The sequence below is a fragment of the Bacillus sp. 1NLA3E genome (assembly GCF_000242895.2).
Taxonomy (GTDB): domain Bacteria; phylum Bacillota; class Bacilli; order Bacillales; family Cytobacillaceae; genus Bacillus_BU.
In genome coordinates this window covers 2,768,230-2,883,572 of sequence record NC_021171.1, presented here as the reverse complement: position 1 = coordinate 2,883,572, position 115,343 = coordinate 2,768,230, and the positions used below count along the sequence as shown (strand labels likewise).

The window sequence follows — 115,343 nt, the reverse complement described above, 5'->3', positions numbered from 1 at the left end:
TCAACGTTGCCTTGAAACTGAAATAACAGAAACACAAGTGGATACAACTTTAGAAAAATCCCAAAAAATCCTGATTACTTTTATGCCAGCACCGTCCTTAAGAATGTTATTATTTGAACCCAACGGTTTTTTAATTGGTGAAGTTAGAGATTTTAGGTTTTGGTGGTTTAGATGGTTCCTTCCCTATTTTGCAGATAAACTTATTCCTAATGTGTATGGCTTATACGACCAACAAAATAAATTGCTTGCACTGTATTCAGTAAATGAAAGAAAAAAACAAGTCAAAATAATGGATTCAGTAAAAAATGAAATAGGTATTTACCACGAGTATATAAAGCCCATATTTTCATTAGAAAAAAGAGGTACCATCCATTCACTAATCGAAAATCATTACATTCAAGTAGAAGGTTCATCTCTTTATCCGCATATAAAATTTAGAAATGAAGAAGGTTTCATTATCGGAAAATTGATTAAAGGGTGGATGCCACTTAACTGGGGAAAACAGTTTCGGGATGCAAATACTCCTTTTATCGTTTTAGAAGAACAAGTGGATGTAACAGATAAAATTTTCATGGTAGGTGTGTTAGCTTATTTTTTTAAGTGTACAAGCCACTAAAGATAAAAATGAATAGAATAAGAAAATTCCACCTAGAATAAATGTTTTTGGTATAAATTCATTGCAGTAACAAAACAATTAGGGTAAGATGTCAGTAAATAACTGAATAATTTAGGATCATATCATAAAAAATATGATCGCCTTCGGGGTCGGGTGAAATTCCCAACCGGCGGTGATGAGAAAAAAATTCTCTTAGCCCGTGACCCGTTTTCATTGCTTATTTTTTATCTGAAAACGGTGGATTTGGTGTAATTCCAAAGCCGACAGTAAAGTCTGGATGGGAGAAGGTATGTTAGCATATTAAAAATGCAATTTTTTATGCGTATTTAAGTATGTTTATTAACCCCGTACATTTTTATTGTACGGGGTTTGTTGTTCTTATTAATATACATAATTTGGTTCAGTCGTAAGCTATGGCCCTGGAAAAGATTCGTTATTTTATCGTTTTTGTATTACTGAATAAAGGGGGGATACTATGTTTACAGGAATTATTGAAGAAATTGGCACCCTGCAAAAAATACATAAACAAGGTTCCACGTTAATTTTGACCATTCAAGCACCAAAAATCTTAAGTGATGTCCATTTAGGTGACAGTATTTCAGTTAATGGTGTTTGCTTAACTGTAACTGATTTTACGAAATCAGCATTTTCAGTAGATGTCATGCCGGAAACATTTCACGCCAGTTCATTAGCTTTTCTAAAAGCTGGGTCTAAAGTGAATTTGGAAAGGGCGATGGCTGCAAACGGGCGGTTTGGTGGTCATTTTGTATCGGGTCATGTTGATGGAACTGGGACTATTTCTGCTATTAAAGCCGAGGAAAATGCTGTTTATATTGATATTTCGATCCCTGAAAATGGCGTACCATTTGTAATGGAAAAGGGGTCGGTGGCTATTGATGGAACTTCACTTACCATTTTTTTCGTAAAGGACCGGACGATCACAGTCTCACTCATTCCTCATACAAGAGGTGAAACCATCTTAGGGCATAAACGCATCGGAGCTAAAGTAAATCTTGAATTTGATATGTTAGTGAAATATGTTCATTCAATTATGGAGAAAAAAATAGAAACCAATGCTGGAGGAACTGGGATTACAGCGGATTTACTGAAACAAACGGGATTTATGTAAATGGAGGGAGCAATAAACCATGTTTAATTTAATTGAAGATGCCTTGGAAGATTTAAAAAAGGGTAAAATGGTGATTGTATGTGACGATGAAGACAGAGAAAACGAAGGTGACTTCATCATGTTAGCGGAATTCGCTACTCCTGAAGCCATTAATTTTATGGCAAAAGAAGGTAGGGGACTTATCTGCACTCCTATCACAGAAGAGTTGGCCAACAAACTTGATTTAAGACCGATGACAGAAACGAATTCAGATTCTCACGGTACAGCATTCACTGTCAGTATTGATCATATTAGTACTTCGACCGGAATTAGCGCATTTGAGCGCTCTACAACTGTGTTAAGCCTGTTGGAGGAATCAGCTAGACCGGCGGATTTTAATCGCCCTGGTCACATTTTTCCACTCATAGCAAAAAATGGCGGAGTTTTGCGAAGATCTGGACATACAGAAGCAGCGGTCGATTTGGCTCGTCTTGCTGGTGGGAAACACGCAGGTGTCATTTGTGAGATTATGAACGAAGATGGCACGATGGCAAGGGTTCCTCAACTAAAGATCATTGCCGAAAAGTTTCAATTGAAATTAATCACGATTCAAGCTTTAATTGAATATCGATTGGTACATGATTCTCTTGTTAGAAGGGAAGCGGAAGTTCATCTGCCTACTTCGTTTGGGGATTTCCAAGCGGTTGGATATACGAGTATCGTCGATGGGAAAGAACATATTGCATTGGTCAAAGGTGATATAACAGAGGATCAACCTGCTCTTGTGCGCGTACATTCGGAGTGCTTAACCGGTGATGTGTTTGGATCTTACCGATGTGACTGTGGGCCACAGCTTGAAGCAGCTCTTATGCAAATTGAAGAAAATGGGAACGGCGTTCTTCTATATATGCGGCAGGAAGGTAGAGGAATTGGCCTAATAAATAAGCTGAAAGCGTATAAGCTTCAAGAGGAAGGCTACGACACTGTGGAAGCCAACCATAAGCTAGGATTTAAAGATGATTTGCGGGATTATGGTGTTGGAGCGCAAATTTTACGGGATTTAGGGGTTAGAAAAATGAAATTATTAACTAATAACCCGAGGAAAATAGCTGGGCTTAAAGGATACGGTTTAGAAATTATGGAACGCATGCCAATCCAAATGGTAGCGAATAAAGAAAATAAACATTATTTGCAAACGAAACAAGAAAAATTGGGACATTTACTAAAATAATGGCTGTGTTAGAGCTCATTATTGATTATTTGCAAAATGTTGATTGCGGTGGAAGGCACGAAGACTCCTGCGGGAGCAGCGGGACAGGTGAGACCCCACAGGCGCTTAAGCGCCGAGGAGGCTCACCGCCCGCCCCTAAGGTGCGCGAGTGCCTGGAACGGAAATCAACATTCTAGTTTAACAGAGCCAAAATCATAAAATATAAGGGAGATTTGAGATATGAAAAAAGTGATTGAAGGAAAATTAATTGGTACTGGATTACGTGTGGGGATCGTTGTTGCTCGTTTTAATGAATTTATTACCGGCAGACTCTTAAGTGGTGCAGAGGATGCTCTTAATCGTCATGGAGTGAATGAAGAAGATGTTACCGTTGCTTGGGTACCAGGTGCTTTTGAAATACCGCTTGTGGCAAAAAGATTAGCTGATTCTGGAAAATATGATGCTGTTATCGCACTTGGAACGGTTATTAGAGGAGCAACACCACACTTCGATTATGTAAATAGCGAGGTTTCTAAGGGAGTTGCTAGTGCTGGACTACAAAGTGGAATTCCAGTAATCTTTGGAGTGTTAACTACGGACACAATTGAACAAGCTATTGAGCGGGCAGGTACAAAAGCAGGGAATAAAGGTTGGGATTCTGCAGTAAGTGCCATCGAAATGGCCAACCTGTTTAAACAATTTTAATAGAAATTTAAGGAATCTTTTTGTGGGGGAGTAGTCGTGGATATTGAAATATTGAAATGTCATGGTTCTGGGAATGATTTTTTATTAATTGATGAAATCTCCAATTCTTATTCCTTTTCAGAACAAGAGCGGGCGGAACTAGCCATATCACTATGCAATCGTAATACAGAGCTTGGTGCTGATGGAATACTGTTCGTTTCGAAAAGTGAAAGTGCGGTTGCAAAGATGCGGGTTTTTAATGCGGATGGTTCCGAAGCATCTATGTGTGGAAATGGTCTTCGTTGTGTGGCACGATATGTTTGCGAATTAAAGGGCCAGGATAAGTTGTTAATCGAAACGATGAAGGTGAACCTGCAGGTTGAAAAAGAGGAAGATCTTTTTCCGGAAATTCCAACTTATAAAGTGGAAATATCACCTGTGTCATTTAAATTGACAGATTTACCGTTAACATTGCCGGCGGAAACCCTTATCAATGAGAAAATACCAACCTTATCTGAGGAATTATTGTTTACTGCTCTTGCCGTTCCCAATCCGCACCTTGTTACACTTGTTGGAGCAGATGATCTTGAATCAGACTTGCAGCTTCAACTAAGTAAAGATGTAAATGGAACGAATTCATTATTCCCAGATGGAGTGAATGTCAGCTTCGTAAAGCCACTAGAAGAAGGGCATATTTATGTCCGGACATTTGAACGTGGAGTTGGATTTACAAATGCCTGTGGCACAGCGATGTCGGCATCAGCTCTAGTAACCTGTTTAGTAGGGTTGAATAAGAAAGAAGAGTTTATTGAAGTCTATAATCCCGGCGGTAAAGTCCGTTGTGTTGTCCATGAAAATGAAGGTGAGTACAAGATTGATTTGATTGGCAATGGCACCTATGTGTATAAAACCATAGCTCATGTTGATGCTAATAATTTTGCTCAATTCACAGTGGATGACAAATGTTTTTATGCTGATGAAGATAAACAATATGCAAAGCTTCAACAACATGCCCAGGAATTTATCCAAAATCACTAAACTCTTATATAATAAATAAAGACTTTTTTAAAAAGATTGTTGTTTTTTTAATAGGTTTTGTGGAAAGAAAATCGTTGAAAAAGAAGTTGATTGGAGCGGAAGGTGCGAGACTCCTGCGGGAGCAGCGGGACAGGTGAGACCCCGCAGGCGCTTTTGCGCCGAGGAGGCTCACCGCCCGCCCCTAAGGTGCGCGAGCATCCTGGAGCGGAAATCAACCACACTTCTCTTTTAGTAAATAGAAACAAAGTTTACGAAAACATCCTAAATAAAAAGAGATAATCCTGGTCCTTCGTCAGATCTATTTGGATTATCTCTTTTTTGCTAAGAACTCTAGAATGGGTTTAATGTTTTGGATTTTTTTTGCTTCAAAATAGGTTTGAAAAGGGTCTCCAACTTTCCTAATCCGCTCTACCATGTTAGTGATGTTAAAGGTTTCTGCTGTAAGCTTGTCGGTCACTTCATGCCAATAAAGCGGGGTCGCTACAGTTGCCGGCCCTGTCCCTCTTAAAGAATAAGGAGCGATTATCGTTTTTCCTTCTCCATGTTGAACATAATCAACATAAAGTCTATTGCCACGGTTTTTCTTCATTCTTTCAATTGTAAAAGAATCCGGATCTTTTGATACTAAATATTCAGCAATAAAAGCAGTAAACAATCTTGTATCATCATAACTAACTTGATTCTCTTGGAGCGGCAAATAAATTTGTAACCCTTTGTTGCCCGAGGTTTTAACGAAACTAATAAGGTTTAAGTGATCAAGAACCTCTTTTATTAATAAAGCAGCCTTTATAGCTAAATGAAAATCTTTTTTTGAAGGAGGATCCAAATCAAGGACAATTTCACTTGGAAAAGCGTTATTAATAGTTTGAAAAGGAATATGAAATTCGATTGCAAGTTGATTACCAAGCCAAAGCAACGTCTTAAAGTTGTTGCAAACAATATAGTCAATATTTTCCCTATGAAAAGAATGCACATAATCTGGTGCATAATCCGGTCGATTTTTTTGATAAAAAGGCTCGCCAAACATACCATGGGGATGACGAATGACAGTTAAGGCTCTGTCCTTTAAAAAGGGGAGTATATAAGGAGAAACTTCCTGTAAATAATGAATATAATCTATTTTTGTTACGGGCGGTGTCTCCCAAATTGGTTTCTCAGGATGGGTGATTTCAATGTCTAGTGGTAAGTTTTTTTGATTATATATAAAGTTTTCAATAATACAATCTTCAGCCTTCAAATCAAATCGGAATTGATGAAAGTGTGGCTCTCTAAGCTGTTTTTCATATACTTCTAAATATTTAACCTCCACACAAATTGCAGGCGGCACGTATACAAATTGAGCATCTTCGCGAATCTGATTGTCCTTGATAATTCGGACAAGCGCTTGTTTCTCTTCAGGTGTAAGGCCAAAAAGGAAAAGGCCAATTGGGTAAACCACGCCACCTTTAAAAACCCCAATATAAAAATAGCCATTCGATTTATCATATGCGGTTATAAAACATGAAACATATTTCCAATTTTTGTATTTCAACCAAGAGATTGACCGTTTCCCGTCTTCCCAGAGATTCAGTTCCTGTTTTGCCACGATGCCTTCCCCGTCATAAAGGACCACATTATCCCAAACCGATTGAAAGTTTTGTTTCGAGGGAATCATCTGCACAAGCTTTGAGTTATTTTCGCTTGGCACAAGTGGTAAGTCTACCGCTGTAAACAGTTTAGTTAACTCACCTTTCCTCTTTATGTATGGTTTCCCTTTTAATGCAACACCTTGCAAGTGCAATACATCAAACACCAATAAAAAACATGGTTGTAATTCAGCTTTCTCAAGGATTTTTTTTTGAGAGCGCATTCTACCTCGTACTTGAATTGAGCCAAAATCTGCTTTATAAGGATTTTCCAAGAAAACGAGCTCTCCATCTAATGCAAGTGGAAGAAAAGGAGCGAATTTTTCTTTATTTCTTAATAAAAAAAGTTCAATTTCAGGGAAAAGCGCAAGGAGAGGTTTTCCATTTCTGCTTGTAAGCGTTAGGTTATTTACATTCCATTCTAAAATAGCCCTAAAGCCGTCATATTTCACTTCATAATACCAATCAACACCTTCAGGAATGTTGAAAGTTAGACTTGGCAACATTGGTTTCATTAATTTTACCTTCCTTTTTTGCTGAAACAGAATCAATATTTATTTTAGTCCTTTTATTATTCCGTAATCTTTTGGTTCTCATCCATTACCAATTGTTTGTAAGTATTCACAAGCGTTTTTTCACACAGATTAACAATAGATCGAATGAAGAATGGAGAGAGAGCTATGCATACAATTTGGAAAGGAAGCATTAGTTTTGGTCTTGTGAATATTCCAATCAAATTGCACACCGCAACGGAAGATAAAGATATAAAGTTAAGAACACTTCATAAGGAATGCCATTCCCCCATACAATATGAGAAGATTTGCCCTGTTTGTAAAGTTGAATTGAAAGCTGAAGACATTGTAAGAGCATTTGAATATACGAAGGGGAAATTTGTGGTACTCGAGGACAAGGATTTTGAAAAACTAAAAAAAGAGAACGAAGAGCGAGCAGTGGAAATTATTGATTTTGTGAAAATGGAACAAATTGACCCGATTTATTATGATAAAACTTACTATATGTCACCAAGTGAAGGTGGCGTAAAGGCATATTCACTATTAAGAAAGGCTTTGGAAGAATCATCTAAAGTTGGCTTAGCCAAAATTATCATCCGTTCAAAAGAGCAACTCGCTTTACTTAGAGTTTATGAAAATACCCTTGTTATGGAAACGATACATTTTCCTGATGAAGTGAGAAAAACGAGTGATGTTCCAAATGTCCCTGCCGAAAGCAATGTGTCGAAAAAAGAACTTGATACAGCCATTATGCTAATCGACCAATTAACGACAGAGTTTAAACCAGAAAAGTATAACGACGAGTACCGAAGTGCTTTAATGGAACTTATTGAGTCAAAAAGAACCGGACAAGACATCGTCACTCCTACAGCTAAAGATAATGTGTCAAACGTAACTGATTTAATGGCAGCCCTTCAGGCATCCATCGATCGAACAAAGCCTCAAAAAACAACAGAAAAAAAGAAACGGGTGACACCGAAAATAAGAAGAGAAGCCTAAATACCATGATAAGATTAGTTAAGAGAGGCAAACAGAAAATTTTTTCTGTAGTCTCCTTTTTTTAGGTATAAATCATAATAAGGATGAGTACGGTTGACATTTTATCCATAATCTAATATGATAATAGAGACGCTGTTAAGTTCGTTATATAATTTTTATGGATTTAAGTAGTCGTAGCTGCAATGAATGTAGGCGATTGTTTGTCCCTACACGATTTGAGGGCTATGCTTTTTTTAATAGATTATATGAAAAACTAATAGTGAATGAAATTTTTGGAGGTCATTACATGACTACAGGTAAAGTAAAATGGTTTAATGCAGAAAAAGGTTTTGGATTCATTGAAGCAGCAGATGGTAACGATGTATTTGTTCACTTCTCTGCGATTCAAACTGAAGGTTTCAAAACGTTAGAAGAAGGTCAAGAAGTAACGTTTGAAATCGTTGAAGGTAACCGTGGACCACAAGCAGCTAACGTTCAAAAAGCATAAGTTAAACTCATAAACCTGAGGTGATGCTTTTCAAACCAGCATCACCTCCTTTTGTTTTTGAAACAATTAGAGAAAATTCTTCGTGTTCCTCTTAAAAAGGCTCCTCATAACGTTTCTTTTTTGTGATACTCAACCCCTTCATAGGAAATATTCCCAAAGGAAGTTAGCTTTTTATTAGTGGAGAACGAATGATGCCCACAATTTTGCAGAATGTAAAGATTTATTTGAAAAACCTGATTCACACTGGAGCGGCTCAGGAGCCGTAAGGATGAAAGAGAGGTAGGGCTTTCATTGTTTTAGGAAATAAACCGACATGAGTACAAATATCTTGATCGGGAAAGATTAATTTATATAGTTGGCCAATGCAAAATAAATGGAAAACGAAATTATTTCACTAACATTTCTTTTTGTTGAAAAAAGAATGACGTTTTAGATAATAATAGAAGATATGGAACATTTGTAAGGAGGAAATATATTTTGACAAAATTTTCAGATTTTAACCTAAGTGAAGCACTTGAGAAGGCATTATCCCAAATGGGCTTTGAAGAACCATCTCCAATCCAGGCACAGGCTATTCCTGTTGCATTATCTGGTAAGGATATTATTGGTCAAGCCCAAACTGGAACAGGAAAAACAACCGCTTTTGGAGTTCCGTTAATTGAAAATTGTAAAGTTGATGAACCAGCTATTCAGGGGCTTGTACTCGCTCCAACACGTGAATTAGCTGTACAGGTTGCAGAAGAATTAAACCGGATTGGTAATACTAAAGGTATTCGTACGTTACCAATTTACGGTGGTCAAGATATCAATCGACAAATTAGAGGGCTAAAAAATAGGCCTCATATTATTGCGGCGACACCTGGTCGATTAATGGATCACATTGATAGAAAAACAATTCGTTTGCAAAACATCCATACAGTCGTGCTTGATGAAGCAGATGAAATGTTGAATATGGGATTTATTGAGGACATTGAAAAAATTCTGTCTGGTATCCCTTCCGAACGTCAGACCTTATTATTTTCAGCAACAATGCCACATCGTATTAAAACTCTTGCTGAAAAGTTCATGAAAAATCCTGAGCTTGTAAAAGTTCAAGCTAAAGAAATGACTGTTGGAAATATCGAGCAGCATTATTTAGAAGTGCAAGAAAAACAAAAATTTGACGTTTTGTGTAGCTTATTAGATATCCAATCACCTGAACTTGCGATTGTATTTGGTCGAACAAAGAAACGCGTAGATGAGTTGGTTGAAGGTCTTATTAAACGCGGATATTCTGCAGAAGGAATTCACGGTGATATTCCGCAAACAAAACGTGATCAGGTGATTCGTCGCTTTAAAGAGCAGACTATTGATATCATGGTGGCGACAGATGTTGCGGCACGAGGTCTGGATATAAGCGGAGTTTCCCATGTATATAATTTCGATATCCCACAAGATCCAGAAAGTTATGTTCACCGGATTGGAAGAACAGGACGCGCGGGTAATAAAGGTTTAGCAGTAACATTTGTTTCTCCAAGGGAAATAGATCATTTAAGAGTGATTGAAAACCTTACGAAACGGAAAATTGATAAAATGCAAGTTCCAAGTTTTAGGGATGTACTCGTTGGAAATCAACAAGCCACCATTAATAAGATTATGAAGATTGTGGAATCCGAAGAATTCAGCGAATATAAAAGAGCTGCAGAAAACCTGCTAGAGGATACTGATTCTGTTACCTTATTAGCTGCAACTTTAAAGCTTTTAACAAAGGAACCAGATGCTACTCCAGTAAAATTAACGGCTGTGGAGCCACTACGGTCTAAAAAGCCACAATATGACCGTGATAGAAACAGACGAAATGATCGTGCTAGAAGTAATGATCGGCCAAGAAGCGGCAGCAGTGACCGGGCTCCGAGGAATGAAAAAGCTAAACGACGTTCAAGACCTCGTCCGTAATTTTTTTCAGTTTTTTGTATGTATTTTGGGTATTTGTCCCATATTATATATTGTTTGATGAAATTTAGTTTTAGTTAATTAGGAGGTTCTTTTATGGAAACTGGTAAAGTAAAATGGTTTAATGGCGAAAAAGGCTTTGGTTTTATTGAACGTGAGAATGGTGATGATGTTTTTGTTCATTTTTCAGCCATTCAAGGTGAAGGTTATAAGTCACTTGAAGAGGGTCAAACAGTTAGTTTTGAAGTTGAACAAGGACAACGGGGACCTCAAGCTGTAAACGTCCAAAAACAGTAATTTAAGTTAAAAATCATATAATGTGCCCAGTTGTGGTTCGAATATTTGAAATATATTTGAAAAAACGTTATGATGAAAAGAACTGATTATTGATTTAGTTCTAATTCACTGATTATAAAGAGTAACATTTTTTGTCCACTTTTTATGATTAGTGAATTTTTTCATTTGGGCTCACATAATCAGCAGTTAGCAATTCTAAGATTACGATATAAGCAAACTGGAGGTGGATAGGATGGCTTTCGGCAGAAGGATTGTGGAAGAAATCATTACGGTAGAAACAAAGGTTTGGGAATGTGCATCAGATAATTGTAATTGTTGGGTACGTGACAACTTTAAAAACAAAGAGATTCCTAAATGCCCTATCTGTAACAGTGAGATGGTCTCAACGACTAAAATGCTTCAGGCTGTTGATAATCACAATAAAAGTTACTAAAACTTTGAACTTTTGTTGAATTTCCTATTAAGTAACAGTTTTTTTCCCTTAGGGGTAAGGAATTGAAGCCTACTCCTAGTTTGTAACAAAGCCCGATCCTTTAAAGGATCGGGCTCATTTTAATTATTCAAGATTTTCCTTGCAAAAGGCTGCCACAATTTCCAGTTCTTCTGCCTCTAGTGCTAAATCAATATATTTATCTGTTGTGTTTTCAAGAAGGCTATAACTTACTATTTTTCCTTCCCCATCCTCGGCCACGTAAAGGACCTTCAAACGCAGTCCGTTTTCAAGATGAAGTTCATCATCTTCATCAACTTCGATATCTAAATAAAGCTCATAACGATCCCCACTTAAAATTCCAAATGGATCTTCCAATTTTTCAACTGTGAAACCAGTAATTTTCATCAGATTCATCCTTTATTAGTTATTTTGTCACCAAATATTCCCTTTTTATTATAACCTTAACCACCTATTATAAAAAAGAGTTTGAGGGTGGATTCCCAAAAAACGATAATGATGGGCTCTTTGGAAATAAAAAAAGGCCGACTATGTATTGTAACATTTTAGTCTGCCTGTTGTATATGTAATTTGGCGGAGAAGGTGAGATTCGAACTCACGCAACAGTTGCCCATCCTAACGCATTTCGAGTGCGTCCCCTTATAACCACTTGGGTACTTCTCCATGTTGTTGTTAATGTAAAAAGTTATGGAGCGGGTGAGGGGAATCGAACCCCCGCCGCTAGCTTGGGAAGCTGGCATTCTACCATTGAACTACACCCGCAAAAAATGAATTAGCAAGACAAGATCTGAACCAATAGACCCTTACCACATTTAAACCGATAATAAGAACTCATATGACAAATGTTATTTTACTCCAGCAAAAGCCCTATGTCAAAACTATTTTTCTAGTGTGTTTTATAGGTTTATCCTCGTTTTCCCTTTCAGCCTGGGTAATCATAAAACCAAATTCGCCACCTCTAAAACTTTTACATCATTTTCAATTTCTACCTGTAGAGAGATTCTTTGTTCTAATAACTGTTTAAGATTCTTATTACTGAGTGCTGTTATAGAGCCAGATCGTTCTGAAAAACCTGTATAGGGGTTTATAGAACCCGGTAAACTAATTGCCACACCTAATACTTGGTGAGTTCTTGTATACATTTTAATTGTTTTTTCCATATCGTTTAAAAAAATGGCAAGATTATTGCACTGGGTATCGTAACTATCTTTTGAAAGAATCGTCCCATTTCCTAATAGGAGTCCATGTTTTACTTCTGTCCCACCCACGTCAAAGGCTATATACTTTTTCATTCTCCTCACTCCACGTGTTTTGTCATGCTATCCAGAAAAAATTATGTTCCTTTTTTTAAAATATTCGGAGGGGTATGGAAATCATTACTTCTTATTTTTTAAGGGAATGGTTGCATGGGGGTAAGTATAGGTGAGACATCTCTTTTTTTGTCATAAAAGACTCCATAACAGGATATGAATATTGAAGGGGGATGATAAGATGGTTGGAGATTTTGATAAAAGTGCCAAGCTTGAACATGGTTTTTGGCTACAAATACTTGGAGACCATGCTCGGTTTATCCATGATTCCCTAGCACCATCAGAAAAACAGAACATTGAAACAGCAAACTACTTTATCCAAACTTTTGATCGCTGGTTAGGGAGATTAGCAACAACTGATTTTGTACATTTAAGTGTGAGAGCAGCTGAAGAGGCTAATAAATTTCGAACATTTAAACTCGAAATTTTGAGTAAACTACTGCAAGGTAACATTAAAATTCACCTTTCCCCCACCTTTGTAAATCATATGTTGAATGAATTGGAAGAGTATATTCGAATTCTAACTTATTTACGTAGAGGCGAAATCCCTCCAGTTTTCCATGAGCTACATCATCATACTGTCTGGCTCTTGGATGCTACAGGTCATGCCGGTGCGATTGATAGTAACCTTGATCAAGTAGAAAAAAAGTTGAAAGAAAAAAGCATGGACTATTTTAAACAGTTCCAAGATTTTTATCTGAAAGCGGTCGAAATGACAGGGTATTTAAGAACAAATTTAGCTGAATTCCCAGCATTACGGAAATTTAATGATGATATTTCACTTGAGATGAATCTGTTTATGAATTTTCTTCGAGAATTAGAGGAATTGGGGCTAGGCCATCAAGCGCTTGGGACTTTCGCGCCACTTATGGCAGATCATATGGCGAGGGAAGAATGCTATTACTTAACCAAAGTTGCAGAATCTGCAAAAATAATGATGCCAAACTGTGATCCAACAAAACCAAGACAAGATAAAAAAATATAAATAATAAAACACCAAGTGAAGATTGAATTCACTTGGCGTTTTTCAAGTGAGCGTTCTATCATGCTTTTTGGGTTTCTTTATCTGGCTTAATTGCAAATAGTGTAATGATTGCTGCGAATACACTAAACCCACCTAATAAATAGAAGATCCAATCTCCGGAGTTTTCCATTAATATGGCGATTACTGGAGGACCAGCTGCTACACCAATAAATCGCATCGAACTATACAAAGATGAAATGGTCCCGCTCTCTTCTTTTTCTATTCCCTCGGTGATCAGAGCATCCAAACTTGGCAAACCAACACCGATACCGACTCCACAAATGAAAAACATGGTAATCATAAACCAAAGTGCATCAGAAAAACTAAGTGCAAAAATGGCTAATGTTAGAATTACTGTTCCTGTAAAGGTTATCCATTTCATCAAAACTTTGTTTTCTTTTATCTTTTTTCCAGTAATAAAAGAAGATAGACATAACGCTCCCAAGGGTAGGGCTAAGACCAACCCCTTTCGTAAATCCTTAATATGGTAAATTTTCTCAAGGGTTTCTGACAAATAAAAGAGCACTCCAAATAGGACAAACATCAGCGTTCCACCAATGATAAAAATAGCGGAAAGCCACCTTCCGTTATTAACAAATACTTTTTTTGTATCAAGTAAAAACTTTTTGAATTTAATTTTATTTGCTGTTGTTTTTGGTGATTTTACTAAAAGTGCCATTAGTAAAATGGACATAACACAAAAGAAGGGAAAGGCTAAAAACGGGATATACCAAATGATTCCCGCTAGAAAAGCTCCTAAAATGGGGCTTAAAACCTTTCCTAGCGTATTTGCTGTTTCAATAAGGCCTAAAGTACTGCTAACTTCATCCTCATTTTTAAACATATCTCCCACTAAAGGGAGAACAATAGGTGCTGCACCAGCCGCACCCACACCTTGTAAGGCTCTTCCCAGCAAAATTAGCCAATAGGCATCCCCTATCTTCCATGCGGCAAATCCTGAAATCCCCCCTCCAATTCCTGCAATGATTAAGCTTGGAATAATCACCTTTTTTCGACCGATATGGTCAGAAAGGAACCCAGCAATTGGGATTAGGATGATAGCTACAATCGAGTAAACGGTTAAAATCATGCTAGTTTGAAAAGGGGAAATGTGCAAAGCCTTTTCCATTGCTGGTAATACAGGAATCAACATCGAGTTTCCCAACGTCATAACAAGTGGAATTGAGGAGATGGACAGGATTGCCCAACGTTGCGTTTTAACACTGTCTTTCCCTTTTCTTTTTGACTTTGTTTTAGTGTTCTTTTCTGAATAGAGATTTTCCATATGTTCCATAAGGGAGCCACCTTTATATTACTAATATTAATATGGACCTTTCGAACCTATTCTAGAAGTGAATCTAATTGTTGTTTATTGGTAATAATATTTTCAGGGAATTTTAAAATTACTATTGACAATTAGTCTGAAAGTTTATAATATTAAATACAATATAAGGAATGGCGTTGACAAAGAGTAGTAACTTATTTCGGATACTTTAGAGAGCTGATGGTTGGTGGAAATCAGCGTATTGATTTAAGTGAATGGACTTTCGAGCCTCCAAACTGAAAACCGTAAAGGTTATTAGGCTTTGGCGAATGAGTCTCATCGTTACAAGAGACAGGTATTCAAGCAAACGCTTTGATACTATTCAAGTGAGCTGATTTCAGCTAACAAAGGTGGCACCACGGGTTTCTCGTCCTTTTTTAAGACGAGGAACTCTTTTTGTTTTCGGAAAAATAAATATATCAAATCGTTGAGTAAGAATAGTACACGAAAAATCCTTCTTTACAGAGAGCTGGGTGTGGTGGAAACCGGTATGAAGGTTTTGTGGAATGGACTTACGAGAGATATCCTGAACCTGAGTAGGGTTATCCGGTTTTCACCGTTATATGAGTAGGATTGATGTAAAGTCAATCTAAAGAGGGTTCAAGGGAAAACCTTGTTCCAACCTGAGGTGGCACCGCGGTTAATTATCGTCCTCTATATACAGAATCAAAGTGTATATAGGGGATTTTTTGCGTTCAATTTTATAAACTTGCACAAAAAAACATATTGTGCAGCTTGGGGGTAATCCAATTGGAAAAATTATTAAATCCATCAAAGGGTTTCATGGAGCAAATAGAAGGCGATATGTTAACACCGATTTCTATCTTTCAAAAACTCAGTGGAAAGAAAAAGTTTCTGCTTGAAAGTTCCTTAAAATATGAAAATTCTGGTAGGTATTCATTCATTGGATCTGATCCTGTTTTGGAAGTTAAAGGGTATGGAGAGGTTAATCACATCATTACAGCAAATGGAGAAGAAGTTGTAAAAGGGAAGGCAATTGACATAATAAAAGATTTGATTCCTCATTATGAGCATTTTGATCAAAGCATTCCTTTTGTTGGTGGGGCAGTTGGTTATGTTAGTTATGACACGATTCGCCAATACGAATATATCGGTTTATTACCGGATGATGAACTGGAGATGCCTGATGTTCATTTGATGTTTTATGAGCAAGTCATCATTTATGATCACCTTGAGCAAAAAGTTTATTTAGTGGCTTCCCCAATCCTTAAAGACACGGATGAGACCAAATTGGTCTTGCTTAATCAAAAACGGAAAGCGGAAATACAGGCTGAATACCATTCTGATGGACCTTCAAAGGTAACGGTGTCTACCTTCCAAGCATCGACCAGTAAGGAAGACTTCGTACGCAATGTAGAAATTGCCAAAGAATATATTTCACAAGGTGATATTTTCCAAGTAGTTTTGTCACAAAGAATGACAGCAAACCTAGAGGGAGATCCATTTTCTTATTACCGAAAGTTAAGAATATCAAATCCTTCACCATATATGTATTTTTTGGATTTTGAAGATTATGTAGTCGCTGGCTCTTCACCTGAAAGCCTTGTAAAAGCGAATCAATCACATGTGATTACGAACCCAATTGCAGGAACGAGACCAAGAGGGAAAAATCCAAACGAGGATTTATCCTTCGAAAAGGAGCTAATCGCCGACGAAAAGGAATTGGCGGAACATCGAATGCTTGTTGATCTGGGGCGAAATGATTTAGGGAAAATCTGCGAGTTTGGTTCTGTTAGAGTTCACAAGTATATGGAAATTGAAAAATATAAGCATGTCATGCACATTGTTTCTGAAGTTGGTGGTGAGCTTTCAGAACAGCATAAGCCGGCAGATGCCTTAATTTCTTGCCTTCCAGCTGGGACGGTCTCGGGAGCCCCGAAAATAAGAGCAATGGAAATTATCAATGAACTTGAGGGCGTGAAAAGAGGGGTATATTCAGGTGCAATTGGTTACTTTTCAGTCAATGGCAATATGGATTTTGCCCTTGCAATCCGTACGATGGTGATAAAAGACGAAAAAGCCCATATTCAAGCAGGTGCAGGAATTGTCTTTGATTCAATTCCAGAAAAGGAATATGAAGAAACGATTCATAAATTAAAAACTTTCTTGGAGGGTCCAGATGATTTTATTAATTGATAACTACGATTCCTTTACTTATAACTTGTATCAATATTTTGGTGAGCTTGGTGAGGAAATCTCTGTTGCTAGAAATGATCGACTAACCATAGACGACATTAACAGGTTAAAACCTGAAGCGATTATCCTATCTCCAGGACCGGGAAGGCCTGAAAATGCAGGGATTTGTGTAGAAGTGATTCAAGCGTTTTATCAAGTGACCCCTATCTTAGGAATTTGCCTCGGTCATCAGGCGATTGGGTATGCCTTTGGAGGATCGATTAAGCGGGCAGAAAATATTATGCATGGAAAGACGTCTAATGTGGAACATACCGGCACCGGGCTATTTGAAGGGTTACCACAACACCTGGAAGTTATGCGTTATCATTCTTTAGTGATTTCACAATCAACGCTCCCTGAAGAGTTAATAAATGTGGGATTCGCAACAAGTGATCATGAAATCATGGCGATTAAGCATTATAAATTTCCTACTTATGGATTACAATTCCACCCTGAATCAGTCGGAACTGTTCATGGGAAAAAGATGTTGGCGAATTTTTTAAAGGTGATCAGAGAGGAGAAAAAACATGAAATTATATCTTGAACAATTATCCGAGCAACGTTCATTATCTGAATTAGAAATGGAGAATGCTGTAAAGCAATTATTTTCGGAAGAAGTTTCTGATAGTGAAATGGCCGCATTTATCATTGGCTTGAAAATGAAAGGCGAAACCGTTGATGAAATCATTGGTTTGGTAAATGTAATGCGAGAATATGCTTTGCCGTTTACAAGTAAATTTCCTAACGTTATCGACAATTGCGGAACTGGGGGAGACGGTTCGAAAAGCTTTAACATTAGCACGACCTCCGCGTTTGTCATGGCGGGTGTTGGAATTCCAGTTGCCAAACATGGAAATCGAAGTATTTCAAGTAAAACGGGCAGTGCGGATGTCCTTGAGAATTTGGGAATTAATTTAAATTTATCTCCTGAGGCGTCACAAGATATTTTAGATAAAATTGGAATATCATTCCTTTTTGCACCTAATGTTCATCCAAAGGTAAAAAGGATCATGAAGGTTCGTAAGGATTTACGGATACCGACTATTTTTAATTTAATCGGCCCATTAACAAACCCTATCAATTTAGATTACCAATTATTAGGGATTTACCGCAGGGATTTACTTGATTTGTTTGCGACAGTCCTTTTAAAGCTAGGTAGAAAACGTGCTGTTGTTTTAAATGGAGCAGGGTTTATGGATGAAGCATCACTTCAAGGAGATAACCATTTGGTCATTGTCGATAATGGTACCATTACGAATAAAATCCTTCATCCGGAAGAAGTCGGGCTTTCCGTTTATAATAATCAGGAAATTGTTGGCGGTGATGCTAAAGTGAATGCAGATATCCTAATGAGAGTTCTAAAAGGAGAAAAAGGTGTCTACCGTGATACGGTATTACTAAATGCTGGAATTGGTATTTACACAGCTCAAAAGGCTGATTCGATTAAACAGGGTATCCATATAGCAAAGGAAAGCATCGACTCTGGTGCAGCACTTTCCAAATTAGAGCAATTGATTGAAATGAGTCAAGGCTTTCATCAAGAGGTGATATAAATGGGAACTATTTTGGATCGAATAATTGATGTAAAGAAAACAGAACTTGATTATCTTCGAGGGTTAGAATTAATCAATGATCCTGACCGAATTAGAAGGTCATTTATTGATAAAATCCGCCAAGCAAATGAAATGAAAATTATTGCTGAATTCAAACGGGCTTCTCCTTCAAAAGGAGATATTAATCCTAATCTAAATCCCCAAGATCAAGCACAATTATATGCCAAATTTGGTGCAGATGCGATTTCAGTTTTAACTGATACAACCTTTTTTAAAGGGTCTTTTGCTGATCTACAAGCTGTTCGAAAAGTGGTGGATTTACCCATTTTATGTAAAGATTTCATGATCGATAAAATTCAAATTGATATAGCCAAACAAGCCGGTGCAGATCTCATTTTGTTAATCGCTGCAGCGTTAGAAGAACAGCAACTAGTAGAGCTTTATCATTATGCAATTTCAAAGAATTTAGAAGTATTGGTTGAAATTCATGATGAAGAGGACCTTAAAAAAGCTAATTCGGCGAAGGCAAGGCTAATTGGGATCAATAATCGGAATTTAAAAACCTTTGAAGTGAATCTGGAAACCTTTGAACATCTTGCACCATTAGTGAAACAGACTGGAGCTTTTATCATTAGTGAAAGTGGTATTAAGTCTGTCTCGGATGTAAATAGAGTTAATCAGGCAGGCGCTAATGGTATTTTAGTAGGTGAAACGTTTATGACTTCAGAAAACCTAAAAGAAACAATACAACAATTAAAGCTACCAACCCGGACGGTGATTTAACTTGAAAGTAAAAATTTGTGGCATTACTGATTTAAATACGGCCCAACATGCTGTATCTTATGGAGCGGACGCAATTGGTTTCGTTTTCGCTGAAAGTAAGCGAAGAATAGAACCTAATTCTGCAGGTGAAATATCTGTACAATTACCACCTAACATCGAAAAAATTGGAGTATTTGTCAATGAAACGAGAGAGCGGATTGAAGAAATTGTTTTAAAGGCAAAATTAACAATGGTTCAGCTGCATGGTGATGAATCCCCGGCATTTTGTAATTCCTTATCTGTTCCGGTCATTAAAGCTTTGAGTATCGAATCTGAAAAAGATCTTGAGGAAATCAATCGGTACTCGTGTGAAATGATTTTATTAGATAGTCCTAAGGGGAAGTATCGAGGCGGAAACGGTACTAGTTTTGATTGGGAGCTCCTTATAGGATCAGACTTACCAAATAAGAAAATCATTCTTGCTGGTGGATTAAATTTAGGAAACGTCGAGCGTGCCATCCAAATCTGTCATCCCTTCATGGTTGATGTAAGTTCAGGAGTCGAAACAGATGGTAGGAAAGATGTTAAGAAAATGAAGGTATTTTTAGAGAAAGTAAAGAATACTTCGAAGATGGAGGAGATCGAAAAATGACAACTTATACATTACCTGATGAAAAGGGACATTTTGGCCAGTACGGTGGCAGATATGTACCTGAAACATTAATGAAGGCTGTTTTAGAATTAGAAAAAGAATATCTAAGTGCGATGAAGGATGAGGATTTCCAAAAACAATTAAATGATCTTTTAACAGATTATGTGGGTAGGGAAACACCACTTTATTATGCGAAAAACTTAACAGAGTATGCAAATGGGGCAAAAATTTATTTAAAAAGAGAAGATTTGAATCATACAGGTGCACATAAAATCAATAATGCACTGGCGCAAGCATTATTGACAGTGCGGATGGGAAAACGGAAAGTAGTAGCCGAAACTGGTGCGGGTCAGCATGGAGTCGCAACAGCAACAGCTTGCGCACTGTTAAATTTGGATTGTATCGTCTTCATGGGTGAAGAAGATATTAAACGTCAAGAACTTAATGTGTTCCGGATGGAACTGCTTGGAGCAAAGGTGGTTAGCGTTACTTCGGGAAGTGCTACCTTAAAGGATGCAGTGAATGAAGCACTACGGTATTGGGTATCCAATGTCGAAGATACGCATTATATTTTAGGTTCTGTTACTGGACCTCATCCATTTCCAATGATTGTTCGCGATTTTCAAAGTGTAATTGGAACAGAAACAAAGGCTCAACATTTGGTGAAAGAAGGGAAATTACCAAACGCTATCGTTGCCTGTATAGGTGGGGGAAGCAACTCTATGGGAATGTTTTATCCGTTTATTAATGATACTGATGTTGAACTTTATGGTGTTGAGGCTGCAGGACTAGGAATTGATACAGATCGTCACGCTGCTTCTCTTACAAAAGGGACTCCTGGAGTGTTACACGGAGCTTTTATGTATTTACTGCAAGATGAGGACGGACAGATTCAAGAGGCTCATTCTATTTCGGCCGGTTTAGACTATCCTGGTGTAGGTCCCGAGCATAGCTATTTAAATGATATCGGAAGAGTTCATTATGAGGCGATTTCCGATGAAGAAGCCTTAGCAGGATTACAGCTTTTATCAAAATTAGAAGGAATCATTCCTGCGCTCGAAAGTGCTCATGCTGTAGCCTATGCCTTAAAACTCGCTCCAAAAATGAGCAAGGAAGAAACCCTTGTAATCTGTCTTTCTGGCAGAGGAGATAAGGATGTTTACGCCATTAAAGCAAGATTAGGGAGGAATTAAAGGACATGAACCGAATTGAAAAGTCGTTTCAAATACTTAAAGAGAAAAATGAAAAGGCCTTTGTTCCTTATATTATGGCTGGAGATGGAGGACTTGAGGCCTTAATAGATCGCCTCGTTTTCCTTGAAAAGAGTGGAGCAACGGCAGTTGAGGTAGGAATTCCATTTTCTGACCCTGTTGCAGATGGACCCACGATCCAACAGGCAGGTATTCGGGCACTTAATCTAGGTACAACCTTAAAAGATGTTTTATTAACCATTGCTGTAGCTCGGAAGCAAGTCCAAATTCCCATTATTCTTATGACCTATATGAATCCAATCGTTGCCTTTGGAGTGCAATCTTTTGCAGAGCAGGCGCACCTTGCAGGAGTGGATGGATGTATTATCCCCGATTTGCCGATTGAGGAAGAAGATATCATTGTTCCGGCTTTAGAAAAATTCGGAGTTGAACTGATTCGTTTAGTCACATTGACAAGTCCTGTAAACCGAATTAAAGCAATTGCCTCAAAAGGAAAGGGTTATATTTATGCAGTGACTGTCACTGGAATCACGGGCGCTAGAAATGGTTTTGATGAAAACTTAGGTGCATTTTTACAAAATGTAAAGGCATTGAGCTCTATTCCAGTGTTAGCGGGTTTTGGTATCTCAACTCCTGAACATGTCAAGGAAGTAAGTCAATATTGTGATGGAGTAATTGTTGGGAGTAAAATCGTCGATCTTTTTGAACAAAATAATTTACAAGAAATTGAGAGACTAATAAAAGCAGTAGGAACAGTGACTGCGTAACTTTTGTTATTTAGAAGGGACTCATTAACCTCTTGATGGGTCCCATTTCTTTGATAAATGTACAAATGTTTTCGGAAATAAGTATTGACAAATCAATAATTATTTCTCAGGAAATCGCAAAACTAGACATTTTTCTCCATGATCGTGTCGATTCTTGTGAATACTATGATTTTTTTGAAAAAAATTGTCGTATTCAGAAGATTTTTTTAGTTTAAATTCTAAAATTGTAAAATCAAGATTATTTCTGGAAAAGTTTCCACCGTGTCTTTTGTTACAGCCTTTCAACCTTTTTACGGATATAATTTATACATAAAAGGCTCAGGGTAAGGAATTAAGCTGGATGTCAAATTCAATTTGATGGATATATTGGGGGAAATGAAACAAATGTATATGTATGAAGCGATTTTGGACATTTTAGCAAAAAATGGCCCTGCGTCCATTTCTTCTATATGTCAGGAAATGAATCAGTTAAATAGCCTTCATCAAAGCGTTGAGAAAACGATTCAGCCATCTCAAGTTAAAACAGCGATTACAAGAAAAAAAGACCTTTTTAAAATGAAGGAAAATGTGGTTTTTATTGATCCTGAAAAGGATATTCAATCGTTATTAGTCAATATATGTTTAGGTTTGGGGCCACAACTTACGTTTAGTGTTGATTTTGTGAAAAATCGATTTGTTTTTTTTGAATGGAATTTAGATTCGACAAAGGTTTCAACAAACAAAATATCACCACCAAAAAATGGTGGTAATCTGGAGATCTTTAAAAAAGATCTTTATCGAATCAGGATTTGGGATTGGGAAGGTGAGTACCATCCCCAAGGAATCGTACTGGATGGTCCGTCCTGGTCGATAAAGCTGGTTACAATGGGAAAAGTATATCAAAGTGAAGGTCATCAACATTTTCCAAAAGATTGGAAGAGTTTGTGCCGTGGGTTATCAAAGTTAACAGGAATAGATCTAAATTAACAGCTACCGGATTACTCCATTAGCTGTTTATTTTTTTCTAGGATGTGTTAAAGCTCATTGTTGATTTTTTGCACAGTGTTGATTGGAGTGGATGGCACGAAGACTCCTGCGGGAGCAAGCGGGACAGGTGAGACCCCACAGGCGCTTAAGCGCCGAGGAGGCTCACCGCCCGCCCCGCGGAAAGCGAGTGCCTGGAACGGAAATCAACATTCTAGCATTCCTGTAGAACGTTATTTTTCGAGTTTGAAAAAAATAGGGCTCCTCAGTAAGATATGAGTAAGACACCACTCAAACTCAACCTTAAGGAGGAACCCTACTTTGAAGTTTAAAATGCAAAACAAACAAAATCAACTAATAGAAAGAATTTCCGTTAAACATCTTGTTGTTGGGATAGATATTGCTCAACAATTACATGTAGCCCGAGCTGTTAATTTCCGCGGAATTGTAGTTGGTGATCCACTTACATTTACTAATAATGAAGAAGGATTTTCTAGTTTATTAAAATGGATTAATAATCTTCAAAGAATAAACAATTTAGATGAATCTATTGTTGGGATGGAACCTACTGGACACTATTGGATTAATCTTTCAAAATGGCTTTTTAAGCATAATATTGAAGTGGTAACGGTAAATCCCTATTTAGTAAAAAGAAATAAAGAAAATCGTGATAATACTCAATCTAAAAGTGATAAAAAAGATGCTTTGGTTATAGCTGATATGGTGAAAAACGGTTACTACTCTGAGGTTAGGCCTACATCTGAGTCATTTGAAAAACTTAGGGTTCTTATGTCTAATCGTGATGTAGTTGTTAAGCGTCTCGTAAGTTCTACTAACCAATTAAATCGGTGGGTAGATATTGTATTTCCCGAACTCCGACAGGTGTTTAAAGATATTACCGCTAAAGGGGCAATTGCAACCCTTCGTCTATTCCCATCCCCTGTAGAATTAGGAACTATGGAGCCCGAGGAAGTAATAATGGGTTGGAAATCAATCATGAAGAGACAACCTGGTTTAAAAAAGGCACTATTACTCATTCAGGTAGCTGGAAAATCAGTTGGAACAAAGCAAGCACTTGATGCTTATAAATTTCATTTGGAACAATTATTAGAGGAATATGATTTAGCTTTAAAACAACTCGAAAGAGTGGAGGAACAAGTTACTGATGCTCTATTAAAGATCCCTTTCGCTTATAAATTACTTGCCATTAAAGGCATTAGTGTAATTTCATTGGCAGGTATTTTAGGTGAGGCAGGAGATTTAAGTGGTTTTTCTCATGGGAATTCTTTGCTTCGCCATGCTGGATTACACTTAGCTGAAGCAAGTTCAGGGAAGTGGAAAGGTCAAATTGTCATCTCTAAGCGAGGAAGGTCTAGACTACGACGTTTCCTATATTTAGCTACAATGAGTCTTGTAGCGAATAATCCGGAATTTAAAGCAATTCACTCCTATAATGTAAAAGTAAAAAAGATGAAGAAAATGAAGTCAATCATGAAATTGATTGGGAAACTTGCGAGGATTTTTGTGGGCATCGCTCGCCGAAATGAGTTCTACTGTCCTGAAAAAGTTAACCACATTATTGTGTTGGCAGCATAGTTACGATAGAACCTTGAACTAAATCTGATTTCTTAAATGTGACACCAAAAATAAATTAGATAACAGAATTGTATAAACCGAATGCTGGCTTATTCGCAGGATAATAAATATGTACGGAGTACCAGATTTGTTAAACAAAAGGGCATAGACCCATTAATCTAGCTTGACTGGCCTCCACCCCTTGGGTAGGCATGACGAAGGAATGAAAGGGCAATTGACCCGTTGAGACATGGGAGGGAAAGCCTCCAGGGGCGGCGTGGAGCATGTACATCACATGGTAAAAATTGGGGTTATTATTTATCCCTTTATTTCACTATGCCTCCACGAGCCAATAATGATCTGAATTCATTCCACTTAACTGTTAATTCAAAATATGGGACTATGAAATCCTGCGAATTAGCGAGCATTCGGGAGAAAATCGCATTAAACTGAGGGAGTTTAACAGAGCCTTTTTCTAAAAAATAGAAATATTAAGCCTCTATCATTGTTTGCATATAGAGAATGAGGAATAATGGAAGAAGATGTTATTTTTTTCAGTTTGTTAGAGGGGGATGTTATGATGGATTTTCTAAAATTGGATTCTATCGAGGATAGAGTTAAACTAATCAATCTAATGAAGGATACGTTTAGAACACGAGGAGGAAAAATGGATGCGGAAGGTCTGTTTCCTTTTGAGAATATAGATGACCTGAAGCGAAGTGGCTACACTATGTTAACTGTTCCTCAAGAACTCGGTGGAAAGGGAATTTCACTTTACGAGATGGTTAGGTTACAAGAAAAGATTGCTGAAGGTGATGGAGCTACAGCCCTTTCAATAGGGTGGCATATGGGAATCATAAAAAATTTAGCAGAAAAGAGACTTTGGACCTCGGAAATGTATTCATGGATTTGTGGAAAAGTTAGACAGGGAGCGCTGATAAATGGTGCTGCGACAGAGCCGCAAACGGGTAGCCCCACTAGAGGTGGTAAACCATTTACGACTGCTAAAGAAAAAAATGGGAAATGGCTTATTAATGGACGGAAAATATTTACTACAATGGCACCAATTCTGGACTTTTTTATTGTAAGCGCAACGATGGAAGATGGTGAAGTTGGTAATTTTCTCATCCAAAGAGATGTCTCAGGGGTAAACATTGAAGAAACATGGGATAGCATTGCCATGCGTGGAACAGGCAGTCATGATTTGGTTTTAGATCATGTAGAAATAGAAAAGGAATATCTAGTTGAGCGATTGCAGTCAGGAAAAAGACAAGCGAACGGCTGGCTTCTTCATATCCCAGCGTGTTATTTGGGTATTGCCTACGCTGCTCGCTCTTATTCGGTAAAATTTGCGAAGGAATATTCTCCATCTAGCATTAGTGGAACCATTAGTGACCTACCCAATGTTCAACAAAAAATTGGTGAGATGGAGTTGATTCTTATGCAGTCTAAGTATTTTCTCTATTCTGTGGCAAAACAATGGGATCAAGCTAGTGAGCAAGATAGACAGAATATGCTGCCACTATTGGGTGCTGTTAAGCATGCTGTTACCAATTCAGCCATCTCAGTAGTGGACCTTGCGATGCGAATAGTTGGTGCCAAAAGCTTGTCGCAACAAAATCCGCTACAGCGATATTATCGAGATGTCAGAGCAGGACTTCACAATCCTCCAATGGATGACATGACCATCAGGTTACTCGCTGAGGAGACCATTCGATCTGTTTGAAGTAGCAATCAAAAATATTATATCTACACCTTTGGGTAGATGAAACGTATGTTGTTCCCCCCCTTTTTTATGGATTGAAATCTTTCCACTATAAAATTTAAAGATATTGGGATACAATAGGAATATTGAGTTTTCATAAATGTGGGGGTAAATACCTTGATTGATATATCGATAGAAGAATTTTTTGAAAAACAAAACGCAGTACCTGTAGACGTTCGCTCTCCAGAGGAATATGAGGAAGGGACCATTCCTGGTGCGATTAACGTTCCTTTATTTAATAATATAGTTCGCAAAGAAATTGGGACAATTTATAAGCAAGTTGGACAAGACCATGCTAAATGGCGTGCAATGGAACTGGTTTCTCCTTATATCCCAACTTTATTATCTCAGATAAAAGAACTGACCAAGAACGGATTAGTACCCGTTCTTTTCTGTTGGAGAGGTGGAATGCGAAGCAGAGCGGTCGCAACGTTCCTTGAATTCTCGGGTATTCCTGTATACCGGATCGAAGGTGGGTTTAGAGCATATCGTCAATATATTCTTGAGCAAATCCCTTCGATTATTCCAAATAAAGCAGTTGTTCTACATGGTATGACTGGTGTCGGGAAAACTGATATTTTAATAAAATTACAAGAGCAAGGTTATCCTGTTTTAGATTTAGAGGGCATAGCTGCACATAAGGGATCGATTTTTGGAGCAATGGGAAACTCTGGTGGTGGGAATAATCAAAAAACCTTTGATGCTTTGCTATTTTCAAGGTTAATGGAGTTAAAAGAATCGTCCTTTTTGATTGTTGAAGCCGAAAGTAAAAGAATAGGGAAAGTAACTCAACCACAAGAACTACTAGATAAAAAAATAGGTGGGTTACAAATTTACATTCATGCTTCCATAGCATCCCGCGTTGAACGAATTTATCGTGAATATGTAGAACCATACTATTTGGAACAGTGGTTTTACGATCAGGTTAAAGAAAAAATGTCGGTGATTCAAAAAAGAATAAAAGACCTGACAATAAGGGCTGCGATTATCGAAGAATTAGAGAATCGAAATTATAAACAATTTATTAAACTCCTGCTGGAATATTATTATGATCCTCGCTATACTCATAAGTTGTTTGAATATGGTGAAGAATTCATTCACATTAATACTGATAATCAAGCAGAAGTGATAAATGAAATTGCTACGATAATTGATCAGTCATTTTCCAAACTGCATCCATAAATAAAAAAAAGCCAGGCAAATGCCTGGTTTTTATTATTCTTTTTCGGCTGAATGAAGATGAAGTGGAGGAGGAATAAGCCAGCCTTTGTCCTTATTTAATCGTAAGAATTTTGCACCGAGCAGTAGTTTGGCGGTGAGAAATTGACCAAACATCAAGGCAACATCCTCACGAATGGATTGTCCAATTATTTGACTGCAAGCAATCAATCCTTGGGCAATATCTTTTGATATAGAAGCGCTAATTTCTGGATCATTAAACCTTGCTCCAACCGGAATACTTTCTAAATCAGCCTGTGGACGTTCAGGTGGAGAAGGTGGCAGTCCAACACCATTTACCTTTAGTAATTCCTCTGTTTGTTCAATCTCTTGTTTTAGCCCCTGGATAGCTTCGCTTATTAATCTTTTAAGGTCACCATCACCAGTATGGTTTGAAAATGTCTGGTATCCGGCTACCATCCCTTTTGCAGCTAATAAATAACCCCATGCTCCAAAAACCTCACCGTAATGAAGAGGTTCATTTTGTGGATTTCCACTTAAAATTCCCATAAGTACACTCCCAATGTTTAGTTTTTGCAACTTTTTTCACCCTTTTGGATTTTTTAAGATGCTTCCTTACTTTTTGATTAAAGCATAAAATTTATTCAACTTTTAAATAGATATTAGGATTTTAATGTCCGATTTCTACCTGTTGCTCCAACTGATTTATCCGTGTTTTCTTGACTGTTATAATCAGATTTATTAAAACCTGCCCTTTTACTTCCTCCAAGATAACTTGATTGGTGCTTTTTTTGTTCCTTGGAAAATTCCTCAAAGTTTTCATTAACCATTTGTTTCACCCCTTAATTGGAATATCGAAACTTTTTCTTAGCATCTTGTTAACACCGATTTTTTATACAAATAACGAACAATTCAATCGAGAAGAATGATTAGTTAGCATGAAAGGGTGTGTCTTTGGAAAACTAACTTTAACGTGATGGAAAGGGGTGCGAATAATGCTTACTTCAGAACAACTATCCAATTTTCGAGACCAATTAAATAATGAGAAGAAAGACCTTCTTGTTAGGTTTGAGCAAAACGATCATTTTGGGCTTGAAAGAGGTCATGCACATGAGTCAGTGGGTGAGTTATCAAGCTATGACAACCATCCTGGTGATGAAGGAACCGAATTATACGAACGTGAAAAAGATATCGCCCTAAATGAGCATGAGGAAATTCATTTGGGGAATATTGACAAGGCGTTGGCGGCAATTGAACATGGAACATATGGGATCTGTGAAGTTTGCGGGGCGGAAATTCCCTATGAACGTCTTGAAGTTCTCCCAACAACAACCTATTGTATCGAGCATAGTCCAGACCAGTTTGTTTCTCACAAACGTCCAGTTGAAGAAGGGGTACTAATGCCTCCATTTGGTAAATTTGATTTTGATGAGAAAGATGAGTCAGTTGCCTATGATGCAGAGGATGCCTGGCAGGAAGTGGCGGAGTTTGGTACATCTGAGACTCCTTCTGACTTTGCTTATCCAAATGATCGTTATGAAAATAGTTACAATGAAGCGGATGAAAACATTGGCTATGTTGAGGATTTTGAAAATTTTGTTGGCAATGATATGTATGGGAATAACATCAAAGTTTACCCTAATGAGCAGCATGAGCATTATGAAGATGCTTTAGATGAAGAAGGAATCATGACAACATTTGGAGATTTGCCCGCTGTTGAACACGAACCATATACAGAGGATGCTATGAAAAAGGAAAAAAATAAAAACAGCCGAGAATAGGCTGTTTTTATTTTTCTAAAAGCTAATCATTCTTTAATACTGTAAAATATCTTGCTTCTGGATGTGCGAAAACCATTGCTGAAACAGAAGCTTCTGGTTCCATCATACAACCCTCTGTTAAATGGACTCCAATATCTTCTGGATGTAACAGGGAGAATAACTTTTTCTGGTCCTCGAGTTCGGGACAAGCAGGATATCCAAACGAGAAACGTTGTCCTTGATAGCGAGCAGAAAAACGATCTTTCATTGTAAAATCAACTGGATCAGGGAAGCCCCAACGATCCCGCATCTGGCGGTGAATGAGTTCTGCTAAACCTTCTGCCGTCTCTAAAGCCAATGCCTGAAGTGCGTGGCATTCCAAAAATCTTCCTTGTTCTTTTAGAGTATCAGCTACTTCACGAATACCTGGACCAGCAGTAACAGTGAAAAAGCCAACATAATCTGTCATTCCACTATCTGCTGTCTTAACATAATCAGCAAGACAAAGAAATGGTGAGTTGTTTTGACGCGGGAAATCAAACTCTTCCACAACTTTTTGTTGTTGATTTGGATCGATAATAGCAATTTTATTTTCTTCTGCCTGAGCCGGGAAGAATTGGTAAACGGCTGCTGGTTTGATCCAGTCATTCTTTTTTGCTTCCTCTATCAATTGATTTACCATTTCATTTAGCTTTACAGCCTTTTCGTCACCTGCTGCTAACAGCTTTTCAATATTTCCCTTTACCCCTAGATGATGACCAATAAGCATCTGCTTGTTAATATACGGTTCAATATGAGCAAGGGTATAAGTTTTAACAATATGTCGATTTGTATCTTTAGGAATAAAAACAGGTACATCTGTTTTTACAGTTGAAGCCACTCTTACAGCAGTCGCGACATTACTTGTATTTACAATAGCCGGTTGTTGATTTAGTACGCTTAGTTTCGCATCTTTTTCGAGAACAAGTTTCTCAAATTCTTCAGGAGTTTGAAGTTGATTGGCCAAGTCTAAACCATTCATAGCATCTTTAGCATATAATACAAGCCCGTCATACTCCTTGGAGATCTTTGTATCTGTGAATTTCCGAGATAGTGCAGCTCCACCAACTAAGATTGGAATATCAATTCCTGATTGTTTCATGTCGTGAGCCGTTAGCACCATTTGTTGTGCGGATTTGACTAATAGTCCTGATAAACCAACCATATCCGGAACTTCTCTTTTGATTGCTGTAACAAGGTCAGCTGGTGAGACCTTTATTCCAAGGTCGATCACTTCATAGCCATTGTTACTTAAAATAATATCCACGAGATTCTTACCAATGTCGTGAACATCACCTTTTACAGTTGCGAGAATGATTTTTCCTTTTGAACTAGTTGTATTATCTTTTTCCATATAAGGCTCAAGGAAGGAAACAGCTGCTTTCATCACTTCGGCGCTTTGTAAAACCTCTGCAACAATTAATTGATTACCGTTAAAAAGGCGCCCAACCTCTTTCATTCCATCCATTAGCGGTCCGTTAATGATATCAAGAGGAGCAGGATAGATAGTTAGGGCTTCCTCGATATCAGGAATCAAGCCTTCTTTTGTTCCTTCAACAATATAGTAGCTAAGACGTTCTGACAGCGACATTGTGGGAACAGTTTGCTTACTTTCCTTCTTTTTACCACGGTATAATTCGGTAAAGGTTGCCAATGTTTCATCGGTGGTATCAAATAAGAGCTTCTCAGCAAGCTCGATTTCTTCTTTGGAAATAGACGCAAACCGCTCAAGCTTTTCCGTATTGACAATGGCGTAGTCCAGTCCAGCTTGAGTACAGTGGTAAAGGAAAACGGAATTCAAAATTTCTCGACCAACATTAGGTAAGCCAAAAGAAACATTGCTGATTCCCAAAATGGTTTGAGTTTTTGGTAAGGCTTCCTTAATCAATCTAATACCTTCAACTGTTGCTTTAGCTGAACCTATATATTGTTCATCTCCAGTCCCGACCGGAAAAACAAGTGGATCAAAAATAATATCCTGGGGCTGAATTTTATACTTGTTTACGAGTAAATCATAGGAACGTTTTGCAATCTCAAGTTTTCTATCGGCGGTTACACCCATGCCGACTTCATCGATTGTTCCTACTACAACTGCTGCTCCGTAACGATGGATTAAAGGAGCAATCGCTTGAAAACGTTCTTCGCCATCTTCAAGGTTAATCGAGTTTATGATTGCTTTTCCCTGAGAATAGGTCAGTGATTTCTCAATGACAGCATCATCTGTTGAGTCTATAACAAGTGGGACTTTTATTTTTTTAACCACTTCTTTAATAAAGTTCTCCATGTCCTCAACTTCATCTCGATCTGGATCGGCAAGGCAGAGATCAATAACATGTGCGCCGCCTTTTACCTGTGCTCGAGCAATCTCAGCAGCTTCTTCAAATTTTCCTTCACCAATCAAACGTTTGAATTTTCGAGAACCAATCACGTTCGTCCGTTCGCCTACCATAATTGGACGTAAGGTTGGATCATCATATATAAAAGCTTCAATTCCTGAGACCATATGAACTGAATTCTCTGGAATCAGTCGCGGTTTATAATCTATCATAGTATCGGAAAGGGCTTTAATATGGGCTGGAGTTGTTCCGCAACAACCTCCGACTATATTTAACCATCCTTCAGAGGCAAAACCGGCCAGCTTTTTAGCTAAACTATCAGGCGTTTCGTGATAGTGACCTTCCTCATCAGGCAACCCCGCATTTGGATAGCAGATAACTGAGGTTGAGGCAATATTTGCCAATGAACGAATATGGTCCTGCATAAATTCAGGGCCGGTCGCACAATTTAGCCCAACAGCAACAGGGTTCATATGTTGAACCGAAATGTAGAAAGCTTCAATTGATTGACCTGCAAGAGTTGTGCCCATGGGTTCGATTGTACCAGAAATGATTAAGGGTAATTTTTTTCCTGTTTTTTCGAAGGCGCGTTGGATCCCAAAGAAGCCTGCTTTTACATTTAATAAATCTTGGCTTGTTTCTAGTAATAATAAATCAACTTTTCCGTCAATTAAGCCAATAGCTTGTTCTTCATAACTTTCAGCAAGTACGGAAAAAGTGGTACCACCAGTTACACTTAAAGTTTTTGTAGTTGGTCCCATTGAGCCAGCAACAAAACGTGGCTTTTCAGGAGTTGAGACCTTGTCAGCCGCTCGTCGTGCGATAAGTCCAGCCGCTTTGTTTATTTCATAGGCTAGATGTGATAGCTGGTATTCTTCTAAAACAATACCAGTGGCACCAAAGCTATTGGTTTCAATAATGTCAGCGCCAGCTTGTAAATATTCTAAATGGATCTCTTCGATTACGTTAGGAACTGTAAGATTCAAATTTTCATTACAGCCATCGTATTGATCACCACCAAAATCCTCTGCGGTCAGATTTGCTTGTTGAAGCATGGTTCCCATTGCGCCGTCCATAATAAGAATTCGTTTCTTTAATTCATTATTGAATGATGCTCTGGACATTTGATTTCCCCCTTGTTAATTGTGCAATTCTCTTGTTGGTGTAATCTGCTAACTCCACAGTAAGTTCATAGCGTAGAAATGGAGTAATAAAATATATCCCATTAAAAAGCTCTATTGCTGTATCTACTAAAGCCTTAGTGATCGCTAAACCCTCCCGAGTTGCTTGGTTTGGATCATCCTTATACTTTGCCATCTGTTCGCGGATGGAGTCGGATATCTTAATACCAGGTACTTCATGATGTAAAAATTCTGTATTTTTATAGCTTGTTAACGGCATTAAGCCGATATAGATTGGTACTTTGATATGCCTAGTAGCTTCATAAACCTCCAAGAGTTTTTCTTCTGAAAAAACCGGCTGGGTAATAAAATAGTCAGCACCGTGAGCAATTTTCTTTTCCATTCGTAAAACGGCCTTTTCTAATGACCTTACATTAGGATTAAATGCTGAGGCAACAGAAAAGGATGTTTTTTGGCCGAGATCTTTCCCAGAACTTGATAAACCTTCGTTTAATTGTTTAATCATTGAAATTAATTCAAATGATGAAACATCATATACTGATGACGCGCCAGGAAAATCACCAACTCTGGCGGGATCTCCAGTAATAGCCAATACATCATTTAACCCAAGGGTGTGAAGACCCATTAAATGGGATTGCAGTCCGATAATATTTCGGTCACGACATGTAATATGGATTAATGGCCTTAGTCCTATTTGTGTTTTTACTAAATGTCCAATGGCTGAGTTGGAAATCCTTGGCGAAGCCAGAGAGTTGTCTGCTAGGGTAATGGCGTCAATTCCAACTTCCTTTAATGCCTTTGCTCCAGCAAAAAAACGGGTTGTGTCTAGTTTTCTTGGCGAGTCTAACTCGACAAGAATGGAAGGTCGCTCTTTTACAATGTCCTGCAAAGGTGGAGCATCTCTTTTGGATGTTACTGGTTTGATGGCGATAGGCTGTTGTTTCGGTTTATTCGTTTTTTGGGTAATTGGAGCAACGTTCCGTAGCTCTTCAGAAAAAGCCCGGATATGTTCTGGTGTTGTTCCACAACAACCTCCTAACAACCTGACTCCTTGATCCCTAAACAACATCGCCGATTTCCTGAAGTATTCGGCATCACCCTCATAATGAAATACTCCATCGGTATAGGTCGGCAAACTTGCATTTGGATAAGCAGATAAATAGGAATGTTTAGGGAGTGGTACCTCTTCTAAGGCCTTAAGCATATGATGAGGTCCAAGACGACAATTTAGACCTATGACATCTGCACCAAGGTCTTCGAGTCGGCCTAATGCTTCTGAAATAGGTGTATGATCCTGCATGAAACCTACCTCTTGCATTGAAAGCTGAGCAATGATTGGAAGCTCGGTCTCACGTCTTGCTATATTTAATACAGTTTCTATTTCTTCTCTATCATAATATGTCTCTAGTAAAATGCCATCAACACCTTCTACTAGCAAACAAAACAGTTGCTCACGAAAGCTTCTTTTTATTTCCTCGATATGAACGCTGTGAGGCTTAATTCCACGATTACCGCCTATTGTACCAAGGATATAAGATTTACCGCCAGTTGCTTGCTTAGCAACTCGAATGGCTGCGGTGTTGATTTCTTTTACTAATTCTTCAAGTCCGTATCGAGCGAGTTTTAAATAATTTGCGGCATAAGTATTCGTTTGGATTATATCGGCGCCTGCATCAATATAGGCCTGATGGATTGAAGTAATCTGCTCCGGGCGAGAAAGATTCAACTCTTCTAAACAAATATCTTTCCCATACGAATATAACAGGGTTCCCATCGCACCGTCACCAATAAGGATCTGATTTTCTAGCTTGGTAAGGAAACTCATTTCTTCACCTCAACAAGATTATGAGCATAATCATATAAGGCAGATTTGAAATCAGCTATTAAGTCATCTGGATTTTCCAGTCCAACTGATAGTCGTAGCAAGGTATTACTAATGCCTCTTTGTAATCTCTCACTTTCAGGCATAGAAGCATGAGACATTTTTGCAGGGTAGGATAGAATCGATTCGACAGCCCCTAAACTTACAGCGAAAACTGGTATCTTTACTTTTGAGATAAAGGAACGTAATATTTCTTCATTTTTTAACTCGAATGAGAACACAGCTCCAGCACTAAGTGCTTGCTTTTGTTGAATATCATATTGTGGGTGGTCGATTAGCCCGGGATAGTACACCTTCTCAACTAAAGGATGTGTTTGTAAAAATGCAGCAATTTTTGCGGCAGATTTAACAGAGTGTTCTAAGCGGACATGAAGGGTCTTTAATCCTCTAAGGACAAGCCATGCATCTTGAACTCCTAATATTGCCCCAAAGGCATTCTGTAAGTAACCAAGCCTTTTAGCAAGTTCCTCATCTTTAACAACAGCTAACCCAGCAACAACATCACTGTGCCCTGAAAGGAATTTAGTGGCGCTATGTAGGACGATATCGGCCCCAAGATCTAGCGGACGTTGTAATGCAGGAGTAAGAAATGTGTTGTCAACAAAAGTTAGGGCTCCATTTTGTTTTGCTAACTCACTAATGGCTTTGATATCAGTCACTTTTAACAATGGATTGGAAGGCGTCTCCACATAAAAAAGTTTTGTATTTGGTTGGATCGCCTGTTTTACTTTCTCAAGGTTCGTCATATCCACGAAGGTATGCTCAATACCAAAACGGGTTAAGACTTCGGTTACCATACGGAATGTTCCACCATAAACATCTTCTGTGATAACGACATGATCATCTTGTGATAAAAGGAGGAAGGCAGTCGAAATAGCTGCCATGCCAGATGAAAAGGCGAATCCCCGAGTACCTCCTTCTAATTCTGCAATCACTTCCTCTAACGCTTCCCTTGTTGGATTTAGACTGCGGCTGTAATCATATTTTCCAAACTGATCAACATCAAACTGATGAAACGTAGAGGCGTGTTGGATTGGGACACTCACCGCACCTGTTGTTGGATCAATTTTATGGCTATTGTGAAGTAATCGTGTTTCAAATGAATAAGTGTTCTCTTCCATTAAACTTCTACCTCCGTTTTTGCATTCTTTAATGCATAGCTTAAGTCTTCAATAATATCTTCTGAGTCCTCTAAACCAACTGAAAAACGTAATAACCTATTACAGACACCCGTTTCTAACCTAATGTGTTCAGGAATGTCAGCATGTGTTTGAGTTGCTGGATATGTAATGAAACTCTCAACTCCACCTAGGCTTTCTGCAAAGGATATTAGCCTCATGTTCTGTAAAAATGGATTTACCCATGATTCATCTTTAATTCGGAAGGAGACCATTCCTCCTTTTCCAGGGTACAAGACATCCACGATATCCTCATGTGCTGTTAAGAATTGGACGATTTCTTTTGCATTTTTTTCATGTCGGTCCATCCGAAGGGATAGTGTTTTCATGCCCCTCATTAATAGCCATGAGTCAAATGGACTCAACACAGCGCCAGTAGCATTATGAAATAGAGAGAGGGATTCACATAGTTCTTTCCCTCTTGCCACAATCAAACCTGCGAGGACATCATTATGCCCTCCAAGATATTTCGTAGCACTATGGATGACAATATCAGCTCCTAAATTAAGCGGCTTTTGAAGAAGTGGTGTAAAGAACGTGTTATCAACGATCAATAATATCCCATATTCTTTCGCAAGTGCTGCAACGGCACTAATGTCTGTTTGTTCCATTAAAGGATTTGTTGGGGTTTCAAGAAAAATCGCTTTTGTCTTGGGAGAAATGTGTTTGGATATATCTTCAGGGTCTTTGGTATTAACATAATGACATGTTAATCCCCATTTTTTAAAACCCTGCTCTAATAGGCGATAGGTCCCGCCATATAAGTCTTTGGAAACAATCCATTCGTCTCCTGCCTGAAAAATGGAAAGGATGGTTAGGATGGCGGCCATTCCTGAACTACAAGCATAGCCATGGTCGCCATTTTCTAAGTTTGCTATTGCTTGCTCGAGGATTTGACGAGTTGGATTTCCAGTACGGATATAGTCAAAACCTGTTGATTGTCCAATTCCTTCATGTCGGTATGCTGTTGAAAAATAGACCGGGGGATTCACTGTTCCCGTTGTTTGTTCACTCCGATTACCAATTTGCGCTAGTACTGTATCAATTTTGTACATGGCCGCCACTCCTTCGTAGAAAAAATAAAAAAAAGCCCTCTTGTAAGAAGAAGACTTTAGTGTTTAATGAAAAATCAGCCGTTCTTCTTATCTTTCAAGTTTTATAAAACTTGCTGGAGTTAGCACCTTTTCAATGGTAAAAACATTGATGGTTGCTGAGGTGTCATCGGGCCATACCCTCGACCTCTCTGGATAAGAAATTAATTATTTAATTTTTTCTAAACTTTACTATAAAACCTATTGAAAAGTCAATTACTTTTATTAAATATTCGATTTATTAAGAAAATAATTATTTCGATAGAAGAAAAATCTATTGAACGGATTAGGTTTTTTAAAAAATAAAGGCTCTGTTAAACTAGAATGTTGATTTCCGTTCCAGGCGCTTCGCTTTACGCGGGGTGGGCGGTGAGCCTCCTCGGCTCTAAAGCGCCTGCGGGGTCTCACCTGTCCCACTGCTCCCGCAGGAGTCTCGCGCCTTCCACTCCAATCAACATTGTGCAAAAAAACAACATTGTGCTTTAACACAGCCAAAATAAATTATCTCTCAACCTTCATTAAGCAGGGTGGGGGACATGCAAGGGGAAAAAAAGGTATGATAAGTAAAAGGGGAGACTTGATTAATGGTTAATACAAATCTTGGTCAATATCAAAATCCACATAAAGGCCTCCCGTTGGTGAAACTTTTAAAAAGAGTAAGTTTTATCGTCCTAGGGTCAACGCTAATGGGCATAGGTCTTGAGGAATTTTTAGTACCGAATATGATTTTAGATGGGGGCATTGTTGGAGTTTCAATTATCCTTTCACATTTTACTGGATGGAGATTAGGCTCTATTATTTTTGCGCTAAATATTCCATTTTTCTTTATTGGATACAAGCAAATCGGAAAGACTTTTGCACTGTCCACCTTGCTTGGAATAACTGTTTTATCGATTACAACAGGCTATTTACATAGTTTTCCGGTGTTAACCGAGGATTTATTACTGGCAACAGTATTTGGTGGAATTGTTTTAGGGATTGGTGTAGGCATGGTCATTCGCTATGGTGGCTCTTTAGATGGAACGGAAATCATGGCGATATTATTAACTAAAAAGCTACCTTTTTCAGTTGGTGAAATGATTATGTTTTTTAATCTATTTATTTTTACATATGGAGGATTTGTTTTTGGATGGGAGCGTGCAATGTACTCATCCATTGCGTATTTTATTGCTTTTAAAACGATTGATATTGTAATCGCTGGACTAGATGAGTCTAAATCTGTTTGGATCATTAGTGAATACCATCAAGTTGTGGGTGATGCAATCCTTGCACGTTTAGGAAGAGGGGTGACTTACTTAAAAGGTGAGGGAGCCTATACCGGTGATAACAAGAATGTGATATTTTGTGTGATTACGCGTTTGGAAGAAGCAAAACTAAAGTCAATTGTCGAAGAAATCGATCCAGCAGCTTTTTTAGCTGTTGCAAATATTTCGGAAGTAAAAGGTGGTCGTTTTGTTAAAAGGGACATTCATTAATAATCGTTATTGTTTATATTTTAAGGCAAAGTAATTCCATCTTATTAATAAGGTTTATTACTTGACGCGTATTGTTTACCATTTTATACTAAGTTACATAATGTAAGTAATAAGAACGAAAAGAAGTGGTGATGACAATATGCTTTCAATTGATATAAAAAATATTTTAAAAGAAAAAATGACGATTATTAACATAAATAGTCAATCGGCTCTTTGTTTAGTTGGCCCGGTTGATTTACCTGTTCAGGTGGGTAATGAAGTAGTTACATTTAATTGGTATACTTGGTTATCCTTAAAAGGGGAAATGGCACATAAGGATAAGAGTGCTATTCTTGAATCCATTTCCAAAGCTCAACTGGCTGACCTGCAACAGTCCTCCATTTTAATGTATGGTGATTTTAAAAACAACGATAGGTCTTTAGTCCGGTTCCACAGCATTTGTCACACTGGAGACATTTTTGGAAGTAAACGGTGTGATTGTGGGTATCAATTGCATCAATCATTAAGTATGATTGTGGAGAATGGCCATGGAGCGTTGTTTTATTTAGCTCACCATGAAGGCCGAGGCATTGGGCTGTTCTCGAAGTCACTAGCTTACCTGTTACAACAAGAGGGATATGATACTGTTGAGGCAAACCTTGCATTAGGCTTTGATGATGATCTTCGCTCATACGATGAACCTATAGTTGTTTTACAGGAATTGCGCTCAAAACCTGTCATTCTGATTACCAACAACCCTAAAAAACTATTAGCCTTAAAAGAAAAAGGTTTATCTGTCAGTTCACATCTCCCACTATGGGGAGGTATGAGTGAGTATAACCGAAAGTATCTAGAAACAAAGATTCAGAAATCTGGTCACATACCAGAACCAAAACGAATAACGATTTGAGGAGCTTACCGAATGAAAACAGATCAATATTTTATGAATCTTGCTTTAGAATTAGCTGCTACTGCAAAGGGAAAGACCAATCCTAACCCATTAGTTGGAGCAATAATCGTAAAAGATGGTATGGTAGTTGGCTCAGGGCTTCATCGGAAAGCAGGTGAACCTCATGCAGAAGTACATGCATTTCGGATGGCAGGTGAACACGCTAAAGATGCCACTCTGTATGTAACTTTGGAGCCATGTTCATACTATGGGAAAACGCCACCTTGTGCTGAATTGGTAAAAAATTCTGGGGTCCGCAGAGTTGTGATTGCAATGAAGGATCCAAATCCTTTAGTCGCTGGAAGAGGAATCAAAATCCTTAAAGAGGCAGGGATTGAGATAGAGGTGGGGATAATGGAGCAAGAAGCTCGACTCCTCAACGAAAGATTCATTCATAATATGATGACGAGCACCCCTTTTATCATTTCCAAAGTGGCCATGACCTTGGACGGTAAACTTGCCGCCTATAATGGTCATTCTAAGTGGGTTACAGGGAGTGAAGCCCGCGAGAGTGTGCATCAGCTTCGTGATGAGACGGATGCGATTATGGTAGGAATTGGAACAGTCCTTGCTGATAATCCGCAACTTACAACCCGACTACCCGAAGGTGGGAAGAACCCAATTAGGATTATCCTTGATTCAAATTTAAGAATGCCAGTAGATGCAAATTTAACAGATACATCAGAAGCACAGACATGGATTGTTACCCGAGAGGAAGCGGACCAAAATAAATTGGCTTTATTAAAAGAAAAAGGTGTCCAGTTTATTTTCACCAATAAGGACGATACTGGGCTAGATTTACATCTTGTTTTACAGAGGCTTTTCGAAAGAGGGGTAACGGATATTCTGCTCGAGGGTGGAAGTGAGCTTAATGGTGCATTTTTAAGAGCTGGTTTGATTAATAAATTTTTAGTTTATATTGCTCCAAAATTATTAGGTGGCCGGAATTCCTTAACACCTTTCGCTGGGGTTGATTCCGAAAGTATGAATGAGGCATTGAATGTTGAAATCCATTCCATTGAGAACTATGGTAGGGATGTTTGCATCACAGCGTATCCGATTTAGGATTATAATCATTGAAAAAGCTTTTGCTATCCAACTTAATACAAAAGTTTTTGACATTTTTATAGGATGACCTTATACTTACCTAAGTAACTATTTCGAACCAGGAATAGTTATTTTTTTGTAATGGTAGTTACCTAGGTAACTAAAAGGAGAGAATAGCTATGTCAGGCAATAGTGAATTATTTCATTTAATCAATCAACTTTCTAGAAAATTAACGAAGAAGTTAAATGAGGTTTTACAGCCATATGGATTATATAGCGCGCAGTGGTCGGTCATATTTGTATTAATGCGAAAAGGGACATTAACTCAAAAGGAAATTAGCGACTATTTATCGGTCGAAGCACCTCCGATGACAAGAACCATCAAGAGGCTAGCAAACCAGGGTTATGTTATTCAGGAGTATGGCACAGATAAGCGGAAAAAGTATATTAAGTTATCGGATCGAGCAATTGCTAGTTATCCAGAATGGGAAAAGGCTGTTATTCAAATGAATGAAGATTTACTACAGTCATACCCAGAATCAGCAAGAAAGGAACTAGCCACTCTAGTATCAAAGTGGTTATTCCAACTTTAGGAAAACAAAGGGGTTTAATAATGAATAAAACAGCTTTATGGACAAAGGATTTTTTATTAATCGCGGGTGGAAATTTCTTTGTATTTCTTACCTTTTATATTCTGCTAGTGTCTTTACCAATTTATGCAATTAATGATTTGCATAGTAATAATGTCAAGGCTGGATTACTAACAACCATTTTCTTATTTTCAGCAATCATTATTCGCCCATTTACTGGATATTGGTTAGGGAAATTTGGCAAAAAGGTTATATTAATTTGCGCGTTAACGATATTTGGAGTTTCCTCGGTATTTTATTTCGTTCCCGACACAATGAATGGTTTATTGCTGCTAAGGTTAATCCATGGAATAGGTTTTGGAATGACTACCACAGCTGCAGGAGCTATTGTCGCGGATATCATTCCGGATTCAAGAAGAGGGGAAGGGATGGGGTACTTTGTCCTTTCTTCCACTATTGCAATGGTCTTAGGCCCCTTTATAGGTCTTACAGTAATGAATCACTGGAGCACCAAGGTAATGTTTTTAATTTGTATAGTTAGTACATTGTTTTCATTAGTATTTGGTCTAATCATTAACTTGCCAATGCAAAAAAATAGCTTAAATAAAGCTTCAATACAATTAAAGGACCTTTTTGAGTCATCAGCAGTGCCCATCTCTATAATAGGAGCCATTTTTGCATTGGTCTATTCATCCGTTCTTTCTTTTGTATCTGTATACGCCAATGAAATAGGACTTTCAAATGTTTCAAGCTTTTTCTTTGTTGTATACGCGGTTGTACTGTTATTATCAAGACCTTTTACAGGGAAATGGTTTGATTTATATGGTGAAAATTGGATTATATATCCCTCCCTAATTTGTTTTGGAATCGGAATGTATGTATTAGGTATTACAAGTTCTGCCATTATATTTATCTTATCAGCAGCATTAATTGGACTCGGGTGGGGTACTGCTTTTCCGAGTTTCCAAACCATTGCCATTCAATATTCGCCACCTAAACGAAGAGGGCTAGCAACAGCAACATTCCTTTCGATTTTCGATTTAGGAATAGGGATAGGTTCTTTTGTGGTGGGATTCGCTATTAACAAGGTGGGATTCCAAGTGATTTACCAAGCGGGTTCTGGTTTAGTAATAGTGGGTATTCTAATTTATTATTATATGCATGGCAGGAAGCTTTCAAAATCAAAAAGTATAAATAAAGAAGTAGATTCTCTTTCTCATTAGGTCTGAAATATTTGGAGGAAAAGAATAGTTCAAAAGATGTCCTAACTTCGTCAATTTTTCCTAGTATTTCGTGTGCATTAAGACAGAAAATTTGGTATATAATGAATATAAAGAAAATTATTTAATTTATGAAGGGAAGTAAAGTAATGCATGAACTCAAGCACAGTTCACATCGTTTTTCAAATTATGAGGTTAATGTCGCGTTTCCAAGTGAAGATGGAATAGATGTTTTTCTAACTGGTGCTAGGTTTCAGCAGTGTTTATGGTGTGGAGAATCGGAACTACCGATGGAGATGAAGGAAATAATCGAATCGTCTCTTGCGGAGAAAAGGAAACATCCACAATCAATAAAAGACTTTTCTTTCATGGATTTTCCTTAAACCGACGTTTGTTCGGTTTATTTTTTTTGAAAAAATAACCACCGCTGTAGTGGAAGCGGTGGTTAGGAATATTATCTACTTTTAAACGGCCTTAAACCACGTCTTTGAATTTCATCTTTCAAAAGCTTTATCCAATCCTTATCTGTTTCCGACTTCAATGCATCACGATACGAGACGACTAACTGCTCATTACTCATAATTTTCATTTGCATTCCTCCTCGGTTTTAAGGAAATCTTTAATATTTATTTATTGTAAAGGTTTTTATAGATTTTGAAAACCCTAAATTTTTTTGAATTGTGTAAAATTTTTGACAAATAACAATCGACTTAATAATATTATTTTATGTTGCTGTTTGGGCTTTAAGTTTTTATAATTGAAAAGAAAATAATTTACTTAAGGAGTTGCAAACATTGATCCATCAAATATGGCATGATCGTGAATCAATCAAGAAGGTAACCTGTATCCATACAAATGCAAAAAAATATGTGGTAAATCAAGCGTTAACCCCTGGAAAAACATACGAAGTGAAGAATGAAACAGAAGAGTTTTATTTCATTATCGATAATTCAGGAAAAGTTGGCGGATTTTATAAGGAATATTTTCAAAACCAATAATACAAAGAGACAGTTAGTTGAAGAAATGCTAACAGTCTCAGATTGTCTATCCTACGGGATTTGTTGATCTCCGCTCCAGGTGCTTTAGCGCCGAGGAGGCTCACCGCCTGGAACGGAAATCAACAGACCTATTGAGCAGTGTATTTAACAAATTAACGCGGTTAATCACTAAAGTTTTTAGGTAAAATAAGAGGCTGTTAGCAAATAAATGCTAACAGCCCTTTTTTAATAGGAAACGCCTGTCCAATGAAGGCAGGCGCATGAGAATATTTATTTTTCTAATTGTGGTGTACTTTTGGTATGAGTTTGGTACATTTTTTTAGCTAGCAATGTTTGCAGGATTAAAAATGTCCCTCCCACTGTCCAATATAATGGAAGGGCAGCAGGGGCGTTAAATGAAACCATAACAATCATGAGCGGTGACATAAGTCCCATCATTTTCATTTGTTTTTGTTGCTCAGTTGTCATGTTAGATTGCGAAACCTTAAATTGGAAATAATAAATAACTCCAGCTGCGAGGGTAATCGCAAGATCTGAATGGCCAAGATTAAACCAAAGGAATGAGTGAGTAGCAATCTCACTGGAACTTCTGATTGCATAATATAATCCCATTAATATTGGCATCTGAATGATCATTGGTAAACAGCCCATCGCCATTGGGTTAACCCCGTGCTTTTTGTATAATCCAAACATTTCTTGTTGGAGTTTTTGTTGTTCATTTTTATCTTTTGTATTTTTTATTTTAGTTTGAATTTCGTTTAGTTCAGGCTTTAAGCCTTCCATTTTTTCTTTCATCTCTTGTTGACCTTTGTACTGTTTTAACATTAAGGGCATCAATACTAAGCGAATAATTATGGTAATAAAAATAATCGCTAAGCCAAAGCTGCCGTTAAAAAGGGTAGCCAAACCGTGAATCGCTGTTGAAAATGGGCCTACGAGTAGTTTATGAAAATAACTACTGTTATTTTGAGCACTAGATGCAGAACATCCAGATAAGATAAGGGTTAATAGTCCGATCATCATCATGATGATAACTGATTTGTTTAATTTCATGATTATTCCTCCTGAAGTAAATTTATTCTAAATGTGAAGGAAAACCAAATTTGTATCAGTTTCATCATTCGTACCAGTTTTATTACGGACAAACTTAATAATCCATACAAGCAACTGGTTGGGTATGGTTCGACTCTTTTTTTGAATCTGTAAATCATTTATCGTCAATGAAAATTCAATTTTATTTGTAATTAAATCAATATTTGTATTCTTGAGCGTCCACACTAAAAGCAGTTTTAATGTAAGACCAATTAGAAGTCCAGCATATAACGAGTAAAGAGCATATATATTGGTGAAATCCAAAATATATTCGAGCAATATTTTCACCTTCTTAAACACTAATGATATGAGTATATAGAAAGTTTTCAAAGAGAGCAATGGAAAATAAGAGAATTTATTTCAAACTTAGAGTAATTGGATAACTGGTTTTCGTAAATATGAATGGAATAGATGATTCCAGCTTGGTTTTTGACCAAAAAAAAGGTGCTTCTCCACATGGAAAAGCACCTTCACTTAGGCCATTTTTACCCATTCTTTTGTTATTAGCTTATATGCCTCTTCAACTTTCTCTTCACTAGGGGGTACGATTCCTTTGAGAGGATATTCCATCCCTAGTGCTTCCCATTTGTATACGCCTAACATATGGTAGGGGAGAATTTCAACCTTTTGGACATTCTTTAATGTTCCAATAAATTCACCCATTTGTTGTAAGTCCTCAAAATCATCAGTCACACCAGGAACTAAAACATGACGGATCCAGACTGGAATATTATGTTCTGATAAGTAAGTGGCAAAAGCTAAAATATGGTCGTTCGGCAAACCAGTAAGCTTAATGTGTTTTTTGCGATTAATATGCTTTAAGTCAAGTAATATTAAATCGGTGTATTGCAATAATTCTTTAAGCTGTTCCTGGAACATAGGTGTCGTTGAATAGCACCCACCGGATGAATCAATGGTTGTATGAATTCCCTTCTTTTTACACTCCTTAAAAAGTTCAGTCAAAAAAGGAAGCTGCAACAAAGGCTCTCCGCCACTAACAGTAATTCCTCCACCTGATGCTTCAATAAACGGCATATAGGTGCTTAATTCGTTCATGATGTCGGAAACAGACATTTGTTTTCCTGAGCCAATTTCCCATGTATCAGCATTATGGCAAAACTGGCAACGAAGTAAGCAGCCTTGTGTAAAAATAACATACCTTATGCCAGGTCCATCGACAGTTCCAAAAGTTTCGATTGAGTGAATGTTTCCGTTCATCATGATTAACCCCTTCCGTTGTAAAAAAAAACCATCCTCATCTTGAGGGAGAGGATGGTTTTTTCTTTGCATGCATTTATTCCATTACATTGATTCGTGGAATGTACGATTGATAACGTCTAATTGCTGTTCTTTTGATAATTTAATAAAGTTTACTTCATATCCAGAAACGCGGATAGTTAATTGTGGATATAGTTCTGGATGATCCATTGCATCTAATAATGTTTCACGATTGAATACATTAACGTTTAAATGGTGGCCAGTTTTTAAACCATATCCATCAAGGATTGAAACAAGGTTACCAACACGGCTTTCCTCATCTTTTCCTAAAGCTTTTGGTACGATAGAGAATGTGTTAGAAATACCGTCCATTGCATAGCTGTAAGGAAGCTTAGCAACAGATGATAATGAAGCAAGCGTACCTTTTGTATCACGGCCATGCATCGGGTTAGCACCAGGAGCAAATGGTTCGCCAGTACGTCTACCATCTGGTGTATTACCAGTTTTCTTACCATAAACTACGTTTGATGTAATCGTTAAGATTGACATTGTATGAAGTGAATCACGGTAAGTAGGGTGTTTGCGTAATTTTTTCATAAAGGCTTTAACAACATCAACAGCGATGCTATCAACACGGTCATCGTTATTTCCGTATTTAGGGAAATCGCCTTCTGTTTCAAAATCAACCGCTAAACCATTTTCATCACGAATTACTTTTACTTTTGCATACTTTATTGCACTAAGAGAGTCGGCTACAACACTTAATCCAGCAATTCCAGTTGCCATGGTGCGAAGGATTTTAGTATCATGAAGAGCCATTTCAATGCGTTCATAGCTGTATTTGTCATGCATATAATGAATAATGTTTAAAGTGTTGATATATAATCCAGCTAGCCATTCCATCATTTGGTCAAAGTTTTCCATTACTTCGTTATAATCAAGAACATCTGAAGTAATTGGACGATATTTAGGACCCACTTGGATCTTTAATTTTTCATCTATTCCACCATTAATTGAATAAAGGAGGGTTTTAGCTAAATTAGCACGAGCTCCGAAGAATTGCATTTGCTTACCAATTTCCATTGCTGATACACAGCAAGCAATTCCATAGTCGTCGCCATATTCAGGAGTCATGATATCGTCATTTTCATACTGAATGGAGCTAGTTTTAATGGACACTTTAGCGCAGAACTTTTTAAAGTTTTCTGGTAGTTTTACTGACCATAGAACTGTTAAGTTTGGTTCTGGTGCTGGTCCTAAGTTGTCTAGTGTATGAAGGAAACGGAATGAATTCTTTGTTACTAATGGACGACCGTCAAATGCCATACCACCGATTGATTCTGTTACCCAAGTAGGATCTCCACTGAAAAGATCATTGTAATCAGGTGTTCTTGCAAATTTCACAAGACGAAGCTTCATAATAAAATGATCGACAATTTCTTGTGCTTCTTGTTCTGTTAGGACACCATTGGCAATATCTCTTTCGATATAAATATCTAAGAAAGTTGAAACGCGTCCAAGACTCATTGCAGCACCATTTTGTTCCTTAACAGCAGATAAATAACCAAAGTATAACCATTGGAAGGCTTCAATAGCATTTTGAGCTGGTTGAGAAATATCAAAACCGTAACCTTTAGCTAATTGCTTTAATTCTTTTAACGATCTAATTTGTTCGGCTATTTCTTCACGAAGACGAATGTTATCTTCGCTCATTACAGGAGTTGTCCCAGCTAAATCCTTTTTCTTTTCCTCTATTAGGAAATCTACTCCGTATAATGAAATACGACGGTAGTCACCAATAATACGTCCACGTCCGTAGGCATCTGGAAGTCCAGTAATAATAGCTGATTTACGAGCAAGCTTCATTTCATCTGTGTATGCATCAAAAACGCCTGCATTATGAGTTTTGCGGTAATCTGTAAATAGCTTTTCTACATTTTTGTTTAATTCGTATCCATATGATTCGCAAGCTTGTGCTGCCATACGAATACCGCCAAATGGTTGCATTGAGCGTTTGAATGGTGCATCAGTTTGTACGCCGACAACTTTTTCAAGCTCTTTATTTAAATAGCCAGGACCATGAGAAGTGATTGTTGAGACAATCTCTGTGTCCATATCTAAAACTCCGCCATTTTCACGTTCTTTTGCAGTTAAGTCCATTACTTGATCCCAAAGTGCTGTTGTAGCTTGAGTAGGACCTACTAGGAAAGAGTCATCGCCTTCATAAGGTTTAAAGTTTTTTAGGATAAAGTCGCGAACGTTAACCTCTTTATTCCAAGTTCCATTTGTGAAATTTTTCCACTGTTCCATCTTGCTCCACCTCTTAAATGTTATTTATTTTTTATGCAACAGTTTTGACGTTTTCATCTTACAACCATTGTAACAGATTAGAAGTGAGAAAAGTCACCTTTATTTTATAAGTAAGAAGAAAATAGGGCTGAAACCATATAGAAACAAGGTTTTTATACTTTTGACAAATTTGTGAATAGGATAATTAGCAAGATGTGGAAGGGGAAAAATGAAAACTGTACTATAATTGAAAGCGTGTTTATTTAAACTGTTATAAAAAAGGATAACATTTCTGCTAGCGTTTTCATTTTGAGTACCTTATTAATCATTTTCCATCTTTTAGCGATAAATGATACTGGGAATTACTTCTGCTTTTATCACATTGCTTGCTTCAAATTTGCAAAAAAAGAACAGGGGACTATTGCTCCTGTTCAGTCGACCATTATATAGGCAATCATTGGACCATTGTGCATCTTATCAGGATGTGTCAGACAAATTAGACGGTAAACCCCCTTTTTTTGAAATTGCAGTGGGATAATGGTTTCCTCGTTTTGTTTTACTGTACCTTTTATGCTTGTTCCTTCTATTAGAAATGGATGCTCCCTGCCGTTAATTCCTAAAATATTTAATCTGATCTTTTCTCCTTTATGAACTAAAATTGTCCCAGGATCCCAGCGGTATGCCTCGATGTCTACTCCACCTATGGTTTTCCCCTTGAATTCTCCTGTTACAAGGTGTATGTCTCGAACCTTTTCTTGGGTTTGGTTAATAGTGGTAATTGCTTTTGAATTAGTAAAAAGCCAAAAGGAAGTTACAAAGATTGAGCAACAAATGATAAATATAATAGCTAAAGTTTTTTTCTTCAGTATTAAAAAATGCATTCATTCACCCCCAAATAGTTGTCCCAATATCAATATATGCACAACCACTAAGGGAACTTGTCTGTTTTTTTCGTAAAAGGTAGGCAAATTGACATTTTTGAGATTGTATTTCTTTTTTGATATAGTTCTGAAGTGCGGCATTTCTTTGTCAATAATTGGAGCGAGTGTTTCATTTTTATAACATTTCTTAAAAAAAGGGGAAACAGACAACTCTTTTTGCTAAAATAATTGTGATTTTAATATAGTAAGGTGTGTTCCTTGTGCGGAAAATATTTATTGTCATTTTCTTTATAACTAGTCTGTTTATTGTACAATTAAAGACATTTGCCCATCATCAAGATCAATTAATGATAAAAAGTGAAGCAGCAGTTGTAATGGATGCTCAGACAGGTGCGGTATTATATGGTAAAAATGCCGATGAAAAAATGTACCCTGCTAGTTTAACAAAGATTGCCACGGCTATATACGCAATAGAGAATGGAGATTTACAAGATAAAGTTACCATCAGCAAAAATGTTGTTAATACGGATGGAACAAAAGTTTACTTGGAGGAAGGGGAGGTTGTAACCTTACACCATTTACTCCAGGGGATGCTGATTAATTCGGGTAACGATGCTGCAGTTGCGATTGCAGAACATTTGAATGGCAGTGATGAGCAATTTTCGAATAGTCTTAATAAATATTTGAAAGAAAAAATTGGAGTTACCAATACTCATTTTACTAACCCTAATGGTTTGTTTGATGAAAACCATTACACAACCGCGGAAGATTTAGCGAAAATCACCAATTATGCCATGAAAAATAATGTCTTTAAAGAAATTTTTGGAACGAAAGAATTACAGTGGGACGGGCTTTCGTGGGATACAACCTTGATTACACATCATCAAATGTTAAAGGGAGAAATTCCTTATCCAGGAATTACTGGTGGTAAAACAGGGTATGTTGATGAATCGAAGCAAACCTTAGCTACAACTGCAGATAATGGCCAAATGAAATTAACAGCTATTGTTTTAAAAGCAGATAATAAAAAAACAATATATAATGAGACAATCCAATTACTCGATTATGGTTTTCAAAACTTCAAAACTTCCTATTTACCTAAAAGTAAAACATTTACTGTGAAAAATAAAAAATTTAAACTTACAGACCCAATGTTTATTAGTGAACCAATCAACGGAGTAAACTACGTGGTTTCGAATAAGGGACTATTACAGATACAAACAAAGGACCTTGAGACCGTCCAAACCGTTCAATTAACTCCAGTTGAAAAAGAAATACATGAACAACCTGTTTCAAAGATCCATGAAACGAAAGAACCACTTAATAAAATGAATGCCCTTTATGGAACGTTATTTTTAGCTGTTTCAGGGCTTGCGTACAGCTTGATAAAAAAGAATAAAAAATAAGAGAAGTGGGATCCCACTTCTCTTATTTTATTAGGGTCGTTAGTATTAACATAACAAAGGAAATGAAAATAATTGAAATGACTAATATCCAAGCTAAATCCATATTTCCTGAGTCTAGGGCTATATAAACCGCAATTGGTATGGTTTGAGTTTTACCAGGAAGGTTTCCAGCGAACATAAATGTTGCTCCGAACTCACCAAGTGCTCTGGCAAAGGCGAGTATAAAGCCAGAGATGATGGATTTTAGAGATAAGGGGATTGTAATATATAAAAAAACTTTCCAATCATTGGCACCATCAATTCTTGCAGCATCCTCAATATCTAAATCGACTATTTGAAATCCCGTTTTAGCTGATTGATACATTAGAGGAAAGGCAACTATGGTTGCAGAGATTAAAGCAGCCCACCACGTAAACATAATCGATTGGTGGAAAATTTTTTGAAATAAAATGCCGACTGGACTTTGGTTTCCAAAAATCACAATTAACAAAAAACCTACAACAGTAGGGGGTAAAACAAGTGGGAGAAGTAAAATTGTTTCTATTATTACTTTGCCACGTACCCGAAAACGTGTCATCCACATCGCGAGTGTAATGCCTAAAATAAAAACGATAATAACTGCAACTGAAGCAATTTCTAAAGAAAGTTTTACAGGGGTCCAAAATTGTTCGTTCAAGCTCATCAGTCCAATACAATAAATCGATGTTTATTATAGATTTTTTTTGCTTTTTCACTTTCCAGAAAGCTTGAGAAAAGGGAAGCTTCATGTTTATGTTTTGATGTATTAATGATTCCGGTTGGATAAATAATTAAATTATGACTTTCTTCAGGAACCTCAGTGACGATCTTAATCTTTTTGGAGTCGATTGCATCAGTCAAATAGACAAACCCTGCATCCACATTTCCAGTTTCAACATACGTTAATACTTGCCTAACATCTTTAGTCGGGACCATTTTATTTTCTAATTGAGACCATAACCTCATTTGTTCAAGTGCTTGTTTCGTGTATTCACCAGCAGGAACAGTTTCAGGTGTTCCAATCGCGATTTTTTTTATATCATTATGTATTAAGTCCTCGATATTTGAAATAGGTGTTTTTGAAGAATTAGATTGAATTAATACAAGCTGGTTTCCCAGTAGATTTTTTGCGGTATCTTTTTCGACTAGCCCTTTTTCCATTAACTGTTTTGCTTTTTTTTCATCAGCAAAAATGTAAAGATCTATTGGTGCCCCTTTCAATATTTGTTGTTGCAAAGTACCAGAGCCGCCAAAGTTATAAACGATTGAAACTGATGGATATTCTTTTTTAAACTCTTTTTGGATGTCTATCAGTACATTTTGAAGACTTGCAGCAGCCGATATGGTTAAGGTAACATTCTTTTTTTGTTCTTTTTGTTCTCCGTTTTGGGTGCAAGCAGAGAGCAAAATGATGGTAATGAAAATGATAAAATAGCGAGAATATTTCATGATGATAAATCCTTTCGAAAGGCTATATAGGAAAAATATAAGACTTAATCGAATTATACCTAATAATAAACTAATCGAACAGTCTTCAATTAAGCAGAGCATGTATATTTTGTGGAGAAGGGGAGAAAGGAAAAAGACTAAAGTTTAACTTTAGTCTTTACGTAATTAGTGCATTCTTTGTTCAACTTGTTTGCAAACTTCATCGGTTGAAAGGCCATTTGCTTCGATTACAGGACCATTTGTTGTGATTGTCTCGATGCCCATAACATTAGAATCTAATCCTGTAACAACACAGCATGAGCAACCTTGTGCATCAGTTTCCTGCTTTAATTCAACGACATCAAATCCTTTTTCACGAAGGGCCTGTTGAATACTTGTTAGGGATTGTTCTACTCCAATTTTAGTCAAATAAAACACCTCCTCCCACATGTAAGTTTTCCAATCTTTGTCTATTATATTCGTATCTCTTTTGGATAAAATAATTTTGTAGTTCAAAAATCAAAATGTGTTAAGGGGAGAAGTTTGAATGTCAAAACGCAAGCAAGATCCTTCTACTGTAGGACTTAGTTCTTCACAAGTTGAGGGGCAAGGTACAACTAATCAAGAAACGGGCGGAAGGAAAGCAGACTCCTCACGAAGAAAACAGAAACGGACCTAATCACAATAGAGTTTGATCAATTTAACAGAAAGGATGATGATTTAAAATCATCTTCCTTAGATTGTCGAGAAAGGTTATTTTCTCGGCAATTTTTCATACTGTCAGAATATTAAATACCGATGATAAAGATTGTCTATGCTAACGGACTTGTTGATCTCCGCTCCAGGTGCTCTGCTTTCCGCGGGGCGGGCGGTGAGCCTCCTCGTCGCTAAAGCGGGGTCTCACCTGTCCCGCTGCTCCCGCAGGAGTCTTCGCACCTTCCGCTCCAATCAACTAGGGGTAAATCAACCATAAGAATTGCATCACTTATATTCTTCAATCCCCGTAACCTGCAGTAGCGAAGCCCTTGCGGCTCTTTTGATTCTGCGATGCTTCGCTCTATTTTTCTTTTCGAAATTTATAAAGCATTTACTTACTTGAATTTCCTTAGACTGTTTCACTTTTTCCTTTCCTTTTAATGGCTTTTTTTCGTGTTTGATTCTTTCCGCTTCTATTGCCTTGTTTAAGTCATCAAAATATTCCCAAGTATTCACTTCAACTTCTTGTTTAGTATTCTTGTGTTTATTTGCGGTTGCCTTTAAGTGTGTAGAATCTGTAAATAAATCACATCCGAACCATCTTATGATTTATCACTAGTAGAACAATCTAATCAAAAAGCTCCTGAAAAATAATTGTATCCTTAAAACAGTGTTGACGATTCCAACTTATCGTAGAGTGATATGGAACTGGTACTTGAATTTCAAACCTAAAAACTAGCGGTAGGCGACGTTTGTTCTTTAATTACGTTCACCGAAATGTACCATTATGACATAATATTTACCGATGAATGACAGGCTTTTCACCAGATTGAATATTTCGTTTAGATTAAACCACCATCTCGAAAGAAATGAATACTTATATCGGCCTAATTGAACATGTATCTCGGATGAAAAATAACCTCCTACAATGAGATGACAATGATTATTCAGTGATCTTCCACAATCGGGCCATTTAATTGAATAACATATTTGAAGAAAATCGTAATAAGTGAAGAGTTAATGATTTTCAGTTAGTAATGGTCAGATTAGTTAAAGATGAATAATCGTAAAATAATTCCCAAGACTAAAAATAGAGCTTATGAAAAGCAAGGAGGCTGCCAATTTGGAGACTTTGGGAACAAGCAATTATTACGATGTTATAGTAGGTAGTGTAAGAAGTGACTTTTTTGAATTTAGCAGAGGTAGGAAAATCACGATATGAAGAAATTTAATATTGGCACTCTACTTCTCATAGGATTTTTAATTAATTCAGACAGTCAAATGGCTTTAGCAAAGAATAATACTAATCAACGGGTTCCTTTTTTGGAACAATTAATGACGCACTCCTTAAAGCATTATGAGGTTCAAAACATTAAATTAGAAAATGATTCTGGATTCCATCGAGTATTCAGTATTAACGATGGTTATCAAGAACGTGTGCTCAGAAAAGTTGTGTATTGGCTTAATAACTCTAGTCGAGTAAATGGAACTTCTGAGGTATCTTTACAGAAACCGTCCAATAAATTGACATTAAAAACGGCAAATGATGAAGTGATTACCATTGAACCTGCTTATAAGTGTGTATTTGAAAACAAACGTAAAACCTGTGCAGCTAAAGATGGGGAATTAATCATTTCGAAAAATAGCCATAAAGTGCAAATAAAGTCCCAATCACTATTTGATTGGCTCATAGTAGGGTGGAGAAAAGAATTGAACGGACCTACTAAAGAGGAATTGCTTGAAGAAGCATTGTTTACACGTTATTTATATACCTTGGGTCCTTCTTATTCTGATTTTTTTATGTGTCCAAAAATCAAAATTGAACCCATTGATGGGGACACCAGGAGACATCTCATTTTTGCCAGTGCTTTAAACTATTCAGGACACCACGATGGAGATTTTGATAGACTTACTTTTTCTGTAAGGGATTCTAACCTAGAAGGGTTACAAGTGACAAATGAAAAGATTAAGAAACACATTTCGGATAAGGGGAGTCAAAATCAATGTCAAACGTTCGATTAAATATTGTTTTATGCCACAAAGGCGTTTCTTCAAAGTAAGAAACCAGTTTGTGAAGGATTGTACTTACACTAAAGGGGTAATAGTTCAACAAGCTAATCGATTTTAAGACTAAACACATATTTCCTTATTCCATTAAAGGGTGCTTTAGTTAAAGATGAATAAATAAGAAAAGTCGATTCCTTAACTTTGGAGATCGGATTTTTATGTTAAGAAGGAATGAGTTCTTTGTTGTAATAAATGGTGAAATCATTGATATACAACATCTCACCCCTTTAGCACAATAAACAAAAACAAGCCGATTCCTCCTTAGCTTAGGAAAAATCGACTTTTAATGCATTGTTTTTGCCAAAATTCAGGTCTACCCATAATAGCAAAATAATCCATACTCTTCATAGTACATATAGTTCTGAGTTAAATTTTAACTGTAACAGAAACAGTAACCTCACCTCTAGCTACATCGGGGATGGTGGAATCTGCTGCATTCTTTAATGCTTCCACTAATTGCTTATTATCAATTACTACTTCTCCGCCTGGTGTAATTGCGAAAGCTTTTGGAGTCAATTTAAATTCTTTTTCCTCCATTTTTTTCACCTCCTTTACTAACCTACGAGATCTTTACTATCTAAATCATCTGAAATTTCCATTAATCGCTCTAACCCCTGTTTTTTAGGGGTATAGTTACCTAGAGGAATGGCCACACTCAAATATGTTTCCGATTCGGTCAACATCAACTTCTGTTTAACAAATTGATTCAGTATATCTTTTACTTCTTTCTTTGTATGGGGAACTTGATTTCTTTCCAAATGCTCTAAAATAGTTTTATACGAATGTATGTTATCACAAAGTTGGAAAAGATCTTTTTCTAACCCCGTTAGCACAAACATATGGTTTTCAATACGAATTGGTCTAAAATCTACCAAAACAAGATGCTCACCGAGATCAACAGAGAAAAACTCGCTTTGGTTATTTTGTTTTTGCCAAGCATCAATCTCTTGAATCAACGCCTGTGTATAGGAAGCAGGATTTTGTGAAGATGCATAATCAAATTCAAAGTGGTAAGCGAGTTTCATAAGCGTTTCTCGAGATTGTTCCTGATAAACAAGATGATAGGCAAACATTGGCCTGATATTAACAATTCCAAACTCCGATGCATTATTAAAGTATGGACTAAATCGATCTAAACGAATTGGAGAACAATTTCCTGGTGGATCCAAGTGAGTGAGCGCTTGAATGACATCAACCACTTTTTGATATTCCTCCTTATTTTCACTAGGGAAACCATATAAGAAATTCCAATATGGATACACTCCAAATTCTTTAGCCCATTTAAGTAGTTGAACGTTTTGCATCATGCTGATACCTTTACCCATTAACTTGAGAACGGAAGTAACCAAGCTCTCAATACCGGGTTGAATATGATGAAAACCTGCATCTCGAAATAACTGAACTTGATCCTTCCTCAAATTGGCCTTAGTCTCATAGAACATGTCTAAGTCCAATTGCATATCTCGAAGTTTGGGTAGAAAATCACGAAAATATTTCATGTCTATGATGTTATCGACTGCAGAGACTTGGTTTGTATACTTTTGATAACGATCTCGCAAAAAAAGAAGTTCTTCTATAGCCCGATCAGCTGATTTACTCCGATAATTCAAATTTTCTCCGTTTAATCCGCAAAAACGACAGTGTGACTTGGCCCCCCACCAGCAACCTCTTGATGATTCAAACAGAAGTCGTGGAGATGGTTCCGTTCCATAAAATCCATATTTTTCAAACTGTGTAAAGTAATCGTCATAATTTGGATAAGGTAATCTATCCATATCATGAACTGGAGGAGAATTTTCCGAACGAGTTATCAGGGGTTCATCCGTGTATTTTGATTGCAGTATAATCCCCTCTGAACGGCATAGACGAGGATCTTTATACTCTTCCATCTGCTCAACAAAGTGCTTAAATGATAGGTCACCTTCACCAGAGCAAACAGCATCGAGGAAAGGAAAAGACTCCAAGAGTGCTTTTCCCATTTCCCCCTCACAATTAGCTCCACCGAAAATAATAAATTTATTTGACCAGTTCTCTTTCAATCTTTTAGCCATACTTAATGAAGCGACATTTTGCTCGAATACAGAGGTAAATCCAATAATGTCATATTGCTCCCATTGATGCTCTACAAGCGCTCGCTCCATGAATGGTTCTACGTAATCACGTATAGTCAACAAACGTTCATAAAACTCTTGACGCTTGGTGTCCGATCTAAAGAAATTGAACTGACCGATATATTTTTTATAATCAGTAAAATTGTCCTTTCCATATAAAGACTGAGAAAAAATCCAGTCCCCAGAAAAAGCCTCTTCAGGTGCAACTTTTTGTTCAACAAAATAGTTATATATATCTGTTGTTACCATGGAACCAAACAACAAATTCAGATAGTAGGTGTCACAGACAAAGCCATTTTTTTGTAATGATGCTTGTAAAAGGGAGATGCCAATAGATGGTTTATATAAAGAACCAAATGGCATATTTATTAAAGCTATTTTCATTATTTATTAACCGTCCTTGTAAGTATTTGGTCGTAAACTCGCAGTACTAATTTTGGTCAATTAATAATTTTGTTATTCATAAAAAGGTAAAAATTTACAATTACTTCACAAATATTAATAAATATGAAATTAAAATTTCAAAAGGAGGTTACGACGGTTTAGCAGGTGAACTATATACGGAAGACGGCTGGATTTATCGTTTTAGTAAAAAAGCATAAGTAAGACTTCCTTATTCAACTATCGGGTGCAAATCTGAAGCAAGAGATGCGCATATTTTTGTTAGGGGACAGATTGGGAACAACTCCTTGATATCAAGGTAAAAGTCTAGAAGAAATTGTGAAATTCTACACTTAAAGTAACAGGGGCGTTAGTTGAACTAGAATCTAAGTTATTCAATTAAAGGGCGCTTTCCTGTAGCAAGGATTAAGCACTTTTTCCTTTTTTGGGCAGATAGTTGAATAAGAAGTTTAACAAATCGTTTGAAATATTGATAAGTTAAACCTATCAATTCCTTTAAAATGGAAATATATTGATTAAGAGGTGACCAAAATGATCTCACATCGATTACTTACTCACGATACAATCCTCGAACTATTGCCCCGCATTAGTCCAGATCAGAAGTTGCTTTTTTATAGTTATTTAGTTCAACGAAGGGAAAGAGCTCTATTTATTTGCCAATTCGCTGAAGAAAGTCTTACTGCCATATTAGCTTATTTTAGCGAACTTTCCTTCCCTGCGTTTTCCTTTTTCCGACTTGAAGAAAGTAACATCTTTTTTCCAGATCTCGTTGCGTTCACAAGAGAAACTCTCAAACTCGATGAAAATGTTGTTTGTGGCACGATACTCAGTAAACAGGATCTTGAACTTTTTCAATCCTTTGGACTTATCACAGGAAGCCCTCAACGATTTTTAACAATGAAGCATCAGGATGAATCGAAACTCCTTGAATCACACATTGTAGAAAAAATTAGTGAAAATGAATATTCCGAGGTGATTGATTTTTTACATAGAGGTGAAATGAGGTTTTTTACTAAGAGTGAGTTAGAGAATTGTCCTTTTCTTGGAATTAAGGAAGGGAAAGATTTCATAGCTGTGGGCGGCTACCATTTTTATGACTCTAAGCTTGTAGAACTTGGGAACATCGTGACCAGGTTAGATTACAGAGGAAGAGGATTAGCTAAGCACTTAACAAGTGAATTGACACACCTCGGTAAAAAACTTTCACCAGATGTCTATCTGGGTGTATTGGCAGATAATCTGCCCGCTGTCCGGGTGTATGAAGGCTTGGGGTATGGAATAACTGCGGAACTTTACATTGTCAATTTTACCTTGTCTAGTACTCTTTCTTATTGTAATTAATATTGGGACTATAGGGCAGAAAGTCCAAGAAATTGTAAATCCTTTTAGTCATAAGGTCAAGTAAGATTAAATTAATGACAAATTTCATATGTTTTGGAGGATGAATGAAAATACTCGGTTTAGTATTTAGTGCAAGGAATGATGGAAATTCATTTAGGATGCTAGATTACTGTATGAAGAAATTTAAAGGTAATTCCTATGAGATAGAAACAATTAATATCCATGATTTAAATATTAATCCTTGCGGGAATTGTAATATAGAGTGTTGTAAAGGTTTAGTCTGTCCAATTCAAGATGACATCCCAAGATTATTAACAAAATGCTTTGAAGCGGATTTACTTCTATTCTCTCTTCCAACATACTGCGGACATCTTCCTTCAACGTACTTTATGCTTTCGGAAAGATCACAAGCACTTATTAGCAAGGAATTTGACTATGAAAAAGAATATCTGAGGAAATTAAATTTTATATTTATAGGAAACATTACATCAGGTGCGGATATGTCAACTCACGAAGCATTATATACTTTTGCGGGGCTTAATTTTTCCCCAGAGTCAGTCCTGTTTTCTTCTAGGGATTATGATATGAAACCTATAAATGGAGACTTAATAGAAAATGGGCTTGTACAACAAAAGCTTAATGCTTATGTAGGAAGGTTGTTAAAAAAGGCAAGTGATATTATAGAGGTGAAGAATCAGGCACTTTAGTTGAAAGGAAGGGTTGTTCAATAGGATATTGTAATATTGGATATATTGGGGGGGCAATGTGATTAGGGAGATAAAACCTGATGATGCTGAAAGAATGGTAAATTTAATTATAAAAGTTGAAAATAAGTCCCAATATATGCTTTTTGAACCAGGTGAAAGAAACATTAGTCTTGAACAACAATTAAAAAGAATAGAAGTTATGAAAAAAGAAAGTAATTCAACTATTTTTGTAGCCGAAGAAAATGATGTACTAATAGGATATCTAATTGCTATGGGCGGCAATGCAAAAAGAAACAGACATTCCGAATATCTTGTTATTGGTATTTTAAGTGAGTTTAGAGGGCTTGGGGTAGGGACTAAACTATTTAAACACTTAGAAGATTGGGCATGGAAACACAATGTATATAGATTAGAATTATCCGTTGTAATTCGTAATGAAGCTGGACTGCGTTTATATAAAAAAATGGGATTTGATATTGAAGGAACAAAAAGAGAATCACTTTATATTGATGGTGAATTTGTTGATGAATACTATATGTCTAAACTTTTATAAAAATATTTTGCTAAGCCAACGGATATAGATTCTTCAATCATGAAGGATCTCTTTTTTGTTTAAGTTATAAGGACTTTCCGTTAAAAACGATTTTCCGCAATCGGGCGCAAGAATTGAACAACGGTGGGCTACTTCAGCAGTCCATTTTCGTGGCCTTTTTTCAGTTAAAGGGAAGTTGAACAAGAAAAAATTTAGTACAATAATGAATATATAGAGGGATAAAATGGAAAACCAATCTGTGTTAAAAAAGCATTTGCGTGAACTAGAGCAAAAGTTATTAGAACCTGAAACTCGTACAACGCCAGCAGAACTAGACAAGTTACTTGCAGACGATTTTTTTGAATTTGGGAGTTCGGGGAATGTTTGGTATAAAAAGGATTCTGTTGGTAAAGGGGGACTTAGTGTAAGGGAAATGACTCTTACTGATTTTGAAATATACCCTTTATCAGAAGATACCGTTTTGGCGACATTTCGTGTAAAAGATGAAACCAGAATGCAGAATACTTTACGTAGTTCCATTTGGAAATTTATAGATGGAAGATGGCAAATGTTTTTCCATCAAGGAACAACAACAAAATCATAATATCAGTATTATTAAACAAACGGGCGCTACCCATTAATAAGGTTATCCACCTATTTCATTTAATGAGTGGCTTTCACAAGTATGCCGTTAATGATGGTAAAATGAAGATGATAATTAAAAAAGGTTGATGGGGGAAATGAAGAATGAAATCAATGAAGGTTTATCATTATGATGCATTTAGTAAAGAACCCAATAAAGGAAATCCTGCCGGGGTTGTTTTAAACGGAGATGATCTAACAGATCAGGAAATGCAAGAAATAGCTTTCAAAGTAGGTTTTAATGAGACAGCTTTTCTAGTTAAGTCGGATGTGGCTGACCTTAGAATACGTTTTTTTACGCCTGGCCATGAAATGAACCTATGTGGTCATGGAACCATGGCTACCATTTACGCCTTAAAAACAAAGGGATTAATAAAGCAGAAAGATAAATTAACAATTGAAACAAGAGCAGGGAACTTGCCAATAAAAATTAATACAACATCAAGTGATGAAATACATATAACAATGAAACAGGCTTCACCACATTTTGTGGAATTTAACGGGTCAAAGGAAGATTTAGCTAACTCAATCGGGTTAGTAAAAGAGGATATTGATGATTATTTACCAATTCTATATGGTAGTACAGGTACTTGGACATTATTGATCCCAATAAAGAAACTCGTTACCTTTAATAAAATGAAACCTAATAATAAATTATTCCCCACTATATTAAAAGAAATGCCAAAAGCATCTATTCATCCTTTTTGTTTGGAAACCTACGATTCAAATGCTCAAATGCACGCTCGGCACTTCTCTTCACCCTATTCTGGTACCACAGAGGACGCTGTAACTGGAACTGCTTCAGGGGTAATGGGAGCATTTTATGCTAAATACATAAACAACCATTTTGAAAAATCTCTAAATCTTTTAGTAGAGCAAGGTCAAGAAACTGATAAAGATGGTCGGGTTATGGTACGGGTCTCGAAAAATAAAGATAATTATGATATAGAGATAACAGGAAATGCAGTATACGTTAAAGATTTTGAAGTAGTTTTTTAGAAGTGGGATAAAGTTACTTAACAACATCGGGTGGCTAAAGTTCAATAAGCATGAGTCTGCTTATAGCTTTTAGTAATATAAGTAATCTTCCGCAATCGTGCGCATATCAGGAATAAGATTGCGCCCTTTATTGGTTCATCGGGCATTTCGTTGAGCAATTTGTGTACATAAAGGGATTTCAAGGAGGGGGATAAATGATCAAACAATATATCATAGGGAGTTGCGATCATATAATGCGCCACCCAGATAATAGGATATCTCATTAGGCTAACAAGGATGCGCATATAGATTCCGAATTTAACCTATATTGGCCATAACGGATGGGAATTGACCATTTGCCTTGAATATCATTGGAGAAAATGGGGGAAAACTGCGAAATTCTAAGAAAAACCTTAATTAATAGAGGGAGGTAAAACATGGATTACATTTCACCGAAAGAAGAGGCGTTAAAGGTGAAACGGTGGCCTAAAGATACCATAGCGGCGGGGCGTCGTCATTCCGTTGTTCTTAAATCTGACGGAACGGTGAAGGCTGTGGGTGATAATAAATATGGCCAATGTAATGTAAGCGGTTGGCTCGATATTGTGGCGGTCGCGGTTGGTAATGTTCATATGGCGACGAACACGGGTAATGCTCATACAATCGGTCTTAAATCTGACGGTACTGTGGCGGCTGAGGGTTGGAATAAGCATGACCAATGCGATGTAAACGACTGGCGCGATATTGTAGCGGTTGCGGCGGGTTGGCGTCGTACCGTCGGTCTTAAATCGGATGGCACGGTGGTGGCTGTGGGTCGAAATAATGAAGGCCAATGCAATGTAAGCGGCTGGCGTGATATGGTGGCGGTTGCGGCGGGTGACTGGCATACCGTCGGAATTAAATCTGACGGCACGGTGACAATTGTGGGTAATAATCGGTATGGCCAATGCAATGTAAGCGGCTGGCGCGATATAGTGGCGGCAGCGGCGGGTTACCTTCATACCGTCGGTCTTAAATCTGACGGTACGGTGGCGGCTGAGGGTTGGAATAAGCATGACCAATGCGATGTAAGCGGCTGGCACGGTATTGTGGCGATAGCGGCGGGTAGTAATCATACCATCGGCCTTAAATCTGACGGCACGGTGGCGGCTGTGGGTTTAAATAAGCATGGCCAATGCGATGTAAGCGGCTGGCGTGGTATTGTGGCGATAGCGGCGGGTTGCACTCATACTCTCGGCCTTAAATCTGACGGCACGGTGGTTGCTGTGGGTGATAATGAATATGGCCAATGCGATGTAAGCGGCTGGCGCGGAATCCAACTGCCCGGCAATTAGTTTTCAAGCTTCGCTTTACGGACGGCAAGATCTTCGCAGTGCTATTTAAACACCTTTAATTTTTCAGCCTGTTCGGGTGAAATCATTCCGTCAATGGCCAGTTCCAGTTCAGGGAGCTTCTCTATCAATGAACCGTGAATTAAAGGTTCAATGTCAAAAGAGGTGAAGCTGTATACGTCAAATATCATTTTCCTGATACTACACCTACCTTACAAAATAGTAAATTAGAGAAGTCTTTTATTGGTAAGAAGTTGGCAAAGCGTTGCAAATTACTTGTCAAAGACTGGTGCAAAAGATGGCAGAAGTGGTAAATTCTAATGGACATAATCATAATTCCTTGGTTTAAATATTGATTTCACCACTTATTTTTATTATTTATTGGTTGAGAGGAAGGTCTGGATTGGAACCGCCCAGTTGATTGGAGTGGAAGGTGCGAAGACTCCTGCGGGAGCAGCGGGACAGGTGAGACCCCGCAGGCGCTTTAGCGCCGAGGAGGCTCACCTGTCCGCCCCGCGGAAAGCGAAGCGCCTGGAACGGAAATCAACATACCTTTTGTTCAGCCTATTTCTTAATAATTATTAATAGTTTTATAACAAATTAACGCGGTGAATTATTAAAGTTTTCAGATAAAATAATAGACTGTCGAGAGTTTCTCGACAGTCTGAGGAAGATGATTTTAAGTCATCTTCTTTTTTTAATATTACTAATTTTGTTTATACATTTCAGCTATTTGTTTTTGAAGCTGATTATCCTCTAAATACTCGTCATAAGACATTTGTTTATCAACAATTCCGTTTGGTGTAATCTCAACAATACGGTTAGCAATTGTTTGGATAAACTGATGGTCATGAGAAGAGAAAATTAATGAACCTTTAAAATTAATTAAACCGTTATTTAAGGCAGTAATCGATTCTAAATCTAAGTGGTTAGTTGGTTCATCAAGCAGCAACACATTCGATCCACTTAACATCATTTTTGAAAGCATACAGCGAACCTTCTCGCCACCTGAAAGGACACTAGCCTTCTTTAAAACATCTTCACCAGAGAAAAGCATCCGGCCTAAGAAACCTCTAAGGAAGCTTTCACTATCGTCTTTTGGCGAGAATTGACGGAGCCAATCAACAAGGGTAAGGTCATTTCCTTCGAAAAATTCAGCATTATCCTTTGGGAAATAAGCTTGAGATGTGGTTATGCCCCATTTAAACGTCCCACCGTCAGCTTCCATCTCACCCATTAATATTTTAAATAAAGCTGTTCTAGCTAATTCATCCTTACCAACAATGGCAATTTTATCTTCTTTATTCATAGTAAAACTAATGTTATTGAGAACGGTAATCCCATCGATTTCCTTAGTTAATCCTTCTACACTTAACAGATCATTTCCAATTTCACGATCCGGTGTAAAACCAACATACGGATATTTTCGAGATGAGGGTCTAATATCATCTAGCGAAATCTTATCTAATAATTTTTTCCGAGATGTTGCTTGCTTTGATTTCGATGCATTAGCACTGAAACGGGCAATAAAGGCTTGAAGTTCTTTTATTTTTTCTTCTTTCTTTTTGTTTGTATCTTGAGTCATCTTTAGGGCTAATTGGCTAGATTCATACCAGAAATCATAGTTACCTACGTAAATTTGAATCTTTCCAAAGTCCAAATCAGCTATATGAGTACAAACCTTATTTAAGAAATGACGGTCATGGGAAACAACAATGACGGTATTTTCAAAGTTAATTAAAAATTCTTCTAACCATTGGATTGCTTTAATATCTAAATGGTTGGTAGGTTCGTCTAACAGTAACACATCTGGTTTACCAAATAGTGCTTGAGCGAGCAGAACCTTTACCTTTTCACCACCGGTTAATTCGGCCATTTTTTTTGAGTGAACATCTTCTGATATTCCTAATCCTTTAAGTAAAATAGCCGCTTCAGATTCTGCTTCCCAACCGTTCAATTCAGCGAACTCACCTTCAAGCTCAGCAGCACGCATACCATCTTCATCAGTAAAATCAGCCTTCATATATATAGCATCTTTTTCTTGCATGATTTCATACAGACGTGTATGTCCCATAATAACCACTTTGAGAACTTCAAAGTCCTCATATTCAAAATGGTTTTGTTTCAAAACTGCAAGTCGTTCTCCAGGGCCTAAGGAAACTGTCCCAGATTGTGCTTCAAGTTCACCTGCTAATATCTTAATAAACGTTGATTTCCCTGCACCATTTGCACCGATTAAACCGTAGCAATTTCCAGGAGCAAATTTTATATTAACATCCTCGAATAACTTCCGGTCACCGTATCGTAAACTTACATTGCTAACTGTAATCATTTTTATTATCCTCCAAAAAACATAATCTTTAAAATTATACCATTAAAAAAGGGTCAGGGCGAATCCTTTAATACAATGGATGGATCTGTTAATTGCTGAAGGGGGGCAGACATTTTCAAAGTGCTATATATTTTCTTAAAAAAAGGTAAAAAGGCAGAAATTTTGGATAGGCGAAAAATTAAGTTAATTTTTTAGAATTTTTATTTTTTTCTCTTAGTTTTGGTGTACAATAATAGTGAATCGGGTTGAATAAAGGGGTTTTTAAGATGGCTAAAAAGCATATAGTTGACTTCGTCAACAAATTGAAGGAATCGGGGATTAACGTAAGCTTTACAAAGCCTAGATCTCAGTTTCTCTTTACGTTAGTACAGCCCAAACACTCTGCAACTATAATCATTAAATCCTAAAAAAAAGAAGCAGTGAATTTATTTTCACTGCTTCTTTTTTGAATTTCACGCCCATAATTTCTACTAGGATATGTTCTTAAATTTCATCCATTATTTTATTGAATACGTCTTTTTTATTAAAATCTTCGCCCATTGGGAATTTTTTAATAAATTGATTGTTTTCGTCAATTAAAAAGGTAAGGGATGTATGAATGTAAAAACCATTGCCTGGATCCTTAAATTGAAACTTGAAAGGGTCAGCAAGTTCTTTTATTTCTTTTAAATCTTGCTTAATATGATCTCGATCCCCGGTTAGAAAGATCCAGTTTCCATCATTTTTTATTTCAAAATTGTCCATATACTTAGTCAAAACTTCAGGAGAATCGTTATAAGGATCGATGGTAATAGTAATAAATTGAACCTTTTTACCGAAAACTCCTGCATTCTCCAAATCCTTTTTTAATAAGACCATTTTTTGTGTGGTGGTCGGACATATATCTGGACAGTTTGTATAAATAAATTCCACGAGTTTAATTTTTTTATCTGCATCACCAAATATGTACGGATTTCCATCTGAGGTAACGAGTGAGATGTCATCTGGTATTTTTGCGACGGCATCTCTAATTACAAAAAATAGTATTCCAGAACTAATCCCAACAATTGTTAGAATTGTAGTAATAATATAAATTTTCTTCACGTTTATCCCTCCCCATAATAAAGATAAGGAAAAAAGTAACAGAATCATATGGACATTGTGTGAACACTTTTGAAAAACGACTAAAAAGAAAGATTATTTTCAAAATAAGAAAATTTACAAATTATTAATGGCTAAAAATTCAGAATTGATTGAAAAAATAGTAATATCATATATAATAATAGTAAAAACTGACAAAAAACGATGGAGAATTGGGAATTTAGTTTAGATAAAAGGAAAGGGGAATAGTTTTGCTTATTGGAAAGTATTTCATCATCTTGTTACAGCTTTGCATGTTGATGATCATGAATAAAGTTGGATTTTTGATTGTCCAATTCACACATATTCCGATACCTGGAAATGTAATGGGAATGTTGGTGCTGTTTTTTTTGTTATGTACGAAGCTTGTCCGTATAAACTGGATTGAACATGCATCTTCAATATTAATAAATCATCTGTCATTTTTCTTTATACCTATTTCAGTTGGTTTGATGACACTTGAGGCCGTTTTTATGAAGAGTGGCATCGCCATTATTATCGTATTAATGATAAGTACAGTTTTAGGAATTATCATATCGGGGTCTCTTTCTCAAGCTCTCTTGATGAGAAAGGAAGCGATTCAGAGTGAATACCATCGTCACCATTTATAGTATTTTACTAACTATTGCCGTATACATTCTTGCGAGAAAGGTTTCAAAACGATATCCATCACCATTTACGACACCTGTATTTTTTAGCACAACTATTATCATTGTTGTTTTACTATTAAGTCATATTCATTACAAAGAATATGTTTTTGCAAAAGATATCATGACTTATCTTCTAGGACCTGCAACAGTTGCATTAGCTGTACCACTATACAGAAACCGTGCGTTATTGGTTTCCTATCTTGTCCCTGCGCTAGTGGGTTTAATCGTGGGTACAGTAGGTACAATTTTATCGGCACTATATTTAGGTAAAATGTTTCACTTGGCTAAATGGATGTTAACGTCTATAAGTATAAAATCCGTAACAATTCCAGTTGCTTCTGAAATATCAAAAATTGTTGGTGGAGACACCATTCTTGTTGCCGGCATTGTGATGATTACCGGCATGTGCGGCGCCATGTTTGGTCCGTGGATCATGACGTTATTTAATATTCATCATCCCTTTGCAAGAGGATTATCATTAGGTTCGATAGCTCATGGAATTGGAACTGCAGAAGCGGTAAAAGAAGGGGAGATTCAAGGTGCTGTGGCAGGGGTAGCGATGGGCCTTGCAGCAGTGTTGATTTCAACATTTTTACCGTTGGTATTACCATATTTGTTATAGTCTTCATGATTATCATGATTTAATAGTTTATTGGAAGCATACCTAGGATTTCGATCTTGAAGGTATGCTTTTTCTTTTGGATAGAAATCGCCATTTCCCGGTAGTCTAATAAAAATGTTAAAATAAACAAGATTTCAAGTGTTTTTTACTGCAGGAGGATACAAATGATGAATAATGAAGTAAAACGAAACATATTTACCTTGAAAGGATTTTACCTCATGACATTTTTTGGTGTTGGGAGTTTATCCCCATTATTAAGTGTTTACATGAGTGAAGTAGAACATTTAAAAGGCATCCAAATTGGAACAATTATGTCTGTTAGCCCAATTATGATGATATTTTTTCAGCCAATTTGGGGAATGATCTCCGACAAGACCAACTCGCCAGTTAAGGTTTTAACCGTCACAACATTAATGGCAGGGATACTGTCATTAGGATATTTGTGGTTTCATTCCTATTATTGGTTTGTACTAATCGCCATTTTGGTTGCATTGTTTCAAAGTGCTATTATTCCTGTGTCTGATAGCATTTCAATAAAATATGCAAGCAAAGTAAGAATCAACTATGGGAATATTCGACTTTTTGGTTCGCTTGGTTTTGGGTTAGCCGTCTTTATTATGGGACGTTTGTCTGAAATAAATGAAACGGTTATTTTTTATGCTTTCTTCATAGCGCTAACGGTATCGTCATTTTTATCAAGTCAACTCCCAAAAGAGAGGACGACAGGAAACAAAAGGCTGCTTTCTGGTATGAAAGAGATTTTTACATATAAAAAATTCATTCTCTTTTTGGTCATTACCTTTCTAATTTTTGGCCCCAATTTAGCTAACAATGTTTATTTCGGATTGTTTGTTGAACACAGTGGTGGATCTTATACAGGAATTGGTCTTGCTTTTCTAATAGCTGTTCTTTCAGAAATCCCCTTTATGCGGGCAGCAGGAGGATGGATACACAAGCTTGGGCTCCTACCTTTAGCCACAATAGCTGGTATTATCTCATTAATGAGATGGCTGTTTTATTTTTCAGAACCAAGTCTCTCGGTCGTTTATATATCTGCATTCCTTCAAGGTGCATCAGTGGGTTTATTTATTCCAGTGGGTTTACAATATATTCGTGATATTACCCCGTCCCATATTACCGCAACTGCCATTACCATCTATTCAGCTATTGGAAATGGGTTAGGTAATTGGTTTAGTACTTTTTTTGGTGGTATGATTTATGACTCATATGACATTTACACAGTCTATCTATTTTTCAGTGTGATGGCTTTTGTGGGTGTTTTATTGAATGTATTTTTAATAAAATTAGAGAAAAAAAATTACCAAGAAGGAAAGTTATTGGGTAGATAATTGGGGGAAAAGGAGGCTATCGCTGCCTCCTTATTTAACCAGCTTACTCTTATAAATTTTCGTTTTGTTGCCCAATCTCGCCTGCACCTATTAGTGCATTGGCAACTTCTAAATCTTTGTGTTTATTGACTGAATCCCCAGCAATTACCTTAGAATTTTGAGCAGCATTGTCCGTTTGAATCGACAGTTCCGGTTGCTTTTCTGGCGTTCTTTTGTCTGTAGTCCTCGTCAAAACAAAACACCTCCCGTTGATTATTTTAGTTCCTTTTATTATCTTGCAATCCTGCTAATACATGTATTTTTGACAAAAAAAAAACGGCGATTAGGCCACCGTTTTAATTAATCTTCTTTTTTAGATAAACAACGATCACACTCTTGTAAATAGGAAACGGCCTGCTCATTCATATGTTCACCGCACTCAGGGCAAACCTTATATGGTAAATGATTTGAAATTTCAACTTGGTTTTGAATTAACATTAGATCTCCTCCTTTTTAGATAAACAACGGTCACACTCTTGTAAGTAGGACTCTGCCTGTTCACTCATTTGCTCACCGCACTCAGGACAAACTTTATGAGGTAATTGGCGGAAAAACTCAACTGGACTCTGAATTAACATTTAAATCTCCTCCTTTTTAGATAAACAACGATCACACTCTTGTAGGTAGGACTGTTCTTGCTCATTCATGTATTCACCGCACTCAGGACAAACCTTATGAGGTAAATGCCGGGAAAACTCTGTTGTGTTTTGATTTAACATATTAATTCCTCCCTTTTCTGTAGTACAGTTTTGAATTTCGTTTATCTGTTATAAAACAGTATATTACGGTCAGAGAGATTTGTATAGCCTTATTTTCTAAAAAATCAAAAAATTATAAAATTTAACATTAGATTAAAAAGAGAAAAGTTAAATTACATAAACTTCCATATATTAAGAAAACATTGGGTTTGTAGAAAATTGTTGAAAAATCGTCAAATTTCTCTTCCCTTTAAAGTGAATTTACATTACAATCATAGTAAATAATTATATGGCAAAACAATGGGAGAGATGCGATATATGGTTGACTCCTCAAGTCCAATTATAATGATGGTAGCTATTATATTAACAATGATGTCTTCATATGCTGCATTGGATCTTTTTTCGTTACTGAATTCCTCTGAACAGAACAAAAGACTATTATTTTTATGTGGAACCTTCGCAATGGGAATTGGGATATGGGTAATGAATTTTTTTGGAATGTTATCTGGAAATATGAATAATTCATTAATCTTTAATTTCCCTATTGTATTACTATCGATGATTCTCGGGATTTCTTTTACAGGAATGGCCTTTTATACTTCCACAATTAAATCTTTAAACACCTCAAATATTGTTCTGAGTAGTTTCTTCATGACAATGGCGGTTTTTTCAAATCATGTTATTGGTATGTATTCTATTGGCTTGAATATTCACTATAATGTAACCATCATTGCTCTTTCCATCCTTTTAGTGTATGGGGGATTTTTGTTTTCTTTTTGGATGTTATTTTATACGAAGAGTTTTCGTCAGACTCACCATGTTTGGTTAAAACCAATTGGTGCATTAATCATTGCGTCAACCATCGTGGAGGGACACTTTTTATTAATTCGAGCCTCCTCCTTAGAGATAAATAATCCCAATTTATTTCATCAACCACCTTCGGAACTTTTCATCGAATATTTGATTTTATTTGTATCGATTATTATTTTGGGAGGCTTAATAAGCTCTAGTACGTTAATCAGTAAGCGCCTTGTGACGAGCGATACGAATTTGAGGGATATTACCACAGCTTTAGATGAGTCATCAATTGTTGCAATAACCGATCCAAAGGGAAAAATCACCTTTGCGAATGAAAAATTTGTGGAGATTTCCAAATACTCACAATCCGAACTTGTTGGTGCAGACCATAGAATTTTAAATTCCGGATTACACCCTAAAGAATTTTTTGCCGATTTGTGGGCAACTATTAGCAAAGGTAAAGTGTGGAAGGGAGAAATCCAAAATAAGGCAAAGGACGGAACTCTGTATTGGGTGAATACAACCATTGTCCCTTTCTTAAACAAGAAGGGAATTCCCTACCAATATGTTTCCATCCGAAATGATATCACAGCACGTAAGATGGCTGAAACAAACTTGAGAAATTCATTAAAAGAGACGAATGATATTATGTTTGCATTGGATCAATCGTCAATTATTGCATTCACAGATGAAAAGGGAAGAATCAGTAAAGTAAATGATGAATTTTGTCGAATTTCAAAATATGACCGTCATGAATTAATTGGTATGGACCACCGAATGTTAAATTCAAGTTACCATACTCCAGCTTTCTTTAAAGACTTGTGGCAAACAATCAGGCAAGGTAAGGTTTGGAAAGGCGAAATAAGGAATAAAGCAAAAGATGGCACTTTTTATTGGGTAGACACGACCATTGTTCCATTTTTAAATGAAAATGGACAACCTTATCAATATTTGGCGATTCGTAATGATATTACTGAGCGGAAAAAAACGGAGGAAACTTTGAATCGTCAAGATAAATTAGCTGCGGTTGGACAGCTTGCTGCTGGAGTTGCTCATGAGATTCGAAACCCACTTACTTCTATTAAAGGGTACGCTGAATTCCTGCAACTAGATGAGAAAAACCCTGAAAGATTGGAATTTCTAGATATTATTTTAGATGAAATCGAACGAGTAAATACAATCGTCGAGGAATTTATGGTCTTAGCCAAACCAAAGGCCGCGGTTCTCGAAGAAAAAAATATTGTTCCAATAATCAGAGATGTTCTTTCCTTATTAGAATTTGAAGCTAGAAAGAAGCATGTTCGTTTGGATTTTTTTTCGTGTGATGAAATTATTCAGGTGGAATGTGATAAAGATCGTCTAAAACAAGTGTTCCTAAATTTGGTAAAAAACGGGATTGAGGCAATGCCTAACGGTGGAGAACTTCGTGTTTTTACTAACATTCATGAGAACAATGTGGAAATTTCCTTTCAGGATACTGGTGTTGGAATTCCAGAAGAAAAATTAATGAAAATAGGCGAGCCTTTTTATACTACCAAAGAAAATGGTAATGGGTTAGGGTTAATGGTAAGTTTTAAAATTATTGAAAGTCATAATGGAAGTGTTTATATAGAAAGTGAAGTGAATAAAGGAACTACGTTTAACATCGTATTGCCTGCTCGACCAGCCTGAAAAACGTGAGAAATCTCTACTCACGTTTTTTTATTAAATTGTACTAAAAACTTTTTGTACATTTCCACCAAATTCTCGTTTATTATAGTAGTATGATGTTTTATTATTTATTTAATGCAATGGGAGGCGAATTCCTTGGGAATTGAAAGCGTTAAAACGGTATGCGGCTATTGCGGAACAGGCTGCGGCTTGATTGTAGAAGTGGAAGACAATCAGATTAAGAGAATAAGAGGAGATAAAGATGCACCGGTAAACAATGGTCAAACATGTGTGAAAGGTGCGTTTGCCTATAAGTATGTTCAAGCTCCAAAAAGACTAAAAACTCCTTTAATCCGCAAAGCTGGAGAGCTTGTGGAAGCAACTTGGGAGGAAGCATTGGGATTTGTATCATCTCGATTAAATTCACTAAAAACTCAATTTGGACCTGAAGCAATATCTCTATTTGCCTGTGCAAGATCAACCAATGAATCGAATTACGTTACCCAAAAGTTTATGCGCACAGTAATTGGAAGCAATAATATTGATGGATGTAACCGAACCTGACACGCTTCAAGTGTCGCCGGTCTGGCGACTGTTTTTGGAAATGGATTTCCAACAAGTAGATTAGAAGATATAAACGAAGCAAAAGTTTTACTTTTGATGGGTTCAAATACTACAGAAGCCCATCCGATTATTGCCAATCGAATGAAAAAGGCAGCTAAAGCAGGAACGAAAATCATTGTAATTGATCCGCGTAAAATTGATATGGTAAAAGTATCACATCGCCATTTACAAATAAATATTGGTGCTGATATTGCTCTTATCAATGCCATGATCCGTGTGATTATTAAAGAAGGCCTGTATGATGCTAAGTTTATTCAACAAAGAACGGCCGATTTTGATGAATTGTGCAAAAAGGTTGAACAATATACACCAGAATTTGCCGCTTCCATCACGGGGTTGTCACCTGAAGATATTATTGAAACAGCTAGAGAGTATGCTACAGCTGAGAGCTCAATGATTGCCTACACACTTGGTATTACTGAACATCATTGCGGTGTAAACAATGTCTTTGATATTGCTAATCTTGCATTGATTACAGGCCAAATCGGTAAAATAGGAAGCGGCATCATGCCACTTCGAGGTCAAAATAACGTTCAAGGCGCTGGCGATATGGGTTGTTTACCAAATCAGCTTACCGGAGCGGTTAGCCTTGCAGATGATGAGTACAGAGCTCGTTTTGAAGCTCATTGGGGTGTTAACATTAATCCAATGGCTGGAGATACACAAACAAGAACGTTCGATCGAATTGAAAGTGGTGCAGTGAAGGCATTGTACGTTATTGGTGAGAACCCGTTGATGGCAGATGTTCATATGAACCATACAAAAAAATTGTTGGAAAACCTAGATTTATTGGTTGTCCAAGATATTTTTCTAACAGAAACTGCCCTATTGGCTGATGTTGTTTTTCCTGCAAAATCTTGGGGCGAAGTAGAAGGAACATACACGAATACTGATCGCCGGATTCAACGAGTACGTAAAGCTGTTGATGCTCATCCGAATGTTAAAGAAGACTGGGAAATCCTATGTGAATTATCTCAACTTATGGGATATGAGATGTCTTATCAATCAAGCGAAGAGATTTGGGATGAAGTGAGAGAGTTAGCATGGGAAATGTATGGAGGAATTTCATATGCCCGGCTTGAACAGGTTTATAGTCTGCACTTCCCATGTCCAGACGAAAGTCATCCTGGAACTTATCTTTTATATGAGCATTTTCATGAATCCAATCCAAATCCAGAACAAATAAAGAAATCATCATTTGTTCCAGTTGATTATACCGAACCGGTTGAGCTACCAGATAAAGAGTATCCATTTACCTTAACTACTGGTCGTCGTTATGAGTCATATAATACACACTCACAAACAAGATACTATGCTGAGGGTGTGAAAATTAAACAAACGGAAGAAACTGTTGATATTCATCCGAGTGATGCGGAAAGCTTAGGAATTGAAGATGGTGAAGTGGTTGAGGTTAAATCACGTCGTGGACAATTAACTGTAAAAGCAAAAGTTACTGAACAGGTTGTTCCAGGTCTTGTGTTTATGAGTTTCCACTGGAGTGATGTGCCGACCAATGTCTTAACGATAAATGAATTCGATCCGATTTCTGGAACAGCAGAGTATAAGGCTTGTGCTGTTGCCATTAAAAAGTTATAACAGTCAATCATGCTAAGCAGAACCTGGCGGAGATGCCAGGTTCTGCTTTTTTATGGTTTTTTATATTGTGGTTCTTCAAATTCAAGGGTATTTTTTCTTTCCATGAGATCATGCTTAATTTCACCTATTGTAAGCATTGCTTCATGGAAGGTTCGCTGTGCCTCCCGATCTTGGGAATTAATTGCAAGCGAGGATAATTGGGCTTCAATTCCTTTTACTGTTGCCAGGCATTGACCTACATTTGAGGCTATTGTCAATTTTTCTTCACGTCCAATCGTTTATGTCATTTTTCTTAAGGGATCCTAACCTTAATAACCTCCAACTGATATTGTTACTTTTCCCAACAAGTCATTTCTTAATCAAAAAAAGGCATGGAGCTCCATGCCTTAGAGGTGTCGAAAAAGGTTATTTTTCGGCAAATTTCCATTTTGTTAGAACATTAAATACCGATTTTTAATATGAGATGTACGAGGATTGAAGAATGGAAGTGAACAGGCTCTCCTTACTGCAGCCTGCCAAAACATAAAAAAAGTGCAAACATTTATCCATATTGGATAAGGTGTGTTGCAATTCTTTAGGTTGATTTGGCCCTTGTTGATTGGAGTGGAAGGTGAAAGACTCCTGTGGGAGCAGTGGGACAGGTGAGCCTCCGCAGGCGCTATAGCGCCGAGGAGGCTCACCGCTCGCCCCGCGGAAAGCGAAGCGCCTGGAACGGAAATCAACAGACCTATTGAACAGCCTATTTATTAATAACGAAATAACGCGGTGAATTACTAAATCTTTTGGGTAAAATAATAGACTGTCGAGAGTTTCTCGACAGCCTAAAGGCATGGAGCCCCATGCCTTTACCTTGCCACAACTTTATTAAGAAACTGAGCCATCCGTGTATTCTGGGTATTACCAAAGATTTCGTCTGGAGTTCCTTTTTCAATAACACTTCCATTATCCATGAATATTACTTGATCAGCTACATCACGAGCAAATTGCATTTCATGAGTAACAACTACCATGGTCATGCCTTCTTCAGCCAAGTCCTTCATTACTTTTAAAACTTCTCCCACAAGCTCAGGATCCAGAGCCGAGGTAGGCTCATCAAATAATAGTACCTCAGGATCCATTGCCATGGCACGAGCAATCCCAACCCGTTGTTGTTGGCCTCCAGATAGTTGGTGAGGATACATGTCAGCACGATCCTTTAAGCCTACCTTTTCTAGGAGGGAGAGGGATTTTGCCCTTGTCTTAGCTTTATCTCTTTTTAAAACGGTCAATTGGCCCTCCATCACATTTTCCAACGCTGTTAAATGTGGAAATAAGTTATAGTTTTGAAATACCATACCCGTTTGTTGTCGAAAAGAAGTAATAACAGAAGAGGGGAGTTTACTATTACTTGTAAGGTGGATTGATTTTTCACCAAGTGTAATTTTCCCCTCATTGGGAATTTCCAGCAAGTTTAAGCACCGTAACAGGGTCGTTTTTCCTGATCCAGAAGGTCCGATGATGACGGCCGTTGTTCCTTTATTAATGGAAAGATTTATGCCCCGCAAAACTTCTATATCATGAAAACTCTTATGCAAATTATCAACCGTAATCATTTTTTTCCACCACCTATCATTTGGCAATCCCTCGCTCAAACCTTAGTTCAAGTTTTTCTTGAATAAAAGATAAAACCGTGCTGAAAATCAAATAAATGAAGGCAACTTCAATATATAACCAGAGAGGTTCATATGTAACGGAAGCAACTTGTTGTCCTTTTTGAAACATCTCTGTAACGGTAATCGTCGCAGCTAGCGACGTATCTTTTACAAGACTTATAAACGAATTCCCTAACGGTGGAATGGATACACGGAAGGATTGTGGTAAAATAATTCTCCGCATCGCTTGTGATTTTGACATCCCGACTGAATAGGCTGCTTCCCATTGTCCTTTCGGAATAGACTGGATGGCAGCCCGGATAATTTCTGAACTGTACGCCCCTACATTAAGCGTAAATCCAATGACCGCTGCCGGAAATGGATTTAAAGTAATCCCAACACTTGGCAATCCATAAAAAAGAATAAAGATTTGCACTAATAAGGGAGTACCTCGGAAAATCCATACATAAAATTTTGCTAAAGCCACAATGGGCTTAAAGCTAGATAATCGTGCTATGGCAGTTAAAAAAGCAAGTATCAAACCTAACACAAACGAAATTAAAGTTAATGGAATGGTATATGTCAACCCTGCCTCTAAAATAGGAAAAAAGGAATCACTAAGGATTCCTATTATTCGTTGTGACCGTTCATCTGCAAACATATTAAATCAATCCTTTACTTGGAAACATCCTCACCAAACCATTTTTTTGAAATCTTTAGATACGATCCATCTTCTTTCATATCGGAAAGTGCTTTGTTTACAGCATCTACAAGTTCTTTATTATCTTTGCGGAATAAGAAACCATTTTTCGTAACATCGGCCTCTTCATACACTTTTTTAATTTCTAACTCGGGACGTTGTTTTACTAAATCTAAGTAGGAAAGACTGTCATTAATCGTTCCATCAATACGGCCAGATGTTAAAAGATCAATTGCTTGATTAAATCCGTCAACAACAGTATTAGTTGCGCCGTGTTCTTCGGCAATTTTACGATAATTACTGTCTAATGATTGTCCAACTTTTTTTCCTTTTAAATCATCAAAGGATTTAATGTCAGTGTTGTCTTTTCTAACAATTAACACAGCTTTTGAAGCAATGTATGGATCAGACATATCATACTTTTCTAAGCGATCAGGGCGAATAGCCACTTCATTTGCAACCAAATCGTAACGTTTTGCATCAAGACCGGCAATCATCCCGTCCCATTTTGTTTCTATAAACTTAGGTTTGATGTCTAGGCGTTTAAATACTTCTTCTGCTATTTCAACGTCAAATCCAGTTAATTTATCGTTTTTATCATGGAATGTAAATGGAGCATATGTCCCTTCTGTCCCAATGGTAACTTCGCCTTTTGATTTAATTTGATCATAAAGACTTTTGCTTTCATTTGCACCCTCATCTTTCTTTTGTGTGTTGCATGCTGCTAGTGCAAGCACCAAAAAAAGGCTAAGGAAAAGTAATAATGATTTCTTCATGTCTTAATCCCCCAGTAATTTTATAGGTTTTAATTGAATAACTATTTTAGAATAATCTAATACCATATTGGTGTCAATAAAAACGTGATTTCTATTTATTATTGTTCATAATGCCGAAATTATTAAACATTATAAAAAAACAAATAAGGCTGACCTGTTATAACAGGCCAGCACAAATAAAGGGGAAGTTTTTATTAAAAATTACTTTTTTATGAGATCGTTTTCTTGTTCATTAGAATTTTTACTTGATTGCGTTTTAAAAAATAATCCTGTGATACTTTTAACGGTGTGTTTTGATTGGAGTTCTATCTTCTCAGCTAAGTGTCCAATTCGTTCAAAAATAACAGCTTTTAGACTGTCTAATTGACGATTTACCTTATGGGAGACAGCTTCTTGTTGTTCAAGGCGTTCCATCACAGTTTGATGATAAACATCTTGGACGTCTAATTTAGAAGTGATTTCATTTTGATTATTCAGCTGATTTTTTACTAGGTTACTTAATTCCCGAGAGACTATTTCAAACTCGTTCATCTTCCTTAATAAATTTAATGTTGATTGTTCTTGTGTGCCCAATTGAGCAAGAATGGCTTGATGAAACAAGTCTTCTTTATTAACCATTTGGGCAAATTCCATCTGGTCACCGGTAATTTGTTCCAGTTTTTCGTAAATTCCTGCTTCAATTTTTTGTAAATGATTTTGTATTTGTTTTTGGACTATCTGTTGATTTTCAATTGTTGACTCTATTTTAATATTTTGTTCTTCTCGGTCTGAAATATTAGATTGAAATAAGCTGCTTATCGACTCAATTGACTCTGTTAGTTTTTGATTAATGGAGTCCTGGTATTTTAACACTTCAGCTAAAAATTGAAGGCGGTATTCCACTTGATTCGTTTCCACTAATTTGGAAGTGGATAAATGCACCTTTGGTTCGACGTGCTTGTTTAGAAATAAACTCAAATCTTCACCTCCGTTCAGAGAATTTTATTTTGGAATTGTACAGTTTTATCGTATGAGAAAAATCTTAATTTGTTAGCCAATACAAAGAACTTAAACGAATTGTATTGTAAAGTATGATAATAAAATGTAATATTTTTTAGATAATTAAATTGTTGGGGGTAAAATAATTGCGTCCGATTATTCTTGGGGTTTGTGCTGCTTTCTTTTTTGCGTTTACATTTGTCCTTAACCGATCAATGGAGTTAGAAGGAGGAAGTTGGATTTGGAGTGCTTCCCTTCGATATTTTCTTATGGTCCCATTTTTGTTTCTGATTGTATTATTTAGGGGCAATTTAACTTTATTATTTTTACAAATGAAAAAAAACTTGATGTCATGGATAGTTTGGAGTTCTGTGGGGTTTGGTCTATTTTATGGACCCTTGTGTTTTGCTTCAGCTTATGGTCCAGGCTGGTTAATTGCAAGTACATGGCAAATAACCATCATTTCAGGTTCGTTACTTGTCCCATTATTTTATGTAACCATAGAAACACCAAAGGGTCCCGTTAAAGTTAGAGGGGAAATTCCATTAAAGGGATTAGCTATGTCATTAATCATTGTTGTAGGTGTCGTAGTGATGCAGTTTGAAAATGCAACAAGGCTGTCATCCAAAGATGCTATTTTGTGTGTCGTTCCCCTCGTAATTGCTTCGTTTGCTTATCCTTTGGGAAATAGAAAGATGATGGCTCTTTGTCCGGGGAATATTGATGTGTACCAACGTGTTTTAGGAATGACCATGGCCAGTTTACCTTTCTGGTTCATTCTTTCAATTTATGGTTTATTTACTGTCGGCTTACCAAGTAAAGGGCAGGTAATCCAATCAGGAGGGGTAGCCATTTTTTCTGGAGTAATTGCGACTGTGTTATTTTTTGCCGCTACAGATATGGTGAAAGGGAGTATGCAGAAGCTTGCGGCTGTTGAGGCCACTCAATCTTTAGAGGTCCTGTTTGCTGTAATTGGAGAAATCACTGTTTTATCAAGTCCTGCTCCGTCTGTTTTATCAAGCTTTGGTATGCTCTTTGTTGTGATTGGGATGGTCATGCATAGTTATATTTCTGTGAAGAGAAAGAAACCTATTTCTAAAACGGTGAATTTTTGAGTTGCTTCCGGTAAATGTTTTGCTAACATAGTTTTTGATTTTATAGTAAAAACAAGCTATGATAAAAAGAAAAACAAAAAGGTGATTTTGAAATGAAGTGTAAAATTAATCGCATCGCAGCAAAGGTATTAAAAGAAATGCTTGAAGGTGAGGCGGCAGAGGGAAAGATGCTTCGAGTTTATGTCACTCATATGCATGGAGACCATGCTCATTATGACATAAAGTTTGATGAGCCAACTGAACATGATGAGATTGTAAAGACGGATAAAGGTATCGATATATTGCTAGACAAACGTGAGGAATATTTAGATGGAGTGTGGATTCAATACTTCCAAGTTCCAAAAGAGGAATTTATTATCACAAATCCTTCTAAAGATAGCCATCATCATCATTAAATCTATACATAGTTAAAAATTCATGGTATTAACAAGCTGCTTACCTATCAAAAGGATAAAGCGGCTTTTTTTTATCTTCTTATCAGACATATAATTTTAAAAAAGGTAAAAACTAACCTTAACGTCACAAAGGGGAGATGATGAACATGTCTTTAGAATGGTTTGATCGAGTTACAGGTGAACTTCAAGAACATCTCGAATCAATTTGCGCAAAGTATGATCAAGTTGGACATATGAGTGTGGAAAGAGGAGCAAAATTTCCAAGGATTGAATTTTTTGTGGAAACAGAAGAAGAGGAAAGAATCTATTTTTCGACGATCTCGTACGATCCTGCACATGAGGATTTTTTCTTTGAATCGTTTGATCCGGATTTAGGTCTCACATCGAGAACCGTCTTATATGACATTGAGGATATTATTGATGCTGTACATGAGAGCCTCCATGACTATATTAATGACGATGATGAAGAGGATGAGGATATATATCATGACGATCAAATTGGTGATGAATATGAATTAGAAGAGGACACTGATGATTACTCCGACATTTTTGAAGAAATTGATGTCGAGTGGGAGACCCCAGAGGTTACAGCATTTGTTCAAGAAGATGAGGTTGAAGTTACATATCAATTTGGCATAATAACAGAAACAGGGGATGGAGTATTGCGGAGAATTAACCGGATTTGGACCGAGGATGAAGAATTAATCAAGGATGAGTCCAATTTCATTTTTAGTAAGGAAGAGGCAAGTACAATTATTGCAATGGTTGCTAGTCATATGGATAAATTAACAGATTTCGATTACTCATAAAAATTTCGTTGAAGGGGGTAGTGAAATGAAGAAGAAAAATAACGAACCTACCTTAGCACCGGGAATGAACGATAATGAAGAGCTTGAACAAAAAGCGACTGAGGATGAAATAAAAGAGGGTGAATATACAAGCGTTACAAGATTTTCCTGGGATGAAGTTGACCCTAGTTAATTTTTTAAAATGAACTATCAATATGAGGAGAAGCTGCTCAACGTCATGTTAAACAGCCTTATCTATGTTGAAAGTTAAAACGAATTAAAGAATTGGTGATAATAAACGTGAGATGGACTCTTTTATCCGTATTACAATGGACCTACTTTGATATTTATTTAGTGATAATTCTAATGAAAGCTGCTTATCTTCATTGAAAATTAGTGCTAATTTCTTAACGGTTTCAGCATGATATAAAAAAGCATTCACCTCAAAATTCAAACGAAAACTACGTACATCAATATTGGCAGTACCAACCGAAGCAATTTGATCATCAATAACAATCATTTTCGCATGGAGGAATCCATTTTCATAGGTGAAAATTTTAACACCTGCTTTTAACAGTTGCCCAGCATTAGAATAGGTAGCCCAGTAAACAAAAGGATGGTCAGGCTTATTAGGTATCATAATTTGTACATCAACCCCTGAAAGGGAAGCGATTTTTAAGGCATCCAATAAGCTGTCATCAGGGATTAGATAGGGGGTTTGGATATATACATATTTTTTGGCAGAAAGAATCATTTTTATGTAACTGTGCTTTATCTGTTCCCACTCTGAATCCGGACCACTAGAAACAACCTGAATACCAACCTCACCATATTTTACTTGCGTAGGATAGTAATAATCTTTAAATGAAATTTTTACCTTGGAAGCTTGGTTCCAATCAAGCATAAACCGAGACTGAAGATTATTAACAGCTTCTCCTTGAATCCGTAAATGGGTATCCCGCCAGTAGCCAAATTTGGGATTCAAACCTAAATACTCATTGCCGATATTGAATCCTCCGATGTAGCCAATTTTACTATCTATGATTGCTAATTTACGATGATTTCGATAATTAATCCTTAAATTAATTAACGGGATTTTACCTGGAAAAAAAGCAACAATAGATCCACCGGCTTGTTCGATTTGTTTTTTAAACCTTTTCGATAAGTTTTTTGAGCCGCTGTCATCGAAGAGAATTCGGACTTCGACACCTTCCTGTGCTTTTTCAGCTAATGCATCAGCTATTTTTCTTCCTAAATCATCATCACGGATAATGTAATAGAGTAAATGTATGTGCGCTTTTGCATGTTTGATATCATTTAGTAAGGCTTCAAATTTTTCATGTCCATCAGTATAGATTGAAAGAGAGTTATTTTGTGTAAAAAGTGCCTCATCGTTGTTTAAATTTAGGTAAATTAAGGCTTTATATTTATGAATAAGAGGGTTGTTAAATTGTGATCGATTTTCTTCAATTAACTTCATTTGGGAAAAAATGGCTCTTTGTAAATAGGTATGCTCCTGTTTATCCCAATTAAAGATTCTCCGTCTACTTAAATTTTGGCCAAAAACCATATATAGTACAAAACCTAACACAGGGATGAATATAAGGACCAATAGCCACGCCCATGTGGCGCTAATGTTTCTCCGCTCTAAAAAAACGACAGTACCAGATAATAATAAATTCAGTACAAAAAATATCCCCAAAATCCAAATAACTATTAGCATCATAATCTCCTCTTGACCTGTCCATTTCAATTTAAAAAAAGTTGTTGTTTAAAAAACAACTTCTCCATCTACTAATGATTATTATGTATCTTTCAAGGGTGCATGAATATTTGTTCCTTTATAACTTTATAACACAATGTATAGCCTAATTACAAAAGCAAAATACCATTTGAAAGATTATAGGACTTGGTAGGAAATAGGGTAATGGTAGAATAAGGCGATGAGGAGGAATTTATTATATGAAGAATCTGTGTACCGACCTAGCAAAATAGCTCACAAGTATTCACTGAGGTCCCATTTAACTTAACGGTAAATAGTAAATTAATAAATATATCATTTCAGGAAGATACTTCTATAAAAACACAGGAATGAGGAGTAAAAATCCATGATAAAGCAAAAATTAATCAAGTTTTCTGAGCGAATCTACTGCTTAGCAGCCTCCCATGAAACTGATCGTCCCATATTGGGCGCAGTAATTGGAAATCAATATGTTTTAATGATCGATGGCGGGAATTCTCCAGAGCATGTTGGTTTATTTTTACAAGAATTATCTAGACACGGAATCAACAAACCTTCCTTTGTAGTAATAACCCATTGGCATTGGGATCATATTTTTGGATTATCATACTTAAAATTGCCGATAGTTGCCCATCAGAAAACAGCGGAAAATATCCTTCGCTTACAGCAGTATAGTTGGGACGATGTTTCATTGAGTGAACGGGTTGATGCAGGAATGGAAACCGTTTTTTGTTCGGACATGATAAAAAAGGAGTATGGAGAACGCCGGGATCAAATTCAAATTGTTAATCCAACGATACAATTTACAAAACAGTTAATCCTCAATTTAGGTGGCATTACCTGCCGAATTGACCATGTCGGAGGTGACCATGCCGAGGATTCAACAGTTATTTATGTGGAAGAAGAAAAGTTTATGTTTTTAGGTGATTGTACCTCCTGTGATATTTATTCAAATAAACGACAATACACAGAGGCTAAGGTTTTGCCCCTGTTAAAACGTCTTGAAAATTATGGGGCGTCATGGTATTTGCATTCGCACTCGGTACCAATCTCCCATAATATGTTTCTACAAGAAAATCGGGAATGTCGAGCGATTGTCGATAGTATGAAAATCCATGGAAATAATCTTCAGTTGATTATCGATGATGTAAAAAATGTCTTTGGACGGGATTTAACGCAGGAAGATATAGAATTTATACAGTATTTTATTAATGGGAACGAGAAATCCCAATAAACTTACATGAGATTTTTTTGATTAAAGCAAGCTTGACCCTGCCTAAAAATCGGAAAGTTTTGTCGATTTTACATTGAAATTGTCTCCTTTTTTATTCTAGACAAAAGAATAAACAGGGAGTATTATATTTCGTATATTCAAAAATTCAAATATATAAATATTGTGAGGAAGGTATATTTGTGAAATCAATTTTGGGCAGATTTAATCATTATTCTATCGACAGCTTAAGAAAGGATTTTCTATCAGGATTGATCGTCGGTGTTATTGCCATCCCACTTGGAATGGCGTTTGCAATTGCATCTGGTGTAAAACCAGAATATGGAATTTATACGACGATCATTGCCGGAATTCTGATTTCGCTTTTTGGAGGATCAAAATTTCAAATAGCAGGACCAACTGGGGCGTTCATACCAGTGTTATTAGGAGTGGTCATGACCTATGGCTACAACAATTTATTAATTGCTGGATTTATGGCAGGGATTATGTTGTTTTTAATGGGAGTATTCAAGTTAGGCTCCTTAATTAAATACATCCCCCGTCCTGTTACAATTGGTTTTACATCTGGAATTGCTGTTATTATCTTTACAGGACAGATTGCCAGCTTTTTAGGCTTGACCGGAATAAAGAAGCATGAAGAATTTATCGCCAATATAGGCGAAATTTTTACTCATATCAATACTATTAATCTATATAGTATACTGACAGCAGCGATTTGCTTAATCACAATTCTAATAACACCTAAATGGTTTCCAAAGGTTCCTGGACCTTTAATTGGACTTTTATTTTCAACGATTATCGCAGCTTTTCTTTTTCCTGATAAAGTAGCAACAATAGGCTCAGCATATGGTCAAATCCCTAGTAATCTTCCTAGCTTTCATTTTCCTGAATTCACGCTGGAGAATATTACTAAAATGATTCAACCTGCGTTTGTCATTGCGATCCTAGGAGGAATAGAATCACTGCTTTCAGCTGTTGTAGCCGATGGAATGTCAGGAACAAAACATAATAGTAACCGCGAGTTAATCGGTCAAGGGATAGCAAATATGATAACACCACTTTTTGGTGGAATTCCAGCAACTGGTGCAATAGCCAGAACAGCTACTAATATTAAAAATGGTGCGGTTTCGTCCATGTCAGGCATCATTCATGGGTTAGTCGTTCTTTTTATACTTGTAGTCTTCGCTCCGTATGCCTCGCTCATTCCGTTGGCAAGCATGGCGCCAATTTTGATGGTGGTGGCTTGGAATATGAGTGAGCAGAAATCATTTGCGCATGTTTTGCAGACAAGGTCGAGTGATTCATTAATTTTAGTCATTACATTTTTATTAACTGTTTTTATGAATTTAACAATTGCAGTCGAAGTTGGTTTGGTTTTAGCGGCCATTCTTTTTGTTAAGCGAATGAGTGGATTAATGACTGTTGCAAAAGTACTACCTGACTTGACATTAGAAACGAAAAAAGTGAGTCCAAATGTAGTAAGCGATGGTCATGATTGTCCACAAGTAAGTATGTTTACCATTGAAGGACCACTGTTCTTTGGTGCAGCACAAATGTTTGAACAGTCGATTATGTCAACCATTAATCATCGACCATTAGTTTTAATTCTTCGCATGGGGAAGGTTCCTTATATGGATACCACCGGAGAGGCAACGCTAACTAGTATCGTGCATCACTTTAAAAAACAAGGAGGAACGATTCTTATTTCTGGACTCCAATCACAGCCTATGGGAGTTTTCATCAAGACTGGTCTCGATAATCAAATCGGAAAAGAGCATTTCTTTGAGCACACAGGAGAAGCAATTAACTATGCCATTACCACTTTGAATAATCAAAAGTGTGTCGGTTGTAGACATTTTGCCTTCCAAGAATGTTCACATTTATCGCACCCCCAAGAGATGGTAGGAAAAGTGAGACTTCAAGTATAATGTAGGAAATGGTTTTTTTATTGGAGGAGAAAATGAATTTACAATTACAGCAATTCAAAGCAGATTTCTTCAAGGCTCTTGCACATCCACTAAGGATAAGAATTCTTGAAATTCTAGCTGAAGGTGATAAAAATGTTAATGAATTATTAACGATCACTGGGGCAGAGGGATCATCCGTTTCACAACAACTAAGTATTTTGCGTAGTAAAAATATCGTCAATGGCACTAAAGATGGGAATCGGGTCCTTTATTCATTAAGGGATCCAATGATCATCGATCTTTTAAATATAGTTCGACAAATCTTTAATAATCATCTAATTGATACAGCCATATTGTTAGATAAATTTAGCGAGGATTTCGTAAAGGATATAAAAGAGAAGAATTAAATACGAAAGACGCCTGAAATATCAGGCGCCTACCCCTTCTGATCCGAACAATGGTTAAGTGTCCCGCAACAAGCGAAATGTTTCAGAAGGGGCATTAATATTTTATACAATTTTATTGATAATTATGACGTAAGCTAACATTTTTGTTTTTAGAAGGTTGGAAATTTTTTGTAAAAATTTTTCCAACAAATAATTTGAATCTTACCGTTTTATACATTTTAGGAAATTTTCAATTTTTTTCGATAAAATGTTGTTCCATTCGACTATTTAGATGTAAAATAACTTTTATAGATTTTAATTATGGAAGTTTTAACAAAACTTTTTTATAAGGAGACGACAAACATAATGTCTGGGCATAATGAAATTGTTATTCAATTAAGTTCTAAGTTAAAGGAAAAACCAAATCCAAATAACTTGGGGTTTGGGAAAGTATTTACTGATCATATGTTTATGATGGATTACACCGAAGGAAAAGGATGGCATGATCCACAAATTATTCCGTATCAGCCAATTTCTTTAGATCCTTCTTCAGTTGTCTTTCATTATGGGCAAACCGTTTTTGAAGGATTAAAAGCTTACCGAACAAAAGATCAGAAAATTTTGTTATTCAGACCAGAGAAAAACTTCCAGAGATTAAATTTATCCAATGATCGATTATGCATTCCTAACATTGATGAAGGACTAGCTTTGGAAGCATTAAAAAAATTGGTATGGCTAGAGCGCGATTGGATTCCAACGGCTGAAGGTACTTCACTCTATATTCGGCCATTTATCATTTCAACACAACCTTATTTAGGAGTACATCCTTCCAGTCATTATAAATTCATGATTATCATGTCGCCAGTTGGTTCTTATTATAAAGAAGGTTTAGCACCAGTAAATATTGCAGTAGAACAAGAGTTTGTTAGAACAGTTGTAGGCGGAACTGGAACGGCCAAGACAGGTGGTAATTATGCATCTAGTTTAAGAGCTCAGGAAATAGCTGAAGAAAAAGGTTATTCTCAGGTTTTATGGCTTGACGGCCGAGAAAAGAAATACATTGAAGAAGTTGGAAGCATGAACATCTTTTTTAAGATTAACGGTGAGGTGGTAACTCCTGCTCTAAATGGTAGTATCTTAGAGGGGATTACTAGAAACTCTATCCTTCAGCTATTAACTCATTGGAATGTACCGGTAAGTGAACGAAGAATTTCAATGGATGAAGTTTATGAAGCTTACAAAAAAGGACAATTAGAAGAAGCCTTCGGAACGGGGACAGCAGCGGTTATTTCTCCTGTTGGCGAATTTTTGTGGCATGGAGAAAAACTTATCATTAACAATGGTGAAACAGGCGAAATTTCAACAAGATTGTACAGTACATTGACAGGAATTCAAAATGGCATCATCGAAGATCCATTTAATTGGGTTGTTGAAGTAAAAGAAAATTAATTTTCAATAGACTGAAAAGGGACGTGTACAAAATTGTACCGTCTCTTTTTTTTGATTACTGTTGAAAGCTTCAAATGACGCTAAAAAATTCCCAAAAAATTCAATATTGGTATTTTTCCTAAAAGTAAAATTATAATACAATGAAAGTATGAATATTCAATAATAGTTAAAATGGAGATTTTCGAAATTTTCGAAGTTTAAATATAAAGTTAGGAAAAGGAGGTTAGGAAAATGCAGAGAAGCCAAATATACAATGTTCCAAAAATAAATGGTGCTGTTGAATCTGATAACTCCAGTACAATTTGGGAAAATACTTGTTATTTAAAAGATGGACGTCCAATGGTGGCTCAAGCATGGGAAGAGGATGGGTATACTTTTATTACCTATTATCTACTTACCCAAGATCTAGAAGAGTATTCAGAAAATCAGTTGCTAAACTATTTAATTCAACAAGATGTAAAAATCCCGCCAGATATCAATGAGCTAAGGGTGTCTATTTTGAAGTTTTATGATATGAACCATTTGGAATGCTGGAGCATAACAATTGTTGTTGGTGGATTTAATAGTTAGGGAAACCACAGGGCACAGGAACTTTCTTGTGTCTTATTTTTTTGAGGAAAACATTAAAGGAATCACGGGTATTAAAAAGTGAACATTCACAATTTCGTCACAGATTCGGCGTGAAAAATTTTGAATTTATGATATATTATGAATATAGAAACATTATGTTTCTAATTTACATCTTAGGAGGCTCAACCATTAAGTGTTCGTTCCGTAAGTGAACGAGTATTTAATTCCTTGTTAGTAGTTTTTTTAGAACAAGGTATCTGAAAAAAATGGTCAAGTGGGAAAACTGCAGGATTTGTGGTTATCAAGTTTATCCACAAAGTACAATTTAGTCTACATGAGGAAAGGGAACATCTAGAAAGAATCTAAAGAACTGAATATTCATATTGAAATCTACTGGATAAAAACGGAAATTCTACCTATGATTAATTTTGTATACGTAGAAAGGAAGTTTTTTACCAGAAACACTCGATTCCTTTTGAGATTGCAATCAAGAATTCTGAAAAAATTCAATGGTGCAAAAAAAGGAGGAAAAAGGTGGATAGAGATATGAATTCCACAACTATATCGGTGAGTCAGTTGTTGGAATAAGTAAAGGAATAGATTCAGATAGGTACGAACTTTAAGTCAGTAGATAAAAAGGTTCTGCTAGTTGTGGAAGAGAAAGTTTTTCAATGATCTATTCAGTTGGAAAAATGTAATTCTCCCAGCTAAACCATGGATGGAAAGGTATTTTGTTGACACCTAAAAAAGCAGAAGGAAAAGTGAGTTTTGAAGTAAATCGAAAAAAGTGTGTTTGTTAGGAACCAAAATTCCAGTAATAAAAAAACTGGTTAATTAATTTCCAGCGGAACAAACACGCATTGGCTAATCTGGTAAACAAATCCTACATTTCTTAAATAGAAGCTCTCTATTTAAAATGGTAAGGATGAAGAATTGGCTGATGTTTATGGTTGGGTCCCCTAAGATGTTAATAAAGACAAAGCCCTTTGGATTAATTCCGGGGGCTTTGTTTTTTTTTTATTTTATTTAATAAAATTTGATAGCGAAAAATAGTTAAAATCATATAAATATGGAAATGGAATTATTTTATTACGATCAGTTATTAACTTTTTTATAACAGAGCTGTGTAAAAACTTAATGTTGATTGGAGTGGAAGGTGCGAGACTCCTGCGGGAGCAGCGGGATAGGTGAGACCCCACAGGCGCATAGCGCCGAGGAGGCTCACCGCACGCCCCGCGGAAAGCGAGCATCCTGGAGCGGAAATCATCCACCCTTCTCTTTTGAAAAATAGCAACATAATTTACGAAAACAGCCTTTTAGTAAAATCAGTTATTAACTTAATATAACATATGAAAAGTTAAGCTTATTTTAAAATAATATAAATTAGTTGAAATATTTTTTAAATTTGATAAAATAATAAAAATTTATTCTTATGGCGAGACTCTTCTATTGAGGGAAAATGGCTAACTAAAAATAAGGAAGTGAAAATCATGAGGGATGTTAAAATAGCGGATATTTATCAACACCATATAGCACAGAAATATATTACACGATCAGGCTTGGTCCACGCAATTGCTGTTTCTTATCACGCATTTGAATTGGCAAAAAAGCAAAATGAGGATGTTGATGTCGCAGCAAAAGCGGGGTTCCTTCATGATATTGGCCATTATACCTGGTACAAGGATGGAAAATGGGATTACCAACTCTATAGACAAAATGATATTCATGCCATTAAGGGTGCAGAACGTGCACATAAATTGCTTATACGCTGTGGAGAAAATCCTTTGAAAGCTAAAGAAATTGCTTTAGCGATCCTCTTCCATACTGATTCTTTCCTTCCGGGGGGCGAGGTTGTCAGGACTCCGATGCAATCAATAATAAAACTTGCCGATGAAATGGATGAAGAACCAGGAGGACTTCATCATTACAGACAGATTGATCCAAACCGAGCTTTAAAAAGTCTGGAGAAATTAGATAGTAAAATTGATGAAATTTATAATAATAGAATAGTCTGAAAATAAGTTGAACAATCAGGAATAGTAGTGGTATAATTTTATCGGGTATTTTTAATTAGGAGATGAGTTTAGATGAGCCAAGTAAGTCAAGAAAAGAAAGGTTATTTTGGAGAGTTTGGCGGAAGCTTTGTACCAAGTGAACTTCAAAATGTATTAAATGTTTTAGAACAGGAATTTTTGAAATATAAAGATGATCCAGATTTTAACAAAGAGCTTTCTTATTATTTGAAAGAGTATGCTGGCAGAGAAACCCCTCTTTATTTTGCCGAACGATTAACGAATGAATTAGGCGGAGCTAAAATTTACTTAAAACGTGAAGATCTCAATCATACAGGTTCACATAAACTTAATAACGTTTTGGGACAAATTCTTTTAGCAAAAAGAATGGGGGCAAAACGAGTCATTGCTGAGACTGGTGCAGGACAACATGGTGTAGCCACTGCAACCGCTTGCGCGATGTTTGGAATGGAATGCACCATTTATATGGGGGCAGAGGATACGAAACGTCAGGCCTTGAATGTATTCAGGATGGAATTGTTAGGCGCAAAGGTTGTTGCTGTAACAAAAGGACAAGCTAGGTTAAAGGATGCAGTTGATGAAGCTTTTGCCGACTTAGTCCAAAACTATGAAAGTACTTTTTATTTATTAGGTTCTGCTGTTGGTCCACATCCGTTTCCTCAGATGGTGAAGCACTTTCAATCTGTTATTAGTAAAGAGAGCAAAAAACAAATCCTAGAAAAAGAAGGAAAGCTTCCTGATGCAGTTCTTGCTTGTGTAGGTGGCGGAAGTAATGCGATTGGTTCATTTGCCGATTATATCCCTGATAAAGAAGTACGTTTAATCGGTGTCGAACCGTCAGAAGCAGCGACGTTAACAGAAGGAACTCCAGGTGAATTGCACGGGTTCAAATGTTTAGTACTTCAGGACGAAGATGGAAATCCGATGCCTACATATTCCATTGCAGCGGGTCTAGATTATCCGGGTGCTGGCCCAGAGCATAGCTACCTAAAAACAATTGAACGAGCAGAATATGTTTCGGTAACTAGCCAGGAAGCGTTAAATGGTTTCCTAGTATTATCAAAGCTTGAGGGGATTATTCCAGCATTAGAAAGCTCCCATGCGGTGGCCTATGCGCTCAAATTTGCTCCAACCTTGTCTAAAGATCAAGTTATTATCGTTAATATTTCCGGTCGAGGCGATAAAGATGTTGAACAAGTGTATGAGATGCTGAATAAAAAAGACTAATAGTCTTATCAAGTAAAGCGCCAACAACTGTTGGCGCTTTTTTCATGTTTTCTTTTTTTTAATGATCTATGGATGTATTTGTTAAGTAAGCAGCTATTAAAAAGGCACTCTTAATTATTAGGATTGCCAAAATGATAATTGATTTTTTAAAAGAAATATAATAAGGTAATAAACAATCATATTTGAAAGATGACTGTTTATTATTATCAAACTAATTCAGGATAAAATGGACTTCCATGTTAGTATCTCGGCATATAGAAGGAGGCGATGTATGTGGCATTGAGTAAAATTACGTATAAAAGAATAATTGACGTTGCTGCAAAACGCGAAAAGGCAGATTTGGTGATTAAAAATGGTCGGGTCATCGATGTGTTCACACAGGAGATAATGAATGTGGATGTAGCCATTGTAGACGGATGTTTCGTTGGAATTGGTGATTACGAGGGAATAAAAGAAATTGATGCTAGTAACAAGTTTGTGAGTCCTTCTTTTATTGATGGACATGTCCACATTGAGTCTTCGATGGTGACCCCACCTGAATTTGCAAAGGTTGTAGTACCTCATGGAGTGACTACAATTATTGCTGACCCACATGAAATAGCGAATGTAGCAGGAGCTGAGGGAATAAAATTCATGTTAGATTCCTCTGAACAAATTCCTTTAAATGTTTTTATCATGCTTCCTTCTTGTGTGCCTGCAACTCCATTTGAAAATTCTGGCTCTATATTACTTGCACAGGATTTAGCCCCATTTTATCAACATCCAAGAGTTTTAGGCCTTGGGGAAGTTATGGATTATCCATCCGTTTTCCAGGGTGATGATAGTATGATTGAAAAATTAATTGATGCACGAATGAACGGAGAAAAAATAGATGGTCACGCTGCAGGCTTACAAGGGGACGATCTAAATGTTTATACAGCTGTAGGGATCAAAACGGATCATGAAGCTGTTTCCATACAAGAAGCCCAAGAAAGATTAAAAAGAGGAATGTATCTCATTATTAGACAAGGATCAGTAGCCAAGGATTTACCTAACCTAATTAATGTTGTGACAGACAAAAATTCTAGACGTTGTCTTTTTGGTACCGATGACAAACATATCGATGATTTAATTAGTGAGGGAAGTATTGATTATAGTATTAGGCTGGCAATTAAACATGGAATCGACCCCATAACCGCTATTCAAATGGCCTCATTAAACGCTGCCGAATGCTATGGATTATCTAAAAAAGGTGCAATTGCGCCTGGTTATGATGCCGACTTCCTTATACTGGATGATTTAGAAACGATAAAAATAAACCAAGTATTTTGTGCTGGAAAATTAATTGCCGAACAAGGTGATTATTTAAGTGAGTCTAGGTCTAACACAATATCTTCATTACGGCATAGTGTAAAAACCAAATCAATCAATCCTCAGTCGTTACAAATCCATTTTGGGGGCTGTACAAAAGCTAATATCATTGAAATAATACCAAATAGTTTAATAACGAAACATGTGATTGAAGAAGTAGATATTGTTAATGGAAATTTCGTCCCATCGATTATAAAGGATCAATTAAAAATGGCCGTAATCGAGAGGCATCGTAATACTGGAAATATTGGACTTGGAATCGTAAAAGGTCTAAATCTAAAAAAAGGAGCCATAGCTACTACGATTGCCCATGATTCTCATAACATTATAGTTGCTGGTACTTCGGATGAAGAAATTCTAACTGCGGTTGAATGTTTAAAGGAAATAGGCGGAGGGTTAACTGTAGTTGAAGGCGACAAGGTTTTAGCATCACTGCCGTTAGCCATTGCCGGAATTATTTCTGAACATGATTACCTAACTGTTTTTCACCAATTAACTCAAATTAATAATGCCTTGAAATCATTAGAAGCGTCCCAGCTCTTTAACCCCTTCTTGACCCTTTCTTTTCTATCGTTACCGGTCATTCCAAGGCTTAAACTTACCGATTTAGGATTATTTGATGTAGGTTCTTTCAGTCATATTAAAGTCGAATCCAATTATTAGAGAATAAACTTGAAAATCAGATAGGTAATCTATCTGATTTTTCTTTTGATTATTTCGAAATATTGTGAGGTTTCCTACCAACTTCCTTACATATATTTCCTTTGTTCGGTAAGATAATCATAATACTTTTAGGATTTGCTCATATGTTTATAGAAAGGATATTTTACGTGTTTTCGAGATTTACCGTCTCTTTTTCAAATGAGAGCTTGGTTAGAGTTCATATGAGGAGGAGATTAGCGAGTGAAAATCCTAATAAAGAATGCCGAAATCATTACGATGAATCGGGAAAACGAAGTGATTCACGGTGACTTGTTAATTGCGAATGATCGGATTGTAAAAATAGGGAAGAACATACAAGCCACAGAGGTAGACAAAATGATTGATGGATCAGGAAAAACAGTCATTCCCGGTTTCGTTCAAACCCATATCCACCTCTGCCAGTCTTTGTTTCGTGGTCAAGCAGACGACTTAGAACTATTGGATTGGTTAAAGGAGAAAATCTGGCCCCTCGAAGCGTCTCATGACCAGGAGTCGGTATATTACTCCGCCCTTCTCGGTATTGGTGAATTAATCCAAAGTGGTACGACCTCGATTATTGATATGGAGACCGTTCATCATACGGATGCCGCCTTTCAGGCGATGGCCAAAAGTGGGATTCGGGTTATTTCTGGAAAAGTCATGATGGATAATGGGCAGGGAGTTCCCCATCAATTGTTAGAAACGACGAATGACTCCATCCAGCAAAGTGTAGATCTCCTAGAGAAGTGGCACAATTTTGATAATGGAAGAATTCAATATGCTTTTTGTCCCCGTTTCGTTGTTTCATGCACAGAAACATTACTAACCCAAGTAAGAGATCTTTCGGATTATTACAATGTAAAAGTGCATACACATGCTTCGGAAAATCTTGATGAAATAGCAATGGTGGAACAAGAAAGAGGTATGAGAAATATTGTTTATCTTGATCATCTCGGCTTGGCGAGTCCTAAGCTCATCCTTGCTCATTGTGTATGGCTAAACGAAGAGGAAAAAAAGATTATTAAAGATCGGGGTATCAAAGTAAGTCATTGTCCAGCATCTAATTTGAAATTAGCATCAGGAATAGCGGAAGTTCCTGATTTACTAAAACGTGAAATTCCGCTTAGTCTTGGTGCAGATGGTGCTCCTTGTAATAACAATTTGGATATGTTTAATGAAATGAGACTAGCTTCAATTATCCAAAAAAACATCCATGGACCAACAGTCATGAATGCCGAAACTGTTTTTCGGATGGCAACAATCGGTGGTGCTGAAGCAATGGGCCTTGAAGGAGAAATTGGTAGTTTAGAAGAAGGGAAAAAGGCTGATATCGTGATTATGAACTTAAATGATTTTCATTGTTATCCATCCTTTGGAGTGAATCCCATATCTCGCATCGTCTATTCGGCAACGAGAGCGGATGTTGAAACCACGATTATTAATGGAAAAATCGTGATGGAAAATCGATTCATGAAAACTATTGATAAGAACAGTGTTTTACATGAGTCAGATCAGTCTATTAAAAGACTTTTAAAGCGAGTAGCTGATTTCTAATCAATCAGTATGACAAGTTTCCTATACGAAACGAAAAGGGGGCCTATTCATTGTCTGATATCTATTCTGTAATCGATAAAATAAGTTTATCTACAAAGAATAATGTATTGGCCACTCTTGTACAAGTAGAAGGTTCTGCGTACAGAAAAGTTGGTGCATGGATGGTTATGGTTGAAAATGGATCGCAAACTGGAATGATTAGTGGTGGATGTGTTGAAGTCGATTTGGCTGAGCGGTTTGACTCTATTTTACGGGAAAATAAGGCTTACTTGACTACTTATAATACGCAGGAGGAGGGCGATTTGATTTGGGGACAAGGGACGGGATGTAAGGGAGTCATTAAAGTCCTACTTGAACCAGTTAATAATCAATTACGTGAAAATATTCGTACATTAAAAAGGGAACTGAATCAAGGAAATGACGTTGTCATGATAAAAAAAATGACAAATGATCATGAAGTTACTGATTACATTTTCCTTACTAACAGAGGACATTCATTTGGAAGTTGGCAAGGATCAATTCCTACCTCATCAACACTAGCTGACCAAGGACTTCACTATTCAAGTGCAGATAATGGTTTTCTTTACGTGCAACATATCTCCCCAAGACCTCGATTAATTGTTTTTGGTGCAGGTCTAGACGCCATTCCCCTTGTAGACCTCGCTTATAAAACTGGATTTAATGTAACAGTCGCAGATTGGCGACCTGCCTACTGTAATGCTCAATACTTCCCAAATGCACACAACACTAGGGTGGGAACTCCATCTGAACTTATTTTGAAAATTAATCCTTCAAAATATGATTATGTGATTCTTATGACTCACAACTTTCAAAAAGATGAAGAACTCCTGAAGATATTGTTAAAAGGAGAACTTCAATATTTAGGTTTATTAGGTTCAAAGGAGCGAAGCCGGCGATTGTTAAAAGATTACCAGACACCCGCTTGGATCCATTTTCCGGTAGGTTTACCTATCGGGGCGGAGGGTCCAAATGAGATAGCCATTAGTATTGTCGCAGAAATCATAAAAACAGGTCGTGCATCATGATGGGTTCATGCCAAATTGATAAGCTGTTTTCAAGAGTGGAGGTACCCGTTCAACTTGAGGATGCTTGGAAACTTGGCCAAACAGAAAACACCTGTTTTGTCTCTGGAGGAACTCTCCTCCAGGCAAATTGGGAAATGGGGTTAGCTCCTCCTGTAAATATTATTAGCTTAGAATCAATCGCAGAAATGCGCACCATAGTTCCAATCATATTGGATGGCGAAAAGTATATCAAAATAGGTGCTCTTACAACCTTGACTGAAGGGCTCCAAGATCCGTTAATCATAAAAAACGCTGGTATTCTCTCAGCTGCTTGCAAGAATATTGCTGCACCTGCGGTCCGTAATCGGGGAACTATCGGAGGGAATATAGCAAGCGGAATTGGTGATAGCATCCCTGCCTTACTTGCGCTTGATACTAAATTGATTATTTATGAAAATAACCGTAGTTTCACCGTTGCCCTGGAGGAATGGCTAAACCAGAGATCCACTTCAATCATCTGCTCCATCCTTATTCCCACTAATAAAGTGGAAGTAGATATGAAGAAATATTTCCGGAAAGTGGGACGAAGGGAGACTTTCACCGCAGCGTTAGTAACGGTTTCAGCTGGTTGCAGTGTCGGGAATGACAATCGTTTAAAAGATGTTCGACTAGCAATTGGTGGAGGACAGCATAGGCCGAAACGTCTTGTTGAAAATGAGTTACTGTTAGAAGGAACGATTGCCACTCCTGATTTATTGAAAAGTGTGTACAGCACTATTTTTGAAGAGATTGAATCATATAATGACACCTTTGCCACTGCTAAATATCGGAGAACAGTGGCAACGAACCTATTCATATCATTTTTGAAAGAATGTATAGCCTAAGGGTGAGATAGGGAGAGTGGCGATGAGATTAACTAAGGAAGCGTCGGGAGAAAGGTGGAATATTCGGCCGGATAGTCTCAAAAAAGTGACAGGAGAATTGAAATATTTAACTGATTTATCTTTTCCAGACATGCTGTATGGGAAGGTTCTAAGGAGTCCTTATCCACATGCCAACATCCTTTCAATTAACATAGAAAAAGCAAAAGAGTTGGCAGGTGTGGTAGCGGTGATCACGCATGAGGATGTTCCAGGGATGAATCGATTTGGTTTGGTATTCCCAGACCAACCGGTATTGTGTGAAGATCGGGTCCGTTTTGTGGGTGATGCAGTCGCAGCGGTTGCTGCAGAAACTGAGGACATTGCGGCACATGCTCTAAAGTTAATTCAGGTTGAATATGAAATTTTGCCCATTGTTAACGATCCAGAAAAGGCCATTCTTAGTGATAGTATCAAACTGCATCCAAATGGGAATATTCTTCATCGCTCCTCTTATAGAAATAGAGAGGCTGTGGATCAGATCCTTTCGGAATGTTATGTCATCGTTGAAGAAACTTATGTTACACCAAGGCAAATGCATGTTTATATGGAAACCGAAGGTGGAATAGTTGTTCCAAATCGAACAGGAGGCATTTCTGTTTATGCGGCAACGCAGCATGGATTTAAGGATCGGATGCAATTGGCGCGGATCCTTGATCTTCCTGAAAGTATGATTCGGATCATATCCAGTCCGATTGGGGGCTCCTTTGGTGGAAAGGATGAGTTAAATATTCAACCGTATGCATCACTGCTTGCAATCAAATGTGGGCGACCAGTAAAAATCCACCAAACTCGATTGGAATCTGTAAAGGCAGGTCTAAAAAGGCACCCAATGAAAATAACAATGAAAACCGGAGCAAATCAAGACGGAACGATTTTAGTACATCAAGTTAGGATATGGGCTGATACTGGTGCCTATGCCACCTTAGGCCCTGCAGTATTAGATTTTGCAGTTGAGCACGCAACCGGCCCATATTACATTCCTCATGTTGATGTAGAAGGGGTTTCTGTTTATACAAATAATGGAGTTTCAGGCGAGTTTAGAGGGTTCGGTGGTAATCAAGTTACCTTTGCCTTAGAATCTCAAATCAATCGCCTTGCAGAAAAATTAAGGATGTCACCAGTAGAAATTCGCGAAAAAAATATTTGCGATATTCAGAGGATTGGGCCAATCGGGCAACGCATTGTACCAACTAACGGGGCTTTAGAGGTTCTAAAAAAAATTGCCAGTTCACCCATTCTCCAAACAGGTTTTGGTGAAGCTGAAGAGAAGCAAACTCTTCGAGGAACGGGAATGGCCATCGCTATGCATGGTGGTGGTCTAGGCTTTGGTCGCCCAGACCCTTCAGGTGCCCGACTCTCCTTAACAAGAGAGGGGAAAATCGAAATTGCCTTTGGCTTTGAAGAAATGGGTCAAGGTCTCCTAGCATCAATTGAAATCATTATGATAGAACAATTAAAGTGTGGAAAAGCGGACTTAGAAATTATTATTGGAGATACCGACCTAGTGCCAATATCTGGATCGTCTACGGCTTCACGAGCAACAAACATGCTTTGGCAGGGGATAAAAAGGATGAAAGACCCCTGGTGTCAGCAATTACTTATCGAAGCTTCGAGTTTAACGGGAATTCCGCTTGAGCGATTACGAATGGGACCAAATGGTGTCTGGGACACAGACGATAATAATGCCCCAATCATCACTTTTCAAGAGATTGCAAACCAAGTAGAAAAACTGCCTTCGATTACCAGCTTTTATCAATTTCCGACGACCCCTGATGCCACTGTGGGTGGCCATTATTTATATACCTTTGGTGCTGTGGCAGTTGAAGTCGAGGTGGATAAACTAACTGGCAAAGTTAAAGTGACCAAAATCGATCATGCTGTGGCTGCTGGACCGATTGTTAACCCGATGGGATATTTGGGGCAAATAGAAGGCGGCGGGGTAATGGCAATTGGTTTTACGTTAATGGAGGACGCAGTAATGGAGAAAAGTAAATATGTAACTGAAAATCTAGATACCTATCTCATTCCGACCATTTGTGATGTACCACCCATAACATCTGTTGAAGCTATCGAAACTTTACTTGAAGGAGATCATTTTGGGCCAAGAGGAGTTGGGGAAATCGGAACAGTATCCGTGGCCCCAGCTATAACAGCAGCAATCCAAAACGCCACGACCTTTCAAGCTAACAAGTTACCAATATCAGCCGAAGAAATACTAATGGTTTTTCAACAGCAGAATCTTAATGCCATTTTTTCTTGATAGGAAAAAAAGTGAAAGGAGTGGGGAATCCATGTCGGTTGAAAAACTTTTTCCCAATAAACTCAAGTGTAAACCAATACCAATGATGCCCTTTTCCTTTACTATTAACGGTCAAAAAAGAAACCTCGATGTTCCACCTACCTATCGTTTAGTGGATATGATTAGAAATGAATTGAATTTAACAGGTACGAAATTGTCATGTGGAATCGGGCGCTGTGGAGTTTGCGCTGTCTTAATGAATGGTAAGTTAGTAAACTCCTGTTTAATAATGGCTTACCAAGCCAATCAAGCAGAAATTGAAACGATTGAAAGCATAGCGACAAAGGATTTACATCCCATTCAAGAAGCTTTTATTCAGGAAGGCGCCCTGCAATGCGGATATTGTACCCCAGGTATGATTATGGCGATAAAAGCTTTACTGGATCAAAATAGCAAACCAACCCGTGAAGAAATCGAATCGGCTCTTTCCGGTAATCTATGCAGATGTACGGGGTATGGAGGGATTATTAGGGCGATTGAAAGAGTTGTTAGCGTTGGAGGGGTCTGATGATCACCGTCACAGAATTGAATCAAATGAGTGAAACTGAATTTGTTACTAAAATAGGTTGGGTTTTTGAAAACACCCCGTGGGTATCAGAGAAAGCATGGGAATATATACCGTTTAGCTCAATCGAATCCCTTCATAAAATAATGACGGAAATAGTAAAACAAGCTCCAAAACAGCAGCAATTAGATTTAATTCGCGCTCATCCAGATTTAGGCACTCGTATTAAAATCAATCCGATTTCTCAAACTGAACAAAATCAGGTTGGCCTTCACCAACTAACAGTTACGGAATTTGATCGTTTTGTAAAAATTAATCAAAGATATTTAAAAAAATTTGGATTCCCGTTTATTCTAGCAGTTCGTGGTCACAATAAAACCTCGATTTATTCATCCATGATTAATCGAGTAAACAACCCTTATCAGATTGAGTTCGAAACTGCCTTAACCGAAATTAATAAAATTACTCTTTTTAGATTGAGAGATTTATTGATGAATGAAGGGGGAGGAACGGGTATGGAAAGTCCAGCTTCAGATCGGGTAATGTTTTATGGTAAAGGTGATGTGTTTACCTACAGGACATATGCATCACCACTAAAAGATGTTAAATCGATACCAGAATCAACGGTCAGAGGGAGAGAAAATGTGATCTTTGGCGTTAATATCACGGTTGCAATTGGTGGTAAACAATTCCTGTCCTCTTTTTCTGAGGGCGACAATGGATTAGTGGTTGCGACCGATTCCATGAAAAACTTTATTCAAAGACAGCTTGCTTCATATTGTGGTTCGACTATTGATGGTTTTTTAAATGAGGTTGCCCAACAATTTCTCCAAACCTATCCACAAATGGAGACTGTCAAAATAACAGGTGAGGAAATCCCGTTTCTTTCAACAAATTGTATTACAAAACATCAGCTACAAAAAAGTGAATTAGTTTTCAAAAAATCACGAAATGAAAAATCTTTTTCTACAGTCGAAATAATCCGCAGTGGCGATACAATCAAGAGGATTTCCCATATAAGTGGTGTTAGGGAACTTCAATTAATCAAAATTAGTGGGAATTCTTTTGTGGGGTTTGTTCGTGATGAATACACCTCCCTTCCTGAAGATGACAATCGGCCCTTGTTTGTTCATTTAAATATTAGCTGGAAGTATCAGCAGGATCATGACATATTTGGCGAAAATCCTGAAAAGTATGTGTTAGCAGAACAAGTGACTGACATAGCAACTGCTGTTTTTCATGATCTTGACACCAAATCCATTCAACAATTAATTTACCAGATTGGTATACGAATCCTGGATCGTTTCCCCCAGCTGTCGGAAGTGCTATTTGAATCCCAAAATCGTACTTGGGAAACCGTTGTTGATGAAATTCCTCATTCGAAAGGTAAGGTTTACACAGAACCACGGCCACCCTATGGTTTTCAAGGCTTTACAGTAACCAAGCAGGACTTGGAAAAAGAAAAATTGTCTTCTGTCCAAAAGGAAAGTAAACGATGAGCCATGGTTTAACTACTCATGTTCTAGATTTGACCAAAGGTATTCCAGCAGCACATTTAAAGGTGGAATTATGGCAAATCCCCGAGGTGAAAGAAGGGAGACAATGGTTAGGAAGCGCGCTAACTAATAAACAAGGCCGGATCGAAAGTGGGCTTCTAAATGAGATTGTTACTGGAGAATATGAAATGATTTTTTTTATTGGAGAGTATTATCAAACTAGCGGGACTAGTCTTGCTGACCCCATATTTTTTAATGAAGTTCCAGTTCGGATTGCTTTAAGTGGTGAGTCGCAGCACTATCATATTCCGTTGCTTATTTCACCATGGGGATATCAAACCTATCGGGGTAGTTAACTCATTTCAATGACCCAATTCCTCGGCGACGGAAAATTTTCACGTTAGGAAGAGGGTGAATGATGTGAATGAATATGACTTGGTCATCAAAAATGGATCTATCGTATCTGAAAGTGGGATCGTTAAAGCAGATCTTGCTATTCTTCAGGGTAAAATCGTGGAAGTATCTACGGGTATCCCTGAAACAAAGGGTAAGCAACAATATGATGCAATGGACTTGCACATCCTTCCGGGATTAATTGATACCCATGTCCATTTAAATGAGCCTGGTCGGGCAGAGTGGGAGGGGATTAGTTCTGGAAGTAGGAGTTTAGCGGCAGGTGGGGTTACAACCTATTTTGATATGCCCTTAAATAGTTCCCCGCCCACTATAAATCGTGAAAACTATATGAAAAAAAAACAATTGGCCAATCAGTTATCATTGGTTAACTTCCAGATTTGGGGTGGTTTGGTTCCAGAAAATTTAGATCAAATGGAGGAGTTAAAAGACTGTGGAGTGATAGGTTTTAAAGCGTTTATGTCAGGAAGTGGAATCGACGATTTTCACTCGTCGGATGAGTTAACTTTGTACAAAGGTATGGAAAAAATCTCCAATTTAAATATGATTTTAGCTGTTCATGCAGAAAGTGATCATATCAACTTGCCTTTAACACAAAAAATAATCGAAGAGGGACGATATACTGGCAAGGATTATTCAGAGTCTAGACCGGTTGCCTCAGAAATAGAGGCAGTCCAAAAGGTAATCACCCTTGCAAAAATGACGGGTTGTAAGCTTCATATTGTTCATGCAAGCAGCAGTCGTGTGGTTGGAAAAATTCAACAGGCCAAATTGGATGGGGTCGATATTTCCGTAGAAACATGTCCCCACTATTTATCTTTAACGGTTGATCATCTGGATGAGCTTGGAGCAATTGCTAAATGTGCCCCACCATTACGTGATAAACAAGAGGTTGAACTACTTTGGAAATCACTTCAAAGGGGTGAAATCGATATGATCGGTTCTGATCACTCTCCATCTCCAATTGAAATGAAAGGTGGAAACATCTTTGAAGCTTGGGGAGGGATCTCCGGTGCACAATCCATGTTAAATATATTATTAGAAGAAGGATATTGGAAAAGACAGATACCGCTGGAAACAATTGTTAGGCTGACCTCAAGCGCCCCAGCCAAAAGATTTAATCTTTATCCAACAAAGGGAAGCTTGAATGTTGGTAGCGACGCTGATATAACCATTATTGACCTCAAGCAAGCCTTTATTTTAAAAAAAGACGATTTGTTCTACAAACATCCCCATAGTCCCTATATTGGTAAGAAATTCCGCGGGAAAATAATTGCTACCTTAGTAAATGGTCGATGTGTATTTCATTGTGAGCAAAACCATCCACTTTAAAAAGGGGGGATATTGTGTGAAAGAGATTAACGTTCAAAGGATCATATCAAGGATTGAGCAATTGGCAAAATGCTCCGAAACATCTTTAGGTGTAACTCGCTTGTCTTTTACCGAGCAAAGTGAACAAGCGGATCAATTGGTGACAGGTTGGATGCAAGCTGCAGGAATGGTGGTTCGGAAGGATGCCATGAATAATTTGATTGGTAGATTTGAAGGAAGGAAGAAAGATGCCTCCGTTTTGCTGATAGGTTCTCATATTGATTCTGTTTTAAATGGTGGAAAATATGATGGGACCTTGGGTGTAATTACTGCAATCGAGGTCATTGGACTATTAAACGAGAATGATGAAATTCCAGAGCACCCGATTGAAGTCATCAGTTTTTGTGATGAAGAAGGAGCAAGATTCCATACCACATTTCTTGGGAGTCGAGCGATGGCTGGTACATTTCCTCGGGAGGATTTAGAAAGGAAAGATGATAACGGTATCTCACTTGCAGGAGCGATGCGAAACCAATATTTAATACCAGAAAGTTTTCCCTTGGCTAAGCGAAATGAAGAATCATTGTTTGGGTATCTCGAATTGCATATTGAGCAGGGTCCAGTGCTTGAACAGGTCAATCAACCTTGTGGTGTGGTTATTGGGATTGCAGGTGTATCTAGGTATTCTTTTACCATAAAAGGGTTAGCTGGACACGCAGGAACGGTACCGATGCAAAATCGTTGTGATGCCCTTTCGGGAACTGCCGAGGTTCTAATGAAAATTGAAGAAATGGCAAAATTGTATGATCCGATTGTGGCGACAGTTGGAAAACTGGTGGTGAAACCTGGGGCTAGTAATGTCATCCCAGAAACCGTAACTGGGACACTTGATATTAGAGGAACCAATCAAACGAATAAAACCGAATTCATTCATGGCCTTTTTGAAATTATAAATGAGATTTGTAAAAGAAGAAGGTTGTCATGCCAATTCGAAAATATAATGGAAGTTTCACCAGTCGCTTGCTCTGATATCTTTATTAATATAATTGAAGAAACCCTGTTGGAAAACGGGGTCAGCCCAAAGCGGATGATCAGCGGAGCTGGGCATGATGCCATGGCGATAGCTCCCATAACAAATATTGGGATGATCTTTGTGCGTTGTGAAAAAGGTCTAAGTCATTGCCCGGAAGAATATGTTTCAGGTGATGACATTAGAGTCAGCGCGAAGGTATTGCTAGACACTGTAAAGCAGATAGCTAATATTCGATAAACTTAACAACATATGGTAAGGATGTGAAAGGATGACAGATGAATTTGAAAAGCAGAAACTTCTCCGATTCATTGAAAGCAGGAGAGTTGACTTGGTTCGCTTTTTACAAGAACTGGTGGCGATCCCATCTGATAATCCGCCGGGTGATTGTGGGGTGATTGCAGAGCATGTACACCAACGCCTTCAAGCTTACGATTTTAAGCAAGTGTCCATGCATGAAATATCCCCTGAAGAATCAGCAAAGATTGGGATGACCAGGGTTTCAAATGTGGTTGCTTATGAAGTGTTTGATGTCGAACAAGGTCCAGAAATAACGTTAAATTCCCATGGTGATGTAGTGCCGCCAGGGGCAGGTTGGACAAAAGGTCCTTATGGTGGAGAAATAATTGATGGTAAGCTTTATGGCAGAGGGGCTGCAGTTTCAAAATCTGACATCGTTACTTTTATATTTGCTGTCTTAGCATTAAGAGAAGTGGCTACCAGTTTGGAAGGGAAAGTATCACTTGCTTTTACGTTTGATGAAGAAACAGGTGGAGAAATGGGACCAAAATGGCTACTTGAAAAGGATTTGATCAAACCAGATTATGCCGTTTGCCCCGGCTTTTCTTATTCTATTGTAAATGCCCACAATGGCTGTTTACATATGGAAGTGACGATCAAAGGAAAACAAGCACATGCAGCTGAGCCCCAACATGGTCATGATGCTTTGGAATCGATGACAGGAGTACTGGCTGTTCTTTATCAATACCGAAAAACTCTTGCTTCTAAAAAGTCAAACGTTCCCGGGATCACTTCGCCCACACTTGTGGTGGGAAAGATCTCGGGTGGAATTAATACTAATGTCGTTCCAGATGAATGCAAGATTCGCTTAGATCGGCGTCTCATTCCAGAGGAGAATCCCGAGGAAGTAGAAAAAGAAATAATTTCGATTATTACTAAGGCTGCTGCCAAGGTAGACGGGATAGAAATTGAAATCAAAAGAATTTTATTGGCCAAAAGCTTTGGCCCAATTTCCGAAGACTCATCTTTTGTTCAATCCTTTAAGAGGAACTGGCAGCAAATCATGGAAGGGGAACTGTTGATTCATGGTTCACCTTTATATACCGATGCAAGGCATTTTTATGAAGCGGGTATTCCAGTGCTATTATTTGGGGCTGGGCCGAGGACTTTATTAGAAGCAAATGGACATAGAGCGGATGAACATGTAAACATTGCTGATTTAGTAAATGCAACGAAAATAGTTGCACTTAGCTTATTTGATCTTCTTAAACGAAATAATTAACTTATATCATGACAAGAAAGGAGCAATCCGCTTGGGAATTGGTCCTTTCTTGTGGTCTTATCGCTTAGATTTGCGATAGCCTGCCGCTTGAGCCTCAGCCTCTGTGCAAAACCAAACGATATTATCCTGTGTGCTTTCGTAGTAGCTTCCTCCAGGAACATGATAGATTTTGCTGTTTGCGTTTCCTTTAATCTTTCCTGCACAGCTTAGATTTGTTTCTTGATCATCGCTCGGATCGTTTGTGTATGATCCACCAGAATTAGAATTAGAATTAGAATTAGAATTAGAAGCTGGTGGCGTCTCTACTGTTCCTTCAGAATGATATCCATCCTCCTGGGCATAGTTTTCAATGCTCCATATTCCAATACCAGAGGCTTGTGCCTTTTTTTGAACCTCACGGAACCGATCAACATATTTCGTATTCGGAGGGAAAACGGCTACCCTTGCTAATCCTTCTTCAAGGAGGCGTTCATTAAATAAAGTATTCCCGAACCAAACATAGGCGAGAAGTCTGCCATATTGATCCCGTTGTCCGACATCTAGCTCTAGGGTGACATCTTTCCCAGTAAGTTCCTTTGAGGTAAAGTTTGAAGCTTCTTTCCCAAATGGTTGAACACCTAATCTGGGGTGTTTTGTCTCGGGTGTGTCGACTAAAATCAATCGAACCTTTTCAGTTAGCCCATTTGCTAGTTGAACCTTTATGGTGTCCCCATCGGTAACGGAAATAACCTTTGCTGTCTGACCTTGTACAGGAGTTTCCACTTGGGTTGTCTCATTTTTTGTTGCTTGATTATTATCTGGCAATTTTTGTGGTAAGGCTTGTTCCACAGGCTTTTGTTTTTCCTTTTGAACCGTCTCCTCTGGCACCGAGCAGCCAGCGGTGATTCCGACAACAAGAATGATTGTTCCAAAAGGAATGAAAACCCACTTTGATTTGATTGAAATTACCAATGTTGTTATTATAAATACTATGAGAATTACTAAGGACAAAAACACCTACATTTTCACTCTCCCCAACTTGAAAAACTCATATTAAATAGTATCACAATTAATCTACCATTAAAATCTGGAAAATTTTTAGAGAACTTAATATGATTAACATTACTCAAACAAGAAAGGTTTGATTATTGGTGAGTATCAACAGAAATGATGCATGTCCCTGCGGTAGTGGTAAAAAGTATAAAAAATGCTGCTTGAAACAAAAAAATGTTGTTCAAATAAATGAAGTCAAGGAAGAACGGTTCTTTCAACAAAAACATGAGCTTGTATTAAAAATTAGAAGTTTTATAGAATCCAAACTATCTTTTAACAGGTATGCACAGCTACAAGCAGAATTTTCTCAGAGGTCTGAGCATACGGTTCCACCGGATTTTGAAGATGGTTTTTTTCAATTTTGGTTATTTTTTTGCCATCGTTATGAAAGTGGACTTCGCGGAATTGAATGGTTTTTTCAAAGCCAAGAAGCTAGATTATCACCTGATGAAAAGACAATGGCCAAGCGTTGGACCGGTCTCAGTCTAAAATTGGTCGAAGCAGTCCAAAAAGGGGACGACTATGTAGTGTTTGAAGATGTTCTAACAAAGGACAAATTCACTGTTAATGATACGAGTGAAAACATCCCTGAATTTTTACCATGGTACTCTACCATCGGCTTACTTGAGGAGTTCGGGGACAAATATTATTTTAATGGGGTTAGGATTTTTAAGGGACCAACCAATTTATATCAGGCAGTGAATCGAGTTCAAAACCTAGTCGAAACAGAAAAGCTAAGTAACGAGCAGATTTTATTTGATTTTTACCCTGAAATATTAAGTTCTTTTTTAACGGAGCAGATTGGCCTAGTAAAAGAAGAAAGTAAAAATCGAGAGATTCCAGAATACATTCTAGAATATGAAGTTTTGAATGAATCTCTTTTAGAAAGCTTTCTTCTGGTAGAAAGGGGATTTATCCTTGATAAGGACGAGGCTGGCAAAAAAATAATTTCGTGGGTGGGAAATTGGAAGCAATATCGGGACAATGAATTAGAGGGAGAAGTGCTATTAGCAGAAGTGTTCGGCGTCATTTCTATTGAAAAAGATAAACTTATTTTTACTAGTTTTGACCAACAGAAAACTGAAGAATTAAAGTCTATTTTGAAAAATGTTTCTCTTATTGTCCAGTTCGTTTCCGAAAAAATAAAGACTATTACGCTCCCATTTAATGCAATAATAAAAAACTCATTTGCTCAAATGAGTAAAGAGGTTCCGCCTTATTTTGCTTTGTATGCACAGGCAGATTTACTATCTGAAATAGACATTACAATTCCTAAATATAATCATAAATCTATCCGTCAATTAGTGGAAAGTAATCAAGTCGTCTGGGCGGATACATGGTTGAAACAAAATGAATACAACCTTTATCAACAGGTAAAACAGCAGTTTAAAAAGGTAGAAGTAACAGCGGATTTTAATACAGTACGAAAACTGCTTAAACTTCCCTTATCTGCTTTTGTCAAAGGAGGTGCCGAAAGACACACTTCTGTTGAACAGATTGGGAATCCTTATTCGCAAAACGTAATAGATAAGGAGGATATTCCTTTTTATGAAGATTTAGGTTTTACTCCAAGTAGTATCGATAATTTTTATGCGAAGGATCTTGTCGCCTTTTTTAAAGAGAAAACGTTTGGGAAAGGTGAGGGAACGGTAAGGAAGTATCGAAGTAGTGTGTACCTCATCAAGGAGCAGTTTGAGAGCCAATCGCTTGAAAGCTGGAACGAATGTGACGAATCTTTTTGGACAAAGATGATTGTGGAAGATCTATTAGAAATTGAAGTAGTGAGTAACTCTTTCCGAAAGGATTTCTTTAGCACGATAAAGGCGTTAACAAAGTGGATCGATTCAAACAAGAATATGTCTATTTCAAAGAGTGCATTAAAGGTTATTAACGATACCGAGGACTGGTTGGCATCTGGAAAGCTTTTTCAAAAAGCATAGATTTTTTGTGTGAAAAATCAAAAGAGCAGAACGACAACTTTCAGTGTCACTGCTCTTTTTTTTTAGGCTGTTTTCGTAAACTTTGTTGCTATTTACCAAAGAGAAGTGTGGTTGATTTCCGCTCCAGGAGGCTCACCTATCCCGCTGCTCCCGCAGGAGTCTCGCACCTTCCGCTCCAATCAACTTCTTTATCAACGGTTTTCATTCCAAAAAACAATTAAAAAACAACTATCTTTTAGAAAAGAGCCTTTTTATTTGGAAATTTTGGCATTATTTTTTGTAAAATCCACCTCAGGATAATAGCGATCCTTTACTAAAATATTAGGTCCTAAGCATTCCACACAAGGGCAATGACAAGTAAGTTGTTTAGCCATTGAGGTGGTTAACCAATTTTCATAAGCGTGTTGTAACCCGGTTTCTTTGATGTTACCTAACGGAGGAATGTCTCCGAAATCAGTCACGATAATATCGCCGCTAAAAATATTTATATTTAAGCGGGATCGTCCATCAGGATCATTTCGAACAGTCACGTTTGGACTTTCATAAAGTCGCTTTAATAACGATAGATCCTCTTCATTTGTATTACAAGGATAAAATGGTAATGTTCCGAAAAGCATCCAAACATCCTGATTACGAATGTCAAGCAAATGGTGAATACCCTGCCTGATTTCATTAATAGACAGGAATGCTAGATTGCTAGCGAAATCACTTGGGTACATCGGATGTATTTCATGACGCTGGCACAGCATTTCGTCAACAATTTGCCGATGAATTTTTTCCAAATAGGGGAACGTTCTTTTGTTAAGCATTGTTTCTGCGGAAACCATAACACCGGATTTTACGAGAGCACGACTATTTTCTATCATTCGTTCAAAGGATTTCAACCGTTGCGAATAACTAGGTTTTGATTCCATTCTTGCAAAGCCAGCGTTAGCAAAATCTTCTTCCGTTCCCCAGTTGTGTGAAATATGTAATACATCCAAATAGGGGGCGATAAGCTCATATCGCTGCAAGTCCACTGTTAAATTTGAATTGATTTGAGTTCGAATTCCGCGTTCATGTGCGTATTTTAGCAAGGGTAAAACGTAATTTTTCACCGATGAAAGTGAGAGCATCGGTTCGCCACCGGTAATGCTTAAGGCGCGAAGAGTGGGGATTTCCTCTAAACTTTTAAGAATAACATCAATGGGTAGCGCTTGTGGGTCTTTCGTCTGTAATGTGTAGCCAACGGCACAATGTTCACAGCGCATGTTACAAAGATTAGTTGTCGTGAATTCAACATTAGTTAGGGTTAGTTTTCCGTATTCCTTCATATCTAAATATGCTTCCCATGGGTCATACATGGGTGTTATTGGTTTTAACATAGTTATCGTAACTCCTTAATAGTTTGAAGATTAGCACAAACTAGACAATATTATAGACCATTTTTATAGTGTTTTGTTAGATTATTGAATAATTTCTCAGGGATTATCTTAAATAATCCTCCTAAATGGTCACTCCACTAGTCTGGAGTGACCAAAGAGAGGGAAAAAGAGGGCGAACGGTCACTCCAGGAGTTTGGAGTGACCAAAGAGAACAAAAAAGAGAGAAAATGGTCACTCCACCAATCTGGAGTGACCAAACAGAATAAAAAAGCGGACGAACGGTCACTCCACTAGTCTGGAGTGACCATAGAGACAAAAAAGAGAGCAGTGTATTCTGGTAATTTAACTAAAAAGGGACTGATAGTAAAGGACGTAGCTAATCAAATACTTGATAAACAAAGATTAAAATGGCTAAAGTAAAAAAGAAAGGAGAATTTGCATGTTGAAACCAATTCCTGATTACCTAAAAGAGGGCTTAACTATCTTATTTGTCGGCTTTAACCCAAGTATTCGTTCAAGTGAATTAGGACATCATTATGCTAATCCAAATAATCGGTTTTGGACTATATTATACAAAGCTGGAATTACACCTAGAAAATTCTCCTCATCTGAGGATGGCCAGTTGTTAGATTATGGATTTGGATTCACAAATATTGTTAATAGGCCAACGAAAACAGCACAAGAAATTACTAGAGAGGAATACAAAACAGGAAGAGAGGATCTAAAACAAAAAATTAGTTATTTTAAGCCGGAAATTGTGTGCTTTGTTGGAAAAGGCGTGTACCAAGAGTATAACAGTAAAAAAGCGATTCCTTGGGGATTACAAACAGAATCGGTTGTTGAGGGGACATTGGATTTTGTAGCGCCATCGTCTAGTGGGTTAGTTAGAATGAAAATTGAGGATATCATAAACATCTATGCTGAATTGCCAAAAATAATGAAGAAGTAGCGTGCTATCCTTTTCTTAAAAACAAAAAAATGATAAGATAAACGTGATTTTACAAAAGGAGATGTTATTAATGGCTAAAAAAGGATACATATTGATGCAAAATGGAGAAAAAATTGAGTTTGATTTATTTCCTAACGAAGCACCGGGAACAGTTGCTAATTTTGAAAAATTGGCAAACGATGGATTTTACAATGGTGTTACATTCCATCGAGTAATTCCAGGTTTTGTAAGTCAAGGTGGAGACCCTAGTGGAACAGGTGCCGGTGGACCAGGATACACAATCAAGTGTGAAACAGTTGGAAATCCACATAAGCATGAAGCTGGTAGCCTTTCAATGGCTCATGCAGGTAAAGACACTGGTGGAAGCCAATTCTTTATTGTTCATGAACCACAGCCACATTTAAATGGAGTCCATACTGTTTTTGGTAAGGTTACATCAGGACTTGAGGCTGCGAAAGCAATGAAAAACGGCGATGTGATGGAGAAAGTAGAAGTATTTGATGCTGAATAAAAAAGTTGGAAAGTAGGGGGAGCAGATTTTGCTCTCTCTTTTTTTATGGAAAAGTGGCTAAAAAACGTTTTCACTATGATTTTGTGAAGTTCAGCTTTGCTCACATCGCCTTTATTATGTTGGAATACTATTTAGTTATTATTCTTCTCACAATTGGATTGGGAATTGGGGCTTGGGATTGTTTTTTGAATATCATCCTTACCCAAGAAAGAATAGGATATTGGGGGAATATCATGGAGGTGATCCAATGGCGGTGGTAAAGGCTAATCAATCAGATATTAATCTAATGGCTCGATTGCTTAGAGCAGAAGGAGAAGGGGAAGGCGTTTTAGGGATGTTGCTTGTTGGAAATGTTGGAATTAATCGGATAAGAGCAAATTGTTCAGACTTCAAAGGACTCCGTACGATTCCACAAATGGTTTACCAGCCACATGCTTTTGAAGCAACGATACATGGATATTTTTATCAACGACCTCGAGAAAAGGAAAAACGGCTTGCACGAAGAGTTATTAATGGGGAAAGATTCTGGCCAGCAAAATTTAGCTTGTGGTATTTTAGACCAGGTGGTTCTTGTCCTGCTCAATGGTACAGTCAACCTTTTGTTGCAAGGTACAAACTACATTGTTTTTATGAGCCCAAAGCCGAAACTTGTGAAAATGTATACAATACTTTCTAATATTTTTCTGAAAATAAATAATACAACAAAAGAGCTTGTGGAGAAAAGTCCCTCTTTTCTCTACAAGCTTCTTAGTTATTCTGCGTTAGTCATTTTAAATGCCCACATATTGGTACCGTTCCAGTATCTTTTGTGGAATTTGTAGTCGGTAGTTTTGGATTTATTACTGCGAGATCTGCTTCGAGACCTGTTTCGATTTCTTCTACGTCTCGAACTGCTGCGCCGTGAACTGCTGCGCCGTGAACTGCTGCGCCGTGAACTGCTGCGCCGAGAACTGCTACGCCGCGAACTGCTGCATCTCGAACTGCTGCGCCGAGAACTTCTACGTCTCGAACTGCTACGCCGAGAACTGCTACGCCGAGAACTGCTACGCCGCGAACTGCTGCGTCGAGAACTGCTACGCCGTGAAGATCGGCGACTTGTTCGATTTATTGTCTGACATGAACCGCAAGTAGTGCGTCGGATACTACGCGTCCTACAGTCCACTGACCGCCTAGTGGATGATCGGCGAGTATAGTAGCGAGAAGAGCGACGGGTAGACCGGGAAGTAGAGCGACGGGTAGATCGACGAGTAGAGCGGCGAGTAGACCGACGGGTAGAGCGACGAGTAGAGCGGCGAGAAGACCGACGAGTAGAGCGGCGAGAAGACCGACGAGTAGACCGACGAGTAGTGCGACGAGTAGACCGGCGAGTAGAGCGACGAGTAGACCGGCGAGTAGAGCGACGAGTAGAGCGGCGAGTAGAGCGGCGAGTAGACCGACGAGTAGAGCGGCGAGTAGAGCGACGAGTAGAGCGACGGGTAGAGCGACGAGTAGAGCGACGAGAAGAGCGACGGGTAGAGCGACGGGTAGAGCGGCGAGAAGACCGACGAGTAGAGCGACGAGAAGAGCGACGAGTAGACCGACGAGAAGAGCGGCGAGTAGATCGACGAGTAGAGCGACGAGAAGAGCGACGGGTAGTGCGGCGAGAAGAGCGACGAGAAGAGCGACGAGAAGAGCGGCGAGAAGAGCGACGAGTAGAGCGACGAGTAGATCGGTGAGTAGACCGACGAGTAGATCGGCGAGTAGAGCGACGGGTAGAGCGGCGAGTAGTGCGGCGAGTAGACCGACGAGTAGTACGACGGGTAGAGCGACGAGTAGAGCGACGCGAACTCCAATTATTTGAAGTATTACTAATTAGTCGAGACGAACTCCTATTTCTGGAGGTACTCCTAGTTTGATGGCGGTTCGCTTGATTTTGCATGGTTCCCATGGTTTGCCGACGAGTACCTCGAGTTCTCATGGTACCCATAGTTTGACGAGTGCTCCGAGTTGTTCGCATGGTGGCCTTCGTTTGATTTCGATTTCCCTGATTTTGTCTTGTCGCTCTTGTTTGTCGACGAGTCATGCGAGTATTCATCGTCCCCTTAATCTGAAAACGCAAACGCATCCGATCCGTTGTTCTCCGTTCACCACGGCTGCTTTTCTGACGGACAGGACGTGATGTGCTTTGTCTGCTAGGGCGTGATACGCTCACATTTTGACTTTTTCTATTTGTTCTGGAGTTTGCATGTTTATTACGACCTCTTGGATCTTGGAACATGAAATCCCATAATCCCATCCCATTTGCATTATCAGCTGCACGCTGAATATCATCACCTGAAAATAGTCCCATTAAGAAACCTCCTTTTTCTAATATCATGGAAAAAGAAACTACAATATTATGAAAATAATATCCTTAAATACCCAGCTAGTTCTTTTCCCTAATATAAAGTACGCAACCACACATAAAATGTCTGAGACAAAAGTTTAGTTTTAAAAAAATAGATGAGTGCCCTATGTGTCATTTGTCTTTATTTTTCATAGGAATAGATTAAAAAGGAAAGGGTTATGAATTTGGATAAGTATACCAACTCAAACATTCCGTTATATCAGCTATTTATTCATCCTTTAGACATTATTGAGCTGAGAAGGGATATTTGGTGTGATGATCCTGTCCCGGCGAAATTAACGGTTAAAAAAAGTAAATATGATATTGATATCGCTTATCGTGGATCCCATATCCGCGACTTTGATAAAAAATCTTACCATGTCACTTTTTTTAAACCTGCAACGGTTCGAAATGCTAAAGAGGTCCATTTAAACGCCGAATATAAAGATCCGTCCTTGATAAGAAATAAATTATCGTTAGACTTTTTTTCGGATATCGGGCTCTTGTCTCCACAATCAAGACATGTTTTTTTAAAAATAAACGGAAAAAACGTAGGAGTATATCTCGAATTAGAATCTGTTGATGAATTTTTTTTAGCTAACAGGAAGCTTCCAGCTGGGGCAATTTTTTACGCAGTGGATGGAGATGCCAATTTTTCATTAATGAGTGACCTCGATAAAGAAGTAAAAAAGTCGCTAGAATTAGGGTATCAAAAAAAATGTGGAACAGAGATTGATGATTATTATTTGCAAGAGATGATCATCAAAGTGAATACGATATTGAGGGCTGATTTTGAAATAGAAATTGAAAAATATATAAATGTAGATAAATATCTTCGTTGGCTTGCTGGAGTCGTGTTCACGCAAAACTATGATGGATTTGTTCACAATTATGCACTATATCGCAATGGAGAAACTGGACAGTTCGAAATCATCCCATGGGATTATGATGCGACGTGGGGAAGAGATGTTAATGGGAAATTTATGGACGAAAAATATGTAAGAATTGAAGGCTTTAATACACTAACTGCTCGTATTCTAGATGTAGATTCATTTCGGAAGAGATACAAGACTTTATTAGAACAAATCTTAAACCAACAATTCAACATAGACTATATGGAACCCATAATACAGACAATGCATCAGAATATCCGTCCATTTGTCTTGCAGGATCCATATGAAAGAGAAAAGATTGAAAAGTTTGATAAAGAACCAGAATTCATTTCCCGTTTCATTGAAGGGAGGTCAAAATATATTAAAAGCAAATTATATAAACTAGACTAAAGGAATGATAGGCAACAGATTTATTTTCATAATTAGGCAAGTTAATTAGGTCATTATACACACGAGATACGTATATATGCATTATAAATAACCAATATGGATAAATGACAAGGAGGATAATAATGATAAGTGAAAATGTGGATGGTAATGATCTATCCGAATCATATCACTCGTTTCTCGAGTCCCTAAAAGGTAAAGTTGTAACAATTTACCGAGGAGGACCAGAATCAAAAACTGGGAAATTACTGGATGTTAAATCTGACTACGTAGCACTTTATGCACAAAACAACAACAACAATAATAACAACAACAATAACAACAATAACAATAACAACCAGAAAAATGGGCAACAGAACAACAATCAAAATAACGATCAACAAAACAACAATCAAAATACGGTGGTTTATTATCAAGCACGTCATGTAAAAAGCATAAGCGAGGATTCAAAGACTAATTCCACTCAAGTAACCGAAACCAATGAAGATACAGTCGAATTCTTTGAGGCAGCCAATTTTTCTCAGCTATTAAATCACTTATTAAAAGAAACGATTCAAATTAACCAAGGTGGACCAGAAACAAAATATGGAACCTTACTTGGTGTAGCAAACGGTTTTGTTATCCTATACACGGAAGATGATGGGATTGTTTATTTTAATATTGATCACGTAAAAAGTGTGAGCAAGTACCAAACTAACGACGATAATAATAACAATAACAATAATAATCAAAATAATAATCAAAATAATAATCAACAAATCATTACCTATCCAGAGTTTCTTGAGGCAGAAGATTTTCATGGTGTATTTAGCCATATGGCGCATAAGTGGGTGTCAATAAATCGTGGGGGCCCTGAAGCAATGGAAGGTGTATTAGTTGAAAATGCAGGTGGTCACTATACACTTGTAAGCAACGAGGAAGTACTACGAATCCACCCATACCATATTAGAAGCATTAGCTCTGGTCCAAAAGGGTCATTAAGTCAAAACAATCAGAATGAAAACAGTGAAGAGAATCAAAGTAACGATCAGTCGACACAAAATTCCAATAATGCGAAAAATGAAAGAAATGAAAACAAGAACAAGGACAAAAACAAAGAAAAAGAATCCAGAAAAACTTCTAGAAGATCTGAAAGTAAAGAATATCAACGGGAGAAAGTTGTGAAAACAATCGATTATGTTTGGAAGGGTAGTAAATAAATTCTATTAAAAAGCCGCATAAACATACCACTTATAGCAATAAATGAATGGTGCATTAGTGATTAATACTGATGCACCATTTTATCTAGAATTTTAAAAAGGAGGGGGGATGAAATGACTGGGA

111 protein-coding genes, 2 tRNA genes, 1 pseudogene, 2 riboswitches and 2 other annotated features (2 of these 118 only partly in view) are annotated in these 115,343 nt (G+C 37.4%); of the genes and pseudogenes, 74 read left to right on the top strand and 40 right to left on the bottom strand.

Going from position 1 to position 115,343, the window contains the following annotated elements:
• The 5 genes from B1NLA3E_RS13635 to dapF form a co-directional block, all read left to right on the top strand.
• A protein-coding gene (locus tag B1NLA3E_RS13635; RefSeq protein WP_015594417.1) for a hypothetical protein crosses the window boundary here: on the top strand, positions 1 to 616 show its 3' portion. The gene continues 188 nt to the left of window position 1, outside the view; only the last 616 of its 804 coding nucleotides appear in the window; the start codon falls outside the window, past its left edge; the stop codon is at positions 614 to 616.
• Between the two features lie 135 nt (positions 617 to 751).
• Positions 752 to 909: riboswitch (FMN riboswitch) on the top strand.
• 182 nt (positions 910 to 1,091) lie between these two features.
• A complete protein-coding gene (ribE, locus tag B1NLA3E_RS13630; RefSeq protein ID WP_015594416.1) occupies positions 1,092 to 1,745 on the top strand; it encodes a riboflavin synthase in 654 nt (217 codons plus the stop codon).
• A 19-nt stretch (positions 1,746 to 1,764) separates the two neighbouring features.
• Positions 1,765 to 2,955, top strand: coding sequence for a bifunctional 3,4-dihydroxy-2-butanone-4-phosphate synthase/GTP cyclohydrolase II (locus B1NLA3E_RS13625; protein ID WP_015594415.1), 1,191 nt, complete (start codon positions 1,765 to 1,767; stop codon positions 2,953 to 2,955).
• Positions 2,956 to 3,174: 219 nt separating this feature from the next.
• Positions 3,175 to 3,639 carry a 6,7-dimethyl-8-ribityllumazine synthase gene (gene ribH / locus B1NLA3E_RS13620; protein ID WP_015594414.1) on the top strand — a complete coding sequence of 155 codons (465 nt, stop codon included), beginning with the start codon at positions 3,175 to 3,177 and terminating at the stop codon, positions 3,637 to 3,639.
• Between the two features lie 36 nt (positions 3,640 to 3,675).
• On the top strand, positions 3,676 to 4,656 hold the full coding sequence (gene dapF, locus B1NLA3E_RS13615; protein WP_015594413.1) for a diaminopimelate epimerase: 981 nt from the start codon (positions 3,676 to 3,678) through the stop codon (positions 4,654 to 4,656).
• Positions 4,657 to 4,963: 307 nt separating this feature from the next.
• On the opposite strand, the gene B1NLA3E_RS13610 is transcribed toward dapF, so the two are convergent.
• Complete coding sequence (locus B1NLA3E_RS13610) at positions 4,964 to 6,796, bottom strand: DNA ligase D (protein ID WP_041580532.1); 1,833 nt, start codon at positions 6,794 to 6,796, stop codon at positions 4,964 to 4,966.
• 165 nt (positions 6,797 to 6,961) lie between these two features.
• Here B1NLA3E_RS13610 and ku point away from each other — a divergent pair, with 165 nt between their 5' ends.
• The 5 genes from ku (at position 6,962) to B1NLA3E_RS13585 (ending at position 10,941) form a co-directional block, all read left to right on the top strand.
• A complete protein-coding gene (gene ku, locus B1NLA3E_RS13605) occupies positions 6,962 to 7,792 on the top strand; it encodes a non-homologous end joining protein Ku (protein ID WP_015594411.1) in 831 nt (276 codons plus the stop codon).
• Between the two features lie 286 nt (positions 7,793 to 8,078).
• Positions 8,079 to 8,279 carry a cold-shock protein gene (locus tag B1NLA3E_RS13600; RefSeq protein WP_015594410.1) on the top strand — a complete coding sequence of 67 codons (201 nt, stop codon included), beginning with the start codon at positions 8,079 to 8,081 and terminating at the stop codon, positions 8,277 to 8,279.
• Between the two features lie 477 nt (positions 8,280 to 8,756).
• Positions 8,757 to 10,214: a DEAD/DEAH box helicase gene (locus B1NLA3E_RS13595; RefSeq protein ID WP_015594409.1), complete on the top strand. Its 1,458-nt coding sequence runs from the start codon at positions 8,757 to 8,759 to the stop codon at positions 10,212 to 10,214.
• A gap of 93 nt (positions 10,215 to 10,307) precedes the next feature.
• Positions 10,308 to 10,508, top strand: a complete 201-nt coding sequence (locus tag B1NLA3E_RS13590; protein ID WP_015594408.1) for a cold-shock protein — start codon at positions 10,308 to 10,310, stop codon at positions 10,506 to 10,508.
• A gap of 232 nt (positions 10,509 to 10,740) precedes the next feature.
• Positions 10,741 to 10,941, top strand: coding sequence for a cold-shock protein (locus B1NLA3E_RS13585; protein WP_041580531.1), 201 nt, complete (start codon positions 10,741 to 10,743; stop codon positions 10,939 to 10,941).
• 123 nt (positions 10,942 to 11,064) lie between these two features.
• Here the strand turns inward: B1NLA3E_RS13585 and B1NLA3E_RS13580 are convergent, their stop codons facing one another.
• The 4 genes from B1NLA3E_RS13580 to B1NLA3E_RS13565 form a co-directional block, all read right to left on the bottom strand.
• On the bottom strand, positions 11,065 to 11,346 hold the full coding sequence (locus tag B1NLA3E_RS13580; protein WP_144061483.1) for a DUF6509 family protein: 282 nt from the start codon (positions 11,344 to 11,346) through the stop codon (positions 11,065 to 11,067).
• A gap of 184 nt (positions 11,347 to 11,530) precedes the next feature.
• Positions 11,531 to 11,622: transfer RNA gene (locus tag B1NLA3E_RS13575), tRNA-Ser, on the bottom strand.
• Between the two features lie 25 nt (positions 11,623 to 11,647).
• Positions 11,648 to 11,721 (bottom strand) — tRNA-Gly (locus B1NLA3E_RS13570).
• A 173-nt stretch (positions 11,722 to 11,894) separates the two neighbouring features.
• A complete protein-coding gene (locus B1NLA3E_RS13565; protein ID WP_015594405.1) occupies positions 11,895 to 12,251 on the bottom strand; it encodes an ROK family protein in 357 nt (118 codons plus the stop codon).
• Between the two features lie 199 nt (positions 12,252 to 12,450).
• Here B1NLA3E_RS13565 and B1NLA3E_RS13560 point away from each other — a divergent pair, with 199 nt between their 5' ends.
• On the top strand, positions 12,451 to 13,254 hold the full coding sequence (locus tag B1NLA3E_RS13560) for a DUF2935 domain-containing protein (protein ID WP_041580530.1): 804 nt from the start codon (positions 12,451 to 12,453) through the stop codon (positions 13,252 to 13,254).
• Positions 13,255 to 13,312: 58 nt separating this feature from the next.
• Here the strand turns inward: B1NLA3E_RS13560 and B1NLA3E_RS13555 are convergent, their stop codons facing one another.
• On the bottom strand, positions 13,313 to 14,587 hold the full coding sequence (locus tag B1NLA3E_RS13555) for an MFS transporter (RefSeq protein ID WP_015594403.1): 1,275 nt from the start codon (positions 14,585 to 14,587) through the stop codon (positions 13,313 to 13,315).
• A 158-nt stretch (positions 14,588 to 14,745) separates the two neighbouring features.
• Positions 14,746 to 14,995, top strand: a binding site (T-box leader).
• A 40-nt stretch (positions 14,996 to 15,035) separates the two neighbouring features.
• Positions 15,036 to 15,275 (top strand) — a binding site (T-box leader).
• A 125-nt stretch (positions 15,276 to 15,400) separates the two neighbouring features.
• Here B1NLA3E_RS13555 and trpE point away from each other — a divergent pair.
• From trpE to mnmH, 11 genes are all read left to right on the top strand, one after another.
• The gene (trpE, locus tag B1NLA3E_RS13550) at positions 15,401 to 16,774 is read left to right on the top strand and encodes an anthranilate synthase component I (RefSeq protein ID WP_041581102.1); all 1,374 of its coding nucleotides are present in this window, start codon (positions 15,401 to 15,403) and stop codon (positions 16,772 to 16,774) included.
• Positions 16,758 to 17,357, top strand: coding sequence for an anthranilate synthase component II (locus tag B1NLA3E_RS13545; RefSeq protein ID WP_015594401.1), 600 nt, complete (start codon positions 16,758 to 16,760; stop codon positions 17,355 to 17,357). The genes trpE and B1NLA3E_RS13545 overlap by 17 nt, the downstream gene beginning before the upstream one ends.
• Entirely contained in the window at positions 17,341 to 18,366 is a 1,026-nt protein-coding gene (gene trpD / locus B1NLA3E_RS13540; RefSeq protein WP_015594400.1) for an anthranilate phosphoribosyltransferase, read from the top strand. The genes B1NLA3E_RS13545 and trpD overlap by 17 nt, the downstream gene beginning before the upstream one ends.
• Positions 18,367 to 19,149, top strand: coding sequence for an indole-3-glycerol phosphate synthase TrpC (gene trpC, locus B1NLA3E_RS13535; RefSeq protein ID WP_015594399.1), 783 nt, complete (start codon positions 18,367 to 18,369; stop codon positions 19,147 to 19,149).
• A gap of 1 nt (position 19,150) precedes the next feature.
• Positions 19,151 to 19,780 carry a phosphoribosylanthranilate isomerase gene (locus B1NLA3E_RS13530; protein ID WP_015594398.1) on the top strand — a complete coding sequence of 210 codons (630 nt, stop codon included), beginning with the start codon at positions 19,151 to 19,153 and terminating at the stop codon, positions 19,778 to 19,780.
• Positions 19,777 to 20,973, top strand: coding sequence for a tryptophan synthase subunit beta (gene trpB / locus B1NLA3E_RS13525; protein ID WP_015594397.1), 1,197 nt, complete (start codon positions 19,777 to 19,779; stop codon positions 20,971 to 20,973). The genes B1NLA3E_RS13530 and trpB (B1NLA3E_RS13525) overlap by 4 nt, the downstream gene beginning before the upstream one ends.
• Positions 20,974 to 20,978: 5 nt before the next feature.
• A complete protein-coding gene (trpA, locus tag B1NLA3E_RS13520) occupies positions 20,979 to 21,758 on the top strand; it encodes a tryptophan synthase subunit alpha (RefSeq protein WP_015594396.1) in 780 nt (259 codons plus the stop codon).
• 375 nt (positions 21,759 to 22,133) lie between these two features.
• The gene (locus B1NLA3E_RS13515; RefSeq protein WP_144061482.1) at positions 22,134 to 22,724 is read left to right on the top strand and encodes a hypothetical protein; all 591 of its coding nucleotides are present in this window, start codon (positions 22,134 to 22,136) and stop codon (positions 22,722 to 22,724) included.
• A 318-nt stretch (positions 22,725 to 23,042) separates the two neighbouring features.
• Positions 23,043 to 24,317 carry an IS110 family transposase gene (locus B1NLA3E_RS13505; protein ID WP_015592437.1) on the top strand — a complete coding sequence of 425 codons (1,275 nt, stop codon included), beginning with the start codon at positions 23,043 to 23,045 and terminating at the stop codon, positions 24,315 to 24,317.
• 559 nt (positions 24,318 to 24,876) lie between these two features.
• Positions 24,877 to 26,022, top strand: coding sequence for an acyl-CoA dehydrogenase family protein (locus B1NLA3E_RS13500; protein WP_041581101.1), 1,146 nt, complete (start codon positions 24,877 to 24,879; stop codon positions 26,020 to 26,022).
• Between the two features lie 156 nt (positions 26,023 to 26,178).
• The gene (mnmH, locus tag B1NLA3E_RS13495; protein ID WP_041580527.1) at positions 26,179 to 27,243 is read left to right on the top strand and encodes a tRNA 2-selenouridine(34) synthase MnmH; all 1,065 of its coding nucleotides are present in this window, start codon (positions 26,179 to 26,181) and stop codon (positions 27,241 to 27,243) included.
• A gap of 33 nt (positions 27,244 to 27,276) precedes the next feature.
• On the opposite strand, the gene B1NLA3E_RS13490 is transcribed toward mnmH, so the two are convergent.
• Together B1NLA3E_RS13490 and B1NLA3E_RS25345 are read right to left on the bottom strand one after the other, a co-directional pair.
• Complete coding sequence (locus B1NLA3E_RS13490) at positions 27,277 to 27,789, bottom strand: DUF3231 family protein (protein ID WP_015594392.1); 513 nt, start codon at positions 27,787 to 27,789, stop codon at positions 27,277 to 27,279.
• 113 nt (positions 27,790 to 27,902) lie between these two features.
• Positions 27,903 to 28,070, bottom strand: coding sequence for a hypothetical protein (locus tag B1NLA3E_RS25345; RefSeq protein WP_187292106.1), 168 nt, complete (start codon positions 28,068 to 28,070; stop codon positions 27,903 to 27,905).
• A 165-nt stretch (positions 28,071 to 28,235) separates the two neighbouring features.
• Between B1NLA3E_RS25345 and B1NLA3E_RS13485 the strand changes: the two genes are divergently transcribed.
• On the top strand, positions 28,236 to 29,021 hold the full coding sequence (locus B1NLA3E_RS13485) for a yteA family sporulation protein (protein WP_015594391.1): 786 nt from the start codon (positions 28,236 to 28,238) through the stop codon (positions 29,019 to 29,021).
• A 22-nt stretch (positions 29,022 to 29,043) separates the two neighbouring features.
• Here the strand turns inward: B1NLA3E_RS13485 and metH are convergent, their stop codons facing one another.
• Genes metH through B1NLA3E_RS13465 form a run of 4 tightly spaced genes read right to left on the bottom strand, consistent with a single transcriptional unit; the run spans position 29,044 to position 36,632 of the window.
• Positions 29,044 to 32,499, bottom strand: a complete 3,456-nt coding sequence (gene metH, locus B1NLA3E_RS13480) for a methionine synthase (protein ID WP_015594390.1) — start codon at positions 32,497 to 32,499, stop codon at positions 29,044 to 29,046.
• A complete protein-coding gene (locus B1NLA3E_RS13475) occupies positions 32,477 to 34,342 on the bottom strand; it encodes a bifunctional homocysteine S-methyltransferase/methylenetetrahydrofolate reductase (RefSeq protein WP_015594389.1) in 1,866 nt (621 codons plus the stop codon). Before B1NLA3E_RS13475 ends, metH begins: the two co-directional genes overlap by 23 nt.
• Complete coding sequence (gene metC / locus B1NLA3E_RS13470) at positions 34,339 to 35,520, bottom strand: cystathionine beta-lyase (RefSeq protein ID WP_015594388.1); 1,182 nt, start codon at positions 35,518 to 35,520, stop codon at positions 34,339 to 34,341. Before metC ends, B1NLA3E_RS13475 begins: the two co-directional genes overlap by 4 nt.
• On the bottom strand, positions 35,520 to 36,632 hold the full coding sequence (locus B1NLA3E_RS13465; RefSeq protein ID WP_015594387.1) for a methionine biosynthesis PLP-dependent protein: 1,113 nt from the start codon (positions 36,630 to 36,632) through the stop codon (positions 35,520 to 35,522). The genes metC and B1NLA3E_RS13465 overlap by 1 nt, the downstream gene beginning before the upstream one ends.
• A gap of 84 nt (positions 36,633 to 36,716) precedes the next feature.
• Positions 36,717 to 36,831, bottom strand: a riboswitch (SAM riboswitch).
• A gap of 421 nt (positions 36,832 to 37,252) precedes the next feature.
• Here B1NLA3E_RS13465 and B1NLA3E_RS13460 point away from each other — a divergent pair.
• From B1NLA3E_RS13460 to B1NLA3E_RS13435, 6 genes are all read left to right on the top strand, one after another.
• Positions 37,253 to 38,143 carry a YitT family protein gene (locus tag B1NLA3E_RS13460; RefSeq protein ID WP_015594386.1) on the top strand — a complete coding sequence of 297 codons (891 nt, stop codon included), beginning with the start codon at positions 37,253 to 37,255 and terminating at the stop codon, positions 38,141 to 38,143.
• 139 nt (positions 38,144 to 38,282) lie between these two features.
• The gene (locus tag B1NLA3E_RS13455) at positions 38,283 to 39,032 is read left to right on the top strand and encodes a GTP cyclohydrolase II (RefSeq protein WP_015594385.1); all 750 of its coding nucleotides are present in this window, start codon (positions 38,283 to 38,285) and stop codon (positions 39,030 to 39,032) included.
• Positions 39,033 to 39,044: 12 nt separating this feature from the next.
• Positions 39,045 to 40,136, top strand: coding sequence for a bifunctional diaminohydroxyphosphoribosylaminopyrimidine deaminase/5-amino-6-(5-phosphoribosylamino)uracil reductase RibD (gene ribD, locus B1NLA3E_RS13450; RefSeq protein WP_015594384.1), 1,092 nt, complete (start codon positions 39,045 to 39,047; stop codon positions 40,134 to 40,136).
• A 161-nt stretch (positions 40,137 to 40,297) separates the two neighbouring features.
• Entirely contained in the window at positions 40,298 to 40,711 is a 414-nt protein-coding gene (locus B1NLA3E_RS13445; RefSeq protein WP_015594383.1) for a MarR family winged helix-turn-helix transcriptional regulator, read from the top strand.
• A gap of 20 nt (positions 40,712 to 40,731) precedes the next feature.
• Entirely contained in the window at positions 40,732 to 41,931 is a 1,200-nt protein-coding gene (locus B1NLA3E_RS13440; protein WP_041580526.1) for an MFS transporter, read from the top strand.
• Between the two features lie 146 nt (positions 41,932 to 42,077).
• Positions 42,078 to 42,311, top strand: a complete 234-nt coding sequence (locus tag B1NLA3E_RS13435; protein WP_015594381.1) for a hypothetical protein — start codon at positions 42,078 to 42,080, stop codon at positions 42,309 to 42,311.
• A gap of 71 nt (positions 42,312 to 42,382) precedes the next feature.
• Here the strand turns inward: B1NLA3E_RS13435 and sda are convergent, their stop codons facing one another.
• Positions 42,383 to 42,517 (bottom strand): sporulation histidine kinase inhibitor Sda, encoded by a 135-nt coding sequence (sda, locus tag B1NLA3E_RS13430; protein WP_041580525.1) that lies wholly within the window; start codon positions 42,515 to 42,517, stop codon positions 42,383 to 42,385.
• Between the two features lie 205 nt (positions 42,518 to 42,722).
• On the opposite strand from sda, the gene B1NLA3E_RS13425 reads away from it, so the two are divergent.
• Positions 42,723 to 42,926: a DUF6501 family protein gene (locus tag B1NLA3E_RS13425; RefSeq protein ID WP_015594380.1), complete on the top strand. Its 204-nt coding sequence runs from the start codon at positions 42,723 to 42,725 to the stop codon at positions 42,924 to 42,926.
• A gap of 270 nt (positions 42,927 to 43,196) precedes the next feature.
• On the opposite strand, the gene yidC is transcribed toward B1NLA3E_RS13425, so the two are convergent.
• The 5 genes from yidC to B1NLA3E_RS13400 all read right to left on the bottom strand — a co-directional run bounded on the left by yidC (position 43,197) and on the right by B1NLA3E_RS13400 (position 48,406).
• On the bottom strand, positions 43,197 to 43,979 hold the full coding sequence (gene yidC / locus B1NLA3E_RS13420; protein WP_015594379.1) for a membrane protein insertase YidC: 783 nt from the start codon (positions 43,977 to 43,979) through the stop codon (positions 43,197 to 43,199).
• Between the two features lie 27 nt (positions 43,980 to 44,006).
• Positions 44,007 to 44,297, bottom strand: a complete 291-nt coding sequence (locus B1NLA3E_RS13415) for a hypothetical protein (protein WP_041580524.1) — start codon at positions 44,295 to 44,297, stop codon at positions 44,007 to 44,009.
• 195 nt (positions 44,298 to 44,492) lie between these two features.
• A complete protein-coding gene (gene pflA, locus B1NLA3E_RS13410; RefSeq protein WP_041581100.1) occupies positions 44,493 to 45,236 on the bottom strand; it encodes a pyruvate formate-lyase-activating protein in 744 nt (247 codons plus the stop codon).
• A gap of 84 nt (positions 45,237 to 45,320) precedes the next feature.
• The gene (gene pflB, locus B1NLA3E_RS13405) at positions 45,321 to 47,546 is read right to left on the bottom strand and encodes a formate C-acetyltransferase (RefSeq protein ID WP_015594376.1); all 2,226 of its coding nucleotides are present in this window, start codon (positions 47,544 to 47,546) and stop codon (positions 45,321 to 45,323) included.
• Positions 47,547 to 47,956: 410 nt separating this feature from the next.
• Positions 47,957 to 48,406 (bottom strand): cupredoxin domain-containing protein, encoded by a 450-nt coding sequence (locus B1NLA3E_RS13400; RefSeq protein ID WP_015594375.1) that lies wholly within the window; start codon positions 48,404 to 48,406, stop codon positions 47,957 to 47,959.
• 260 nt (positions 48,407 to 48,666) lie between these two features.
• Between B1NLA3E_RS13400 and B1NLA3E_RS13395 the strand changes: the two genes are divergently transcribed.
• Positions 48,667 to 49,812, top strand: coding sequence for a D-alanyl-D-alanine carboxypeptidase family protein (locus B1NLA3E_RS13395; RefSeq protein ID WP_236619578.1), 1,146 nt, complete (start codon positions 48,667 to 48,669; stop codon positions 49,810 to 49,812).
• Between the two features lie 22 nt (positions 49,813 to 49,834).
• On the opposite strand, the gene modB is transcribed toward B1NLA3E_RS13395, so the two are convergent.
• The 3 genes from modB to B1NLA3E_RS13380 form a co-directional block, all read right to left on the bottom strand.
• Complete coding sequence (modB, locus tag B1NLA3E_RS13390; protein ID WP_041580523.1) at positions 49,835 to 50,488, bottom strand: molybdate ABC transporter permease subunit; 654 nt, start codon at positions 50,486 to 50,488, stop codon at positions 49,835 to 49,837.
• A gap of 5 nt (positions 50,489 to 50,493) precedes the next feature.
• Positions 50,494 to 51,279 (bottom strand): molybdate ABC transporter substrate-binding protein, encoded by a 786-nt coding sequence (gene modA / locus B1NLA3E_RS13385; RefSeq protein ID WP_015594372.1) that lies wholly within the window; start codon positions 51,277 to 51,279, stop codon positions 50,494 to 50,496.
• A gap of 165 nt (positions 51,280 to 51,444) precedes the next feature.
• The gene (locus tag B1NLA3E_RS13380) at positions 51,445 to 51,687 is read right to left on the bottom strand and encodes a YkuS family protein (RefSeq protein WP_015594371.1); all 243 of its coding nucleotides are present in this window, start codon (positions 51,685 to 51,687) and stop codon (positions 51,445 to 51,447) included.
• Between the two features lie 118 nt (positions 51,688 to 51,805).
• On the opposite strand from B1NLA3E_RS13380, the gene B1NLA3E_RS24045 reads away from it, so the two are divergent.
• A complete protein-coding gene (locus B1NLA3E_RS24045; RefSeq protein WP_083935102.1) occupies positions 51,806 to 51,937 on the top strand; it encodes a YuzL family protein in 132 nt (43 codons plus the stop codon).
• A 407-nt stretch (positions 51,938 to 52,344) separates the two neighbouring features.
• Here the strand turns inward: B1NLA3E_RS24045 and B1NLA3E_RS25660 are convergent.
• A pseudogene (locus B1NLA3E_RS25660) lies at positions 52,345 to 52,713 on the bottom strand (transposase); the annotation flags it as partial.
• Positions 52,714 to 53,172: 459 nt separating this feature from the next.
• On the opposite strand from B1NLA3E_RS25660, the gene B1NLA3E_RS13370 reads away from it, so the two are divergent.
• Entirely contained in the window at positions 53,173 to 53,976 is an 804-nt protein-coding gene (locus B1NLA3E_RS13370) for a hypothetical protein (RefSeq protein ID WP_015594369.1), read from the top strand.
• 411 nt (positions 53,977 to 54,387) lie between these two features.
• Here the strand turns inward: B1NLA3E_RS13370 and B1NLA3E_RS25340 are convergent, their stop codons facing one another.
• Positions 54,388 to 54,558, bottom strand: coding sequence for a hypothetical protein (locus B1NLA3E_RS25340; RefSeq protein WP_187292105.1), 171 nt, complete (start codon positions 54,556 to 54,558; stop codon positions 54,388 to 54,390).
• A gap of 17 nt (positions 54,559 to 54,575) precedes the next feature.
• Positions 54,576 to 56,516, bottom strand: coding sequence for a RiPP maturation radical SAM C-methyltransferase (locus tag B1NLA3E_RS13365; protein WP_015594368.1), 1,941 nt, complete (start codon positions 56,514 to 56,516; stop codon positions 54,576 to 54,578).
• Positions 56,517 to 57,065: 549 nt separating this feature from the next.
• On the opposite strand from B1NLA3E_RS13365, the gene B1NLA3E_RS13360 reads away from it, so the two are divergent.
• The 6 genes from B1NLA3E_RS13360 (at position 57,066) to B1NLA3E_RS13330 (ending at position 62,068) form a co-directional block, all read left to right on the top strand.
• Complete coding sequence (locus B1NLA3E_RS13360) at positions 57,066 to 57,875, top strand: GNAT family N-acetyltransferase (RefSeq protein WP_015594367.1); 810 nt, start codon at positions 57,066 to 57,068, stop codon at positions 57,873 to 57,875.
• 104 nt (positions 57,876 to 57,979) lie between these two features.
• Complete coding sequence (locus tag B1NLA3E_RS13355; protein ID WP_015594366.1) at positions 57,980 to 58,582, top strand: flavodoxin family protein; 603 nt, start codon at positions 57,980 to 57,982, stop codon at positions 58,580 to 58,582.
• 58 nt (positions 58,583 to 58,640) lie between these two features.
• A complete protein-coding gene (locus tag B1NLA3E_RS13350; protein ID WP_015594365.1) occupies positions 58,641 to 59,135 on the top strand; it encodes a GNAT family N-acetyltransferase in 495 nt (164 codons plus the stop codon).
• Between the two features lie 223 nt (positions 59,136 to 59,358).
• Positions 59,359 to 59,718: a nuclear transport factor 2 family protein gene (locus tag B1NLA3E_RS13345; protein WP_015594364.1), complete on the top strand. Its 360-nt coding sequence runs from the start codon at positions 59,359 to 59,361 to the stop codon at positions 59,716 to 59,718.
• Positions 59,719 to 59,861: 143 nt separating this feature from the next.
• On the top strand, positions 59,862 to 60,755 hold the full coding sequence (locus B1NLA3E_RS13340; RefSeq protein ID WP_015594363.1) for a PhzF family phenazine biosynthesis protein: 894 nt from the start codon (positions 59,862 to 59,864) through the stop codon (positions 60,753 to 60,755).
• A 416-nt stretch (positions 60,756 to 61,171) separates the two neighbouring features.
• Positions 61,172 to 62,068 carry an RCC1 domain-containing protein gene (locus B1NLA3E_RS13330; protein ID WP_015594362.1) on the top strand — a complete coding sequence of 299 codons (897 nt, stop codon included), beginning with the start codon at positions 61,172 to 61,174 and terminating at the stop codon, positions 62,066 to 62,068.
• A gap of 41 nt (positions 62,069 to 62,109) precedes the next feature.
• Here the strand turns inward: B1NLA3E_RS13330 and B1NLA3E_RS24850 are convergent, their stop codons facing one another.
• From B1NLA3E_RS24850 to B1NLA3E_RS13320, 3 genes are all read right to left on the bottom strand, one after another.
• A complete protein-coding gene (locus B1NLA3E_RS24850) occupies positions 62,110 to 62,256 on the bottom strand; it encodes a hypothetical protein (RefSeq protein WP_015594361.1) in 147 nt (48 codons plus the stop codon).
• Between the two features lie 515 nt (positions 62,257 to 62,771).
• Positions 62,772 to 64,397: an ABC-F family ATP-binding cassette domain-containing protein gene (locus B1NLA3E_RS13325; protein ID WP_015594360.1), complete on the bottom strand. Its 1,626-nt coding sequence runs from the start codon at positions 64,395 to 64,397 to the stop codon at positions 62,772 to 62,774.
• A 483-nt stretch (positions 64,398 to 64,880) separates the two neighbouring features.
• Entirely contained in the window at positions 64,881 to 65,480 is a 600-nt protein-coding gene (locus B1NLA3E_RS13320) for an SCO family protein (protein WP_015594359.1), read from the bottom strand.
• 248 nt (positions 65,481 to 65,728) lie between these two features.
• Here B1NLA3E_RS13320 and B1NLA3E_RS13315 point away from each other — a divergent pair, with 248 nt between their 5' ends.
• The 3 genes from B1NLA3E_RS13315 (at position 65,729) to B1NLA3E_RS13305 (ending at position 68,137) form a co-directional block, all read left to right on the top strand.
• Complete coding sequence (locus B1NLA3E_RS13315) at positions 65,729 to 66,127, top strand: CidA/LrgA family protein (protein ID WP_015594358.1); 399 nt, start codon at positions 65,729 to 65,731, stop codon at positions 66,125 to 66,127.
• Complete coding sequence (locus B1NLA3E_RS13310) at positions 66,102 to 66,788, top strand: LrgB family protein (protein WP_015594357.1); 687 nt, start codon at positions 66,102 to 66,104, stop codon at positions 66,786 to 66,788. Before B1NLA3E_RS13315 ends, B1NLA3E_RS13310 begins: the two co-directional genes overlap by 26 nt.
• 164 nt (positions 66,789 to 66,952) lie before the next feature.
• The gene (locus B1NLA3E_RS13305) at positions 66,953 to 68,137 is read left to right on the top strand and encodes an MFS transporter (RefSeq protein ID WP_015594356.1); all 1,185 of its coding nucleotides are present in this window, start codon (positions 66,953 to 66,955) and stop codon (positions 68,135 to 68,137) included.
• A gap of 49 nt (positions 68,138 to 68,186) precedes the next feature.
• On the opposite strand, the gene B1NLA3E_RS13300 is transcribed toward B1NLA3E_RS13305, so the two are convergent.
• The 4 genes from B1NLA3E_RS13300 to yhfH (B1NLA3E_RS24025) all read right to left on the bottom strand — a co-directional run bounded on the left by B1NLA3E_RS13300 (position 68,187) and on the right by yhfH (B1NLA3E_RS24025) (position 68,895).
• A complete protein-coding gene (locus B1NLA3E_RS13300) occupies positions 68,187 to 68,369 on the bottom strand; it encodes a hypothetical protein (RefSeq protein WP_015594355.1) in 183 nt (60 codons plus the stop codon).
• A gap of 107 nt (positions 68,370 to 68,476) precedes the next feature.
• Positions 68,477 to 68,614: a protein YhfH gene (gene yhfH / locus B1NLA3E_RS24035; RefSeq protein WP_015594354.1), complete on the bottom strand. Its 138-nt coding sequence runs from the start codon at positions 68,612 to 68,614 to the stop codon at positions 68,477 to 68,479.
• Positions 68,614 to 68,754: a protein YhfH gene (gene yhfH, locus B1NLA3E_RS24030; protein WP_015594353.1), complete on the bottom strand. Its 141-nt coding sequence runs from the start codon at positions 68,752 to 68,754 to the stop codon at positions 68,614 to 68,616. Before yhfH (B1NLA3E_RS24030) ends, yhfH (B1NLA3E_RS24035) begins: the two co-directional genes overlap by 1 nt.
• On the bottom strand, positions 68,755 to 68,895 hold the full coding sequence (gene yhfH / locus B1NLA3E_RS24025) for a protein YhfH (RefSeq protein ID WP_015594352.1): 141 nt from the start codon (positions 68,893 to 68,895) through the stop codon (positions 68,755 to 68,757).
• 288 nt (positions 68,896 to 69,183) lie between these two features.
• On the opposite strand from yhfH (B1NLA3E_RS24025), the gene B1NLA3E_RS13295 reads away from it, so the two are divergent.
• Together B1NLA3E_RS13295 and fdhF are read left to right on the top strand one after the other, a co-directional pair.
• Complete coding sequence (locus B1NLA3E_RS13295; RefSeq protein ID WP_041580521.1) at positions 69,184 to 71,343, top strand: PAS domain S-box protein; 2,160 nt, start codon at positions 69,184 to 69,186, stop codon at positions 71,341 to 71,343.
• A 114-nt stretch (positions 71,344 to 71,457) separates the two neighbouring features.
• Positions 71,458 to 73,542, top strand: coding sequence for a formate dehydrogenase subunit alpha (gene fdhF, locus B1NLA3E_RS13285; protein ID WP_236619577.1), 2,085 nt, complete (start codon positions 71,458 to 71,460; stop codon positions 73,540 to 73,542).
• 50 nt (positions 73,543 to 73,592) lie between these two features.
• Here fdhF and B1NLA3E_RS13280 read toward each other — a convergent pair whose 3' ends face one another.
• The 5 genes from B1NLA3E_RS13280 to B1NLA3E_RS13260 form a co-directional block, all read right to left on the bottom strand.
• Positions 73,593 to 73,799: a DUF1657 domain-containing protein gene (locus B1NLA3E_RS13280; protein WP_015594348.1), complete on the bottom strand. Its 207-nt coding sequence runs from the start codon at positions 73,797 to 73,799 to the stop codon at positions 73,593 to 73,595.
• 588 nt (positions 73,800 to 74,387) lie between these two features.
• Entirely contained in the window at positions 74,388 to 75,134 is a 747-nt protein-coding gene (locus B1NLA3E_RS13275; RefSeq protein ID WP_015594347.1) for an amino acid ABC transporter ATP-binding protein, read from the bottom strand.
• 16 nt (positions 75,135 to 75,150) lie between these two features.
• The gene (locus B1NLA3E_RS13270; RefSeq protein WP_015594346.1) at positions 75,151 to 75,834 is read right to left on the bottom strand and encodes an amino acid ABC transporter permease; all 684 of its coding nucleotides are present in this window, start codon (positions 75,832 to 75,834) and stop codon (positions 75,151 to 75,153) included.
• 14 nt (positions 75,835 to 75,848) lie between these two features.
• Entirely contained in the window at positions 75,849 to 76,649 is an 801-nt protein-coding gene (locus B1NLA3E_RS13265; protein WP_015594345.1) for an amino acid ABC transporter substrate-binding protein, read from the bottom strand.
• Positions 76,650 to 76,850: 201 nt separating this feature from the next.
• On the bottom strand, positions 76,851 to 77,606 hold the full coding sequence (locus B1NLA3E_RS13260; RefSeq protein ID WP_015594344.1) for a hypothetical protein: 756 nt from the start codon (positions 77,604 to 77,606) through the stop codon (positions 76,851 to 76,853).
• Between the two features lie 167 nt (positions 77,607 to 77,773).
• Between B1NLA3E_RS13260 and B1NLA3E_RS13255 the strand changes: the two genes are divergently transcribed.
• From B1NLA3E_RS13255 to B1NLA3E_RS25335, 4 genes are all read left to right on the top strand, one after another.
• Positions 77,774 to 78,742 (top strand): DMT family transporter, encoded by a 969-nt coding sequence (locus tag B1NLA3E_RS13255; protein WP_015594343.1) that lies wholly within the window; start codon positions 77,774 to 77,776, stop codon positions 78,740 to 78,742.
• Positions 78,743 to 78,834: 92 nt separating this feature from the next.
• A complete protein-coding gene (locus B1NLA3E_RS13250; RefSeq protein ID WP_015594342.1) occupies positions 78,835 to 79,137 on the top strand; it encodes a heme biosynthesis protein HemY in 303 nt (100 codons plus the stop codon).
• A gap of 146 nt (positions 79,138 to 79,283) precedes the next feature.
• Positions 79,284 to 79,946 (top strand): hypothetical protein, encoded by a 663-nt coding sequence (locus tag B1NLA3E_RS13245; protein WP_041580519.1) that lies wholly within the window; start codon positions 79,284 to 79,286, stop codon positions 79,944 to 79,946.
• Between the two features lie 25 nt (positions 79,947 to 79,971).
• A complete protein-coding gene (locus tag B1NLA3E_RS25335; RefSeq protein ID WP_015594340.1) occupies positions 79,972 to 80,118 on the top strand; it encodes a hypothetical protein in 147 nt (48 codons plus the stop codon).
• An 84-nt stretch (positions 80,119 to 80,202) separates the two neighbouring features.
• Here the strand turns inward: B1NLA3E_RS25335 and cls are convergent, their stop codons facing one another.
• Complete coding sequence (cls, locus tag B1NLA3E_RS13240) at positions 80,203 to 81,648, bottom strand: cardiolipin synthase (protein ID WP_041580518.1); 1,446 nt, start codon at positions 81,646 to 81,648, stop codon at positions 80,203 to 80,205.
• 385 nt (positions 81,649 to 82,033) lie between these two features.
• On the opposite strand from cls, the gene B1NLA3E_RS13235 reads away from it, so the two are divergent.
• The 18 genes from B1NLA3E_RS13235 to B1NLA3E_RS13150 all read left to right on the top strand — a co-directional run bounded on the left by B1NLA3E_RS13235 (position 82,034) and on the right by B1NLA3E_RS13150 (position 104,579).
• On the top strand, positions 82,034 to 82,900 hold the full coding sequence (locus B1NLA3E_RS13235) for an MBL fold metallo-hydrolase (protein WP_015594338.1): 867 nt from the start codon (positions 82,034 to 82,036) through the stop codon (positions 82,898 to 82,900).
• Positions 82,901 to 83,079: 179 nt separating this feature from the next.
• Positions 83,080 to 84,825 carry a SulP family inorganic anion transporter gene (locus B1NLA3E_RS13230; protein WP_015594337.1) on the top strand — a complete coding sequence of 582 codons (1,746 nt, stop codon included), beginning with the start codon at positions 83,080 to 83,082 and terminating at the stop codon, positions 84,823 to 84,825.
• A 32-nt stretch (positions 84,826 to 84,857) separates the two neighbouring features.
• Complete coding sequence (locus tag B1NLA3E_RS13225) at positions 84,858 to 85,211, top strand: ArsR/SmtB family transcription factor (protein ID WP_041580517.1); 354 nt, start codon at positions 84,858 to 84,860, stop codon at positions 85,209 to 85,211.
• Between the two features lie 345 nt (positions 85,212 to 85,556).
• Complete coding sequence (locus B1NLA3E_RS13220) at positions 85,557 to 86,639, top strand: branched-chain amino acid aminotransferase (RefSeq protein ID WP_015594335.1); 1,083 nt, start codon at positions 85,557 to 85,559, stop codon at positions 86,637 to 86,639.
• A gap of 231 nt (positions 86,640 to 86,870) precedes the next feature.
• Positions 86,871 to 87,209, top strand: coding sequence for a hypothetical protein (locus B1NLA3E_RS13215; RefSeq protein ID WP_015594334.1), 339 nt, complete (start codon positions 86,871 to 86,873; stop codon positions 87,207 to 87,209).
• 1,490 nt (positions 87,210 to 88,699) lie between these two features.
• Positions 88,700 to 89,224: an HD domain-containing protein gene (locus B1NLA3E_RS13210; RefSeq protein WP_041580516.1), complete on the top strand. Its 525-nt coding sequence runs from the start codon at positions 88,700 to 88,702 to the stop codon at positions 89,222 to 89,224.
• Positions 89,225 to 89,296: 72 nt separating this feature from the next.
• Positions 89,297 to 90,469, top strand: a complete 1,173-nt coding sequence (trpB, locus tag B1NLA3E_RS13205) for a tryptophan synthase subunit beta (RefSeq protein ID WP_015594332.1) — start codon at positions 89,297 to 89,299, stop codon at positions 90,467 to 90,469.
• Between the two features lie 267 nt (positions 90,470 to 90,736).
• Positions 90,737 to 92,482 carry an adenine deaminase gene (gene ade, locus B1NLA3E_RS13200; RefSeq protein ID WP_015594331.1) on the top strand — a complete coding sequence of 582 codons (1,746 nt, stop codon included), beginning with the start codon at positions 90,737 to 90,739 and terminating at the stop codon, positions 92,480 to 92,482.
• 240 nt (positions 92,483 to 92,722) lie between these two features.
• The gene (locus B1NLA3E_RS13195; protein WP_015594330.1) at positions 92,723 to 94,054 is read left to right on the top strand and encodes a 5'-deoxyadenosine deaminase; all 1,332 of its coding nucleotides are present in this window, start codon (positions 92,723 to 92,725) and stop codon (positions 94,052 to 94,054) included.
• Between the two features lie 50 nt (positions 94,055 to 94,104).
• Positions 94,105 to 95,100, top strand: a complete 996-nt coding sequence (locus B1NLA3E_RS13190) for an XdhC family protein (protein ID WP_015594329.1) — start codon at positions 94,105 to 94,107, stop codon at positions 95,098 to 95,100.
• Positions 95,097 to 95,963 carry an FAD binding domain-containing protein gene (locus tag B1NLA3E_RS13185; RefSeq protein WP_015594328.1) on the top strand — a complete coding sequence of 289 codons (867 nt, stop codon included), beginning with the start codon at positions 95,097 to 95,099 and terminating at the stop codon, positions 95,961 to 95,963. Before B1NLA3E_RS13190 ends, B1NLA3E_RS13185 begins: the two co-directional genes overlap by 4 nt.
• A 22-nt stretch (positions 95,964 to 95,985) precedes the next feature.
• The gene (pucD, locus tag B1NLA3E_RS13180; protein ID WP_015594327.1) at positions 95,986 to 98,262 is read left to right on the top strand and encodes a xanthine dehydrogenase subunit D; all 2,277 of its coding nucleotides are present in this window, start codon (positions 95,986 to 95,988) and stop codon (positions 98,260 to 98,262) included.
• Positions 98,263 to 98,293: 31 nt separating this feature from the next.
• Positions 98,294 to 98,809 (top strand): 2Fe-2S iron-sulfur cluster-binding protein, encoded by a 516-nt coding sequence (locus tag B1NLA3E_RS13175; RefSeq protein WP_041580515.1) that lies wholly within the window; start codon positions 98,294 to 98,296, stop codon positions 98,807 to 98,809.
• Positions 98,809 to 100,305, top strand: a complete 1,497-nt coding sequence (gene pucL, locus B1NLA3E_RS13170) for a factor-independent urate hydroxylase (protein WP_015594325.1) — start codon at positions 98,809 to 98,811, stop codon at positions 100,303 to 100,305. The genes B1NLA3E_RS13175 and pucL overlap by 1 nt, the downstream gene beginning before the upstream one ends.
• On the top strand, positions 100,302 to 100,658 hold the full coding sequence (uraH, locus tag B1NLA3E_RS13165; protein WP_015594324.1) for a hydroxyisourate hydrolase: 357 nt from the start codon (positions 100,302 to 100,304) through the stop codon (positions 100,656 to 100,658). The genes pucL and uraH overlap by 4 nt, the downstream gene beginning before the upstream one ends.
• A 55-nt stretch (positions 100,659 to 100,713) precedes the next feature.
• Positions 100,714 to 102,048 carry an allantoinase gene (locus tag B1NLA3E_RS13160; RefSeq protein ID WP_144061479.1) on the top strand — a complete coding sequence of 445 codons (1,335 nt, stop codon included), beginning with the start codon at positions 100,714 to 100,716 and terminating at the stop codon, positions 102,046 to 102,048.
• A gap of 16 nt (positions 102,049 to 102,064) precedes the next feature.
• Positions 102,065 to 103,297, top strand: coding sequence for a M20 family metallo-hydrolase (locus tag B1NLA3E_RS13155; protein ID WP_236619575.1), 1,233 nt, complete (start codon positions 102,065 to 102,067; stop codon positions 103,295 to 103,297).
• A 31-nt stretch (positions 103,298 to 103,328) separates the two neighbouring features.
• On the top strand, positions 103,329 to 104,579 hold the full coding sequence (locus B1NLA3E_RS13150) for an ArgE/DapE family deacylase (protein ID WP_015594321.1): 1,251 nt from the start codon (positions 103,329 to 103,331) through the stop codon (positions 104,577 to 104,579).
• A gap of 57 nt (positions 104,580 to 104,636) precedes the next feature.
• Here the strand turns inward: B1NLA3E_RS13150 and B1NLA3E_RS13145 are convergent, their stop codons facing one another.
• Entirely contained in the window at positions 104,637 to 105,575 is a 939-nt protein-coding gene (locus B1NLA3E_RS13145) for a thermonuclease family protein (protein WP_015594320.1), read from the bottom strand.
• A 134-nt stretch (positions 105,576 to 105,709) separates the two neighbouring features.
• Between B1NLA3E_RS13145 and B1NLA3E_RS13140 the strand changes: the two genes are divergently transcribed.
• Positions 105,710 to 107,551 (top strand): SEC-C domain-containing protein, encoded by a 1,842-nt coding sequence (locus B1NLA3E_RS13140; RefSeq protein ID WP_187292104.1) that lies wholly within the window; start codon positions 105,710 to 105,712, stop codon positions 107,549 to 107,551.
• A 251-nt stretch (positions 107,552 to 107,802) separates the two neighbouring features.
• Here B1NLA3E_RS13140 and yfkAB read toward each other — a convergent pair whose 3' ends face one another.
• On the bottom strand, positions 107,803 to 108,915 hold the full coding sequence (gene yfkAB / locus B1NLA3E_RS13135) for a radical SAM/CxCxxxxC motif protein YfkAB (protein WP_015594318.1): 1,113 nt from the start codon (positions 108,913 to 108,915) through the stop codon (positions 107,803 to 107,805).
• A 439-nt stretch (positions 108,916 to 109,354) separates the two neighbouring features.
• Here yfkAB and B1NLA3E_RS13130 point away from each other — a divergent pair, with 439 nt between their 5' ends.
• The 4 genes from B1NLA3E_RS13130 to B1NLA3E_RS24845 all read left to right on the top strand — a co-directional run bounded on the left by B1NLA3E_RS13130 (position 109,355) and on the right by B1NLA3E_RS24845 (position 111,490).
• Positions 109,355 to 109,864 (top strand): mismatch-specific DNA-glycosylase, encoded by a 510-nt coding sequence (locus B1NLA3E_RS13130; RefSeq protein WP_015594317.1) that lies wholly within the window; start codon positions 109,355 to 109,357, stop codon positions 109,862 to 109,864.
• 70 nt (positions 109,865 to 109,934) lie between these two features.
• The gene (locus B1NLA3E_RS13125; protein WP_015594316.1) at positions 109,935 to 110,375 is read left to right on the top strand and encodes a peptidylprolyl isomerase; all 441 of its coding nucleotides are present in this window, start codon (positions 109,935 to 109,937) and stop codon (positions 110,373 to 110,375) included.
• Between the two features lie 247 nt (positions 110,376 to 110,622).
• Entirely contained in the window at positions 110,623 to 111,051 is a 429-nt protein-coding gene (locus tag B1NLA3E_RS13115; RefSeq protein WP_015594314.1) for a cell wall hydrolase, read from the top strand.
• Between the two features lie 154 nt (positions 111,052 to 111,205).
• Positions 111,206 to 111,490 carry a hypothetical protein gene (locus B1NLA3E_RS24845; RefSeq protein WP_144061477.1) on the top strand — a complete coding sequence of 95 codons (285 nt, stop codon included), beginning with the start codon at positions 111,206 to 111,208 and terminating at the stop codon, positions 111,488 to 111,490.
• A 54-nt stretch (positions 111,491 to 111,544) separates the two neighbouring features.
• On the opposite strand, the gene B1NLA3E_RS25330 is transcribed toward B1NLA3E_RS24845, so the two are convergent.
• Positions 111,545 to 112,207 (bottom strand): hypothetical protein, encoded by a 663-nt coding sequence (locus B1NLA3E_RS25330; RefSeq protein ID WP_015594312.1) that lies wholly within the window; start codon positions 112,205 to 112,207, stop codon positions 111,545 to 111,547.
• A 712-nt stretch (positions 112,208 to 112,919) separates the two neighbouring features.
• Between B1NLA3E_RS25330 and B1NLA3E_RS13100 the strand changes: the two genes are divergently transcribed.
• From B1NLA3E_RS13100 to B1NLA3E_RS13090, 3 genes are all read left to right on the top strand, one after another.
• Complete coding sequence (locus tag B1NLA3E_RS13100; protein ID WP_015594311.1) at positions 112,920 to 114,023, top strand: CotH kinase family protein; 1,104 nt, start codon at positions 112,920 to 112,922, stop codon at positions 114,021 to 114,023.
• Positions 114,024 to 114,145: 122 nt separating this feature from the next.
• Positions 114,146 to 115,219, top strand: coding sequence for a hypothetical protein (locus B1NLA3E_RS13095; protein WP_015594310.1), 1,074 nt, complete (start codon positions 114,146 to 114,148; stop codon positions 115,217 to 115,219).
• A 114-nt stretch (positions 115,220 to 115,333) separates the two neighbouring features.
• A protein-coding gene (locus B1NLA3E_RS13090; RefSeq protein ID WP_015594309.1) for a hypothetical protein crosses the window boundary here: on the top strand, positions 115,334 to 115,343 show its start. It continues 665 nt past the right edge of the window; 10 of the gene's 675 nt are visible here — the first part of the coding sequence; it begins with the start codon at positions 115,334 to 115,336; the stop codon falls past the right edge of the window.

Excerpts from the sequence above, each read along its gene's own strand:
- yfkAB (WP_015594318.1), bottom strand. The coding sequence starts at position 108,915 with ATGTTAAAACCAATAACACCCATGTATGACCCATGGGAAGCATATTTA.
- B1NLA3E_RS13435 (WP_015594381.1), top strand. The coding sequence starts at position 42,078 with ATGCATGAACTCAAGCACAGTTCACATCGTTTTTCAAATTATGAGGTT.
- B1NLA3E_RS24045 (WP_083935102.1), top strand. The coding sequence starts at position 51,806 with ATGTCAAAACGCAAGCAAGATCCTTCTACTGTAGGACTTAGTTCTTCA.
- ribE (WP_015594416.1), top strand. The coding sequence starts at position 1,092 with ATGTTTACAGGAATTATTGAAGAAATTGGCACCCTGCAAAAAATACAT.
- B1NLA3E_RS13625 (WP_015594415.1), top strand. The coding sequence starts at position 1,765 with ATGTTTAATTTAATTGAAGATGCCTTGGAAGATTTAAAAAAGGGTAAA.
- B1NLA3E_RS13215 (WP_015594334.1), top strand. The coding sequence starts at position 86,871 with ATGCAGAGAAGCCAAATATACAATGTTCCAAAAATAAATGGTGCTGTT.
- B1NLA3E_RS13220 (WP_015594335.1), top strand. The coding sequence starts at position 85,557 with ATGTCTGGGCATAATGAAATTGTTATTCAATTAAGTTCTAAGTTAAAG.
- B1NLA3E_RS13185 (WP_015594328.1), top strand. The coding sequence starts at position 95,097 with ATGATGGGTTCATGCCAAATTGATAAGCTGTTTTCAAGAGTGGAGGTA.
- yhfH (WP_015594353.1), bottom strand. The coding sequence starts at position 68,754 with ATGTTAATTCAGAGTCCAGTTGAGTTTTTCCGCCAATTACCTCATAAA.
- B1NLA3E_RS13345 (WP_015594364.1), top strand. The coding sequence starts at position 59,359 with ATGGAAAACCAATCTGTGTTAAAAAAGCATTTGCGTGAACTAGAGCAA.
- B1NLA3E_RS13175 (WP_041580515.1), top strand. The coding sequence starts at position 98,294 with ATGTCGGTTGAAAAACTTTTTCCCAATAAACTCAAGTGTAAACCAATA.
- B1NLA3E_RS13210 (WP_041580516.1), top strand. The coding sequence starts at position 88,700 with ATGAGGGATGTTAAAATAGCGGATATTTATCAACACCATATAGCACAG.
- trpA (WP_015594396.1), top strand. The coding sequence starts at position 20,979 with ATGAACCGAATTGAAAAGTCGTTTCAAATACTTAAAGAGAAAAATGAA.
- B1NLA3E_RS25345 (WP_187292106.1), bottom strand. The coding sequence starts at position 28,070 with ATGGTTAATGAAAACTTTGAGGAATTTTCCAAGGAACAAAAAAAGCAC.
- B1NLA3E_RS13305 (WP_015594356.1), top strand. The coding sequence starts at position 66,953 with ATGATGAATAATGAAGTAAAACGAAACATATTTACCTTGAAAGGATTT.
- B1NLA3E_RS13485 (WP_015594391.1), top strand. The coding sequence starts at position 28,236 with ATGCTTACTTCAGAACAACTATCCAATTTTCGAGACCAATTAAATAAT.
- pflA (WP_041581100.1), bottom strand. The coding sequence starts at position 45,236 with ATGAACGGAAACATTCACTCAATCGAAACTTTTGGAACTGTCGATGGA.
- B1NLA3E_RS13440 (WP_041580526.1), top strand. The coding sequence starts at position 40,732 with ATGAATAAAACAGCTTTATGGACAAAGGATTTTTTATTAATCGCGGGT.
- yhfH (WP_015594354.1), bottom strand. The coding sequence starts at position 68,614 with ATGTTAATTCAAAACCAAGTTGAAATTTCAAATCATTTACCATATAAG.
- B1NLA3E_RS13355 (WP_015594366.1), top strand. The coding sequence starts at position 57,980 with ATGAAAATACTCGGTTTAGTATTTAGTGCAAGGAATGATGGAAATTCA.
- B1NLA3E_RS13565 (WP_015594405.1), bottom strand. The coding sequence starts at position 12,251 with ATGAAAAAGTATATAGCCTTTGACGTGGGTGGGACAGAAGTAAAACAT.
- B1NLA3E_RS13560 (WP_041580530.1), top strand. The coding sequence starts at position 12,451 with ATGGTTGGAGATTTTGATAAAAGTGCCAAGCTTGAACATGGTTTTTGG.
- B1NLA3E_RS13610 (WP_041580532.1), bottom strand. The coding sequence starts at position 6,796 with ATGAAACCAATGTTGCCAAGTCTAACTTTCAACATTCCTGAAGGTGTT.
- B1NLA3E_RS13455 (WP_015594385.1), top strand. The coding sequence starts at position 38,283 with ATGCTTTCAATTGATATAAAAAATATTTTAAAAGAAAAAATGACGATT.
- B1NLA3E_RS13490 (WP_015594392.1), bottom strand. The coding sequence starts at position 27,789 with ATGGGAATTTTAAGTGGAAATCCACAAAATGAACCTCTTCATTACGGT.
- trpB (WP_015594397.1), top strand. The coding sequence starts at position 19,777 with ATGACAACTTATACATTACCTGATGAAAAGGGACATTTTGGCCAGTAC.
- ribD (WP_015594384.1), top strand. The coding sequence starts at position 39,045 with ATGAAAACAGATCAATATTTTATGAATCTTGCTTTAGAATTAGCTGCT.
- B1NLA3E_RS13275 (WP_015594347.1), bottom strand. The coding sequence starts at position 75,134 with ATGATTACGGTTGATAATTTGCATAAGAGTTTTCATGATATAGAAGTT.
- B1NLA3E_RS13600 (WP_015594410.1), top strand. The coding sequence starts at position 8,079 with ATGACTACAGGTAAAGTAAAATGGTTTAATGCAGAAAAAGGTTTTGGA.
- metH (WP_015594390.1), bottom strand. The coding sequence starts at position 32,499 with ATGTCCAGAGCATCATTCAATAATGAATTAAAGAAACGAATTCTTATT.
- B1NLA3E_RS13235 (WP_015594338.1), top strand. The coding sequence starts at position 82,034 with ATGATAAAGCAAAAATTAATCAAGTTTTCTGAGCGAATCTACTGCTTA.
- B1NLA3E_RS13100 (WP_015594311.1), top strand. The coding sequence starts at position 112,920 with ATGAATTTGGATAAGTATACCAACTCAAACATTCCGTTATATCAGCTA.
- B1NLA3E_RS13245 (WP_041580519.1), top strand. The coding sequence starts at position 79,284 with ATGTCTTTAGAATGGTTTGATCGAGTTACAGGTGAACTTCAAGAACAT.
- B1NLA3E_RS13115 (WP_015594314.1), top strand. The coding sequence starts at position 110,623 with ATGGCGGTGGTAAAGGCTAATCAATCAGATATTAATCTAATGGCTCGA.
- trpC (WP_015594399.1), top strand. The coding sequence starts at position 18,367 with ATGGGAACTATTTTGGATCGAATAATTGATGTAAAGAAAACAGAACTT.
- B1NLA3E_RS13270 (WP_015594346.1), bottom strand. The coding sequence starts at position 75,834 with ATGTTTGCAGATGAACGGTCACAACGAATAATAGGAATCCTTAGTGAT.
- B1NLA3E_RS13585 (WP_041580531.1), top strand. The coding sequence starts at position 10,741 with ATGGCTTTCGGCAGAAGGATTGTGGAAGAAATCATTACGGTAGAAACA.
- pucL (WP_015594325.1), top strand. The coding sequence starts at position 98,809 with ATGATCACCGTCACAGAATTGAATCAAATGAGTGAAACTGAATTTGTT.
- B1NLA3E_RS13580 (WP_144061483.1), bottom strand. The coding sequence starts at position 11,346 with ATGAAAATTACTGGTTTCACAGTTGAAAAATTGGAAGATCCATTTGGA.
- B1NLA3E_RS13460 (WP_015594386.1), top strand. The coding sequence starts at position 37,253 with ATGGTTAATACAAATCTTGGTCAATATCAAAATCCACATAAAGGCCTC.
- B1NLA3E_RS13365 (WP_015594368.1), bottom strand. The coding sequence starts at position 56,516 with ATGAAAATAGCTTTAATAAATATGCCATTTGGTTCTTTATATAAACCA.
- B1NLA3E_RS13400 (WP_015594375.1), bottom strand. The coding sequence starts at position 48,406 with ATGCATTTTTTAATACTGAAGAAAAAAACTTTAGCTATTATATTTATC.
- ade (WP_015594331.1), top strand. The coding sequence starts at position 90,737 with ATGTATGTGGCATTGAGTAAAATTACGTATAAAAGAATAATTGACGTT.
- B1NLA3E_RS13445 (WP_015594383.1), top strand. The coding sequence starts at position 40,298 with ATGTCAGGCAATAGTGAATTATTTCATTTAATCAATCAACTTTCTAGA.
- B1NLA3E_RS13225 (WP_041580517.1), top strand. The coding sequence starts at position 84,858 with ATGAATTTACAATTACAGCAATTCAAAGCAGATTTCTTCAAGGCTCTT.
- modA (WP_015594372.1), bottom strand. The coding sequence starts at position 51,279 with ATGAAATATTCTCGCTATTTTATCATTTTCATTACCATCATTTTGCTC.
- uraH (WP_015594324.1), top strand. The coding sequence starts at position 100,302 with ATGAGCCATGGTTTAACTACTCATGTTCTAGATTTGACCAAAGGTATT.
- ribH (WP_015594414.1), top strand. The coding sequence starts at position 3,175 with ATGAAAAAAGTGATTGAAGGAAAATTAATTGGTACTGGATTACGTGTG.
- B1NLA3E_RS13475 (WP_015594389.1), bottom strand. The coding sequence starts at position 34,342 with ATGAGTTTCCTTACCAAGCTAGAAAATCAGATCCTTATTGGTGACGGT.
- B1NLA3E_RS13500 (WP_041581101.1), top strand. The coding sequence starts at position 24,877 with ATGGATTTTCTAAAATTGGATTCTATCGAGGATAGAGTTAAACTAATC.
- B1NLA3E_RS13515 (WP_144061482.1), top strand. The coding sequence starts at position 22,134 with ATGAAACAAATGTATATGTATGAAGCGATTTTGGACATTTTAGCAAAA.
- B1NLA3E_RS13330 (WP_015594362.1), top strand. The coding sequence starts at position 61,172 with ATGGATTACATTTCACCGAAAGAAGAGGCGTTAAAGGTGAAACGGTGG.
- B1NLA3E_RS13125 (WP_015594316.1), top strand. The coding sequence starts at position 109,935 with ATGGCTAAAAAAGGATACATATTGATGCAAAATGGAGAAAAAATTGAG.
- B1NLA3E_RS13545 (WP_015594401.1), top strand. The coding sequence starts at position 16,758 with ATGATTTTATTAATTGATAACTACGATTCCTTTACTTATAACTTGTAT.
- sda (WP_041580525.1), bottom strand. The coding sequence starts at position 42,517 with ATGAAAATTATGAGTAATGAGCAGTTAGTCGTCTCGTATCGTGATGCA.
- B1NLA3E_RS13295 (WP_041580521.1), top strand. The coding sequence starts at position 69,184 with ATGCGATATATGGTTGACTCCTCAAGTCCAATTATAATGATGGTAGCT.
- B1NLA3E_RS24850 (WP_015594361.1), bottom strand. The coding sequence starts at position 62,256 with ATGATATTTGACGTATACAGCTTCACCTCTTTTGACATTGAACCTTTA.
- trpD (WP_015594400.1), top strand. The coding sequence starts at position 17,341 with ATGAAATTATATCTTGAACAATTATCCGAGCAACGTTCATTATCTGAA.
- B1NLA3E_RS13095 (WP_015594310.1), top strand. The coding sequence starts at position 114,146 with ATGATAAGTGAAAATGTGGATGGTAATGATCTATCCGAATCATATCAC.
- B1NLA3E_RS13130 (WP_015594317.1), top strand. The coding sequence starts at position 109,355 with ATGTTGAAACCAATTCCTGATTACCTAAAAGAGGGCTTAACTATCTTA.
- yidC (WP_015594379.1), bottom strand. The coding sequence starts at position 43,979 with ATGAAATTAAACAAATCAGTTATCATCATGATGATGATCGGACTATTA.
- B1NLA3E_RS13250 (WP_015594342.1), top strand. The coding sequence starts at position 78,835 with ATGAAGTGTAAAATTAATCGCATCGCAGCAAAGGTATTAAAAGAAATG.
- ku (WP_015594411.1), top strand. The coding sequence starts at position 6,962 with ATGCATACAATTTGGAAAGGAAGCATTAGTTTTGGTCTTGTGAATATT.
- B1NLA3E_RS13150 (WP_015594321.1), top strand. The coding sequence starts at position 103,329 with ATGACAGATGAATTTGAAAAGCAGAAACTTCTCCGATTCATTGAAAGC.
- B1NLA3E_RS13465 (WP_015594387.1), bottom strand. The coding sequence starts at position 36,632 with ATGTACAAAATTGATACAGTACTAGCGCAAATTGGTAATCGGAGTGAA.
- B1NLA3E_RS13590 (WP_015594408.1), top strand. The coding sequence starts at position 10,308 with ATGGAAACTGGTAAAGTAAAATGGTTTAATGGCGAAAAAGGCTTTGGT.
- B1NLA3E_RS25335 (WP_015594340.1), top strand. The coding sequence starts at position 79,972 with ATGAAGAAGAAAAATAACGAACCTACCTTAGCACCGGGAATGAACGAT.
- trpE (WP_041581102.1), top strand. The coding sequence starts at position 15,401 with ATGGAGCAAATAGAAGGCGATATGTTAACACCGATTTCTATCTTTCAA.
- metC (WP_015594388.1), bottom strand. The coding sequence starts at position 35,520 with ATGGAAGAGAACACTTATTCATTTGAAACACGATTACTTCACAATAGC.
- pflB (WP_015594376.1), bottom strand. The coding sequence starts at position 47,546 with ATGGAACAGTGGAAAAATTTCACAAATGGAACTTGGAATAAAGAGGTT.
- B1NLA3E_RS13370 (WP_015594369.1), top strand. The coding sequence starts at position 53,173 with ATGAAGAAATTTAATATTGGCACTCTACTTCTCATAGGATTTTTAATT.
- B1NLA3E_RS13325 (WP_015594360.1), bottom strand. The coding sequence starts at position 64,397 with ATGATTACAGTTAGCAATGTAAGTTTACGATACGGTGACCGGAAGTTA.
- B1NLA3E_RS13265 (WP_015594345.1), bottom strand. The coding sequence starts at position 76,649 with ATGAAGAAATCATTATTACTTTTCCTTAGCCTTTTTTTGGTGCTTGCA.
- B1NLA3E_RS13360 (WP_015594367.1), top strand. The coding sequence starts at position 57,066 with ATGATCTCACATCGATTACTTACTCACGATACAATCCTCGAACTATTG.
- yhfH (WP_015594352.1), bottom strand. The coding sequence starts at position 68,895 with ATGTTAAATCAAAACACAACAGAGTTTTCCCGGCATTTACCTCATAAG.
- trpB (WP_015594332.1), top strand. The coding sequence starts at position 89,297 with ATGAGCCAAGTAAGTCAAGAAAAGAAAGGTTATTTTGGAGAGTTTGGC.
- B1NLA3E_RS13555 (WP_015594403.1), bottom strand. The coding sequence starts at position 14,587 with ATGGAACATATGGAAAATCTCTATTCAGAAAAGAACACTAAAACAAAG.
- cls (WP_041580518.1), bottom strand. The coding sequence starts at position 81,648 with ATGCTAATAGTTATTTGGATTTTGGGGATATTTTTTGTACTGAATTTA.
- pucD (WP_015594327.1), top strand. The coding sequence starts at position 95,986 with ATGAGATTAACTAAGGAAGCGTCGGGAGAAAGGTGGAATATTCGGCCG.
- B1NLA3E_RS13340 (WP_015594363.1), top strand. The coding sequence starts at position 59,862 with ATGAAATCAATGAAGGTTTATCATTATGATGCATTTAGTAAAGAACCC.
- B1NLA3E_RS25340 (WP_187292105.1), bottom strand. The coding sequence starts at position 54,558 with ATGGAGGAAAAAGAATTTAAATTGACTCCAAAAGCTTTCGCAATTACA.